This window comes from Nocardia sp. bgisy134 (genome assembly GCF_057708325.1).
Map to the genome: position 1 here is coordinate 225,924 of NZ_JBYIRW010000003.1, position 111,220 is coordinate 337,143.

Here is a 111,220-nt window from a genome sequence, read left to right on the forward strand (position 1 = left end):
CGGGCCCGGCGCTCATCGGCGCCCTGGCCACCGCGACCACCTTGCCCGCCGCCCTCATGCTGCCCGCCCTGCTCGCCGCAGGCGTGGCTGTCCTGTCCTCTCGAGCCCTGGAGAACCGGTGGTAACCGCACTATCTCACCAGCCCGCGGAACTCGACGCGGTCATCTTCGACTACAACGGCGTCATCGGCCTGCAGCCCACCATTCCCATGTGGAGCAGGCTCGCCGAGCTCGCCGGATGGCACGCAGACCAGCTCGGACTCTTCCAGAACGCTTTCTGGAGCGCCCGCGAACCCTACGATTCCGGCGATTTCGACGACACGGACTTCTGGACCGCAGTGCTCGGCCATCGCCCGGACCCGGAATTCCTCACCCAGTTGCGTGCCGTCGACACCGCGATGTGGACTCAGACCGACGACCGCGTCATCGCGCTCCTCCACCAAGCCCGGCGGGCGGATATCCCGATGGTGTTGCTCTCCAACGCACCCCATCCGGTCGGTGACGCTCTCGACGCCTCCGAATGGCGCACCCTGATGACCGACGCCCTCTACTCGGCCCGGCTGGGCATGAACAAACCCCACCCCGACACCTACCGAAACGCACTCGCCGCGACCGGAGTTCGCGATCCCGGCCGCGTCCTGTTCATCGACGACCGTGCCGACAACTGCCGAGCCGCCGCGAGCCTGGGCCTGCGCACTCTCCACTACACCGGCTCCCCCGGCGATATCGAAACTCACCTCCGCCTCGCCACCGTCGCCGCGTAGGTCCTCCGGGGTCGGCGCAACACCGCCGCCGACCGGTGGTGAACACGAGGCCGACCAGACGCTCGGCTGGGATATCCCAGCCGAGCGTTTTGCATGGGCGACCGTCGATGCCCTGGATGTGATGAGCCCGATGGGCGCGGCATGGGTGTGTGGGCCCACAAGCGAAGTTCCGGCGCGCGTCACCGAGGACGGCGTGGATATAGAGATCCGGGGACCGCGACGCTGAAGAGATGAGCCCATGAGCGGAGTTCCGGCGCACAATGCCGAAGAGGGCGGGGGTTGCGAGTCCCCGGGCGGGAACGCGCTCGGGGAGGGTGCACCTGGGAGGGGGTCCGGGGGCGAAGCCCGCCGGGTGGGGCGTGGGGGCTTCGCCCCCACAAAACACGCGGAACCAACCAAAAAGGCGAGCGCTCTCCGCGAGCACTCGCCTCTATTGGTGGAGCTAAGGGGAATCGAACCCCTGACCTTCTCGATGCGAGAACTCATGACTACGGCTGACAACTGTTAGCTACCGACCAAACGGCGGTAGCACGCCCTACCAGGCAATTCAGCGACTTTCGACTACTTATCACGACCGAACACACATTCGAACCACGGGCACGCTAGTTGGATTTGTTGGGACTTAGTTGGATGCGTTTGCAGCTTCTCATCGGCGTGTCGAATGTGCGACACACCGCGAATGTTCAGCGTGAGCTATCGATCGGCAACAGTCCGAGTGGCAAGCCCCGAAGGGGCGCGGCAGCATTCCAAAGCTCACACGGCTCGGAACAGAACAACAATTCCGAGTTGACCGAGGCCGGTGAGTCGCCGAGCGCTGGGCCAGGTCCGCGCCCCTGGGGCCGCCCGCGCCCGGGCGCCAGCCCACAGTGGGGCCAAGGCCGAAACCCCAGGCGGACAAACAAGATGGAGAGAGCAGGCAGCAAGGCGTGAAGAATTCCCGCACACCTGTCGGGGGGTCGTGGAACACTCGTCCGGGTGACCACACCTCACACGACAGAGCAAGACCTGAATGTGCCGGATCGCTTCGAGGGGCTGCGAGAGGCGGGGACTGAAGCTCTTAAGATCATCATTGTTCCGGTCCAGTCAGCGCCTCGCAGCGGCGAGGATAGGCGAGTTCACACGGGCGCGGAGATCCGGCCCGCAGCTGAGACTCCGGTTACGTAGGTGCTTCAGAACCTTGAGAACTCAACATTTAAGAGTCGAATTACCGTAGGTCAGAACACCTTTCGCTATCCGGGAGGATCGCAAGGCGCTAGCATGATTGGTCGAGGTCAACGGCGGTCATATATTGTCCGTTGAGTCGCTATCCACGATAGGGGGTTCGTCCATGTCCACGACGGCCGGTGACGGCGGTTCAGAGCTCTGGGTAGTCCCGACCGAGGTTTCCGACGCGGGGAAGTTCGTTCAAGCAGTGTCAGAGACGTTGGTGAGCGGTTTGCATTCGGTGGATGCGGACGTGGATCGGCTATTGGAGTCATGGCAGGGCGGGCGGGCGCAGTCGTATCGCGAGGGGTGGGATGAGACTAAGCAGGGGGCACTGAAAGTGCTTGCGTCACTGGCGACGATGGCGAAAACGTTGGGTGTGACCAGCGCTGCCTATGTCGAAACTGATTCGAATAACGCGCTGCGGACCAGTTCGTTGGATCTTCCCTGATCGCCGGAACATGGTGACGCTACGCGTGATTCGTGAATTATCGAGAGGGCAAGCCGATGGACGGCTATAGGGTTAATCTTGATGAGCTGGAACAGATTACGGCCCGGATGCAGGGATTCTCGGGATTCCTCACCGAATCGTTACAGGGTCTGCAGCAGCGCATGGCCGCGCTGCATCAGACATGGTCGGGGGAAGCCGCTACCGCGCAGAGCGAAGCGTTTACCCAGTGGATGACCGCTGCCGGTGAGGTCGCTGAGGGGATTGCGGCAATGCGTGATGCCTCCGCGGATGCGCGTACAAGCTATATCGATGCGGTGGAAACGAACTTGCGGACGTTGGGGTTACGGTAAAAATTCGTGGCACCGAGCGATAAAGAAGTTGTAGTTACTCCGAAAACGTTCTACGACGCTGGCACTGATTGCATTAATGCCGCAGGCGCGTTTGATGCTTTTTTCACCCTTGCGATGGGAGGCCTGATCGAATGCGAGACGATGGGTGGCAGCTTCGCTGCGGCCAAAGATTGGTCTCGATCATACGATGACCGGGCCAGTGAATTAACCAACCTCGCTGCTGATTTAGTTACCGCGTTGGCGAATTACAGTGACATTGTCACCAACCTGGGTTATGTTCACGCCCTGGCCGACAACAACCCAAATAACGATGACCCTCCGAAAGCGCTCCCGTTACTCAAAGGTGTCGCGAAGACTTCACCCCCTTCAGCGGGTGGTCCTGGGCAAGGATTGGTCGACAAACTTGCAATCGGGTTGATTGAACAGCTCGGGGTTTCGGTCCCAGATGGCAATACCGATCGGCTCGACCTGGCACGCAGAATATGGGAAACGATGGCCACCGACGAGGTGATCGTTACCAATATCGCCAAGCTGCAAAAGTTACCCGGCACGTTCGACGGCCAGAAGTCCGACGATATCACCGCAGTTCTGGAGGACTTGAAGCAACTCCACAACGCTGCCGTTGATTTGCAACATGCGTGCGGTGAACTCGCCAGTTCGTGCGGTGACCACCGTGCCGCATTGATAGACCTTCGGGATAGGATCACCAAGGCGCTAGAAGATGCCGCGAAGGATGCCGGCGTAACGATCGTATGTGAAGTGGGAGCCGTCGGGCTGACTTTGCTAGGCAGACCGGACGCTGCTGCAGCATTGACCGGTGACAGGGCCAAGAAGCTGGCTGAAGGTATCGGCGGGATCGTCATCGAATGGACCAATACGAAGGGTATTGCGTCGGGCGTCAAGAAGACCCGAGACCTCGGACCTGCACGTACCAATCTTCAACGTATCAAAGAGCTCAAGAGGAAGACCAGCGCAGCGAACCCGACCAACGGCCTTGGCTCCCAATGGAGTAAGGTTACGGGGCCTGTTCCGAGCAGTATCTCTATCACCGAGCTCAGGAAGATTCATATCCTCGACGGAGACGGGAGCGACGACGTTAACAGCGGAGGGCATGCGCCTGGGACAGGCATACCAGGTAAGACCGAATTCCCGGACAATAAGACTTGGACGGACGACCACATTATCAATAGCATTCAAGATGTTGCTAAGAATCCCGATCAGGTTCCTGTTCTTCAGAAGCACGGAACTTGGTTGGTCACTGGTACGCGGGATGGTGTTGTCATAGAGGTCGTCGTCGACACGTCGGGCAACATCATCACGGGCTATCCGGTCAGTGGTCCGGGCGTGTATAAGAACGACGCAAATGGCAACCCGATCAAATAGAACTTAGGTGACACTGATGGATTCTGATGATAGGCCCAGCACTCGGCGCAAAAGGCGACAGTTCACTCCGGAGCAGAAGGCTAAATTAGCCAAGCTGAACAACGATTCCCGGGAACTTCTAGAACGGTTCTCGGACCGCCTTCGGCCCGAAGCGCTAGCTCAGTACCGGACTTTCAGTGAGGTCGGCGAGTGGACGTTGTTGATCGATAACCTTTGCGCCACTCTGGTGAAAGATCAAATTTTGGTCAGCGCGGCCGAGCGTGATGCCTTAGCTGATCTCCTGCCATTGTTTGGAAACCCTAAAGAAAATTCCTCCATGTTTTATATAGAGAGTTATGAGCGGGTGCTTGCGGAGTTGAATGTGGGCCACGAATAGAGCTGGATGGCGAAAGCCGCTGATTCGAGGGTGAGCAGGTGGGCGCGACCGGGCAGGATGAGGTCATGGACGCGGACAAGGCCAAGCAACTGCACGAGACCTGGGAAGCGATGAAGCGCAAGCTCGACGAGACAATGGACACCCACGGCCAGGAGCTCACCGAGGCGCTGCACCGGCTTGACGGCGACGACAAGCTGGTCAATGACCTTCGGATGAGATGGGCCGAGTCCACGGTGCGGATGCACAGCCTCGCCGACCACGTGGTCTTCGCCGGCCTGCCCCCGCTCCATTTTGGGTCCAGCGCCTCGAATCCATGCGCGTTGAAGTCGTGAATCACTTGCCGCACATAAGCTTCCGAGACCTGCATCAACTTCGCGATCGCCCCGACCGGTTGATGCTGGGCCGAGGCCATCACCACCACCGCCCGCCGCATCCGCACCGGCACCTTGCTACGCCGGGCGATCTGGGCCAGCTTGCGACCCTCCTCCGGAGTCACCGCTCTGCCGAACACATCCGGCTTGCGAGCCACCGGCATCACCTCCACCGGCAGCATCGCCGGTCAAGGCCTCCGGTTCAACCCGCCACCCCGGCGACTACCGCATCAACCTTCCCGGACAAGGCACTAGTGTGTCGCGCCTGAAATGCGTTGAAGATATTTAGCGAGTGATTCGAGGATCTCCTCCGCGGTCTTGCGCCAGACGAATGGTTTCGGGTCGGCGTTCCACTGCTCGATCCAGGCTGTGATGTCTTTGTCCAGTGCCGCCACGCTTTTGTGGACTCCGCGCCGCAGGAGTTGGTCGGTGAGGAACCCGAACCAGCGCTCGACCTGGTTGAGCCAGGACGAGCCGGTCGGGGTGAAATGCATGTGGAATCGAGGATGGCGGGCCAGCCAGGCGTTGATCGTCGGTGTCTTGTGGGTAGACAAGTTGTCGCAGACCAGGTGCACGTCCAGTTCCGCGGGCACGGCCTTGTCGATCGCGATGAGGAATTTCTTGAACTCGGTCGCGCGGCGGCGGGAGTACAGCTTGGAGATCACGGCTCCGTCGGCGATGTCGAACGCCGCGAACAGGCTGGTCACGCCGTGGCGGACGTAGTCGTGGGAGTATCGCTCGGGCATGCCGGGCATCATCGGCAGCACCGGTTGGGAGCGGTCCAGTGCCTGGATCCCCGACTTCTCGTCCACGCACAACATGACCGCCTTCTCCGGCGGATTGTGATACAGCCCGACCACATCGACGACCTTGTCCACGAACAACGGATCGGTCGAGAGTTTGAAGCCGTCGGCCACATGCGGTTTCAGCTCGAACTTGCCCCAGATCCGTCCAATCATCGATGGCGACAAGCCACTTCGTTTGGCCATCGAGGTCCGCGACCAATGCGTCGCGCCCACCGGCTTCTGTTCCAGGGTCATCGTGAGGACTTCTTCGACCTTGTCCAGCAGGATCGACGGGGGTCGTCCCGGACGCGGCTCGTCGGACAACCCCTCGAGACGTTTCTGCGCGAAACGCCTCCGCCACTTACCCACCGTCTGGGCCGTGATACCCAACTCGGCTGCCACATCCTGATTGGATTTCCCTGCCGCGCAACCCAAGACGATCCGGCAGCGCTCCGTGAGCGCCTGCGACGACTTGGATCGACGCGCTGCGGTTCCCCTGAAGTAGTGGACATCTGAGATAGCGGGACCGATGGTCCCTGGAAGGATGTTCGCTATGCCTCGTCCGCGTCGATCGTATTCGCCTGAATATCGGGTGGAAGCGGCGCATCGAGTGATCGATTCCGGCCGACCGGTGCGGGAGATCGCCCGTGAGCTGGACGTGCACGAGAACCTGCTGCACAAGTGGGTGCGCGAAGAACGCCGCCGTATGGCCGCGGCTGGCCTGAGCGGTGGTCGGGCTCCGGATGGCGGTGGTGGCCAGCCACTTTCGGCCGATGAGCGTGCGGAATTGGTGCGGCTGCGGGCCAAGGTCGCCGAGCAGGCCAAGGACATCGTGTTCCTGGAAAAAGGTGTGCCACGAACACGGGAGGCCGCATGAGGTAGGTCAGGTGGTCGATCGTGGTGCTGTGCGAATGATGAAGGGGTAGTGGCCCTTCGGAGCCGCCCGTCGGGTGGGAGGCTTCAAACCGCCTCATGCTGCGTTGGCTGAAGACCGTCGTGGTGAACGATGAGGAAAAGGCGCTCCGTCGAGGGCGTCAGGTGGGGATCAGGAAGACGAACGCGAGTGAATCGCTGACGACGTGTCGAAATGGAAACAGGTGGCATCGAAACCGGGGCGTATTTTTGGCGCCGGGATGAGTCTGGCGGGTGTCCCGATTTCTGGCCAGGCGGTGTCCGGCATGGAGGCGACGTGAGCCTGGTCTGCGGCTTTCGCATGGAACGTGGGAAGGCATGTCCCGATACGGATGTCGCTTCGGCGGGGTCGGGAGGGAGCGCGCCGGGCAGCGGAAACTGTGAGGCGTTGAGTACCGATGCGGGAGATGCCGGCGGACCGGCTCGTAGTAGTGGTGAAGCGCCTGTAATGGGTGTGGAGCGAAGGGGCCGGACCATTCGGGTTGGTGAAGCAGTCGACCGGCGCAGGCCGGGAGGAGCTGGATGAGTCAATCAAGGTCGTCGATGAAGCCGTTCGAGATTTCGAAATGGGCTGTGCAAGAAGCGTTTGACAGAGTGCGGGCCAACAAGGGAGCTGCCGGGGTCGACGGGCAGTCGGTCGAGGAGTTCGAGGCCGACCTGAGGAACAACCTCTATAAGGTGTGGAATCGGATGTCGTCGGGGACGTATTTTCCTCCGCCCGTGCGGGCGGTGGAGATCCCGAAAACCGGTGGCGGAGTTCGTGTTCTGGGCGTGCCGACGGTCGCGGACAGGGTCGCGCAAACGGTGGTGGCCATGGAGTTGGAAAAGCGGGTGGAGCCGATGTTCCATCCGGACTCCTATGGGTATAGACCGAATCGTTCGGCGCTGGACGCGGTCGGAGTATGCCGAGGGCGGTGCTGGGGGTCCGGTGGCTGGGTCTTGGACCTGGACATCCGGAAGTTCTTCGACACCGTGGATCACGAATTGATGGTCAAGGCGGTCCGGGCCAACACCGACCAGGACTGGGTGGTGTTGTATGTGCGGCGGTGGCTTTCGGCCCCGCTGCAACGCCCGGACGGGGCACTGGAAACACGAGATCGTGGGACCCCGCAGGGTTCGGCGGTGTCGCCGGTTCTGGCGAACCTGTTCCTGCATTACGCGTTCGACGCGTGGATGGCCCGGAGGTTTCCGGGCATCATGTTCGAACGGTATGTGGACGACGTCGTCGTGCACTGTGCCAGCGAGAAGCAGGCGCTGATGTTGAAGGCCGCGATCGGGGAACGTCTCACCGAGGTCGGGCTGGAGCTGCATCCGGAGAAGACGAAAGTCGTGTACTGCAAGGACTATGAGCGCAGCGGCTCGTATGAGCACACATCGTTCACGTTCCTGGGGTATGAATTCCGGGCGCGGACGGCGCGGGACAGGCACGGACGGTTGTTCAACGCGTTCCTGCCCGCAATCAGCCGCGACGCGGAGAAACGGATCAACCGCGAGGTCCGCAGTTGGCACGTGCATCGGCATACGGATTGGACGCTGGGCCGGTTGGCCCGATGGATCAATCCGATCGTGCGGGGCTGGTTGCAGTATTACGGCCGGTTCTACCGGTCGAAACTGTATGCGCTGTGCAAACGCATCAACACCTACCTGGTGCGGTGGGCTCGCAAGAAGTATCGGCGGTTGCACGGGTTCAAGAAGGTCAACGCCTGGTGGAAAGCATTGGGGGACAGGTATCCCCGGTTGTTCGCCCACTGGGCGTATACCCGTGGGTTCATGGCGACTGGATGGTAAGAGCCGTGTAACGGGAGACTGTCAAGCACGGTTCTGTGAGGGCCTGGGGGTGAGATTCCCCCGGGCTACTCGACCCTCGGCGTACTTTGCGGCACGGCATCCAAAGTGAGCAGGTTCGAGCTCATGGCGGCAGAGTGCGCCGGTCTCGACGTGACTCGGATGGCCGAACTGCTCGGCGTCTCGACCTCAGGCTACTACCGGTTCCTGCAGGTCCGTGCCAGCGCGGAGCCGTCGGCACGGCTGCAGCGCCGCCGGGATCTGGAGGTGAAAATCCTTGCCCACCACCGTGCCTCCGACGGCACCTACGGATCGCCCCGGATCACCACCGACCTGCTCGCCGAAGGCGAACGGGTATCGAAGAACACCGTGGCCGCGATCATGGCCGAACTCGGGATCGAGGGCATCAGCCCACGCTCGTTCAAGACCACCACCATCGCCGATCCAGCAGCATCGTTCCCGCCGGATCTGGTCGGGCGTCGCTTCGACCGTGGCCGCCCCGACCTGGTCTGGTCCTCGGATATCACCTACCTGAGCTGCGGTGAGGGCGAGATGTTCCTATGCGCGATCCGCGACGAACATTCCCGGCGCGTACTGGGTTGGGCAGTCGCCGACCATATGCGCGCCGAGTTGGTCGTGCACGCCGTGGACCGGGCCGTGTTCGTCCGTGGTGGCCGCTGCCGCGGCACGATTCTGCACTCGGACAGGGGCAGCCAATACACCGCTGCCGTCACCGCCGAAGCCTGCGCCCGCCACGGCTTGCTCCGCTCGGCAGGAGCCACCGGGATTTGCTGGGACAACGCTGGCGCGGAATCGCTGTGGTCGACATTCAAGCACGAATGCTACTACCGGCACGCCTACGCCACCAAGGCGGAACTGGTTGCTGCAGTTGACAATTGGATGCACTTCTACAATCATCGGCGGCGACACTCGGCGATCGGAATGCGCTCACCAATCGACTACGAGCAGTCCCTCAAAACTACCCCCGAAGCAAGCTAACCCTGTCCACTTTTTCGGGGGAACCCCACGCCCACCGCTGCAACGTCTCACGCTCATCGCCGGTCAACACGATCTCGGCCACCGGACGCCCACCGCGATCACGATCACCCAGCCCCGCCAGACCCTCAGCAGCGAACTGCCCACGCCATCTCGCCGCCGACCCCGTCGAGACACCGACAAGCCGCGCGGCACCCGCATCCGACATACCCTCAGCACAGGCCAGCACGATCCGAGCCCGTTGCGCCTCACGCCGATCCGGCGATTCCGCCATGCGCGCAAGCTCAACACGCTCAGGATCGGACACAACGATCTCAACAGCGGAAGGCCCACGATGCGACACACAAACAGGCTAACAACTTAGAGTGTGCATTTCAGGCGCGACACACTAGACGGCCTAACTGCATCCCGTTGGATAGGCGCATGACCCTCCTCCTGGTGCTGGGCCAGGGTGCGCCGACCGAAGCGGAGCGGAGGGAGGGGCGACCCTGGGCGGCGCGCGTAGCGCGCCGCTCTTGACTCTGTAGAGAGAAATTCGGCAAGTTCTGATCTGTTGGGTTACCGGTTATCTCTTCCTTCTTTTTCCTACTGATTCCCGGGGGTTCCCAACTTCTCTCACTCGCTCCCAACAGAGCCTTCAAGCTTGCGGCACAACACATTCCGCGAATCAGACCATTGGTTGCCATGCCTGTCGCGACGCGCCGGAACGGCCCAGCCCTGGGACCCAGGGAACCAGTGAGGTGGTGGCCGAATCCGGCGCGGTTGGTCGTCGCTCAGTCGCTTGGCCTAGAGGTCAGGTGCGCCGGGGTTGCGGCCGTGTATGCGTTCGTGGCGTGCGCGTTCGTCGCGTTCGCGGGCTTCGCGTTCGTTGCGCTCGCGTCGAGCGCGGTCGGCAGGTGTGATGGTTGGTGCGGTCGCGGTCGGGCATTGGTTGGGGGGCCGCTGAGGTTGAGCACGTGGGTGACTTCCGGAGTCAGCCCGAGGGCGCCAGGGCCTGCTATGCGCTTCCCTCTGGTTCCCGTCCCAGCCCTCGTTGGCGTTGGCGTTCCTGTTCGCGCTGCCGCTCCTTGGCGATGTCGTAGTGCAACCGCGCCTGACTCACCTCGTGCCCCGGCACAGGCCGTGGCGTCTCCCCCGGCTGCGGCCTCCCCAGCTCCAGGATCTGCGCCACCTCGCGCGGCAGGGGGCTACGTTCGACGCGATCGCGGACCTGCTCACGCTGACGCTCGATCTCTTCACGCCGCTGCTGAGCCTTCGCCGCATCTTGCGCAGCAGCGCCAAGCGCGTCGATATCGCGCACCATGTCCAGCCGCGGAGTCTCACGCCCCTGCTTGAGAATGGGCTCCATCGCCTCTATCTGCTTCGCGCCAAGTCCAGCCTTCTCCAGCGCCTCGCGCGCTTGGGCAGCCTCCATAGCCCGCACGGCTTCGAGCTGCTGAGTAATGCCCTCGTGCGACTTCTTCAGATCCTGCGCGGGAACGAGCTGCCCCTGCTCCCGCGCTTCGGCCAATCGCCGGTTCTGATCGGCAACGGCACGTGAGAGCCGTTCCTTGGCTGCCTGGAGCCGCGTTGCGCGCTCCCGCTCTTTCCGCTGCCGCGCCTCCTCGCTGCGCCGGGAACGGTCCCGCTGCTGTTCCTCGGTGCGAACCAGGGATACGGTGGGCGACTCACGCTGCTTGACCAGCGACACGGCGGGTGCTTGCCGCTGTCGGGCCGCGTGCTCGCGCGCCTTGTCACGGACCCCGTCCAATTCGAGCTGCTTACCAGGCTCCCTTTGCAGTCCCAAGGCCCAGATTTGGCGAGCGACCGACCGGGGGATGACTTGGTGTTCGAAACGGTTCGGGAAGTCCCGAGCCATTTCGTTTATCAACTGCTGCGCCTCTCGCGCTATAGGCTCGCCTTCGACTGTGCGTATCGTGTGGTGATCTATGATGCCGTTTTCGAGGAGTATTCGGTCATTGCGTAGTTCTTTGAGGTCGTTGGGGGCCTCGCACTCCGCCTGATTTGTCTTCGACGCTTCGGATTCGCCCATCTTTTACTTGCGCTTTGTCGAAACGACGTTTCTCTTCTCGCCCTGGAACGGGTACCGAAACCTGCTTCGTGTAGCCATTTTCGCGATCGCGGAAAAATACCTCGGCGCCATTCTCGAATATTCTTCCACGGTCGTTCGGGCCGAATCCGATTCGGTCATTATCGTAGTCGTCTGGCATGAGTGACCCAGCCCCCGAACATGTGCGATCACATCAGTTACGGCAAGCCGCGGGTCAGCTGCCACGCTTCCTCGGGAGGAAACGGCATTCCTCCTGGTATTCACCCATCATGTCGACCATCACAGTGAACATGCGCCCGTCCCGTTCCAGCCGATTTTCGAACATCAAGTCGAACAATTGCCACACTGTGTGATCCGTCGACCCCTCGAAACCGTAAATAAGTGCAGGATTCACGTCGTCGTACAGAGAGCGCTCCCGGCCGACGGGGCTGTCGTACCATTCGGCTCCGGCGTACTTGGCGAAACACTCGCCGAGGAAACACGCAAACGCATCGGCCATATCCGGGTTCGCTTTCACCGCGTCCCAGTCGGGGAACAACTCCGCCACAGCATCGTCCGCCGATTGCTGCTCCGTGATGATCTGCGGCGAGTCGCTATAGCTCCACAGCTCGTCCGGGATGCTCCGAATGCCTGCGTAGGACATGAACTTTCGTGCTTGAGCTTCCCGGCGAGATGGATCGACCCATTTCGCCCACGCAGATTCTTCGATGTTCACACCGAGATCCATGCTCAGCTGCTCGTCGCCCATGCCCATGCTCTCCTTTGGTCGGTCGCCGTTCTCGGGTGGAACCCATCCGGCTTGGTCCCACTGTGTACGTCGGGGGCTTCCGGCCTCGATCCACGCTATTTGTATCTTGTCGGCGCGCACCCACACCGACAGCCACTCGGTCCCGCTGCGTTCCTCGGCGGCGGCTTCGAGGAAGGTCCGGACGTGGATGTCGAGGTTGGTGAACGGGAATCGCACCACCGGGCAGAAGCCCATCCCGGTCTCGTCGTGATGGGGGCAGTTGATCCAGGTTCCATCGAAGCTGCGTCGGAACACCTCACCGAGGAAAACCTCGAAGCGTTCGGCCACCGCACGATTCTCCGGCGCGCGTACCGCCGCGCGGTCCGGGAACTGCTCTAACGCAGCCTCTTCGGCGAGAACCAACGCCGCTGCCGAATGCATGTAGCCGGAAAGGTCGCCGGAAAAGAAGCGAAGTGTTCGGCTCAGGAAGCGATCCAACTGGTCATCGACGCTGTCCAGCCACGCCACCCAACGCGGGTCCCGCTGATCCTTGACGAACTGCTGGAAGTCCTCCTCGTCGAACTCGCCGGACACCGCGGCCATGACCACCCCTCTCCGTCCGAACATGCCAGCGCCGCAAACTCCAGGCTCCACGAAGCGCCGTACACAGGGTAGGGGCGGCAACCCTGCGACGGGGCGCAACACGAGCCGACCACCCCGGCCCTTGGCACTGTCGTAGGCGAGTTTCATGGTGTGTGGGCTTCCAGCCGGGGGAATGGTCCGTGCGGGTGTCACCAGGGCACAGGCCAGAGCGACCGCGTTTTGGATGCTGGTACTGGGGAAGTGCTCGACGCTGGGAGCGACGATGACGGTTGCGGCGTGCTGGTGTGCAGTCCACACGATCAACGTGGTCGGCATGTAGGTGTCGGCGTCGATGATCACCGTGTGCGCCAGCCGGTACCCGCGCGCGTGGCTCAGGTCGATGATCACTCGTTCGTCTCGTAACCAGGAGTCGCTGACGCTGCGGTTGAGCAGGCCGATGGCATTGATGGGCACGCGAGTCACGTCCTCGATTTCGGGGCTTCCAGCGGCCGGGCTGGCGGTGTGTGGATGGTGAGGCGCTGATAGGCGGCGCGACCGTCGTCGGTCAGCTCATAGACCGGTTCGGAGCGGCCCTCGCCTGTTGGACGGTGGACCTCGGTGCGGACGTGGCCCTTGGTGACCAGCCATTGCAGAGTCAGTGTGATCGGGCCGATGCGGGGCCCGCCCGCCAGCTCTCGAGCCGAACACGCCCGACCTGCTTGGGCCAGTGCGGTCAGTGCGGTGGCTTGGGCGCGGCTGAAGTCTTCCCGGCTCCGTTGCAGATATGTTGTTTCACTGCGCATTTCGTGTTCGTTGGATGCCTGTTGGCTGGCGCGGTTGGTCCCAGGCGTTACCTCTCCAGGTACAGGCGCTCGTTCGGAAGGCGCGGGAACTCGCGCTTGTCCAGGTCAACGGTCACCGCGTCGACGTAGTGGCGGGCCTGGTGCTCCTGAACGAAGATCAACGCAGCCGTCAGGCAGGCAACGAAGTCCATCCGCTGCCCGTGCAGGAACACACTCAGGTGCACATCGGGTTCGGTGGGCGATGGCGACCCGTCCGGGGTCGGCGCGGTGGTGCTCATAGCGCGGGCTGTCGGATCGGGGCCAGGCAGGCGTGCACCGCGTACAGCACCGCACGCCCGGAGGGACGGAACACCGAATGCGCGGCGGTGATCCACACCCGATGCTCCGAACCTTGATCAGCCGGTGACGGTAGCGCGACGTGATCGCCGTTGCCCAAGACCGTGATTCGGCGAAGACGGAACAACGCTGCCTCGGCAGCGATCATCGTGGCCGGAATGTCCGAGCGCACGAGGAAAGTCCATGTGTGGGAGCGCGGATGGGTCACGATCGGCCCACCACCTTGTTTGTGACGCTCGAGGTGGACCTTGACCATCTGCCCCAACTCCGCAGGCATCGCTACCGCCCACACCATGCCCGCGGTGAAACCGATACGGCCGGTGTCCGGTTGGAGCACAGCGGGCAGATGGCACACGCTGCGGTAGTAGCCCACCCGCGAACGCGGCGTATCGGCCACCGGGGCAGGCGAGTCGGTACGCGGCGCAGTCGGCGGGGCAACCGACTCATCCCAACCCAACTCCTCGGACAAACCCATTGATGCAACCCCTCCCTGCTGGGCCAACGCGTGCTGAGTAGCACCCGCCGCCGGGGATGAAGGAGAACCCCCATCCACCCGACGGCGGGGCTGAAAAAGACGCTAGATGTGCACGTTTTGGGTTTGGAGCCGTTCGGCGTCTACAAGCGTCTACAGCGGATCAATGCCCGTTAGGCTGGTCTTGTGGACGAGAGCGGGGAATCGGACGCCATCACCGGTATCCGGCTTCGCGCTGCACGAGAGGCGGCGGGGCTCAGCCTGTCCGCACTGGCGGCGCGCACGCACTACAGCAAGGCGCTGCTCGGGTTGCTGGAGACCGGGCAGCGTCAGGTCAGGCCGGAGCACGTGACCGCCTACGCCGATGCCCTGGGTATCGGCTCGGCGCTGTTCGTTGAATCGGCTGACGGTGAGCGGGCAGCAACGGAATGGATTCAGCGGGTCGCGGCATCGGACCTGGGCGGGGACACCTTGGACCGCTTGGAGTTGGCGGTGGACGACCTAGCGGCGGGATACCCGACAACTCCGCCGGACGAACTGCTCATGCGCATCCGTCAACATCTCGGCTACGCCGGACGCCTGATGGACAGCCGGAAAACGCTGGCGCAGCACCGCCGGTTGCTGGTCTCGGTCGGCTGGCTGTCGCTATTGGCCAGCACGTGCCATATCGACCTGGGCGAAACCTCCGCCGCAGCGGCGCGGGGACACCTGGCGTGGAAGCTGGCGGACGAAGCGGGACACCGCGAGATCGCGGCATGGTGCCTGGAAACGCGGGCGTGGCAGCAATTGACCGACGGCAAGTTCGCAGCGGCGGCAGAACTGTCGCGTGCCGCGTATTCCCTTGCCCCGGAGGACAGTTCGGCATTCATCCAAGCCACCGCCCAGGAGGGTCGCGCGCTGGCACGGCTCGGGGACAGCAAGGGCACGTACGGGGCGCTGCGTCGTGTGGCCCGGCTGGTGGCCGGACTGAGCACGCCCAACCGGCCGGAGCACCATTTCCGATACGACCCAGCGAAATCGGACGCCTATGTGGCCACCACGCTGGCCTGGCTCGGTGATCCGGCAGCCGAGTCCTACGCCCGGCACGTTCTCGCTGATCTGGCAGGCGCTGAGTCGGTGCGCCCGCGCCGGATCGCTACGGCGAACCTGGACCTGGGCCTGGCTCTGGTCGCAGCCGACAAGCCGGACGAAGCGGCACATGTCGCGCTGGCAGCCGTGGAGTCCGGGCGCCTGGTGCCGTCGAACTACTGGCGCGTGTCCGAAGTGGTCTCGGAGATAGAGGGCCGAGGCGCACCGGACGCGGCCATCGTGCGCGAAGCTTTCCGCGACACCTACCCCGTGCAGCCCTAGAAGAAAGCCCTCGTTTTAGTAAATTGAGAGCTTTCCTTTCTCGCATGTCAAGCGTGAGACCCATTTTAGGCGAGCTATTGCAATCCGCTATCAAAAAATGTGTCGTAGGTCCAGCGGATATTTCGTGGTTTTTCTTGACCGTGTGGCACCTGGCGGGATGATGGAGACAGCGAGAAGTACTCGACGGGCCGGGTAGGAGAGAAAGGATGTGCGCGCCTGTGTCTGTCTCTCGGGTGTGGGTTGGTCGATGCAGCCGTATGGCGCTCCCGGCCCGCACTGGTGTAGGTGGTTCCGTATCGCTGAGTGAGTCGCGGTACGTGGTCGCGGGTAAGGCCGCAAACTCCCTGGTCAAGCGTGGCCCAGGTCTGCCGCCATGGATGGTTCCACAGCTGGTGGGTGGAACGGTCTGGCTGACCCCCACAAATTGTGTGGGTTGGGTGGCGGCACGCTGGACGTTTTCCGTGTCAAGATGGAGAAAATTGGAAGGAGATTGATTCATCGAATGATAACTACGGCTGCTAGCCGTCACTGATTCGCGGCTGTCCCCCCGCGCTAACGAGGGGACAGCCTGAACGAAACCAACTCCGATAGGCATGCGGGCTGCAACCCTGCCGTTCGGAGTCCCTCTTTCATTCGTGTGCAGAAACGAGGTCTCTGCCATGTCCAGAGTAGTCCATGCACCCAATTGGGGTGACTTCTCGGAGCGTGAAATTCACCGGGTCCCGTTGCGCGTGGCTGGTGTCGGAGTTGGCGTGGTGCGGGCGTGGCGGGGTGTGGTCGGGGGGCGTGATCCGCCTGTTCGCGCTGGTGGTGTCCGTGGGTCCGGTGCGTGGTGCCGTGCCCGAACTCCCCCGCCCTGGTGCGGGATTCATCTAACAACAACCAGATACGTCACAGATTGGATGGTGGCCGCCATGGCCGAGGACAACCTAATCGACACTCGCAAGAACCTTCGATTCGCTGTGGAGTTCGCGGACTTCTTCCGGGACGGGCTGTACCAGATGGGGCCTGTGAATCCTGATCTGGTGTACACCGGTGATCCGAACAGGCCCGGTCCGCAGAAGCGCGACGAGCTGACCGGGGCTCTGGTGTGGAAAGCCACCGTGAGCGATCCGGCCGTGCGCAAGGCGCGGCGTGCGAGCTATGAGGTTCTGCTGCTGTCGGAGACCGAACCGGTACCCACAACCGCGGAGATCGGCCCGAACCTGCGGCCGATCGAACTGGTGGGCGTCACCGTCCAACCGCGCATCGCTGGCCAGGGCGAATACAAGTACCTGGACTACACGGTGCGCGCGACGGGCTACGCGACTGCGCCGGGTGGCGGTAACCGGTCGGCGAGTGGAGCGGGCGCGGGTAAGACCCCGGCCTGATTCTGACTCGCGGTCCTGAATTCGGCGGGTCGGCTCGGACGCAACCGGGCCGACCCGCCCCCGCGCGGCCGTCATATCGGACTGTGCGGCAACAACATTCGCAACAAGATAGTTGGAGTTGATAGACGTGGTTCGTTCCGCGGAGTACGAAAAGCCACAACCCCGCCCGCCCACGATCATGGATGATCTGGGGCAAGGGCTGATGCTGCTGCTGGAAGCGATGGTGATGGGGTTGGCCCACCTGTTGTGGTGGGCGCTGCTGTTCCCGATGATCTCGCTACCGATCGCAGCCGCAGGCGTGGGGTGGTGGTTGCTGGGCTGGCCGATCGGTGCCAGCGCGGCGGCGCTGTCACTGGCTGGGTGGGGGATGTGGTGGGCGTGGTGGCCGGGCTCGTGGCGGCGCTGGGTGTGGAGGCGGATGCGCACGCGGTATCTGTCGTGGAAGCGCTATAAGCGGCGGTGGAAGACGCTGACCGCGATACACGGGCTGACCAAGATCCTCGACAACGGTGTTCAAACCCCGGTCCTGGTCAAGGTCGGTATCGGTGACACCGCTGATGAGTTGTTGGTCAAGCTGGTGGGTGGTCAGACGGTGCAGATGTGGGCCAAGCAGTCCGATGCGTTGCGCCACGCCTTCGGCGCGGTCGGGGTGCGGGTCCGTCACGCGGAATCGGGGTTCGTGCGGCTACAGGTGATCCACACCGACCGGCTTACCGAACCGATTCCACTGCCTCGGATGGAGGCGAAAACCGTTGACCTGGAAGCACTCACCATCGGCATGACCGAACTCGGGGAACCCTGGAAGATACGGCTACTCGGTAACCAACTGCTCGTCGCGGGAAAGATGGGCTCGGGCAAGGGATCGGTGATCTGGTCGCTGATCGCGGCCCTGGGTCCCGCGATCCGGGACGGGCGGGTAGTGCTGTGGGTCATCGACCCCAAGGGGGGAATGGAGATGGGCGCAGCCCGAGAGTGGTTCGCGCGCTTCGCCTACGACAACGGCCCGCAGGCGCTCGCGCTGTTGCGTGATGCGGCGGCACTGGTGCAACAGCGGGGCCAGATCTACATGACCAAAGCCGAACGCAAGATCACACCCACCGTGGCCGAACCACTCGTTGTGGTGATCATCGATGAGGCCGCGAGCCTGACCGCCTACTACTCCGATCGCAAGATCAGAGACGAGATTCTGCGGCACATGGGTACCGTGCTCACCCAATCACGCGCGGTGGCGGTGCCGATGGTCGGCAGTCTCCAGGACCCGTCGAAGGACGTGCTCGAGCTTCGCCAGCTCTACCCGTACCGGGTGGGTTTGCGCATGAGTGAGCCGACACAGCCGAACATGCTGTTCGGACCGAGTGGGCGCGATCGGGGGGCGCTGTGCGATGAAATCCCCGAAAGCACTCCCGGTGTGGCCTACGTCGAGCACGAAACCTCGGTGGAGATCACCAGGGTTCGCGCCTACTGGGTCACCGATGACGACATCGAATGGATCATGCGCACCTACCCGCCCTTACCGCGCCACCCTGACGGCACACCACGGCTCGACACCGACACCGACCACTCGTAGCTCCGTAACCAGGGAAACGATCACCGCGAAGAACGCACGATAGCCTAGTATTGCCGCGCCAGGTGACCAGCAACATCACTGCGAGCGGCACATATGCAGCGCGGATAGCGCATTCACAGTCTTTCCGATTCAGCGCGGGTAGCGCTCGTGACCGTCGTACCGGCGGCGGCACCTCATCTTTGAAACCTGCTCCGGTAGTTCGCATTTCACGTTTCACGCGGCACCGGTCCGACCGCGCTTGCTCGGCGTTGTCGGCCTGGTGCCGCGTGTGGGACTACGAGACAGGTGATCTCATGACAACCACTGTCTTCGACGACGCGCCACGAGTAACGGATGAGGATGGGAATCCATCCGGGCGCGGTCCGTCGTTCCTCGACATCGCGATAGCAGCGGCCGACCGGCACGGGGTGTGTGTGCGGCCGATCGTGCTCGAACAAACCGACGCCGTGACCGGACGGGTTACCTACGTTCCGGTGCCGTGTGGGGCCACGCGGGAATCCCAGTGCGGGCCGTGCGCGCGTAAGGCCAAAGCACTTCGGCAAGCTCAATGCCGGGAAGGCTGGCACCTGACAAGCGAGCCCACCAAGCCGCGCCCGCGGCCCACCTTCGACCAAGAGGGCCTGATCGGTTACCGCGCCGATCTGCTCGCCCTGCTGGGCGAAGCACGCGAACAGCAGCACGCCGCCGACATCGCCGAGCTGGAGGCCGAAATCGTCTGGGCCGATAGGCAACTGACCGCGCTGGGGATGCGGGGGAATCCGCCGGCATCGGCCGGTGAGGATGTAGCCGGCCGAGATAGCGAGGAGAGTTCGGCAACCGAGAAACGGCGTCGCTCGACACGTCGACGGCAGGACGCGCCGGACCTGCCCCGCAATCCGGTCTCCGATCGCACCATCGGACGCGAGTTCGGCGGTCACTACTCCTCGATGTTCGTCACCCTCACCATGCCCAGCTACGGCAAGGTTCACAGCGACGGCAGCGCCCGCAACCCGCAGAGCTACGACTACCAGCGCGCGGCATGGGATGCGATCACCTGCGCCCGGTTGTTCTCCCGCTGGATTCAGAACCTTCGGCGCGTGGTCGGCTGGAACGTCCAGTACTTCGCCGTGGTTGAACCCCAGAAGCGCGGCGCACCGCACATCCACATGGCATTGCGCGGGGCCATCTCCCGCGCGGTGATCCGCCAAGTCAACGAAGCCACCTACCACCAAGTGTGGTGGCCGCAACTGGGCGAGATGCACTATCCCAGTGCGGTCGTGCCGGTGTGGGACCCGCGCCGCGAAACCTTCATCGACCCCAATAGCAAAGCGGCACTGACCACCTGGGAAGACGCCCTAGACGGAATCGAACCGACCGACGAACCCGCGCACAAAGCGGCGTTCGGGCCACGCATCGACATCCAAGGCATCGCCGCAGGCACCAAAGCCGCCAGCGAGGCAATCGGCTACCTGTGCAAGTACCTCACCAAATCGGTCACCGAGGTCCTCCACGCCCGCACCGCACGCCAGCACGACCACTACGACCGACTACACGCCGCACTGTGCCGCACCCCCTGTAGTCCGCGGTGCGCTATCTGGCTGCTCTACGGCATCACCCCCAAGGGCGCCACCGCCAAAACCGTGCCAGGAGTATGCAAGGCACGCGCACATCGGCGCGAAACCCTCGCCCTGCCAGGCAACCGGGTGCTGACCTCCGAGCAATGGACAGGCAAGACCCTCGGAGACCACAAAGCCGACCGGATGGAATTCGTCCGAAACCGCCTGGCCGCCGTCGGCATCGAGAAACCCGCCACCGATCCGCGCCGCTACACCTGGGCCACCATCGCCCCCGGCGCACGCATCCCGTCACGGGCGAAGCTGCTCATGACCGCCATCGCCGAACGCATCACCTGGCGAGCCGAATACGACCGGGCCATGCTCGCTGCCGATCCACCACCACCGGACGAGGACGGTTGTTCGGCAACACCGACGTGTGCCACACCCCCAGTTCAGCAAATATATAGCAACGATAATGGTGTTGACCGGACAGGAGCTCCCGATGTCTGCTGAGCACGAGCACACCGTGCCGTTTCGCCGGTGGGCAACCACCAAAGATGCTGCCGCACACATCTGCGTGAACCCGGAAGTGCTTCGGCGCTGGAACCGCAATCGCGACAAGTACCCGTGGCTACCGAGACCCAAGCGGGTCGGGAAGGATTTCCGTTGGGATCTGAACGCGCTGGACGCGGCCCTGGAGGGTCGCGAGGAACCGTGAGCCAGCCAGCAAGGGGGCGGGCGTGAAACGAGGCAGACCCGCCCGTCCCATCGGTGTCCCTGGCGCCCCGATGCTGACCGAATTGTCTCCAGGCCGCTGGGAGGCAAGGATTTTGGTTCGCGATGCCTCCGGCAAGAGGCGAGATCTGAAACGGGTCTCGCCTATCAAGCTCGACGCACGCGGCCGAAAGATCCCCGATCGCAATGGATCACGCGCACTGGATGCGGTCATGGCTGCGGCCACGAGTATCCGTGTGGACTTGGGCGGGGAGTTGTCGGAGTCCACGAGTGTTCGGCAACTGTGGGGGCTGTATCGGGCACATCTGGTCGAACAGGGCCGCGCGGGTAACACGATGGACCGCTACGACGTGGTCGCGGAGTTGTTCAACACCGCGTTCGGTGAGCGGCGGCTTCTCGAGGTCACCACGTCAGCTGTGGAGGCGTTCCTCAAACAGGTAGGCGAAGCCAAGGGACCGTCCTCGATGCGCACGGCCCGAAACGTGCTGTCGGGGATGTTCCGTTACGCCGTGCGCAAAGATGCCCTGACCGTGAACCCGGTCCGGGAATCGCAGATGGCCAAGAACATCGAGGCCAAGGGCCGCACCGGTGGCGCCCGCGATCTCACCATCGATGAGTTGCGCTTCATCCTCACCGCTGTACGAACCTCGCAGGTGCCGTGCCCGCGCAAGCTGTCCAGGGCCGAGCGCAACCGGGGCACACCGGTCAAGGCGTACACCCCGCCAACGGTCGCCGACTACTGCGACACCGCCGACCTGGCCGACCTGGTGACCCTGCTCGCGGCAACCGGACTGCGGCGCAGTCAGATACTCGGCCTGTTGTGGTCGGACATCGACCTCGAGGCACGCACCCTGCGCACCACCGGCAAGGTCGTCCGCGTGAAAGGCGACGGCTTGGTCCGCCTCGAGGTGGAGGACGACCCGAAGAACCGGCGCAACACCATCGCCCTACCCGACTTCGCCGTTCAGATGTTGAAGCGGCGTCGAGCGGCACTCGCGGCCCGGAAACTGGCATCACCTCCCGACTCGGACGCACCAACGCTCGATCTGGTGTTCCCCTCGGCGGTGTGGACGCTGCGCGATCCGCAGAACGTCGGCCACGAATGGCAGCGCGTTCGTGACGCCCTCGGCATGGCCGACGACATCACCGCACACAGCTTCCGTCATGCGGTGGCGACGATCCTCGATGACGCCGGACTGTCGGCGCGAGTCACCGCTGACGTGCTCGGCCACGCCGACCCGGCGATGACACAACGGCACTACATGGCACGCGGGCGAACCCACCATGCCGCCGCCGAAGCACTCGAACGCGCGGTCACCGGGGCAGGGACATAGTTGGGACTTAGTTGGAAGATGCGAAAGGGCGGGTTCCCGAGTCTGACTCGAAACCCGCCCTTACCTGCGAGAACTGTGGAGCTAAGGGGAATCGAACCCCTGACCTTCTCGATGCGAACGAGACGCGCTACCAACTGCGCTATAGCCCCGTGCGATCCCCGGGGGAACCGCGCTGTGCAACTGTAGCAGGCGATGCGGCGGGATACCGAATCGCCTGCCTGAGCTGCGGTTATTCGCCGACGGCGCGGCGCATGTCGGTGCCGGTGCGGCCGCGCAGGGCGCGGGCGGTGGCGGGATCGAAGGTTTCGAGATGTTCGAACATGGGGTCTTCGTCGTCGGCGTCCAGCAGGACGGAGCGGCGGCGCAGGGCGCGGGCGGTGTCGCGATCCATGCCGCGGCGGGCCGCGGTGTCGTCGGCGTGCCGCGGGTCGTCGTGGGCGTCCTCGTGATCGCGGGTGAGGCGGGCGGCGCGGCGGCGGCGGATCTCCTCTTCCATCCGGACCTGCTTGCGTAGGTACGCCAGGTAGGTGCCGAGGCCGAGGACGGACGCCGCGCAGGCCCACCACACCAGCGGGCTCACGACGATCGCGAGCGCCCCGCAGAGGATGCTCGACAGCAGCAGGCCGAGCACGGCGCGCTGCCGGAAGGTGTAGCGGGCGGCGCGCGCTATCGCGTCGGCTTCCGGGTCGAAACCACCGCGGCCGCGCCGGGTGGGAACGAATTCCGGTTCGGCCGAATCGGTTTCGAAGTCGAGGTCCGGGACGCGCGCGGGTGCGGCGGAACGGGCGGGCGGAATACGTGCCGTGGTCGGTTCGTGGTGCGCCGCGGCCTCTTCATCGTCTTCGGCCACGTCGTCATCATCGGCCGCCGCGTCCGTGTCCGCAGGCGATCGGGCCGTCTCGGTGTCGTTCTCGTCCGAATCGAGATCCGAATCGGGATCCGCCGCACGGTCGGCCTCGCTCGTCACGTCGTCGTCCGGCTCGGCCGAATCCGCTTCGGCGGGTTCGTCATCGGCGGCGCCGGAGTGTTCGGCGGACGCGTCCTGCCCCGCCTCGAGCGCCGGGAAGTCGTCCCGCGCGTCGGTGTCCTCGTCGACCTCGGTGACTTGCTCGTCGGCCGGTGCGCTCATCCGGTCCTCCGCATCATCGCTATAGAAACGCTTTCTCTGCACTCGGGTCGGCCGATAGTCCGGGTCGCTGTCGTGCCCGGCCGCCGGCCCCTTCTTCATGCGTCGCTTGGAGCCGCCGCGGTGCAACACGCGGGTCGCCAGTGCCGCATCGGTGGTCTGCCGGATCCTGGGGTGCCGGTCGGCCAGGATCGGGAACAGGACGAAGACCCAGAGCACGACGAGCCCGATCCACAGAATCGAGTTCGGCATCAGGTCATCACCTCCGTCCCCACCTGTTCGTCCGTTCGGCCCGCGCCTGGATGACGCACCGCGCCGTGCGTTCGCTACCGCTCCCGCTCTCGGACGCGATCCATCGTCCGGAGACGCCTCTCAGGCTCCCTGCCGGTACCGCAAGACGCGGCATCGACGTCCGTAGGTTAATTCGGCGCGCCGCGCGAATACGGCAGGCGCGCCGTGCACATCCGCCACACCTGTCACAAGCTCCCCCGTCGGTCCGCGTTTCGCGCGGGAGTTGACGTGTCACGACGGTATCGTTCCGTCCGTCTATCGATTGCAGGATTTCTTTCCGGGTATTCCGAGAAGCAAATGTCTTGCAAACGAATTGCGGCCTTCAGGGCAGTATGACCCGCCCGTCACGCACCAGCCGATCGAGCACGGTCCCGTTGATTTCCTCGACCGTGAGGCCGACGAGCAGATGGTCCCGCCACGCGCCGTCCACGTCCAGATAGCGGCGAAGCAGGCCTTCCTCTCGGAACCCGACATTGCGCAGCACGGCCTGGCTGGCCAGGTTTTCCGGGCGCACGGTCGCTTCGACGCGGTGCAGCCCGACCGGCCCGAAGCAGTGGTCGAGTCCGAGCGCGAGCGCTGCGGTGGCCACGCCTTGCCCGCTGAGATCCTTGGCCACCCAGTAGCCGATCCACGCCGAGCGCAGCGCTCCGCGCACGATGTTGCCGACGGTCAACTGGCCGCTGAAGGTGCCGTCGACCTCGATGACGAGCGGAATCATCGCGCCGCGCCGGGCCTCGGCCTTCAGGCTCGACCACAGCGAGGGCCAGTTCGACGCGTGATTGCGTGCGTCCCAGGCCCCGCGGCCGGTCGGCTCCCACGGCTCCAGGTGCTCGCGGTCGCGCAGCCGGATGCGGCTCCATGCCGCCGCGTCACGCAACCGCACCGGCCGCAGCGTGACCTGTCCCGCCGCGACGCGCACCGGACCGAGATGCGCGGGCCACCCCGGATGCTGGGTGACCCGGAAGACGTTCATCGACTCCACGCTTCAGCCGCGCTGGGAGAGAAAAGCGACCTGCACCTCGTCGCCGGTCCTGACCTCGGTGTCCTCCGGATCGATGATGATCAGGCTGTTCGCCTCGGCCATGGTGGCCAGCAGATGCGAGGAGCCCGCGCCGCCGCCGAGCGGCTGCACGAGATAGTCCCCGGTGGATTCGTCGCGCATGAGCTGCGCTCGCAAGAAGCCTTTACGGCCGATCATCGAATTGATCGGGGTGATGGTCCTGGCCCGGATGATCCGTCGCATCGGATGCCTGCGGCCGAGCGCGATCCGGATCAGCGGACGCACCATCACCTCGAACACCACCAGTGCGCCAACGGGATTGGACGGCAGCAGGAAGGTCGGCACCTCGTCGCGCCCGAGCCTGCCGAAACCCTGCACCGAGCCGGGATGCATGGCCACCCTGGCGATCTCGAGTTCGCCGAGCCCCTCCAGCGCCTCGCGCACCTGCTCGGAGGCCCAGCCGCCGACCGCGCCCGCGATCACGACGACTTCCGAACGCACCAGCTGGCCTTCGATCACGTCGCGCAGCCGCCGCGGATCGGCGCTGATGATGCCGACGCGGTTCACGTCGGCGCCCGCATCGCGCGCGGCGGCGGCCAGCGCGTAGGAGTTGACGTCGTAGACCTGGCCCGGCCCCGGCGTGCGATCGATGTCGATGAGCTCGCCGCCGACCGAGATCACCGAGAGCCGGGGACGCGGATGCACGAGGACCTTGTCCTGGCCGACCGCGGCGAGCAGGCCCACCTGCGCGGGGCCGATGATGGTGCCCGCGCGCACCGCGACATCGCCTGGCTGCACGTCGTCGCCGATGCGCCGCACGTAATCGCCCGAGCGAACCGATTCGTAGACCTTGATCCTGGCCCGGCCGCCGTCGGTGAAATCCAGCGGAAGCACGGCATCGGCGAGCGTCGGCAGCGGAGCGCCGGTGTCGACCCGCACCGTCTGGCGCGGCTGCAACCGGATCGGCTGCCGGGAACCCGCGACCACCTCGCCGACCACCGGCAGCGTCAGGTCGACGAGTTCGCCGTCCTCGTCGCGGATATCGGACCCGGCGGCGGACACGTCGACGCTGCGCACCGCGTAACCGTCGATGGCCGCCTGATCGAATCCGGGCAGCGGCCGCTCGGTGATCACGTCCTCGGCGCACAGCAGGCCCTGGGCCTCGGAGATCGCGACACGGACCGGCCGGGGCGCGACCGCCGCCGCGGTCACCTTGATCTGCTGATCCTCAACCGAGCGCATCCAGCCCTTCCTGATCTTCTCCGCACCTCGAACCGATTCCGCCGCACGCGCTTCGGACGCAACCGCGTTCGGTGAACCATCATTCGTACCCGACGGTCCACTGTCGACGAAAGCCGAACATTCGCTCAGTCGTCCGTCGTCAGCTGCGGATCCCAGTCCGGACCGAGCCGGTGCTGCAGCCACTCGCGCAGGGCGGGGCCGTATTCCTCTCGTTCCAAAGCGAAATCGACCGCAGCACGAAGATAACCGCCCGGGTTGCCCAAATCGTGGCGCGACCCACGGTGCACGACGACGTGTACGGGGTGTCCCTCCTCGATCAGCAGCGCGATGGCGTCGGTGAGTTGAAGCTCACCTCCGGCGCCCGGCTCGATCCGCCGCAGGGCGTCGAAGATGGCCCGGTCCAACAGGTATCGGCCCGCGGCCGCGAAGGTGGACGGCGCGTCGGCCAGCGCGGGCTTCTCCACCATTCCGTTGACCCGCAGCACGTTCGGGTTGGTCGCGTCGGGCACCGGCGCGACGTCGAAGACGCCGTACGCGCTGACCTCTTCCTTCGGCACGTCGATGGCGCACAGCACGGTGCCGCCGCGCTTGCGCCGCACCCGGCTCATCACGTCGAGCACGCCGCACGGCAGCACCAGGTCGTCGGGAAGCAGGACCGCGATCGCGTCCTCGTCGTCGTCCAGCACCTGCTCGGCCTGCGCGACCGCGTGACCGAGACCGAGCGGCTCCTCCTGCACCACCGAGGTGACATCCAGCAGGGCAGGAGCCTTGCGCACCTTCTCGAGCAAGTGGAATTTGCCACGCTCGGCGAGGGTGCTCTCCAGCACCAGGTCCTCGACGAAGTGCGCGACGACGCCGTCCTTGCCCGGTGAGGTCACGATCACGAGCCGGTCCGCGCCGGACTCCGCCGCCTCGCTCGCCACCAGTTCGATGCCAGGAGTGTCCACCACCGGCAGCAACTCTTTGGGCACCGTCTTGGTCGCGGGCAGGAAACGGGTCCCGAGCCCGGCCGCTGGCACGACTGCCGTGCGGAAACACGACATCAGTGCACCATCCGCGGACTGTCCTGCCATTGCTGTCATACGCATACCCTATCCATCCATCACACCGCCGACCGTCGTCGCGGCGGCCCGGCACTCGGTGAGCTTATGGTGATCCCCATGGAGATGCCCGGCGAGCGGGACAAACATGCATGGCGTGGCGAAATTCTCGCCCGACGGGCCGCGGTGTCCGCCGACGAACGCGCGAGCGAGGCGCTGGCCCTGGCCGAGGAAGTCGGCAAACTCGAGGTTTCCGGATGGGTGTGCGCCTACGTCCCGGTGCGCGGCGAACCCGGTTCGACCGCCCAGCTGGAGGCCCTTCGGGAGGCGGGTGCGCGCGTGCTGCTGCCGCTCACCGGCGGCGCGGAACCGCTGAACTGGGCCGAGTACACCGGCCGGGACGACCTGCGTAAGGCCCGGTACGGGCTGCTGGAGCCGAGCGGCCCCGCGCTGGGCGCCGACGCCGTCGCGCTGGCCGAGCTGATCCTGATTCCGGCGCTCGCGGTGGACCGGCGCGGCGTCCGGCTCGGGCGCGGGGCCGGGCACTACGACCGCACCCTCGGCGCGGCCCGGCCGGACGCCCGGCTGGTCGCGGTGGTGCGCGACGACGAATTCGTGGAACGGCTGCCCGAAGAACCGCACGACCTGCGGATGGGCTGGGTCCTCACGCCGCGCGGCGGATTACGGCAACTCGGCGGCGATCCGGTCGCGGAATGATCGACCGATTGGCGGCGTTGGCACTGTCAACTGTAGAGTGCCAGTTGACGAACCCTGCGGAGGATCCTGTGCCAACTTATTCATACGCGTGCACCGAGTGCGACAACCGGTTCGACATCGTGCAGTCCTTCACCGACGACGCACTGACGGTCTGCGAGAACTGCTCGGGGAAGCTGCGCAAGCTGTTCAACTCGGTCGGCATCGTGTTCAAGGGCAGTGGTTTCTACCGCACCGACAGCCGCGGCGGCGCGTCCACCGCGAGCGAGCCCGCGAAGTCCGACAGCAGCTCCAGCTCGGCAGGCTCCGACTCCAGCTCTTCCAGCAGCACGAGCTCGACCGCCAGCACGGCCGTCGCCAGCTGATTCCGCGGTAGTCCGAATCCCGGGTTGTCCACAGCCTCCGGTTGATCCACAACCCACCCTTTTCGCGCGCCGCGCGGTGTGATTCTGGCCATAGGATCCGGCCATGACTCGCGCACTCGCCGATCTCGGTCGCGGTAGCCCACTGCGCTTCGCGCTGTCGAACCGCCCGCCCTGGGCCGACGGCCTGCTCGCCCGCCGGGTGCTCGCCGCGGCGCTGACACTGCTGGCGGTCGTCCTGTTCGCACGCGGGAATCCCGGCGCGGTGCGGGCGGAGGTCGTCGTCGCCGGGCGTGATCTGCCGCCGGGCGCGGTGCTCGAGCCCGGTGATCTGAAGACCGTTCCGCGCGAAACGGGCACCCTGCCGGTCGGCGTGGTGCGCGATCCCGCGACGCTGCACGGCGCGACGACGACCGGCGCGATGCGAGCAGGCGAGTTGTTCACCGACCTGCGGGTGATCGGGCCCCGGCTGGCCGAGGTGGCCGTCGGCGCGCGCGATGCGCGCATAGTCCCGGTCCGGCTGGCCGACAGCGCCGTCGCGGAGATCCTGCGCGCCGGCGACCGCGTCGACGTGATCGGCGGCGAGGAGCAACAAGGGCCCGGCGCGCACCCGGCCCGCACCCTGGCGAGCGACGCCGCCGTCGTCCTGGTTTCCCAGCCTGGCGAGCGGCGCGACGCGACCGACAGGGTGGTGCTGGTCGCGATGGATTCCGAGCGCGCCGCGGTGGTGGCCGCGGCCTCCCTGCACACCGCGCTCACGGTGGTCTTCCATTGACAGACCGCCCCCCGCGCGGATTTATTCGCGACGCGAATATGTTCGCCGAACATTAACCGAATGGGTCGACTAGCATCCCCGATACCCGGCACGCAGATTCCGCCGAGTGTGACCGTAGCTGCCTTCCGAAGAGGAGAGATCGGCAATGCTCAAGGGATTCAAGGATTTCATGCTCCGTGGAAACGTCGTCGACCTGGCAGTTGCGGTGATAATCGGCACCGCGTTCGTCGCGATCGTCACCGCGTTCACCAACGGAATCATCAATCCGCTGCTCGCCGTTTTCGGCGGAAGCGACGAAATCGGCCTCGGTTTCTACCTGGTTGCCGACAAACCGGCGACATTCGTTCAGGTCGGCCCGATCATCACCGCGATCATCAATTTCGCCATCATCGCCGCTGTGTTGTATTTCGTGCTGGTGCTGCCCGCGGCGCAGATGAAGAAGCGATTCGGCGGCGACGTGGAAGAACCGCTGAGCGATACCGAGATTCTGGTTCAGATCCGCGATCTGCTGGCCGAGGGACGCGAGAGCGCCGGTGGACGGCACGAATACTGAACCGGGCGGAAGCGAGCCCTCGAGCAGCCGCCCCGGATACCCGCTCCCGTCGGGTCGTCCGGGTTGTCCCCTCCGAACGACACATCCAGCCTAGTCGCGCCCTAATGGACGCATGTCCAGTATCGGCATCGAATCGCCGCTACGGACGACAACGGGCCCGTCGCCGAAGCGACGGGCCCGTTCGTTCGGGTCATCGGGCGCACGACCCGACAGTCGGCGCGGCCCGATGGAGTCCGCCCGCACACCGACGATGATCGGAGCGCGGGCGGAGAGGCACATCAGCCGAGGCTGAACGGCTGGCCCCACAGCGTCACCCAGGTGACGACGTTGTCGGTCTCGACCTCGACGCTGACGAAGGCGCGGGCCTGCGCGTAACCACCGCAGCCCGACAGGCCGATGGTGGAGTCCGCCCAGGTGACCGAGCCGTTGCTGCCCTTGAACTTGTTGCGCTTCTTGTGCGCCTCGTTGCCGAAGTCGTCGGCCTCCTCGATGTCGAGGATGTAGAACGAGGTCGCCTGGCCCGGGCCGAGCGACAGGTTGCCGCCGCTGGTCGCGCCGATGCTCGGGCTCTCACCCTGCCAGTCGCTGCCGGCCTCGACGCCGCCCTCGGCGCCGCCGCCCGCGATGTTCACCTGGCAGCCGACGGTGTAGCCCGGGAAGATCTTGCCGCCGGCTTCCGAGCCGGTGCCGGACACCTCGACCTGAGCCGAACCGGAGACCCACGCGTTGCGGTGCACCGGGGTGGAGCCGAGGGACGGGCTGATGGTGGCGGACTCGCCGACCAAGCGGACCGTCACGACGGTGCCGTCGGACAGGTGCTTGACGATCTGGCCGCCCGGCAGCGGAACGAAGGTGTCGGCGTTGGCAGCGCCGGTGGAGAACAGGCCCATGGCGATGGTGGCGGCGGCACCGACACCGGCCACACGCGCCACGTTCTTACGGTTGATCATTTCGTTGTACCCCTCGAGGGTTGAATTCGCTTCAGCGAGAAGATTGTTCGTTGTTCGATCGGCGGCCTCGAACCGGCGACGATCGCTCGTGCGATCGATCGCGGTCCGCGCTCGCCGCGGTGGACTCGACAGACGTCAGCCGATGCTGAACGGCATCCCGTAGAGGGTGGTCTTCGAGTAGTGGTCACCGATGATCTCGACCACGGTGTAGGCGCGCGCCTGGGCGTAGCCCGCGCAGCCCTGGATCTCGATCTCGGCATCCTGGTACTCGACCGAGTACACGCCCGGCTTCAGGATGTCCTTGTAGTCGATCTGAACGAACTTCACTTCGCCAGGGCCGAGGTTCAGGCCGATGGAGCCGCCCAGGCTGAAGCCGTCGAGGTTGACGCCGCCCGACACGCCCGCGGAGATGGCGTCGTCGGCGATACTGACCTGGCAGCCGACGATGTAGCCGGTGCTCAGCTGGGAAGCGCCGTGGGTCGAGGAGTTGTTGGTGCCGGCGCCACCCGCGGGGCCGTTGTTCGGGCCGACCGTACCCTCGGGGGTCACGGTGACATCGGCGGTGGCGTTGCCCGAGACCCAGACGACGCGACCGGCGCCGTTGGCGGCAAGGGACGGCGAAATCAGGGCGTGCTCACCCGTGCGGGTCAGGGTCACGCCAGGACCCACCTTCTGACCGTCCGGCAACGGCACGAAGGTGTCGGCATTGGCAGCACCGGTCGACAGCAGGCCCATGGCAACGGCCGCGGCGGCGCCGACGCCCGCGACGCGGGCACCGCGACGCAGACCGTTGGTGCGGTTCTCGCTCATACTTCCCCTCATCAGGTTCAAACAGTCAACCTCGACCATCGAGGCTGGACAGTGGTCCATACTCAGGCCCAGCTCAGTTTGTCGCCCCTTTGTTGCCGATATGTAACCGGCTGTTATTTCGGCGCAACGCCCTCACTGGCAAATGGAACCGAGCCGGGTTCCGCCGGATCGACAACATACGTGCCGTATCCGGGCCTGCGGGGGACCTACGTTTGGGTGGCTCGAGGCGAAGATTAAACGGTCGGTAACTGCCTGGCAACGTAAAGAATTGTAAAGAACAATGTGATGTAGATCACTGGTGCTGACATGCCAATATCGCTTGACGTGCATAAATGCAGGCGGGAATGTCGCGCATTCGCCTGAACTGATCGACACGAGTCGCAACGACGCCAACCGCTACTTACGGGACAGGGCCGTATGAATAGCGCAGATCACAGTCCGTAATAGAAAACGGTGAGGAGATAACGCAGGAATATAGTCCTGAAGTACGGACTAAAATAGTAGAAAAGGCGCTCAGCCGTGATGCGGCGGAACCTGGGAGCGCAACCAGTCGTCGGCAGTACCACGGTCGGCCGGATCGTCACCGCGTTCGTCGCGGGTGGTGTCCGGGAGGGTGTCGCCGAAGATCCGCGCCAGACGCGCGGCGTCCCTCGCCCGGCGCGCGGCGGAGCGAGGGACGTCGGAGGAGTCGGCGGCCGGAATTATTCGGCCAATCCGGACAGTTCGCCGATCACTTTGCTGGCGAGCGGCGAGAGGGTTGCCATGCCGTCGCGGATGGCGGCGCGGGTGCCAGGCAGGTTGACCACCAGGGTGCTGCCCGACACGCCCGCCAGCCCGCGCGAGAGCCCGGCGTCCAGCGAGCCGGCGACCCGGCCGGAAGAGCGCAGCGCCTCGCTGATTCCGGGCAGTTCCCGGTCCAGCACCTGGGAGGTCGCCTCCGGCGTCACGTCGCGCGGCGACATCCCGGTACCGCCCACCGAGATGACCAGGTCGACGCCGCCGATCACGGCCGTGTTCAGCGCGTTGCGGATCTCCACCTCATCGGCCGACACCGACACCGACGCGTCGACGAGGAAACCCGCCTCGGTGAGCAGCTCGGTGACCAGCGGGCCGAGCGAGTCCACACCTCCATGCGCCGTTCGATCGTCGACGACCACCACCAGTGCACGCCCCGCCACAGGAGCATCGATTTCCATGGTGCTCACCGTAGCGCCTGTACCGAGCAACCCGGCGGCGGCGCTGGACAATTCCGCGTCACTCAGCCGCCTCATCGGCCACCGTCCGCGGGCACGCCGGTGAGAGTGACCTCGACCGTCTTGGGATTGTTGCCCTGTTCGTCGGTGTAGGTGACCTTCACCTTGTCTCCCGGTTGGTGCGAACGAACGGCGGCGATGAGGGCTTCGCCGGAGTCGATGGACCGGTCGTCCAGCTTGGTGATGACGACGCCCGCCGGGATGCCCGCCTTGGCGGCCGGGCCGTCCGGTGTCGCTTCCAGCACCAGTGCGGCGCTGTCCTGCGGCCGCAGCTTGATGCCGATCTGGGCGTAGGTGGCGTGGCCGCTCTTGATCAGCTGGTCGGCCACGCGGCGGGCCTGGTCCACCGGGATGGCGAAGCCGAGGCCGATCGAACCGCTCTGCTGGCCGCCCATCTCGCCGACGCCGAGGCTGGCGATCGCGGTGTTGATGCCGATCAGCTTGCCGCTGCCGTCCACCAGCGCGCCGCCCGAATTGCCGGGGTTGATGGCGGCGTCGGTCTGGATCGCGTCGATCACCGGCTGCGGGGCGTTGGGGTTCTGGCCGCCCTCGCCGCTGGTCGACACCGGCCGGTTCAGCGCCGAGACGATGCCGGTGGTGACGGTGCCCGCCAGGCCGAGCGGCGAGCCGATGGCGACCACCGGCTGGCCGACCTGGAGATTCGACGAGGTGCCCAGTTCGATCGGGGTCAGGTCGTTCTTGCCCTGCACCTTGATCACCGCGAGATCCGACACCGGGTCGGCGCCGACCAGCGTGGCGGGCGCGCTGCTCCCGTCGGAGAACATGACCTCCATCTTGGCGCCCGCGCCACCGCCGGAGGCCACGTGATTATTGGTCAGGATCAGGCCGTCGGAGGAGAGCACGACGCCGGAGCCCTCGCCCTGGGCGCGGTTGCTCGCCACCTTGATCATGACGACGCTCGGCAGCACCTTCTGCGCCACCGCCTGGGTCGAGCCCGCCGGCGCGTTGGACGCGTTGCTGACATTGGGCTTCGGCGCGTCCAGCGCATTGGTCACCGATGCCCTGCCGTCGTCGGATCGGGTGACCAGTGCGCCGACCGCACCGCCGACGCCGCCGCTGACCAGTGCGAGCGCCACCGCGCCTGCGACGAGACCGGTGCGGAACGGACGTCGCGGCGGCTGCGGCGGCTGCGCGCCGAAGGCCGCGCCTGGCACGGCGTGCGGGGGCGGCGGCGGGCCGCCGGGAGCCCCGAATCCGTGACCCGATTCGGGGCCGGGGAACGGCTGCGTCCGATGGTGATCACCGGGATGCTGCTGCGACTGATAGTGGGGCGTCTGGTGCGCCGCGCCGGGTGCGGCCCATGCCGCGTGCTCGGCCGCGCCCGCGGCAGGGAACTGCTCGGTCGGCCGGGGTCCGGAGGCATCCGCCTTCCCCAGCTCCACGTTGCGGTCCTGGAAATCCTCCGTCATGGTTTCTCGTTTCTCCTCACGTCTGCCGACCAGCGTGCCGACGACGGCTTAGAGCCGACTGAGACCGTGCTTTCAGTTCTCCGAGATCTCCTGAGCGGTCGCGGGGCCATCGCCCTCGCCATCGCCCTCGCCCGGTAACACGATACGGATCTGCGCGCCCCCGCGGTCGGACGTGTCGATCGTGATGGTGCCGCCGTGCTTGGTCACCACCTGCTTGACGATGGCCAGGCCGAGCCCCGATCCCGGCATCGATCGGGACGCGGTGGTCCGGTAGAACCGCTCGAACACCAGCTCCCGTTCGTCCGACGGGATGCCGGGGCCCGCGTCGTCCACCGCGAGTTCCAGCAGACCCCGTCCGGTCTCGCGCATGGTGACCAGCACCTGGGCGCCTGCGGGGCTCCACTTGGCGGCGTTGTCGAGCACGTTCAGCACCGCCCGCTCCAGTCCGGCCTCGTGGCCGTAGACGAACCACGGCCGCAGCTCGGCGACGAACTCGATGGACCCGCGCCTGCGCCGGGCGCGCTCCAATGCCCGCTCGGTCACCTCGCCGAGATCGATCCGCTCGTAGACCGTCTCGGGGGCGTCCTCGCGCGCCAGGTCGACCAGATCACCGACGAGGGTGGACAGTTCCTCGATCTGAGCCATCACGTCCTCGCGCAGCTCCGCCATGTCCTCCTCGGGAATCCGTGGCGCGCCCGGCCTGCTGGAGGCGATGAGCAACTCCATGTTGGTGCGCAACGAGGTCAGCGGCGTGCGCAGCTCGTGCCCGGCGTCTGCGACCAGACGCCGCTGGCGGTCGCGTGATTCGGCCAGCGCCCGCAGCATGGTGTTGAAACTGTCGGTGAGCCGAGCCAATTCGTCGTCACCGGTGACCGGGATGGGCGTGAGGTCGTCGGTGCGTGCGACGCGTTCGGTCGCGGCCGTCAGCCTGGCGATGGGTCTGAGCCCGGTGCGGCCCACCGCCGTGCCCGCCGCCGCGGCGAGCACCACGCCGCAGCCGCCGACCACGAACAGCAGCCAGGCGAGCCGGTCGAGCACCTCGCGGGTCGGCTCGAGTCGCTGCGAGATGACCAGCGTCGCACCGGAGTTCGTGCGCACCGCGAGCACGCGTTGATTGCTCACCGTGCGCAGCGAGGAGGTCAGCGTGCCGTCGGCGACGGCGAACTCCTGCTCCCCCACCGGCGGAATCGTCTGCTGCGGCGGCATATATGGCTTGTGGTCGGCGAAGATCAACGCGACGCCGACATCGTTGGAGAACAGGCCGGCCAGGATGATCGACTGGAAGCCCATGCTCTCGAAGTTGTTGTCGATCATCGTCGAGGCACGCGCCCGCAATTGCGCGTCGACGTCCGCGTAGAGCGCGCGCGCCACCATCGCGTAGGCGGCGATGGACGTGAACGCGACCGCGATGGCCACCACCGAGGCGGCCAGCAGGGTGACACGCCAGCGCAGCGACACCGAGCGGGTCAGCGGCATCGGCGGCCGCATCTCGTTCGGGTCGGGCGGGCGGTGGCCCAGGGTGGCGATGACGGGTCGCCGGGGAACGCTTCGAGCCATTGTCGCGCGACCTACGGCGGAGTTTCGCGCAGCACGTAACCGACGCCGCGCACGGTGTGGATGAGCCGCGGCTCGCCCTCGGCCTCGGTCTTGCGGCGCAGGTAGCCGATGTAGACCTCGAGCGCGTTGCCCGAGGTCGGGAAGTCGTAGCCCCACACCTCTTCGAGGATGCGGCTGCGGGTGAGCACGCGGCGCGGGTTGGCCATCAGCATTTCCAGCAGCGAGAACTCGGTGCGGGTCAGGCTGATCGAGCGGGCGCCGCGGGCGACCTCGCGGGTCACCGGATCCAGGGACAGGTCCGCGAAGAGCATCGCTTCGGAGGTGTCGCCTTGTTCGGGCGCGCGGCGCCGCAGCAGCGCGCGCAACCGGGCGAGCAATTCCTCGAGAGCGAATGGCTTCGGCAGATAATCGTCGGCTCCGGCATCGAGTCCGGCAACCCTTTCGGAAACCGAATCGCGGGCCGTCAAAACCAGAATCGGAAGATCATCACCGGTGCTGCGCAGCCGTCGGCAAACTTCGAGCCCGTCCAATCTCGGCATCATCACGTCCAGCACGAGTGCGTCCGGACGTTGGACGGTGGCTTTCTCCAGGGCGTCCACACCATCCACCGCGAGATCGACCGAGTAGCCGTTGAAGGTCAGCGACCGACGCAGCGATTCCCGGACGGCGCGATCGTCGTCGACTACCAGAATGCGCATGCCACCAGTTTGACCGCATCGACTGAGAGCCAACTGAGAGGGGATGCCCGACACGCCGCGAACAGCGCTGGAGGGACGACACGCCAGAGCACCACCGATGACCTGGGGCTTTCATCGGCGCGCGCGGATTCCGGTCGTCGCGAGTCTCACTTCAGTACCGAAACTTGTTCTGCTCAGCCATATTAGAGGAATATCAAGTCGAGTGCCCCAGATTGCCGTTACACAGCCAGCACGGTATGTTCCCAGCGGTAAAAACAAGACCTCGAGTTGGTTCATCAGCGGGTTGGTCCCATACTTATGTGAAACAGCCACTAGCCATCCGGGGAAACCGCGCGGAGTGGAGGCGACGGAAGCGGATGGATGCAGCACCGCGTTCCCGGCAATTCAGGCTGTCGAACTGGTCCGTCACCCGCAAGGTCGGGATCGTGCTACTGCTGCCGGTGGTGCTCGCCTCGACGTTCGCGGTTTTGCGAATCAACGACGAGTTGAACACGATCGGCGACCTCGACGCGGCGACCGACCAGGCCAGGATCATCCGGCCGATGCTCGGTTTCGCCTCGGCCACCGAACAACTCGCCGTCACCACGGCGACCACGTGGGAGGACCACACCACCGACGCCGACCTGGACCGCATCGCGGGCCGGTTCGACCAGGCGGCCGCGGATCTCCAGACCTCGCTACGTTCGACGGGCGCGCCGGCCGACGTCGTCAACGAGCTCGACGCGGCGCTCACCGCGGGCCGCGCGATGCGCAACGGCCTGCGCAACAGCTCGCCGGTGGCGATCGGCCAGCAGGCCGACGAGGTCGCAGCCCGCATCGGCAACGCGATCGCGCGTTCGACGTCGCTGGAAGAGATCACCATTCAGCGGTACTTCCTGCAGCTCGGTGTGACCACCAACGCGCGCAGGCTGCACACCCAGCAGTACCTGCTGATCGGTTCGCCCGGCGCGGACCGCAACCCGGCCGTACGCCCCACCGTCTTGATCACCGCGGGTGGTGAGCTGGTGTTGCTGAGCCAGTTCGCCCAGCTGCAGCCGTCTTCGGCGCTCAACGCCAGCGTGCTGATCGACGCGGTGAACGTCCGGCTCGGCGCCTTCAGCCAGAACCTGGGCGACCCAGCGGGCAGCCAGCCGGTCATCGATTCGCTGCGCACCAGTGCCACCGCCTACGACCAGACCACCCTGAACCTGGTCGACACCATCGACGCGCGACTGGCCGACCGGACCGCCGAAGTCCGCGGCATCGTGTTGCGCGATATCGCGATCGTGGTCGCGACACTGCTGGCCGGTCTCGCCCTCGCGCTCGCGGTCGCCCGCTCGCTCGTCGTCCCGATTCGCCGCCTGCGGCACGGCGCACTCCAGGTCGCGCACGTCGACCTGCCCAACGAGCTCGAGGTCGTGCGTTCCGGCAACGCCACGCCGGAGCCGACCCGCGTCGACGTGCACACCACCGAGGAGATCGGCCAGCTGGCCCGCGCCGTCGACGACATCCACAACGCCGCGCTCCATCTCGCCGCCGAGCAGGCGCGTCTGCGCCTCCAGATCGGCAGCATGTTCGAGACCCTCTCGCGCCGCAGCCAGTCGCTCGTCGAGCAGCAGCTGACGCTGATCGAGGAGCTCGAGCACGACGAGGACGACTCCGAGCGCCTGCAGAGCCTGTTCCGCCTCGACCACCTCGCCACCCGCATGCGCCGCAACGGCGACAACCTGCTGGTGCTCGCGGGCACCGCGCTGCGCCGCGGCCACCTGCCGCCGGTGCCGCTGTCGGACATGCTGTGGAGCGCGGTCTCCCAGGTCGAGGACTACCAGCGCGTCGAGATCGGCAGCGCGCCCGACGGCATCGTGCCCGGTGAGCCCGCCGTCGACGTCGAGCACCTGCTGGCCGAGCTCATCGACAACGCGCTGCGCTACTCGCCGCCCACCACCCCGGTGGCGGTCTCGGTTGCGCGCGCGGTGGACGGCGGCTACCTGATCGAGATCATCGACCGCGGTCTCGGCATGTCGGCCGAGGACCTGCAGACGGTCAACGAGCACCTCGCCTCCGGTGGTGAGGTCACCGTCGAAACCGCACGCCGCATGGGTCTTTTCGTGGTCGGCCGACTCGCCAAGCGGCACAACATCACGGTCAACCTGCGCCGCACCTCGGCGATGGCACAGCAGCCCGGTATCACGGCGAGCGTGCACCTGCCGGGCACCCTGGTCTCGCCGGTGCCGATCAGCGACAAGGCTCCGCAGCTCACCGCGCCGATGCCGCAGGAGAGTTCGCCCGAACCCACCGTGGCGCCGCCGCGGATGCTGGTGCCGGTGCCGAGCCTGGCGCTGCCCGAGCACACCTCGTCGTTCGAGATGAGCGGCACCGGCCTGCCGCAGCGCCGCCCGGCGATCCGGGTGGCCACTCCGGCCGATCGCGCGACGCCGGTGATCGATGCCGAGACCACCGATCCGGGTCGCGGCGGCCCGCTGCCGATGCGGATGCGCAACGAGAACGGCGCGCCCCGCTCCGTGGAGCCGCTCGCGCTGCCCGCGCCCGCACCGGTGCCCGCGCCCGCGCCCGAGGAACCCGTGCACGTCGATGTGTGGGCCGAGACGGCCACCTACGAGGTGCCCGAGCCCGCGGCGCTCGCGAACGCCGCGCAGGCCACGGTCACCGGGCTGCGACCGGTGAACCCGGAGTCCCCGACGCCCATCTACCAGCGCATGGTCTCGGAGTGGTTGGTCGAACCCGCTTCGGCCAATGCCGAGGACGACGGCAACAGTTGGACTTCCCCCGCCGACGTCGGCTGGGCCGCCGCCGCGGAGGCGAGCAACCCGACCAACTCCGGCCGCACCTCCGGCGGCCTGCCCATCCGGCAGCCGGGAGCGCAGCTGGTCCCGGGCGGTCTGGCGCCGGCCAACGAATCCAACACGCGGAATCCTGACGAGATCCGCAATAGCTTGACCAGGCATCTCAGCGGGGTCCGCAGCGGGCGGGCCGACGCCCAGTACAACGACGGAGGGCTTGCATGACCGACAAACCAGGCAACACCACAGACGAGAATCTGAACTGGCTGGTCACCCGCTTCACGCGGGACGTGCCGGGTGTCACCCACGCGGTGCTGGTGTCGGCCGACGGCCTGCTGCAGGCGACCAGCCCGCACCTGCCCTCGGACCGCGCCGAGCAGCTGGCGGCGGTCACCGCGGGTCTGGCGAGCCTGTCCGCAGGCGCCGCGCAGTTGTTCAACGGCGGCAAGGTGATGCAGTCGATCGTCGACATGCAGCGCGGCTACCTGCTTGTGATGACCGTCGGCAACGGATCGCACTTGGCTGTGCTCGCCAACAAGACGCACGACATCGGCCGGATCGGTTATGAGATGGCGCTGCTCGTCGATCGTGTCGGTTCGGTGGTCCAGGCCACCGCCCGGACGGCCGTATAGAGCGTGCGATGTCTACCCCATCCGGCGGGGGGCCGGGCACACCACCCACCCGCGTTCGTCCCTATGCCCTGACCTCGGGGCGTACCGAACCCGCGGTCGACCTTCCCCTGGAGGCGGTCATCGAGACCATCTCCTACACTGCCCATTTCGAATGGCCGGTCGGCGATATCCGCACCGATATCGTGCGGCTCGGCACCGCACGCCTCTCGGTGGCCGAGATATCGGCCCAGCTACAACGGCCGCTCGGACTGGTCCGGGTCGTGATCGGCGATCTCGTCGTCGCCGGGACGCTACGCGTGCATTGGACCCTGAGCGACCAGGCGAGCTACGACGAGCGCCGGTCTTTGATGGAGAGGACTTTGCGTGGACTCCGCGCCCTATAACTCCCAGCCGTACGGTTCGGCACCCATGGACAATCGCACCGCGTCGACGAAAATCGTTGTCGCAGGGGGTTTCGGCGCTGGCAAGACCACCTTCGTCGGCGCGGTGTCGGAGATCGTCCCGCTGCGCACCGAGGCGATGGTGACCGGCTTCTCCGACGGCATCGACGACCTTGCCGCCACGCCGGGCAAGGAGACCACCACGGTCGCCATGGATTTCGGCCGCATCGTGCTGCCGGGGAACCTGACGCTGTACCTGTTCGGCACGCCGGGCCAGCGCCGGTTCTGGTTCATGTGGGACGACTTGATTCGCGGCGCGATCGGCGCGGTGGTGCTCGTCGACACCCGCCGCATCGAGGACAGCTTCGCGGCCGTCGACTTCTTCGAGGCGCGCGGCCTGCCATTCCTGGTGGCGGTCAACCGTTTTCCGGATGCCCCGCGGTTCCCGGTGGGCGAGCTGCGCGAGGCGCTCTCGGTGCGGTCCGGGGTTCCGATCGTCGACATCGACGCGCGCAACGCCATGGAAGTGCGCCAATCCCTCGCCGCGGTCACCGAATACGCGATCCAGCGGCTCGCCGCACAGCAGCACGAGCAGCCCGTCGGACAGGTGTAAGGGTCGCTGTTTTGTCCTACTTCTCCATGGGTTATTGGGTGCTGGGCCTGTCGATCCTGGTGGCCATGGCGGGCGCGCTGATCGGAATGATCTGCATCCGTCAGTCGACCAAATCGGTGACGTCCAAGTTCCGCATGGTCTGGCTGGCCTCGGCCGCGGTCTCGATCGGCGGAATCGGTACCTGGCTGGCGATTTTCGTGACGATGCTCGGTGTCACGCCCTCGGGCGACACCATGATCCGCTACGACGTCGCCCGGCTCACGGGAGCGGCGGTGCTCGCCGTGCTCGCGGTCTTCGGCGGGCTGGTGCTCGCCGGGCGGACGCTGCAGCTGCCCCGCCTGCTCGGCGGCGGTCTGCTGATGGGCCTCGGCACGAGCCTGATGCTGGCCCTGGGGATGAGCGCCGTGCAGGTGCGCGGCGAGCTCGAGTTCGGGCTGTGGCAGGTGCTCGCGGCGGGCGCGCTCGGCATCGTGATCTCGCTCGCCACACTGTGGTTCGTGCTCCGCTCGTGGCCGACGTCCGCGGTGATCGGCGCCTCCGCGCTGTTCGGGTGCGCTGTCGTCGGGATGCACTATCTGCGGATGGCCGGCCTGGAGGTGCGGATCGACCCGCGCGCCGCCCTTCCGGCCGGTGAGGACTTGTTCTCCTTCCTGGTTCCGATGTTCGTCATCGGCATGCTGTCGCTGGCCGTGCCGATCACCGCTGTGCTGGTCGCTCCGGACCGGCGGACGCCTGCCGCGCTGCCGTCTCGGCAGCCCGAGCTGATGCACTGAACCCCGGCCAACCGCGCCGCCGACGTCTTACAGTGGGACACATGCGGTTCGGCCTGGACTATTCCGGTGGACGTCCGGGGGGCGCCGCCATCCGGGCGGCCGGTTTCGACTTCGTGGTGCGCTATCTGACGCCGGGCGGCCCGAGCCTGCCCGGCAAGCTGCTGACGCCCGCCGAGGCCGATGATCTTCGGGCGCACGGTATTTCCATCGTCTCCAACTGGGAGACCACCGCGGCGCGCATGCTGGACGGCTACAACGCGGGCCTCGTGGACGCGCGGGCGGGCCTCGCGCAAGTGCTGCGCTGTGGCGGCCGTTCCGACCGGCCCATCTACTTCTCGGCGGATTTCGACGCCACCCCGCAGGACCAGGTGTCGATCAACGCGTATCTGGACGGGGCGGCGACAGTGCTCGGCGGCGCGAATGTCGGGATCTACGGCGGGTATTGGTCGGTGAGCCGGGCGCTGGACGCCGGCAGCGCGATGTGGGTCTGGCAGACGGACGCGTGGTCGGGCGGCAACGTGGAGACCCGGCGCAACATTCACCAGACACTGCGTCAGGTCCGGGTCAACGACGTGCTCTGCGATGTGAACGTGGCCGAGACAGTGGATTTCGGCCAATGGGATTTCGTACAGGAGGAACCGGACATGACGCCGGAGCAGGATGCGGTGCTGCGCGACATCCAGACCCAGTTGCGCGGCCCCGGCCTCGCCGGGTGGCCGCAGCTGGGCACCGACGCCGACGGCAAGCACCTGACGCTGGTCGACGGGCTCGCCGCGGCGCTGAGCCGCATCGAGGAGATGCAACGCCGTATCGACGAGCTGCAGGGCGACAACGCGGCGCTGCACACCCAGGTCGGCGAATTGCGCACGGAGATCAGTGAACTGGAGGCCACGACCGCCGATCTGGTGGAGGAGGTGCGGCGGCTGGACGAGCATCGCTGGCCGTGGCCGTTCTCCTTGATCGAGGGCCCGGCGGAATTGATCGGCGCGCAGCTGGCGCGACTGGAGTCGCTGCTGCCGGATTTGCCTGGATTGCCGGGACATTCGGACGCGGAGCCGGTCGCACGAAACGGCAAACTCTAGCTCGCCGAACATCCTCGGCGAGAACGGTTTACGAGAGGGAATGGCCGAAATTGGCGATGAGCGGGTTCTTCCAAGAACCGGAAGAACCCGCCCTCTCGGATGAGGGTACCGGTGTGTGAGCACGAAATCATCACTGCACGGAGACTTTTAATACCCCGAAAAACCAACTCCAAGTATGTATTCCACGGCTCAGTTACCTTGTCGCACGCGATAATTCGGAAATAACGCCATGTGATGCACGCCACATTGGTAGCCAGACGGTTGCCGCCGCATAACGATCGCGACACCACCGGGTTCTGCCGCGACTCCGGCGAACGGGCGGCGCGTTCCGCACCCGCCGGAGCGTGGTGCTGGCTATGGTCGCCAGGCACGACGCGGTCGGGCCTGCGTTCGATCGCGGCACATCAGGTTCGACTCGAAGGAGTTCGCATGACCGTCAATGTGGTGCTCGACAAGTCGCTCGACAAGGCCTACGAGAACAAGTCGCTCGCGGAGATCATGTCCGCTCCGCCCTCGGCCCTGGCCGGCCTCACCCCGGAGCACGACAAGGTGCTCGAGGCGCTGAAGATCAAGACCATCGCCGACCTCGGCACCAACAAGTACTTCCGGTTGGCCGCGGCGCTCGCCGACCTGGCGGGCAAGGAAGGCTGAGTTCGCCTCGGCGGCAACACGACAACGCGTCGGGCCCGGCGGATCACACCGCAGGGCCCGACGCGTTTGTCTCGCTCGCCGTCGGCGACGGCGCACGTTCAGAGCCGATCCAGGTCGACCAGTCCGCGGCGCACGGCCTGCACCAGCCTGCGCGGCACCTGATGGACCACGCCGCCGACGGTCACCGGCACCAGAGCCGGTGGTGTCGCCTTCCACTGGGCGCGACGGCTGCGGGTGTTGGACCGCGACATCCTCCGCTTGGGCACCGCCATCTCAGGCCTCCCGTCCGGCGCGCACGCGCCTGCCGTACTTGCGCTCGAACTTCTCGACCCGGCCCTGGGTGTCCAGCACGCGGTGCGCGCCGGTCCAGAACGGGTGCGAGTCGGCGGTCACGTCGACCACAAGCAGCGGGTACGCCTTGCCGTCCGCCCACTCGACGGTCCGCGCGCTGGTGGCGGTGGACCTGGTGAGGAACCGCTTGCCGGTGCTCGAGTCCTCGAACACCACCGGGTGATAGTCCGGGTGAATACCTGTCTTCACTTTCCTTCTCCTCTCCGACTCTCGGTCTGCGCGATCTCGTCGACCAGCCCGTCCTCGCACGGGTCGGCATGCCAGTCGCCGAAGGGGTCGTCCCACAGCGCGACCCGCTCGGGCGCCCGCTCGACCAGCCGCAGCTCGTCGTCCTCGACCAGCGCCCAGTGCAGCGCTTGGCGGATCTCGGCGGGATCGGCGTCGTGCGCGAGGATCACCAGCGAGACGTCCCGGTCACCGAAGCGGTCGTCCCAGCGCAACGCCGCGAGCGCCCGCCGGTCCGGATCCGCCCGCGCCACGTCGTCCTCGCCCATCGCGGCCAGCCAGCGGCCCGCGCCGCCGACGCGCAGCCCGCCGCCCGCGGACTCCAGCCACACCACCTCGTCGGGCTGGGTGGCCAGCCAGATCCTGCCGCGCGCCGTCACCACGCCCTCGAAAAGCACGTCGAGGGCGTCGTGCAACCTGCCGGGGTGAAAGGGCCTGCTCGCCGCGAACTCGATGAGGGTGACGCCGTGCTCGGCCACCAGCGGCGGCTGCCCGCGCAGCAGCGGCGCGTGCGCGTCCAAGGTCCGCCCACGGCGCGCCCCTGCCGGGATTCGCCCGAGCAAGGCGGCGACGTCCGCGGCGGCGAGGACGTCCAGGTCGTCGATCCAGGCGACGGGCGCGTCCGGAACCAGGCGGGTCAGCACGGCGGCGAGCCTGGCCTGTTCCATGGCGTCGAGCGCGGGGCCGATGGCCACCACCGCGTCGGCGAAGTCGACCTGGCCGACGGCAAGCTGCGCGACGGTGCGGTCGTCGTCCGCGGCGGCGAGGCCACGCTCGGCGAGGGTCTCGTCACCGGTGGCGTCGGCCAGCCACTGCGTGCTGTCCAGGCAGGCCAGCACCGCCTCGACGCGCACGTCCCGCCCGGCGGGTCCGTCCACCCGGCCGACGACCCCGGTCACCACGACATCGTCGATGGCGCGGCACACCGCCTCGGCCTCGAAGGCCGGATCGAGCGCGAGCACGATGCGCCGCACCGATTCTCGCGCGGCCAGCGTGCACAGCAGCGGAAGCAGATCGGCGCGCAGCGTGCAGGAGACGCAGCCGTGCGCCAGTTCGAGCACGGTGGTCCTGGTGTCCGTCGCGGTGCCGACCGTGCGGCGCACGATGCCCTCGCGCAGCTCGCTCAGCTCGTGGCGCACGACCACGACGCCGTCCCCGCCGAGCAGCGCGGCGGCGACACGGTCCACGCCCGCCGCGGCGCGTCCCGGCAGGCCGGCGACCAGCACCACCGGCGTCCGGCCGTCTGGCCCGGGTGGGAGCAGGGCGGGATCAGGCACTACCACCGAAACCCCTTTCGATAACGATTTTCATTTGCCGTTGCCCAACGCTACAGTGTCGAGCAGCCGTTGTCGAAAATGATTGTCAACTTCCCCGATCTGCCCCGCCGGCTCCGCCGGCCGCCATCCCCGAATGGAGGAAGCCCCATGTCGGCCCACTGCCAGATCACCGGGCGCAAGCCCGGATTCGGCAAGTCCGTGTCGCACTCACACAAGCGGACCAGCCGCCGCTGGAACCCCAACATCCAGCGCAAGACCTACTACCTGCCCAGCGAGGACCGCCGCATCACGCTGAACGTCTCGACCAAGGGCATCAAGACCATCGACCGGGACGGGATCGAGGCGGTCGTCGCTCGCATCCGGGCGCGCGGCGAGAAGATCTGAGGAGCTGCCATGGCCTCGAAATCCACCGACATCCGGCCGATCGTCAAGCTGAAGTCCACGGCGGGCACCGGCTACACCTACGTCACCCGCAAGAACCGGCGCAACGATCCGGACCGCATGGTGCTGAAGAAGTACGACCCGGTGGTGCGCAAGCACGTCGACTTCCGCGAGGAGCGCTGACGTGGCGAAGAAGTCGAAGATCGCCCGCAACGAGCAGCGCAAAGCCGTCGTCGCCCGGTACGCCGCCCGCCGCGCCGAGCTGAAGGAACTCGTCCGCGGACCGGCCACATCGGAGGCCGACCGGGCCGCCGCGCAGGCGGCACTGCAGCGACTGCCCCGCGATGCCAGTCCGGTACGATTACGCAACCGGGACGCTGCGGACGGACGTCCGCGCGGCCACCTCCGGAAGTTCGGTCTCTCCCGTGTGCGTGTGCGCGAGATGGCCCACCGGGGAGAGCTTCCCGGTGTGCACAAATCGAGCTGGTAAGAACCACCGATCCCGTAGAAGGAATCCCTGATATGGCAGTCAAGCGAGCACCGTCGAAGAAGGTCCGCGCGGAACAGGCCCGCCGCCCCAAGAAGAACCCGCTGATCGCCGCGGGGATCGAAACGGTGGACTACAAGGACGTGAACCTGCTGCGCACGTTCATCTCCGATCGCGGCAAGATCCGCAGCAGGCGTGTCACCGGGCTCACCCCGCAGCAGCAGCGCCAGGTCGCCGTCGCGGTGAAGAACGCCCGCGAGATGGCCCTGCTGCCGTTCACCAGCCGGTAGCGCGAGCCCTTCCAGCCTCGACGGCGGGGGCTCGGGTGTGTGACGCACCCGGGCCCCCGCCGTTGTCGTATCCGCCGGTCGTGGTCCGACGAGCCCCCCGAGGCCACACGACGGACAATCCACAGTTATCGATCGAGCGAACCGGCATCAACGGGCCTCAACTCGCACGCCGATCACTTCATCGAGGGTAAATCACTCGATTACCAATAAGTAGTTAATTAATGGCAAGCGCTCGGCAACGGGCCGGGCGATGGCCGGTAATCGAGCCATGTCAATAGTCTATGAAAAAACGTGACCTTCGTCACAGGTGCCTGTTATACAGGCGTTATAGCAATGTGATCTCACTCGCGAAATCTGGCCGAGTGATACATTCATTCATACAGAATTGACGCGTTCACCTCTCGGGGGTGGGAAGTATGACGGCATTACCTGCCGGAGTTTTAATGATCGGATCATACCGGCCCGATCGAATTGTTTCCAATTCCGACCTGGCCCCAGAATTGGGTGTCGACGAAGAGTGGATATCTTCGCGGACCGGAATTACCGAACGTAGATTCGCGGGGGATCACGAAACAGTAATTTCGATGGCCGCATCGGCCGCTCAAAAAGCGCTCGACGCCGCCGCAATGTCCGCTAGCCAGATCGACGTCGTGATGCTCGCGACCTCGACCCATCTCAACCAGACTCCGGCCGCCGCGGCCATCGTCGCCGCCGAACTCGGCTGTGCCGGACCCGCCGCCTTCGACATTTCGGCGGGCTGCTCCGGCTACGCGCACGGCATCGGCCAGGCCGCCGCGCTCGTCAATGCGGGCCAGGCCGACAACATTTTGGTCATCGGCTCCGAAAAGCTCAGCCACGTCATCGATCCCAGCAATCGGTCGGTGGCTCCCATCTTCGGCGACGGCGCGGGCGCCGCGATCGTCGGCCGCACCGAATCCGGGCACATCAGGCGCACCGTGTGGGGCAGCGACGGCACCCAGTCCCGCCTGATCAGGCAGGAACCGAGCTGGGAGGAGTTGCGCGCCGCACCGACCACGACGGCCACGCCCTTCCTGCACATGGAAGGCACCGAAGTATTCCGCTGGGCGACCGGCGCGGTGCCCAAGATAGTTTCCGACATCGCACACGCCGGTGGCATCACGCTCGCCGACGTCGAGGTATTCATCCCGCATCAGGCGAATTTGCGAATCATCGACGGGGTTGTTCGCAAACTCGGCTGGCAGGACGAATCGGTAGTGATCGCAGACGACATCCGACGGGCCGGAAACACTTCCGCCGCCGCTCTTCCGTTGGCGATCGATGACCTGGTGTCTTCGGGCCGGGCAAAGCCGGGACAACTTGCTCTGCAGGTTTCTTTCGGCGCCGGCCTGTCGTATGCGGGACAGGTTTTCGACCTGCCCCAGGTTGCCTGAAACCGAATTTCGCGATCGCTCTTCGAAAGTTGCTCTGCCATGACCGTTTCTTTTTCCAGCTACGACGAGCCCCTCGGACCCCGGTCCGATCGATACTTCGGTGAGGGTTACAAAAAGGTCAGCCCGGAACTGACCGATCTCCAGATCCGCCGATCCACCCAGCTCGGCGCCAAGCACTCCGGTACCGCGCGGCTGAGCTACCCGGCCGCATGGTCGACCAAGAAGCACCGCGAGCTCGTGCCGCACGTCAGCAGCGTCGACACGGTCATGCTAGCCGCATCCCTATGCGACGCCGCGATCACCCACGCTCGCGATCTCAGCCCCGCCGAATCCTCACGGATGTGGGTGCGCCAGGCCGCCGTGCGCGCGGGCGCAGCACCGCACGAGGACCTCGAGCGCATCCCGGTCGAAGCGGAGGTCACCACCACCACCGCCGCGGACGACGCCGACGAGATCGAGACCGCCTTCAAATTCCGGGTCGGCAATCTGACCGGCACGCTGACCATGGTGCATCCGGCCGGTTCCGGCACGCTCGACGTGCCGGGCGTCGACCACATCGCGCAGCTCAGCGACATCTACGGACCGGCGCCGCACTTCTACCTGAACGGCGTGAAGGACCATACCCTGACCGCGACGGACCTGACCGTCGACGAGTCCGCCTCCCGTATCACCGGCAGGCAGCGGGTGAACACCGGCGTCGAGGGCGGTTACGTCGGCGCCGAATCGGTCTACTGGAACTCGGTCTCGCCGATCGACGCCATCGTCGGCGCGGCGCAGCTCTCCCAGATCCTGCTCTACGAGATGGACGGACTGGACCGGAGCAGCAGCAACACCCTGTGGATGCGCAAGCTCGAGTTCGTCACCGAGGGGCCGCGCCGCTCCGCCGCCGAACCCTTCGACGGCACCGTGGAGATCCGCCGCACCTCGACCATCGACCGCGGCGGCCAGCGCTGGCGCAGCGCGGATCTACTGATCAAGGAGTTCCAGGGCGTCACCGGGTTCTGCCTGCTGGCCCACCAGCTGCCCGACTAGGCATGCCCTGGTCACGGAACGTCGTCGAGCCCGCAGTCCTGGCCGAGCGCGCATTGCGCGAGCGCGGCCAGCGCGGGGTCGTCGGCGTGTTCGGTGGCGTTCATCGCCAGCAGCGCGTTGAGCAGCATGCCGTTGGCGATGAATTCCCGTGCCCGCTCGGGACCGCAACCCGTGCGCTCGACCAGCAGGGTGTACAACGCGGAGACGAAACGCCGTGCGGCGGCGGCGATCTGCGGATGACCGGCGGCCGCGCTGAACCCCTGCAACAGAACCACCAGCACGTCCCGATCCTCGACCAGCCGGGTATACACCCCGCCCAGCCGATCCCAGACCTCGGGCGAGGCGGCCACCTCCGGATCCTCCAGTTCGGCGGTGAACGCGGTGAGCAGGGCGGTGACGGCCCGGTCGAAGACCTCCTGGAACAGGTCGGCCTTGGTGCCGAACATGCGCACCACGTACGGCTGCGACACCCCGGCCTCCAGCGCGACGACGTCGGTGCTCGTGCCCGCGTAGCCACCCCGCGAGAACGCCCGCCCCGCGGCCTCGAGAATCATCTCGCGGCGCTCGGCCGCGCTCAGTCTGGGCCTCATGTTGACAAGTTATCACTTGATTACTAGATTTTCGATGAACCCGGTGAAACCGCATTCCGCGTTCGCGTATTCCGCTTGCCCACAAGGGGATACGCGAGAGTGCGGGCACCCGCAATACAAGGACGCCCGATGAAGGATGCACCCGCGCTACGACTGGCCGTGACCGGCGCACCGCGAACGGGTAAGACCACCGTTTGTACCGCACTCGCGCTGGCCACCGGCCTGGACTACGCGGCCATCTCCACCCACCTGGCCACCCCGGGGGCCGACCGCAGGCTGGCGCCGACGGTCGACGCCGCGGTGCGCGGCTTCGAACAGCGCGTGGATTCCGAAGCTCGGCTCACCTCGGGTTTCGTCTCCGACGGTTCGGTGCTCCAGGAATGGGTGGCGGCCGAGGCGCTGCGGCGGACCCGCAGGCTCCGGCATTGGCTGTGGAACCCGCGCGACCTGCCCTATCGCATCTTCGAGAAGCGGTACCTGCTGGCGCACGGCGGGATCGTGACGCGGCGGGCCAACGTCACCTACGACGGGTTCGTCCATCTCAAGATGGACCGCAAATCGGCCACCGAAGGCGATGACCGATACCGCACCACCATCGATCGACTCCTGCTCGACACCCTGTATGAAGGGACCGTCCCGTATCTGGTGATCGGGGGGTCCATCGAAGAAATCGTCACCCGGGTGGCCGGCATGTATCAGCTACCGCAGCTGATGCCGGTGCCCGACGCGGTCTCCGCAGCGTTGCAAGCCGCGTAAACAACAGCCGTCGCCGCATACCACCTGGAGGGGAATACCCATGGCATCCGCAGGCGCCTTGACCAAGACACCACAGCGATCGGACAGTGCGATCTGGACCCTGGTCGTCGTCGCACTGGCCACGTTCATGCTGATGCTCGACCTCACCGTCGTCAACGTCGCGCTACCCGACATCAGGGCGGCCTTCGATTCCAGCTTCTCCGCGCTGCAGTGGATCCTCGACGCCTACGCCCTCGGCCTCGCCGCGGTGCTGCTCGCGGCGGGCTCGCTGGCCGACCGCATCGGCCGCAAGAAGGTCTTCGACGCGGGCCTGGTGATCTTCGTGCTGTCGTCGCTGGCGTGCGGACTCGCGCCGAACGATTTCGTGCTGATCGTCGCCCGCCTCGTGCAGGGTCTCGGCGGTGCGATCCTCTTCGCGGTCGGCCCGGCGCTGCTCGGCCACGAGTTCCGCGGTAAGGACCGCGGCATGGCCTTCGGCGTGTTCGGCGGCGTCGCGGGTCTGGCGATCGCGTTCGGCCCGCTGATCGGCGGCGGGCTCACCGAAACCGCGGGCTGGCGCTGGATCTTCCTGATCAACGTGCCGGTGACCATCGCCGCACTCGCCGTCGGCTACCTGAAGATGCGCGAATCCCGCAGCGACACCCCGCCGCCCGTGGACTGGCCGGGCATGGTGACCTTCTCCGCCGGCCTGTTCTTCCTGGTGCTCGGCTTCATGCGTGGCGAGCAGGACGGCTGGACCAGCGCCCGGATCATCGGCTGCTTCGTGCTCGCGCTGGTGCTGCTCGTCGTCTTCACCTGGCTGCAGATCTCCCGGCCGACCCACGCGATGTTCGACCTCACCCTGTTCCGCAACCGCACCTTCAACGGTCTGTCCGTGGTGACCGCGCTGTGCGCGCTCTCGGTGATGCCCGGTCTGTTCCTGCTCATCTCTTACGTGCAGAACCTGCTCGGCTACTCGGCCTTCGCCAGCGGCGTCCGCTTCCTGCCGCTGACGCTGCTGCTGTTCGTCGCCGCCGCGATCGCGGGCAGCATGGTCGCCAAGCTGCCGCCCGCGATCCTGGTCGGCGCCTCGCAGCTGCTCATCGCCGCAGGTCTGTTCGCGGTGCTGCTCGTCGAGCCCGGCTCCTCGTGGACCGCGCTGATCCCCGGCATGGTGCTGATCGGCCTCGGCATGGGCGTGTTCAACCCGCCGCGCGCCGCGTTCTCCATCGCGGTGACGACCCCGGACAAGGCGGGCATGGCCTCGGGTGTGAACGAGACCTTCCAGCAGGCCGGTCTGGCGATCGGCATCGCCGCGGTCGGCGCGTTCTTCCAGAACCGGGTCGGTAGCGCCTTCACCGAGTCCGAGACCGCGCGCACGGTCTTCGCCGACAAGGCCGCCGAGGCGGGCGACGCGGTGGCGGCGGGCGGCCCCGCCCTCGTCGCGGCCCAAGTGCCCGAGTCGGTCGCCGAATCGGTCCGCGCCGCAGCGGAATCCGCGTTCGTCAGCGGCTTGGAGAACGCCATGGTGCTCGCCGCCGTACTCGCGGCGATCTCCGGCGCGATCGCCTTCTTCACGCTGCGCAGCCGCGATCTGGACGAGGCCGCGCTGGCCACCCCCGGCGTGCCCACCGAAGGCGCCACCGAGCCCGCGCCGGTGGCCTGACCGTGCTGGCGACCAGGCCGCGCTTCGCGTTCACCGATGTAGACCACACCTTGCTGCGCATCAGCACGCTGCAGCACTTCGCGCTGTACTTCTTCGAAGGCACGGGGCGTGCGGAGGTGCTGGCCATGCATCAGACGCGGATGCAACGCCTGGCCGCGACCGGAGCGGACCGGGAAACGCTGAACCGGAGCTACTACCTGCTCTGGGCCGACGTCCCGGTCCGCGAGGTCGAGGATGCCGCGCGCGCCTGGCACGAGCGGGTGCGGGCCGACGGGCTCTACCGCGAGCCCGTGGTGCGCCGCCTGCGCGAACTGCGCAAGCAAGGCGTGGAGACGGTGCTGGTGTCCGGCTCCTTCCACGCCTGTCTGCGACCCATCGAGCGGGAACTGGACTGCGCGGGCGTGCTGTGCACCGAGCTGGAAGAACGCTACGGCGTGTACACCGGGGCGGTGCGCAAGTCCCTCATCGGCGCGGCCAAGCGCGCCGAGGTCGAGGCGTTCGCGGCCAGATATCCCGAGCACGATCTGGCGGGCGATTTCGGCTTCGGCGACCATCTCAGCGACGTTCCCGTGCTGGAAACGGTCGGCCACCCGGCCGTCGTCCCGGTCGACCCCGCGCTGGAGCGGGTCGCCGCCGCACGGGGCTGGGAAGTGCTGCGTGACGACCACTGAGCGTGTCGTCCACCGATCGATCGGAGAAGGACCGTGTACCTAGTAGGCGGACAGCGCCGCGACAGCCTGAAGTTGGCCATCTCCGGCACCTACGGCGTCGGCAAGAGCACGACGACCGAGACGCTCTCGATCGCCACCGGCATTCCGCGCACGCACGCGCTCACCTCCCGTGAGCTCCTGATCGATCTGGCTCCCGGCAAGACGGTGATGGAGCTGAACTCCATCGAGCTGCTGCAACTCGGGCTGCGCCGTTTCGAGGAACGGGTGCACAACGAATCCGGCGAGGGCTCCTTCATTTCCGACGGTTCCGTGGTGCACGAATGGGTGTACGGCACCGCTCGGATGGCGGTCGGCATCAATCCCGGCGCCGGGCTGCTGCTGCGCACCGTGAAGGCCGCCGCCGGCATCGGGCGCAAGGCGCCGCTGCGGGAGTACACCGACATCATCGGCGACGTCGTCAAGGAAAGGGCCGCCCGGCTCTACGACGCCTATGTGCATCTGCCGGTAGAGTTTCCGATGAAGACCGACGGCCACCGCCCGGTGTCCGAACCGTTCCGCAAGCTCTCCGACGACACCCTGCTGCAGGTGGTCAAGGACGTCGGGCTGCCCTACGAAGTGGTGGGCGGGACCGTGCACGAGCGGGTCTCCCGGATCATCGAGCTGTTCGACCTGGAGACCGTGATGCCGGTCGACGAGGCGATCGCCGAGGCCCAACGCCGGGTGACGAACGCGACCGCGGTGCTGGAGGAGGACGACCGCTTCAAGGAAGCCCAGCGCAAGAAGTCGCTGTGGCGCAAGGTCTCCTACGCCATGCGGTACTGACCGCGAGCGAAAGACAAAGGCGCGCAAGCGCCCTCAGACCATTCACGCGAAAGACGTGGGCCCCCGAGAGCTAGTCCCGGGGGCCCACGTCGTTTTCGACCGTGTACGCGGTGTGCCGCTTACGGGATGGTCAGCACCTGGCCGGGGTTGATCGCATCCGGGTTCGGGATGCCGCTGGCGTCGGCGATCTCCTGGTAGCGGTTGCCGTCGCCGTAGAAGCGCTCGGCGATGGCCCACAGCGTGTCGCCCGGCTCCACGGTGTAGGTGCGCAGCTCCGGCGCGGGCGGCGGGGGCACCTCCTCGGCGACCGCGGCCACCGCGGGTTGTTCCTGCTCCTGCTCCGGCTCCGGTGCGGGCAGCGGGGTGTCGGTGTCGGTGCCCGACGCCCACAGCGCGCTGCCGTCGGCGCCGTACAGCACCACGTTGCGATCGGCCTGCACGACCAGCCGGTCCGCGTCCTGGTCGTTGGTCTCGGTCGACCAGGCGGCGCCCTCGCCCTTGTAGAGCACGAAGTTGCCGTCGTGCTGTAGAACCGCTCGCTCCACGCCCTGGTCGTGAGTCTGGGTGGCCCACACGACATTTCCATCCGGTTCGGACAGCACCAGATTGCCGTCCGATTGCAGGGTCAGGGTGTACGCACCGCCGGTCAGGGACTGGCCGAGTCCCAGTTCTTCGCCTACGCGCAGCGTGTCGCCCACGTTGTTCCTTTCGAAGATCACTGTGCAGAGCTTTCGACAGCGGTGCGCGCCGAAAGCCACTGGCGCGCACCGACGCCGAATCTACAGTCCGCCCGATGCGGGCACACGGATTACGCGCAGGGTTGGCGGAATGTTCACTGTGTGACCTCCGGGACATCGTCCCCTAGGGTGGTCGGCATGAATCGCCGACGCATCTCCCTCGCCGCCGCACTGCTGCTCGGTCTCGCCGTCGCGGGCTGCGGCGGCTCGGATGACGATGGCGCACAACAGAACACCTCCCCCGGCGCGACCACGTCCGCGCCCAGCACGCCGAGCGAGGTCGCGCAGGCGCAAGGCCAGCCGTTCACGCCCGATCCGACGATCGTCGGCGCGCACCCGATCCCGTTCCTGTCGTGGGCCCGCGTCGCCGACGACAGGATCGCCGTCAACTTCCAGACCGGTGCGCCGGAGTGTTACGGCGTGGACGCGGTGACCACCGAGACCGACACGACGGTCACGGTGGAATTGCGCGGCGGCACCCGCCCCGACGCGGTCGGGAAGATGTGCGTGATGATCGCGGTGTTCGGCACGATGGAGATCCCGCTGACGGCGCCGCTGGGCGACCGGGCGGTGCTCAGCGCCGCCTGACGCGGGCTCAGCGCGTGGCGAAGGTGTACTTCATGGCCTGGTCCAGGGTGCCGTGCGTGAACTCGAAACCGTTGCCCACCAGCACCTTCGGCACCATCCTGTGCCCATGCAGCATCTCGGCGCCGCCCTCGCCGCCGATCAGCTTCAGCACCGCGCCCGGCAGCGTCAGCCGGGACCGCCGGTTCAGCGCCGTGGCGAAAGCGGTGGTGAACTCGGCATTGGTGACGGTCTCCGGTGCGGAGAGGTTGACCGGGCCCGAGACCGAGAAGGTCAGCAGCCAGTCCACCGCGGCGAGCCAGTCGTGCAGGGTGATCCACGGCAGGTACTGGCGGCCGGTGCCGAACTTGCCGCCCAGCCCGAGGCGGAACAGCGGGCGCAGCCGCTCGACCAGCATGGAGTCCGTGGAGAGCACGTTCGCGGTGCGCAGCTTCACCACCCGGACGCCCGCGGTGGAGGCGGCTTCGGTGGCGGCCTCCCAATCCCGGCACATGGTGCCGAGGAAGTCGGGTCCGTTCGGCGCGAACTCGTCGACGTCCCGATCACCGCTGTCGCCGTACCAACCCGCGGCCGAGGCGTTGAGCAGGACGGGGACGCCGGTCTCGGCCACCGCGCGCGAGAGCACCTCGGTCGGCACGATGCGACTGTCGCGGATCTCCTCCTTGTAGGCGGGCGACCAGCGCTTGCCCGCGACGGTGGCCCCGCACAGGTTGATCACCGCGCCCGCGCCCGCGACGATGCCGCTGTCGAAGTTCGAACCGTAAGGGTCCCAGCGGATTTCGTCCGGTTTCAGAGCTTCCCTGCGCACCAGGCGGACCACCTCGTGGCCGTCGTCGTTCAGCTTGGAGACCAGATACTTGCCGAGGAACCCCGATGTCCCGGCGACCACGATACGCATGCGTACATTCTGCACCATGGAAATACTATTCCGGGGATTCCATACCGGATAATGAGATCCAGACGTCCAGTTTGTTACCGAAAAGCCTTGTGGCTCCGGCACATCGATTGCTTCACAGTCCGTCTGAACACGAAAAACGCGGAGAGCGGTACCCCTTTCGGGATCGTTCTCCGCGTTCGTCCGGCTCAGTGCGCGAAGTGGCGAGAACCGGTGAGGTACAACGTCACTCCGGCTTCGCGGGCCAGATCGATGGTCTCCTGGTCGCGGACCGAACCGCCCGGCTGCACGATGGCGCGGATACCGGCCTGGATCAGCTGCTGCGGACCGTCCGGGAACGGGAAGAACGCGTCGGAGGCGGCCACCGAGCCCTTGGCCCGGTCCCCCGCCCGCTGCACCGCGAGCTGCACCGCGTCCACCCGGTTGACCTGCCCCATGCCCACGCCGACCGACGCGCCCTCGTGCGCGAGCAGGATGGCGTTGGACTTCACCGCGCGGCAAGCGCGCCAAGCGAATTCGAGATCGGCCAGGGTCTGCTCGTCCGCGGCCTCGCCGGCGGCGAGGGTCCAATTGGCCGAGTCGTCGCCCTCGGCGTCGAGGATGTCGCGCTGCTGCAACAGCGCGCCGCCGCTGATCGGGCGCAGCTCGACGCCCGCGCGCTGCGGCGGCTCGGCGACCAGGATGCGCACGTTCTTCTTGCGCTGCAACACCTCCACCGCGCCGTCGGCGTAGGACGGGGCCACGATGACCTCGGTGAAGATGTCGGCGACCTGCTCGGCCATCTCCACGGTGACCTCGCGGTTGGCCGCGATCACGCCGCCGAACGCGCTCACCGGATCGCAGGCGTGCGCCTTGCGGTGCGCCTCGGCGATGTCGGCGCCGACCGCGATGCCGCACGGGTTGGCGTGCTTGATGATCGCGACCGCGGGCGCCGCGTGGTCGTAGGCGGCGCGCCAGGCCGCGTCGGCGTCGGTGTAGTTGTTGTACGACATCTCCTTGCCGTGCAACTGCTCCGCCTGCGCGAGACCGACCGAACCGTCGTTGTTGGTGTACAACGCCGCGGCCTGATGCGGGTTCTCGCCGTAGCGAAGCACCGCGGCGCGCTCCCAGGAGCCGCCGATCCAGCCGGGGAACGGCGAGCTCGCCTGCTCCTCGGCCACGCCGGGAGCCAGCACACCGGTCATCCAGCTGGCCACCGCGACGTCATAGCTCGCGGTGTGCTGGAAGGCCTTGGCGGCCAACGCGGTCCGCTCGGCGAGGGTGAAGCCGCCGGACTTCACCGCGGCGAGCACGTCGTCGTAGTCGCCGCTGTCGACGACCACCGCGACCGAGGGGTGGTTCTTCGCGGCCGCGCGCACCATGGACGGACCGCCGATATCGATCTGCTCGACGCACTCGTCCGGGCTCGCGCCGCTGGCCACGGTCTGGGTGAACGGGTAGAGGTTCACCACGACCAGCTGGAACGCCTCGACGCCGAGTTCCACCAGCTGGTCGACGTGCTCCTGCTTGCGCGAATCGGCGAGGATGCCCGCGTGCACCCGGGGGTGCAGGGTCTTGACCCGGCCGTCCAGCGTCTCCGGGAACCCGGTCAGGTCCTCGACCTTGGTCACCGGGATGCCCGCGTCGGCGATCTTGCCCGCGGTCGATCCGGTGGAGACGAGCTCGATGCCCGCCGCGTGCAGACCGGTCGCGAGCTCGATGAGACCCGTCTTGTCGTAGACGCTCACCAGCGCCCTGCTGATCGCCTTGCGCTCGGCCGGAACCACGGTCGTTTCGCTACGCTCACTCACTGGCGCACCCGCTCATCTGGAATTACTGCCTTTCGTCCGTCGGAGACAATGCCTCGCGTCGCGACGGCGGCGACGACCTCCGCCAGCAACCGTCGCTCGACAATCTTGATCCGCTCGTGCAGGGTGTCCTCGTCGTCGTCGGGCAGCACCAGCACCGGCTCCTGCGCGAGGATCGGTCCGGTGTCGACGCCCGAGTCGACCAGGTGCACCGTCGAGCCGGTGACCCGCACCCCGTACGCGAGCGCGTCGCGCACGCCGTGCGCGCCCGGGAAGGACGGCAGCAGCGCGGGGTGGGTGTTGATGATCCGCCCGCCGAAGCGGTTCATGAACGCGGGGCCCAGGATCTTCATGAAACCGGCCGAGACCACCAGGTCCGGCGCGTAGGCGGCCACCGCGTCGGTCAGCGCGGCGTCCCAGGCCAGGCGATCCCGAAAGTCCTTCAGCGCCACCCGGAAGTGCGGGACGCCCGCGGTGTCGGCGTGATCGGTGGCGGCGCAGACACGGTCGACGCCCACCGCGACGATCTTGGCCGGATAGTCGGCGGCTCCCGCCGCGTCGAGGAGCGCACGCAGCAGCGACCCGGTGCCCGAGGCGAGCACGACTACGGTGGCGGGCGCCGCGGCGGGCACCCACTGGGCGTGCGGAGACGTCAGCGCTCTACTCCTGCGTATCGGTCGGACGGCGGCCGGATCGGGGCGCCGCCGGAGTAAAGCCTAGTCGGTGGCCTGCGCGCGACTTTCCACCGGTGGCGGGCGCGCCGGGGCGGCCGGGATGCTAATACGCGCCTTCCACCGACGGGATCTCGCGGCAGCGCCCGCTAACGCCTGCCGTCGGCGCGGGGGTCGAAGTCCGAATCGGTCTCGACGACTTCCGCGTCGACGATGTCGGGAACCGCCTGGCGCGGGGCGGTGGCGCGGGTGGGCGGTTCATCGATGAGTTCGGCGTCGAGCGCGTCCGGGTCGTCGTCGTAGTACGAGTCGTGGTCGTAGTACCCGTCGTCGTAGGACCCGTCGTCGCGATAGTCGTCGTCGTAGTCGTCGTCTTCGCGGTAGTCGTCATCCGCGTAGTCGCGGTAGCCGTCGGACTCGTAGTCGTCGTCGTAGTAGTCCGCGTCGGGGTCGTAGTCCCCGTCGTCATCGTCGTAGTAGTCCGAAACGGGAAGCGTCGCGCCGACCGGAGCGATGAAGTACCGGGCGCAGACCAGGCCGACATAGCCCGCCCCGGCCAGCCACGCGAAGCTCACCAGGGCGAAGATGGGCAGTTCCAGGCCGACCCGCCCGAAGGTGCCCAATTCCCCGCCCGCGAGCGCGCCGAACAGGACGAGCAGCAGGGTCGCCGCACCGGCGGAGGTCAGCGTCGCCCACGGGGCGGTGAGGCGGTCGCCCGAGGTGCGTCCGGCGTCGACGCCGCCGAGCACGCCGACCGCGGCGGGGATCACCAGCAGCGCCGCCCACCAGACCGACGCGGGACCGGTCGGCACCGCCGCCATCACCGGCACCGCCGGGACCGGCCCGCCGACCACGCCGAACAGACCGATCGACGCCACGCCGAAATTCGCGCCCGCGCCCATCAGCACGCCCACCGCGCCGAGCGCCACGTTGGGCAGGTAGGCCAGCGAGAGCAGCGTCAGACCGATGAATCCCCAGGCATTCCCGGCGGTGCGGTAGGTGTCGCCGATATCGGACCAATGGGCGAGGAACGACACCAGCGTGACCGCGGCGGCGCAGCCGAGCAGCCGCAGCACGGTACGGCCCGCGCCGTAGACTCCCGCGATCACCCATTCCGGCGCCCGAAGCAGGTCGAACATCCGGCGTCGCATCCGCAGCGCGATACCCGCGCCCGCCGCGCCGAGATGCAGGAAGACGACCCAGCCGAAGGCGGCGAGGGTGTCCGGCGGTTGCAGCGCGACAACAGCGGAGGCGTCTTCGGCCACCGCCAGACAGACGGCGGTGAGCAGCAGCGGTCCGCCCAGCGCCGCGCCGACGACCCAGCCGATCTCGGTGCGCGAACTGTTCGGCGTCACCGCCCGATAGCACTCCCGGCCCGCCGCGCCGAGCAGCAGCGCGGTCGGCAGCAGCGGGAACAGGCCGAGCGTGGTCTTTCCGATCACCAACGGAACCTGGTGCAGCGCAAGCCAGCTCGCCGCGACGGCGCCCGTGGCGCCCGCCATCGCGCTGCGCGCGGCGAACAAGGTGACCAGCACGAGCACCACGATCGCGCTCAGCGCGAAGGCAGCGGGGCGGGCCGCGACCAGCAGCAGCACCCTGGCACGTTCCGGGGTCAGGGACAGGAACCCGGACTCGTCGGCCTCGGGCGGATGACCGCTACGCATCGGGGATTCCGATGTGTCGGAGCCCCAGCCGGTCCAGCGGGCGAGCGAGTTCCTCGGTGAGTTCATGCCTTCGCCTCGCTGACACTCGGCTCCGGCAAGCGCGAAACGCGCCGGCACATGATTCGCTCACTGCGTTCCCTCATGGCACTTCAGCGTGACACCTCTCCCGAGGTGAGCGGGTCAGGCGCGCCGCGAGCACCCACCCGGACGGGTAGGTGCTCGCGAAACCTGCGTCGATTACTTGTTGTTGTCGTCCGACGGACGGAAGGCCTGGGTGGCGTCGCTGGCCGGGTCGGAGGTCTTCTCGCCGCCGAACGGCTGGCCCTGCTGGCTCTGGCCGTAGCCGGGAGCCCCGTACTGCTGCTGGCCGGGCTGAGCGCCGCCGAAGTGCTGCGTCGCGCCCTCGTCCGGACGCGGCTGCTGCTGCGCGGGCGCGGCGCCGTACGGCGAACCCTGCTGCGGCGCACCGTAACCCGGCTGCTGGCCGTAGGACGGCTGGCCGTAGGTCTGCCCCGGCTGCTGACCGTAGGCAGGCTGGCTCGGCTGGCTCTGGCCATACGGCTGCTGCTGCTGGTACTGCGGGCCGGTGCCGTAGCCCGCTTGCCCGTAGGACTGGCCAGGCTGCTGACCGTACACGGGCTGGCTCGGCTGGCTCTGCTGACCGTACTGACCGCCCTGGCCGAACTGCTGCTGGCCGTAGCCGCCCTGGGCCTGACCGCCGAAACCGCCCTGCGCGGGCGCGGGCTTCGGGGCCGGGGGCTTGATGACGCCCGCCTCGAACAGCACCGCGGCGATCGCGACACCGGTCTGCACCAGCGCGAGGAAGATCAGCACCCACGCGCCGAACTCGGTCGCCAGCGGATCCGGCAGCGAGATGGTCTGGAACAGCAGGGTGAGGAACCCCGCGGCCGACGCGGCGGCGGCCGCGCCCTTCCAATTCTGCTTCGGCAGCACCGAGACTCCCGCGAGCAGACCGCCGAGTAGCAACAGCCCCAGCGCGGCGGTCGCGCCGAACGGCGTGAAGGCGTTGTAGCTGTCGCCGGTGATGGTGGCACCGGAGCGCTCGACCTCCTCCACCGAGAACGGCAGGAATCCGAGCAAGAAGTTGATCACGCCGAGCGCGGCGACACCGACCACCAGGAAGAACGGCAGGCCCTTGGCATCGGAACCGGAAGCGCTCGCACCTGTGCTGGCACCACTGCCCGTCTGGCCGAGGCTGGGTGCGGAGGGCGTCGCGGGTGTGTTGTACCCAGAGCCCCCGGTCGGGTATGACATGTCGTCGTCTCCTACGTCGAGTCGTTGTTCGCCTGGATCACTCTTGACGCTACTGCACCAGACCGTTCGGGTCACCCTCGAGCAGCAGGCCGAACGGCCTTGCCACCGCACGACGAAGGCCGCCCTCCCTGCGAAAAGGCGGCCCTCGTAACGATTTCGGACTGGATCAGGCGCTGATGCTCGCCTGCTCCAGGATCTCGCGAGCCAGCGCGGCGGTCTCGGACGGCGTCTTGCCGACCTTCACGCCCGCAGCCTCCAGCGCGTCCTTCTTCGCCTGGGCGGTGCCCGCCGAACCGGAGACGATGGCGCCCGCGTGACCCATGGTCTTGCCCTCGGGGGCGGTGAAGCCCGCGACGTAGCCGACCACCGGCTTGGTGACGTTGGCCTTGATGTAGGCCGCGGCCCGCTCCTCGGCGTCGCCGCCGATCTCGCCGATCATGACGATGAGCTTGGTCTCCGGGTCCTTCTCGAACGCCTCGATGGCGTCGATGTGGGTGGTGCCGATGACCGGGTCGCCGCCGATGCCGATGGCGGTGGAGAAGCCGAAATCACGCAGCTCGTACATCATCTGGTAGGTCAGCGTGCCGGACTTGGAGACCAGGCCGACCGGGCCCTTGCCGGTGATGTTGGCCGGGGTGATGCCGACCAGCGACTCGCCGGGGGTGATGATGCCGGGGCAGTTCGGGCCGATGATCCGGGTCTTGTTGCCCTTCTCCACGTTGTAGGCCCACGCGTAGGCGGTGTCCTGCACCGGGATGCCCTCGGTGATGACCACCAGCAGCGGGATCTCCGCGTCGATGGCCTCGATGATGGCGTCCTTCGAGAACTTCGGCGGCACGAACGCGATGGACACGTCGGCGCCGGTCGCCTTCATGGCTTCTTCGACGGTGCCGAAGACCGGCAGCTCGATCGCGTTGCCGTCCTTGTCGGTGTGCGCGACGGTGGTGCCCGCCTTGCGCGCGTTGACACCGCCGACGACCTGGGTGCCCGCCTTGAGCATCAGTGCGGTGTGCTTGGTGCCCTCGCCGCCGGTGATGCCCTGGACGATGACCTTCGAGTCCTTGTTCAGGAAGATAGACATTTCCGGTTTCCTTACTTGGCCGCTGCCAGTTCGGCGGCCTTGTCGGCGCCTTCGTCCATTGTCTGCGCAAGCGTGATCAGCGGGTGCGCGGCGTCGACCAGGATCTTGCGACCCTCGTCGACCTTGTTTCCGTCGAGACGGACGACGAGCGGCTTGTTCGCCTCGGGGCCGAGGATCTCCAGCGCCTTCACAATGCCGTTGGCGACCGCGTCACAGGCGGTGATGCCGCCGAAGACGTTGACGAACACGCTCTTGACCTGCTGGTCGCCCAGGATGACGTCGAGCCCGGCCGCCATCACCTCGGCCGAGGCGCCGCCACCGATGTCGAGGAAGTTGGCCGGCTTGACGCCGCCGTGGTTCTCGCCCGCGTAGGCGACGACATCGAGGGTCGACATGACCAGACCGGCGCCGTTGCCGATGATGCCGACCTCGCCGTCCAGCTTGACGTAGTTGAGGTCGTTCTCCTTGGCCTTCAGCTCCAGCGGGTCGGTCGCGTCCTTGTCCGCGAACGCCTCGTGTCCGGGCTGGCGGAACTCGGCGTTCTCGTCCAGGGTGACCTTGCCGTCCAGGGCGAGGATCTCGTCCTGCGGGGTGCGCACCAGCGGGTTGACCTCGACCAGGGTGGCGTCCTCGTTGACGAACACCTCCCACAGCTTCTGAATGGTCACCGCCGCGGCGTCCAGCACGTCGGCGGGCAGGTGGCCCTGCTCGGCGATCGAACGCGCGAACGCGAGGTCGACACCCTTCACGGCGTCGACGGGGACCTTGGCGAGGCGCTCGGGCTTGGTCGCGGCGACCTCTTCGATCTCCATGCCGCCTTCCACCGAGCACATGGCCAGGTAGGTGCGGTTGGAACGATCCAGCAGGAAGGAGATGTAGTACTCCTCCGCGATGTCCTTGGCCTCGGCGACAAGGATCTTCTTGGTGATGTGGCCCTTGATGTCCAGGCCGATGATGTTCTGCGCGTGCGTGAACGCGTCCTCCGGGGTACCGGCGTACTTGACGCCGCCCGCCTTACCGCGGCCACCGGCCTTGACCTGGGCCTTGATCATCACCGGCTTGCCGATTTCCTCCGCGATGGCGCGGGCGTCCTCGGCCGTGTCCGTGACGCGGCCCTCGGACGAAGGCACTCCGTGCTTAACGAAGAGCTCCTTCGCCTGATATTCGAAGAGATCCATGTACTCACCGTCTCGTCTGCGTTGTGATGACAACGTCTTTGTTGGCGGCCCGACGTCGGAAGCGGGTCGGGTCGGACTCTAACCAGTCACATGGAGTGCCAATCGGCCACGTTCATCCTAAGTGGCGCAGGTCACGGGCGGCGCCGCGGGCCGGAAAAACCCCTGGCCAACGCTACTGGCGAGTAGTTTGTTGTCGGTTTGCCAGGTAGAGCCACCCAAGCCGGGATCCGACGGCGATCTACTACGAATCGTCGTCGCTCAACCTCACTCGAGTGCCCCGAAAACAGTGAGTTATTCCGTGCTGTTACGGTGATCAATCTCACATGCTTGGACAGATCGTCCGCAACGCTTGCGGACCCCGCAATCGTTTCGTTACCGTAAATGCGGTCGATGTCACAACTATGTCACGACTCCGTTGTTCCAAAGATTCAGGAGGACGGCAAGCCTTGATGCAGCACAACGCTCCGCGGACGGTGAGTCAGCCTGCGGACGAGCTTTCGACGTCGACCCTCTGCCGATCTCTCGGCACCGTCATCATCTCCCGCTCCACGATGTGGCACCGCCGATGAACCATCGCTCCACCCTCGTTCCCGATCATCGCGCTCGCTCGGGACATCGTTATCGCGACGACGAATTCGCCCACGACGATCACGACAGACGCGCCTTCCCGTCGTCCAACAACCATTACGCCGCCGCCGCGGGTAGTGCCGCGACCGGATACGCCGCGAGCGACGCGTACAGCGACGAGAGCGCCTACGGTTCCGAGAACGCCTACGGCGCCGAGAACACGTCCGCCTGGTCCGCGAACACCGAATGGACCGAGCAGGATTCGTGGTCCGACGGCGGCGCGTGGTCCGGGAACGACTCCTGGTCGCCGGACGCGGACGAGGCGTGGACGCCGCCCGCCGACAACGCGTGGACGCCCGACAACGGGTGGACCCAGCAGCCCGGCGCGGAATGGGCGCAGGAAACGGACGACTCCTGGGGAGCCGAGTCGAACAACGGCTGGTCGGCGGAGACCGACGGCACCTGGACGTCCGACGAGGACGACTGGGGCTCGGACAACTGGTTCGCCGAAGCCACCGAAGACAAGGTCGCGCCGACCGTCATCCCGGCGAGAGGCGCGAACAGACGTGGCGGTGGCGCACACCGGATGCCCGCGCCGCCCGCCGCGCTGAAGGGCCGCGCCGCGGTCGTCGCCGTCGCCGCGGGCGCGGTCGTCGCCGCGGGACAGGCCGCGATGGCCTCGCCCGAGCAGCCTTCGCAGAGCATCGACTACGAGGCCGCCGGACAGATCCACGAGATCGCCGCCCAATCGGTCAGCCTGGCCGACCCGAATTCCGCGCCCGGCTCGCCGCAGGTGCTGAACGTCTCCACCCCGGCGAACCTCGGTCAGTTCAACGACATCCTGGAGAAGGGCCGCAAGTACGCGGAGGATCTCGCCGCCGCGGAGGCCGCGAAGCTGCGCCCGCTGTTCGCGCGGTTCGCCGCGGGCAACTTCACCTCCGGCTTCGGCGCCCGCTGGGGCGTCCAGCACCTCGGCATCGACGTCGCGGGCCCGATCGGCACCCCCATCTACGCGGTCGCCGACGGCACCGTCATCGAGGCCGGTCCGGCCGCCGGATTCGGCATGTGGGTGCGCGTGCGGCACGACGACGGCACCGTCACCATCTACGGCCACGTCGATACCACAACGGTCTCGCAGGGCGAACGGGTGCTGGCGGGCGACCAGATCGCCACCATGGGCAACCGCGGTTTCTCCACCGGTCCGCACGTGCACTTCGAGGTCTGGCTCAACGGCGTCGACAAGGTCGACCCGCTGCCCTGGCTCGCGACCCGCGGTATCGGCCTCGGCCCCCAGCGGGACTGACCCGGCGCGACCGGCACGCGTGAGCAACGGCACGCTTCCCGCGCCGTCGTCCGCGTTCTAGCGTCAGGGTATGGCTCGTACAACGAGGTACACCCAATTCATCGCGCTGCCACCGGAACTCGTGTGGCAGGTAGTGAGCGATCCCGCTCGGTGGCCCGAGTGGAACCCGGCTGTCGTCTCGGTCCGGCTGCACGGCCCCGTCGAGGTCGGCTCGACCGGCGACTATCTACCGCGCGGACGTTTCGTGGGCGCGATGCACGGCCGTACGGCGCCGCCGTTCGCGATCACCGTCCTGCGCCCGCAGCGCGAACTGACCATCGAGCAGCCGGAACCGGCGGGGCGGATGCGGCTGACCTGGCGCCTCACTCCCGTCGCAGGCGGCACGAACCTCACCCAGGAACTGACCTTCTCCGGACCTTCGGCCACGGCGGCGCGCACCGTGGTCGCCCGTCTGCTGGAACAGGATTCGCGCGTCTGCTTCGCGCGACTGGCCCGACTGGCCGGTCTCGCTCCGGAACCAGACGCACTGACGGTCGTGATCGCGGGCGGCACCGGCGCGCTCGGCAGGCAGCTCGCCGCCGACCTCGTCTGCCGCGGACAGCGAGTCACCATCCTGACCCGTCGCCGCGATCCCGCGCTACCGTTCGAGCAAGTCGAATGGGACGGTATGTCCGTGGGTAAATGGGTTGCGGCACTTGATAATCCAGGACACACTGCGATCGTCAACCTGGCGGGCAAGCTGGTGGATTGCCGCCCGACCGAACGTAATGTCGCCGAATTGCGCAGCAGCCGAGTCGATCCCACGAGCGCCTTGGTCGCCGCCGCGGCCGCCCTGCCCGCACCGGTCGATTACTGGGTGCAGGCCAGCACCACGGCGATCTGGTCCGACGCGGGCGAGATCCGTTGCACCGAAACGACTCCGCTGCCCGTCGGTCTGCCGCAGATGACCGGCGTGGCCGAACCATGGGAACGCGCCTTCGAAGGCGCGAACACCAAGCGCCACACCATCCTGCGCACATCCATCGTGCTCGACCCGCACGCACCCGCGCTGCGGCGGCTCTGCCAGCTGACCAGCGCCGGCCTCGGCGGGCGAGTCGGGCACGGAGACCAGTGGTTCAGCTGGATCCACATCGAAGACTGGTTGGGCATCGTCCGCGCGGCACTCGGGCTGGACCCCGAAGTCATCCTGCCGGATGGAATCCTGGTGGCCGCCACCGACTTCCCGGTGCGCAACCGCGACCTGATGGCCTCGCTCCGCCACCACCTCCACCGCCCGCCCGCACCCCCGACTCCGGCACCGGTACTGAAGCTCGGCGCGGTCTTTCTGCGGACGGATGCGGCGCTGGGGTTGACCGGGCGGCACGCTACGTCGGCGGTGCTCGATGAGGCGGGGTTCCGGTTTCGGTATCCGCGATTGGATGACGCGTTGAGGGATCTACTGCCGCATCGAGGTACCGCCGACCTGGAATCCGGCAACACCTAAGGCGCGGCGGCGATCGCCAACCCCACGAGCGCCACCACCTTCGCGACTTCCAGCCCGATGTACCAGTAGTGCGCGTGCGAGCGGGGCAGTTCCTCGCCCGCGAGCACTCGGTCGGAGCGGCGGGTGAGGGGTGGGCGGACGACGAGGATCTGGGCGGCCAGGATCGCCACGGCGATGCCGAGCCACACCCAGGTCGCCGTCTTCGGCCCGAGCACCACGCAGGAAAGCACCAGCGCCACCGCCAGTGCCGTTTCCGCGATGTTCAACGCGCGGAACACGATTCGCCCGATTCCGAGCCCTAAGGCCAGCGTCACCCCTGGCGCGCGGAATTTCAGCGGCGCTTCGAGGAACGAGATGGCCAGCACCATGCCGAGCCACAGCATGGGCAGGAACCACACCAGATGTTGCGCGACGATCTCCACCCGCCGGACGCTACCGGGTTCCCGCGGCGTCCTGCAGGGCCGAACGGCACCTGGCGATAGGCCGACCCGCAGGTGTCAGAGCTTCACCAAGGTCCGGCTGTACTGCGGGATGAGACGGATCTTGCCCGCGGTGCCGAAGTCGATCGTCACCGTCGCCAGCGGGCCGAAGCCTTCGGCGGCGATCACGCGGCCGAGGCCGTACTTGTCGTCGCTGACTCGGTCGCCCACCGCCAGCACGAGATTGGTGTTGTTGCGTGCGGCGCCGCCGGGAGCGGGGCGGCGCGGACCCCGATCGGGGCGCACGCCGGGACGCTCGGACCAGCCGTCGCCGCGCGTCCAGTCCCGTTCCAGCCCGTCGTCGTCGCCGCGCCGCCGGATACCTCTGGACGCCGAGGAACTCGCGGGTTCCAGTCGCCGCCAGTCCATCAGATGGCCTGGGATCTCCTGGAGGAAGCGCGACTCCGGGTTGGACACCGGCTGCCCCCAGCCGGAACGAACCACCGCGCGAGTCACGTAGAGCCGACGCCGGGCCCTGGTGATGCCGACGTACGCGAGGCGGCGTTCCTCGGCCAGCTCGGTGGGATCGCCGAGCGCGCGCATGTGCGGGAACTGGCCGTCCTCCCAGCCGGTCACGAAGACCACCGGGAACTCCAGGCCCTTGGCGGTGTGCAGCGTCATCATGGTGACCACGCCGGAGCCCTCGTCCGGAATCTGGTCGGTGTCGGCGACCAGCGAGACGCGTTCCAGGAACGCCGCGAGCGAGCCCGGGTCCGGTTCGCCGTCGCCGAGCTCGGGCACCAGGCCCTCCTCGCGCGCCGCGACGGCGTTGTTGTACGCCTCGGAGCTGAACTCGCGCGCCACGCTGACCAGTTCGTTCAGGTTGTCCAGCCGGGCGCCGTCCTGCGGGTCGTCGGACGCCTCCAGTTCGGCGCGGTACCCGGTGCGATCGAGCACGGCCTCCACCACATTGCCCACGTCGGGGAAGTCGGCGTCGGCCTGCACGCCCGCCGCCCTGATCTCCTCGAGCAGCTCGAGGAATCCGGAGATCGCCCGCTGCGCACGGGTGTTCAGCAGCGCGACCTTGCCGTCGGCGGCATCGCGCAGCGCCGCGGCGAAACCGATCTCGCGCTGTTCGGCGTGCACGGCCACGCACGCCTCGGCGCGGTCGCCGATGCCGCGGCGCGGGGTGTTGAGGATACGGCGCAGGCTCACCGCGTCGTCGGGGTTCTCCAGCACGCGCAGGTAGGCGACAATATCGCGCACTTCTTTGCGCTCGTAGAACCGGACGCCGCCGACCACCTTGTACGGCAGGCCCATCCGGATGAAGATCTCTTCCAGCGCACGGGAGTTGTTGTTGGTGCGATAGAACACCGCGACATCGCCGTAGTTGGCCTCGCCCTGATCGACGAGCCGGTCGATCTCGCGGGCCACGAACGAGGCCTCGTCGTGCTCGTTGTCGGCCACATAACCGACAATCAGATCGCCCTCGCCGGAATCGGTCCACAGCCGCTTCTCGCGCCTGCCCTCGTTGCGCGAGATGACCGCGTTCGCCGCCGACAGGATGTGCTGAGTGGAACGGTAGTTCTGCTCGAGCAGAATGGTCTCCGCGTCGGGGAAATCGCGCTCGAATTCCTCGATGTTGCGAATGGTCGCGCCGCGAAACGCGTAGATGGACTGGTCGGCGTCGCCGACGACGCACAGTTCGCTGGGCGGCGCTCCCGCGTCGTCCTCGTCGCCCTGTTCCGCCTGTGCGGTGTGATGGCCGACGAGTTCCCGCACCAGCACGTACTGCGCGTGGTTGGTGTCCTGGTACTCGTCGACGAGTACGTGCCGGAACCGACGGCGGTAGTACTCCGCGACCTGCGGATGGTTCTGCAGCAGCGCGACCGTCTCGCCGATCAGGTCGTCGAAGTCCAGCGCGTTGGCCGCGCGCAGCCGCCGCTGGTATTCGGTGTACACCCGGGCCACCAAGCCGGGCAGTTCGGTGTCGTCCGATTCGGCGTCCGCGGTGGCCCGCTCCGGCCCGATCAACTCGTTCTTCAGATTCGAGATCGCGGTCGCCAGAAGTCGCGCGGAGTATTTCTTCGTATCGATGTCGAAGTCGCGGCTGATCATCGTCAGCAATCGCCGCGAATCATCGGCGTCGTAGATCGAGAAATTGGAATTCAAGCCGGGCAGCAGGGCCGCCTGCATACGCAGGATCCGCACACAACTGGAGTGGAAAGTGGAAACCCACATGTTGTTCGCGCGCGGTCCGACCAGCCCGATCACCCGCTCCCGCATCTCGGCGGCAGCCTTGTTGGTGAACGTGATCGCCAGGATCTGGCCCGGCGTGACGCCGCGCGCGGCGAGCAGATAGGCGATGCGGCGGGTCAGCACGGCGGTCTTTCCCGAGCCCGCGCCCGCGACGATGAGCAGGGGTGAACCGCTGTGCACGACCGCGGCCCGCTGCTGCGGATTGAGCCCGTCGAGCAGTCGCTCGGTCTCCTCCGCGCGCTGGCGATCCCGCTCGGCCCGACGCTCGGCTTGCTCGTCGGCGCGACGCTGCGCTTGCTCGGCCAGCGACACTGGAGCCTGTTCGCCGAGAGAACGTGCGCCTTGTTCGGCCGACGACCGTGGGGCTCGTTCCGCCGAAGAGGGCGGCGGCTCTTGTCCGGCCGAAGATCGCGGCGCGTCGGACTGCTCCGCTGCCGCGGCCGCATCGGCCGCTAGCTGCGGAGTTGGGTTCACGTCCTGATGCCGATTCCGACCGGCCTGCGTCTGGGGAGCCACCGTGATGTCCATTGCCCATCCACGCTACCGGCGGCCACCGACACAAGCGAAGCCCCCGGGTGCGCTCCCGGCCGCGCAACGGCCACCGGCTAACATTCAGTGAACACCTCCCGGCGCGAGACCACGCAAAACTGCCCGACTCGTTCTCAGCAGATTCACAAAATCAGACGTTTTGCATTGGTTCGGCCGCGTGGCAGACTGGCCCCATGGTCAGCGTTACCGCGATGTGTCCGATTCGGTTATCCTCCGGAAATCGGTCTCGCGGAGCCTTGTAGCCGACCACACGCTTCTGGGGGGACTATAGAAGCCCACCAGGTCTGTTTCACGGTGAAAGAACGGGAAGGTAACGCGCCGCGCGCACCCGCCGATCCACGTTCTGACACGAGGAGATGAATGATGAGCACCCCTGCCACGACCACCGGGTCCGACGCGGCGCTGCCGCAGACCGAGGCGGAGATCGACAAGCTCCGCAAGGAGATCGACCAGCTCGATGCCGAGATCCTCGCCGCCATCAAGCGACGCAGCGAGATCTCCCGGTTGATCGGACGGACTCGGATGGCCTCCGGTGGCCCGCGACTGGTGCACAGCCGCGAAATGAAGGTGCTGGAGCGCTTCAGCGAACTCGGCCAGGAGGGCCATACCCTCGCCATGCTGCTGCTGCGTCTCGGACGTGGCCGCCTCGGCCACTGACCCCTCGTTCTCCTGCCGCCTCGAGCGGCACGCGAGCCTTGCGGTGATCGCAAGACCACCGCCTCCACAGGCCGCCCCGGGTGTCCGAACCCCGGGGCGGTCCTTGCGTTTTCAGGTCACCTCGGCGCGCCGGTCAGGTCAGCGCGATGTACTTCGTCGACAGATACTCCTCGATGCCCTCGATGCCGCCTTCGCGGCCGAACCCGGAGGCCTTCACGCCGCCGAACGGCGCGGCCGGATCGGAGATGACGCCGCGGTTGACGCCCACCATGCCCGACTCCAAGCCCTCGGCCACCCGCAGCGCGCGGTCCAGCGTCCGCGTGTACACGTAGGCGACCAAGCCGAACTCGGTGTCGTTGGCGGCGGCGAGGCCCTCCTCCTCGGTCTCGAAACCGACGATCGGCGCGACCGGGCCGAACACCTCCTCGCGCAGGATCCTGGCCTGCGGCGGCACGTCGCTGAGAACGGTGGCCGGGTAGAACCAGCCGGGACCGCCGGGCGCCTTGCCGCCGAGGCGAACCCGCGCGCCCGCCGCGACCGCGTCGTCGACGAGTTCGCTGACGGTGGTGAGCTGGTCCTCGTTGATCAGCGGGCCGAGAGTCGTCTCGGGGTCGGTGCCGGGGCCCATGGTGACCGAGTTCGTCATCGCCTCGGCGAATTTGGCGGTGAACTCGTCGAGCACTCCGTTCTGCACGTGGAACCGGTTGGCCGCGGTGCACGCCTCGCCGCCGTTGCGCAGTTTGGCCAGCATCGCGCCCTGCACCGCCGCGTCGATATCGGCGTCGTCGAACACCACGAACGGCGCGTTGCCGCCGAGTTCCATCGAGGTGCGCAGCAGACCGTGCGCGGACTGCTGCACGAGTTTCTTGCCGACCTCGGTGGACCCGGTGAAGGTGAGTTTGCGCAGTCGCGGGTCTTCCAGCAGCGGCCCGGTCACCGCGCTGGAACGGCTGGTCGTGATGACCGAGAGCACCCCGTCGGGCAGTCCGGCCTCGCGACACAGCTGGGCGAGCAGCAGCATCGTCAGAGGCGTCTCCGAGGCGGGCTTGACGATCATGGTGCAGCCGGCGGCCAGCGCGGGACCGATCTTGCGGGTGCCCATGGCCAGCGGGAAGTTCCACGGCGTGATGGCAAGGCACGGACCCACCGGCTGCTTGTGCACCATGATCCGGCCGGTGCCGGAGGGCGCGTGCAGGTAGCGCCCGTGCACGCGCACCGCCTCCTCGCTGAACCAGCGGAAGAACTCGGCGCCGTAGCGCACCTCGTTGCGGCTCTCCGGCAATGCCTTGCCCATTTCCAGAGTCATCAGCAGCGCGAATTCCTCGGCTCGCGCGGTGATCTGCTCGAACACCGCGCGCAGGATCTCGCCCCGCTCTCTGGCCGAGGTCGCGGCCCATTCGGCCTGCACGGCGGCCGCGGCGTCGAGCGCGCGCACCGCGTCCTGCGGGCTCGCGTCGGCGACCTCGATCAGCACCTCCCCGGTCGCGGGATTGTGCACCGGAAAGGTGGCGCCGCCCTCGGCGTCGACGGGCCCACCGATCCACAGCTGCGTCGGTACGGATTGGAGTAGTTCGCGTTCGGACACCATGTCGCCAGCCTAGGCCGCGGCCCGGCCCGCCATGCCGGACTCGAACCGGAAATCGACGCGACCCGAGATTGCCCGCCTCAGCCGTGCGTCGGTGCCGCACGGTGAGTACGCTCGGCGGACGTGAGCAGCGACATCACCGCATCGGCGGCATGGCGGAAACTGCACGATCACTACAGCGCCGTGGCCGAGCGACACCTACGAGAGATCTTCGCGGACGACCCCGACCGCGGTCGTGAGCTGACCGTCCAGGTGGGCGACCTGCACATCGATTACAGCAAGCACCGGGTCACCCGGGAAACCGTGCAGCTACTCGTCGAATTGGCGTTCGAGGCGGGGGTGGCCGAGCGGCGCGACGCCATGTTCGCCGGCGCGCACATCAACACCTCCGAGGACCGCGCGGTCGGCCACGTGGCCCTGCGCCTGCCCGCGGGCGAGTCGATGATCATCGACGGCGCCGACGCGGGCGCCGAGGTGCACGAAGTGCTGCGCCGAATGGGTGAGTTCACCGACGAGCTGCGCTCGGGCCGGTGGCGCGGCGCCACCGGCGAGCGGATCGCCACCGTGGTGAACATCGGCATCGGCGGCTCGGACCTGGGCCCGGTGATGGTGCACCAGGCGCTGCGCCACTACGCCGACGCGGGCATCGGCGCCCGCTTCGTCTCGAACGTCGACCCCGCCGATCTGGTCGCCGAGCTCACCGGCCTCGATCCGGCGACCACGCTGTTCATCGTTGCGTCCAAGACGTTCTCGACGCTCGAGACCCTGACCAACGCCACCGCCGCGCGCCGCTGGCTGGTGGCCGCGCTCGGCGAGGACGCGGTCGCCAAACATTTCGTCGCGGTCTCCACCAACGCCGAGCGGGTCGCCGAATTCGGCATCGACACCGCGAACATGTTCGGCTTCTGGGACTGGGTCGGCGGCCGCTATTCGGTGGACTCGGCCATCGGGCTTTCGGTGATGGCCACCATCGGCAAGGAGCGCTTCGCGGAATTCCTGGCCGGAATGCACGCCGTGGACGTGCATTTCGCGTCCGCGCCGCTGGAGGCGAACGCGCCGGTGCTGCTCGGCCTGCTCGGCGTGTGGTACTCGAATTTCTTCGGCGCGGAATCGCGCGCGGTGCTGCCGTATTCGAACGACCTGGCGCGTTTCCCCGCCTATTTGCAGCAGCTCACGATGGAGTCGAACGGGAAGTCGGTGCACGCCGACGGTACCCCGGTCACCACCTCCACGGGCGAGATCTTCTGGGGCGAGCCGGGCACCAACGGCCAGCACGCCTTCTATCAACTGCTGCACCAGGGCACCCGGCTGATTCCCGCCGACTTCATCGGATTCGCCCGTCCCACCAGCGATCTGGCGACCCGCGACGGCACCGGCAGCATGCACGACATCCTGATGAGCAACCTGTTCGCCCAGACCAAGGTGCTCGCCTTCGGCAAGACGGCCGAGGAGATCGCAGCCGAGGGCGCCGACCCGAAGGTGGTGCCGCACAAGGTGATGCCGGGCAACCGCCCGAGCACGACCATCCTCGCGCCGCAGCTGACGCCCTCGGTGGTCGGCCAGCTCATCGCGCTCTACGAGCACCAGGTTTTCGTGGAGGGCAGCATCTGGGGGATCGATAGCTTCGACCAGTGGGGCGTCGAGCTCGGCAAACAACAGGCGCTGGCGCTCGCTCCGCTGCTCACCGCCGCTGAAGACCCCGCACCGCAGGACGATTCGTCCACCGACGCGCTCATCCGCTGGTATCGCGCCAACCGCTGACCGGAGACGTTCAGCGCCCGTCCGGCAGGGGATCTTCGCCCTCACCGGAGGCCGGGCGGCCACCGGGTTCGGCCTCCGTGCCATCCGAGGCCGTGGCATCCGGAGTGCGCATCGCGGCCGCCTCCAGCCGCCGAGAGATACCGGTGGAGACGATGGCCAGCAAGCTGCCGATGACGACCAAGTCGAAGACGATTTGCACCATGGTGGCGATGCGCGCGGCCTGTCCGACGGCATGGACGTCGCCGTAGCCGACAGTGCCCAGCGTGACGACGGTGTAGTACAGCGCGTCCGTGCGGGTCGACAATCCCTCGAACTGCCCGGGGTAGTGCACCCCGAGCCGGTAGTAGAACAGCGCGAAGAACATCGCCACCACGCAGAGCAGCAGCAGAATGCCGTCCACTCGGCCGCCCGTCATGTTCGGCGCGCGCAGGTAGCGTTCGATGCGACGCACCGTCAGCCAGATGAGCCCGCCGACGCCCGCGAGGAACGCCGCGAAGCCGAGGATTCTGCCCGGCATGTCGACGTCCATGTCCCAGTCGATCGGGACACCGTAGTAGAACAGGAGCGCGCACAGCAGCGCGGCGGCGTTCCGCAGTACGTGCACGCTCCCCGAAACCCGCTGCGACTCCGTCATGGGTCAATGATCGGCGCGGGCCTGTGGTTGCGGCGTCACACGCGCCGGGTGATGCGAGATTCGCGGTGGAGCCGCGATCAGCCGACGACGAAGTACCGTCCGTCGAGCTCGCGCAGCACGAGGTCGGCGCGCTCTCGCGTCGCGCCGACGAGGTCCGCGTTGCGCAGGTCGCTCTCGTGCACCTTCGTCCTGGCGGCCTCGGCGCTGCGTCCGCCCCGCAGGTGCCGGTCGAGCAGCCGGTCCGCCAGCACGCCGCGGTCGGCGTCGAGATACCAGCATTCGTCGAGTTCCGCGCGGACGGCCGACCAGCCGTGCCCGGCGGAGTCGTCGAGCAGCAGGTAGTTGCCCTCGGCGACGGCGATCGACTGGTCGGTGAAGACGACGCCCGCCGGTGTCGGCTCGTCCGTGACGCGATCGAACGTCGGCCACGGCACCGGCGTGCCGCGCGGGGTGTCGCGCAGGCGGCGCAGGTTCGCGACGAACCCCGCGACGTCGAAGGTGTCCGGTTCGCCCTTGCGCGCCTGGCTACGCGCCGCGCGGAGCCGTTCGTTGGACAGGTGATAACCGTCCATCGGCGCGATCTCGGCCGCCGCGGCCGGGAACGCGTCGCGAAGCAGTACCGAGAGCGTGGATTTCCCCGCTCCGGGTGGTCCCGCGATGCCGAGCAGATACCGCCGCTCCGGACGTTCGGCCGCGCGACCCAGCACCCTGCGCACCAACCGGTGCAGCGGAATCTCGACCTCGCTCACCGCGGAGACACTACCGAGCGCCGATCATGCGACGAAGGCGCGTTCGATGATGGCGCCGGTGTCGACGCCGGTCGGCAAAGTCCCGAAGGCGATGCCCCAGTCGTCGCCGAGCCGGGTGTCGCAGAAGGCGTCGGCCACCGCGGGGTGACCGTGCCGAACCAGCTGCGCGCCCTGGAGGACCAGCGCCATCAGCTCCACGACGCGCCGGGCGCGGTACTCGATGTCGCTGAGATCGGCCAGTTCCTTGCCGACCTTGGCGATGGCGTCGTCCAGGCGCGGGTTCGCGCCCTTGGCCAGCGTCACCTCGTTGAAGAAAGCCTCGACGGTCTCCGGCTGACGGCCCATGGCGCGCAGCGCGTCCAGCGCGGCCACATTGCCCGAACCCTCCCAGATCGACATCAGCGGCGCCTCGCGGTAGAGCCGCGGCATTCCCGACTCCTCGGCGTATCCGTTGCCGCCCAAGCACTCCAGCGCCTCGGCGGCGTGCGACGGAGCCCGCTTGCACACCCAGTACTTGGTGACCGCGAGCGCGATCCGGCGCAGCGCGGCCTCGGCGGGATCACCGCTCGCCCGGTCCGTGGCGCCCGCGAGCCGCATCATCACGGTGGTCGCCGCGTCGGATTCGATCACCAGGTCGGCGAGCACGTTGCGCATGGCGGGCTGGTCGATCAGCTCGGCGCCGAACGCCGCTCGATGCCTGGCGTGGTGCACGGCGTAGACGGTGCTCGCCCGCATGTTGGTGGCGGAGCCGATCACGCAGTCCAGCCGGGTCATGTTCACCATCTCGATGATGGTCTTGACGCCAGCGCCTTCCGCCCCGACCAGCCAGCCGGTGGCGTTCTCGTACTCGATCTCCGAGGAGGCGTTGGACTTGTTGCCCAGCTTGTCCTTGAGCCGTTGGATGCGAATGGGATTGCGGGCGCCGTCCGGCAGCACCCGCGGCAACAGGAAGCAGGACAGGCCTCCCGGCGCCTGGGCCAGCGTCAGGAACATGTCCGACATCGGCGCGGAGGTGAACCACTTGTGCCCGACGACGCGGTAGCTGCCGTCCGGCTGCGGGGTCGCGGTGGTGGTGTTGGCCCGCACGTCGGAGCCGCCCTGCTTCTCCGTCATCGACATGCCCGCGATCAGCCCGGCCTTGGTGGACGGTTCGCGGAGCCCGAAATCGTAGGTGCGCGAGGCGAGCAGCGGCTCGTATCGGGCGGCCAGCTCGGGGTTGTGGCGCAGCGCGGGCACGACCGCGTAGGTCATGGAGATGGGACACATGTGGCCCGCCTCGGCCACGCCCCAGGTGTAGAACTTGGCGGCGCGGGCGGTGTGCGCGCCGGGCCGGTCGTCGGTCCACGCCGAGCCGTGCAGACCGTGCTCGACCGCCACCCGCATCAGATCGTGCCAGTGCGGGTGGAACTCGACCTCGTCGACGCGGTTGCCGTAGCGGTCGTGGGTGCGCAGCACCGGCGGGTACTCGTTGGCCAGCCTGCCCCACTCCTGCGCCGCGAAACCGCCCGCGAGCCTGCCGAGTTCGTGGACCTCGTCCTCGGCCCAGCCCGCGCCCTCGCGGTGCAGGCCCTCCAGCAGCGCCGGGTTACGCCCGGCGTCGAAGGGCACGATGTTCGGGACCTGGTTGAAGACCTCATGAGTCTGCATCGGACACTCCTGTTTTCTCGGCGCTCGCCCCCGGCCGCACGCCGAGCGCGCGGATCGCGAAGGCGACGAGTTGGGGGACGACGGATTCGGCGTGCGGCGCGGCGGCGAGCGGGCCGACCAGCACTTCACCGATGGCGCCGACCAGTGCGGCGGCGCTGGTGCGCGGGTCCTGCGCGGGCAGTTCGCCGTGCGCGACGCCGTCGGCCACCGCGGATTCGAACGCCTCGGCGAAGGCGCGGCGGAAGTGCAAGCGCTCGGCGTCGACCACGGTGTCCACCGGCTCGACGAGCAGCACGTAGGCGAGCTTGGGGTTCTTCATGGCGCGTCCGGCGAAGGTCTCCACGGCCGCGGTCACCCGTTCCACCGCGGTGCCCTTCTCGGCCGCCGCGGTGACGGCGGCGACCTCCCTGGCGACGACGGTGCGGAAAACCGCGGTCACCAGATTCGCCTTGCCGTCGAAGTGCTTGTACACGGTTCCGGTGGCCACTCCGGCACGGTTCGCGACCGCGGCCATCGACAGGCCGGCGAACCCGGCCTCGGAGAGGACCTTGGTCGCGGCCTGCACGATCAGCTGCTCCTGGGCGTCCAGGCGGGCCTGGACGGCAGGGGTCCTGCGGTACGCCACGGAAGAAGTGAATCACGAATTCACTTCTTCACACAAGGGCCGGGCCGTCGTATGGTCGAGAGCGTGAGCCAGCTAGGCAGCACCCCTCTCCGCGCGGGGAGGGACGGCGATACGGAGGGGCGACAGTGAGCGTTCGCGTCGAGAAGAACGGGCCCGTGACGACGGTGATCCTGCACCGGCCGCAGGCGCGCAACGCGGTCGACGGGCCGACCGCACAGGCGCTTGCCGACGCCTTCCGCGAGTTCGACGCCGACCCTACGGCGGCGGTCGCGGTGCTCTGGGGCGAGGGCGGGACCTTCTGCGCGGGCGCCGACCTGAAGGCGCTCGGGACGGAGCGGTCCAACCGCGCCGAGGAGGACGGCGACGGCCCGATGGGCCCGACCAGGATGACGCTGTCCAAGCCGGTGATCGCCGCGATCTCCGGTTACGCGGTGGCGGGCGGACTCGAGCTGGCGCTCTGGTGCGATCTGCGAGTCGCCGAGCAGGACAGCACCTTCGGCGTCTTCTGCCGGCGCTGGGGCGTGCCGCTGATCGACGGCGGCACGATACGGCTGCCGCGGATCATCGGCATGGGCCGCGCCATGGATCTGTCGCTGACCGGCCGAGCTGTCAGCGCGCCCGAGGCGTTGCAGATCGGGTTGGTGAACCGGGTCGTGCCCACCGGACAGGCGCGCGCCGCCGCCGAGGACCTGGCGGCCGAACTCGCCAGGCTGCCGCAGACCTGTCTGCGCTCGGACCGGATGTCGATGCTCGAGCAGGACGGCATGGACGAGGCCACGGCCCTGCGCAACGAATTCCGGCACGGACTCACCGCCCTGGCCGACGGCGCGCTCGCGGGCGCCCAACGGTTCGCCGCGGGCGCGGGGCGGCACGGAGCGTCCGGCTGAGGATGGACCGCCTCGGCGTCGTCGACGAGATCTTCCTGCGCACCCACCGCGGGCTCGGCACACCCATCGCCCTCCAAGGGCTGTGGCGCACCGTCGACCGTGTCGAACCCGCACTGCTGCATCGCATCCACGGCGCGCTGCGGCCAGGCCCCTTGGGCCGCAGGGTGATCCGTTCCCGCGTGCCCGGCGCGCGTCGCGCCTGGCAGCCGAACGTCCGGGCTCACCCTCTCGACTTCATGGAAAGCACGCTCCCCCTCGACGAATTACTGCCGTGGGCGGACACCCTGGGCGCGGGCCTCGACCCGGAATTCGGCCCGGCGTGGCGGCTCGCCGCCCGCTGGCTCGCCGACGGCGGATCGGTTGTGGCGCTGACCTGTTCGCATGCGCTGGCCGATGCGCGCGGACTGGTGCACGCGGTGGATGCCGCGCTGCGCGAGGTGGTCGACGGAGCGGCTGCCGCTCATGCCGTGTCGGCCGATGCGGGGCGTCCCGAGGCCGAAGTCGAAGCGGGTGACGCACGGTCGCGCTGCGCTCGGGAGTCCGAGTGGGCGGACGCGTTTCGTCAATGGTCGACCGTGGTGGGTGGCACGATCCGTGCTCTGCGCCATGGCATTCCGGAACGGCCCGCACCCGAGGAACCCGTGCGCGCGGGCGCGGACGAACTGCGCGTGCACGGTGCGGTCGTACAGTTCCGCGCCGACGAATGGGACCGGGTGGCCGGAGAACAGGGCGGCACCGCGAACAGTCTGTTCATCCACCTGGTCGCGACACTGTTGTGGGACATCGGCTTTCCCCTTCCTGCCATCGCGGCGAGCCTCCCCGTCGACACCCGCGACGAGCCGCGCGTGGACAACGACCTCGCGATGACCGAGATCGTCGTCGATCGCGCCGACACCCCCGCGACGCTGCGCAAGAAGGCCCGCGCCGCGTACGAGCACCGGATGTCCAGCCCCGGCGGCATGCCCGAGCAACTGCTCCAGGTGATCCCCGACCGCTGGGCCCACGCCCTCGCCAAGGGCGCGGGCGAGCGAGACATCTTGTGCTCCAACATCGGAACTCTCCCCGACTCGCTGCGCACCATCGGCGGCCACCCCTGCGTCGGCGTTGCCGCCCGCGCCATCCACCCCGGCCTCACCGCCGCCCGTCTTCCGCGCACCCGCTTGTCCGGCTACCTGTGCCGCAGCGGTGACGGCTACATCCTGTCCCTGATCGGACTCGACCCCGGCATCGAATCCGGCTCGGCCCTGGCCGAACTCGCCGTCCATGCCGCCTCCCGCCTCGGGCTCGACGGCCACCCGTGGTGATCTGCCCGAGGCCGCGCATCACCCCACGGGCAGCCCGTCCAACAACGCACGCAGACTCCAGGCGAACTGCTCGGAACCTATCCATTGCGCCATGAGGTCGCGACTCTCGTGGGTGTGCGGCCAGCGCTCGGCGGGAATCTCCGCCAGAGCGGCGCGGCGTTGCGCGATGCGCTCGGATTCGGGCGGCAGCGGCGGGCGGCCGTCGGTCTCGGCGACCTCCATCGCGATCGCACCGATCACCTGGACCATGACGGCGTAGGCGGCGCGCGCTCGGTGGTCCGGGGACAGGCCGCCCCTGGCGAGGCAGGCCAGCAGGGCTTCGCCTACGTCGCGGGCGGCGGGGCCGTCCATGGGCGCGGTCATCATCAGCGCCGCGACCGCCGGGTGTTCCAGCACGCGACGGCGCAGCTCGACGGCGAATTCGACAATGGCCGAACGCCATTCGACGTCGGCATCGGCGAGCACCGTCAACGGCACCGAGCCGAGCACCCGCTCGATCACCGCGCGCTCGAGGTCGGCGCGGCTGGCGACGTAGGTGTAGACGGCGTTCGGGTTCACCCCGAGCCGCCCCGCGACCGCCCGGATCGAGACCGCCGCCGCGCCTCCCTCGTCGAGCAGCAGCAATGCGGTGTCCACCACCTGCGCCTCGGTGAAGGAGCGGCGCTCGGGACGGATTCTGCGTTCCCCCTGGGGCATTGACTTCGCTGCGGACACGCGCTTGACTGTACCGCGTACAGCTAGCTGTACTCCGTACAGCCAGAATGGAGTGAAACCGTGTCCACCAGGCCCTGGCCGACCATTGCCCTGCTCGTCGCCGCCCCCGTCGCCCTGAATGTCGCTTTCCTCGGACTGGGCGCCGTCTTCGACTACCCCGATGTGTTGCAACAGCCCGCCCCCGACGTGCTCGAACTGTTCCGGGCGAACCGATTCGCGGTGATCACCTGGTTCGCCGTCCTCGCCGCGGCGGCACTCGCGCTCGCCCCGCTCGCGATCCGAATCGGCCGACTCGACAACTCGCCGATCATGCGCCGCGCCGTCCACCTCGGGGTCGCGGCCGCCGCAGTCCAGGCGATCGGGCTCTTGCGCTGGCCCCTGCTCGTCCCGGTATTGGCCGACCGCGCCGCCGCGGAAGGGCCCGGCTCCTCCGCGGTGCGCACCTTCGAACTGCTCGGCTCGATCCTGGGCACCGCGCTCGGCGAAACCCTCGGCTATCTGCTGACCGCCGCGTGGATCACCCTGGTCTGCCTCGCTTTACGGCAGACCTTCCCGCTCTGGTTCACGACGCTCGGCTACGCCTGCGCCGCCTCGATCGCGCTGGGCGTCCTCATCCCGCTCGACCTGCCCTACGTGGACACCGCCAACTTCCTCGGCTACATCCTGTGGAGCGCGTGGCTACTCCTCTTCGCGGCGCTGCTCACCGCCCGCCCGCAACCCGCCGAAGCCCCCGCCTGAATCCAGGCCCCGCGCACAGCTCGAATTCCTCACCGCGCCAATGAAACCCCCAACGCACTCCGCTCCAGCACATCGGCGGGAACCCCGATCCCGTCCGCCAGGTCCGGCGAATCGATCGGCGCGTCCCACACCTGACGCAGCGGCAGCACGCCCGCCCAGGTCGGGCTGTCGGCATCGGTCGGATCGTCCAGCGGCCCGCCCGCGCGGACCTTGACCGACGCCTCGGTCAGGTCGAGCGCCAGCACCATGGTGGCGGCGAGTTCCTTCTTGTTCGGCGGGCGCACGCGGTGCCACGCACCGGGGGCGGCGTGCTCGACGATCACCCGCAGGGCCAGCGTGCGCGCGTCGGGGTCGGTCAGTTCGACCGCCCGGCCGTGCACGACCGCCGAGCGGTAGTTCATCGAGAAGTGCATGGCGGAGCGGGCGTAGACGACGCCGTCGACGTGCGTGACCGCGACGGAGATGTCACCGGCCAGAGCCGCGCGCATGCTGCCCGAACCGGTCGATCCGTGCAGGTAGAGGGTGTCGCCGTCGCGACCGTACGCGGTCGGCAGCACCACGGGGCTGCCGCCGAGGACGACGCCGACGTGACAGATCAGACCGGCGTCGAGCACGGCGTCCAGTTCGGCGCGGTCGCTGCGGCCGCGTTCTTTCGACCGCGTCAGCGTGCTGCGCGGGGTCGGGGACAAGGGCGGGCGGGCGCTGGTCGAGTGCGTCATGAGACAAGCGTCCGGCACGAAGTGGCATTCTTGAATAGCCAATTCATTCCGATTCTCGCAGTCCAATCCGAGGTGCCCGGTGCTCGACGACCTACCTCTCGCGCTCGATCGAGACGCGCCCGAACCGCTGTCGGTGCAGGTGGCCGATGGCCTGCGCGCCGCGGCCACCTCGGGCCTGCTGCGCACCGCGGACCGGCTGCCGTCCTCGCGGGCGCTGGCGCGGCGACTCGGCGTCAGCCGGACCGTGATCGCCGCGGCCTACGACCAGCTGCACGCCGAAGGCTGGCTCGAGGGCAAACGAGGATCGGGCACCTACCTCACCACCGCGCCCGCCGCCGCCCCCGTGCCACACCACGTCGCCGTCGACCCGGATCTCGCAGGCCTCGGCTACGACCTCGTCCCCGGCGCGCCCTGCATCGAGGCCATGGACCGACCGGCGTGGCGTCGCGCCTGGCGGGCCGCCTCCGACCAACCACCGGTCATCCGCAAGGACCGCGCGGGCGAACCGGAATATCGCGTGGCCGTCGCCGAACACCTGCTACGCCACCGGGGTCTGAGCGCGGGCAGCGACACCGTCGTGCTCGTCACGGCCGGAACCAGTTCCGCGGTGGGCGAACTCGCCGCCGCCCTGCTGCGGCCCGGCGATACCGTCGCCATAGAGGATCCCGGCTACCAGAGGGCGGCGGGAGCCTTTCTGGCTGCGGGCATCCGAGTACTTCCGGTGCCCGTCGATGCCGAGGGGCTGCGCGTCGACGACCTGCCTCCGAACGTCGAGGCGGTGTATTGCACACCGGCGCATCAGTTTCCGCTCGGCGCGCGAATGCCCGCAGCTCGTCGCGTGCAGCTCGTCGAATTCGCCCGGCGCAGAGGCATATTCGTGATCGAAGACGACTACGACGGCGAATTGCGCTACGACACCGCCCCGCTGCCGCTGCTCGCCGCGATGGCGCCCGATGTGATCGTGCACCTCGGCACGACAAGCAAGATCCTCTCGCCGGTGCTCGGCGTCGGGTGGCTGGTCGCGGCGCCGTGGATCGCCGCGGCGGTGCTCGCGCATCGCGATCGCACCGGCACCTCGCCGAGCCCGGCGGGCCAGCGCGTCCTCGCCGAACTCGCCGCGCACGGCGACCTGGCCAGGCACCTGCGCAGGCTGCGGCGCGCGCTCCCGCCCCGCCGGGAACTGGTCGTCACGGAGTTGCGCCGCCGCGGGTTGACTGTGGTCGGCGACGACGCGGGCTCGCACGTCGTGGTGCCGCTGCCGACGGCGGAGGCCGAACAGCGCGCGGTCGACGCGGCCGCCGCGCGCGGCGTCGTCCTGGACGGGCTGGCCCGGCATCACCTCTTCTCCCAGCACGACACGGGATCGCCGCCGCCGAGCAGCTTCGGCATCGCGCTCGGTTACGCGGCACCGAGCTCGCGCGACCTGCACGCGGCCGTCCCGATCGCCGCCGAGTGCCTCGCGGAAGTGGCCGCCGGGCAACCGTCACGACCCTCGACTTCGCCGACCCGGTCGTAGCATGGTCGGTGACCGCACCCGGTCGCTGCACGCCCTGCCGTATACCTCCGAGTATCGAAGTGGTGACTCATGACCGAACAGGACATCCTGGAACGCATCAAGCAACTGGTCGACGACGAGCACAGGCTGCGCTCGAAGGCGACCTCCGGCGAGGTGGACCCGGTGACCGAACGGCAGCGGCTGGCCGAGCTGGAAGTGATGCTCGACCAGTGCTGGGATCTGCTTCGGCAGCGCAGGGCCAGGATCTACGCGGGCGCCTCCCCCGACGACGCGCAGGTCAGCCCGCCGCGCCAGGTCGAGGGCTACCTGCAGTGAGCTCCGATCCGGCCGCCGAGTACGACGTCATCGTGATCGGCGGCGGACCCGCAGGGGAGAACGCCGCCGCCTACGCCATCGCGGGCAGCGACCGCACCGCCGCGATCGTCGAGCGCGAATTGCTCGGCGGCGAATGCTCGTACTGGGCCTGTATGCCGAGCAAAGCGCTGCTGCGCCCCGGACATCTGCTCGCCGCCGCCCGCGCCCTCCCCGGCATCGACGCGAAGGGCTTGGACGTCGAGGCCGTGCTCGCCCGCCGCGACCGGATCGTGCACGACCACGACGACAGCGGCCAAGCCGAGTGGGCCGAGCAGAGCGGCATCGAAGTGATCCGCGGTTCAGGGCGACTCGCCGGAGAACGTCTGGTCGAGGTCGACGGCCGTACGCTGCGGGCCAGGCACGCGGTGGTGCTCGCGACCGGAACCCGGGCTCGTGTCCCCGACGTACCCGGCCTGCGCGACGCTCTCCCGTGGACCTCCCGCGACGCGACCAACCTGCACGAGGTCCCGCAGCGCGCGGTCGTCGTCGGCGGCGGTGTGGTGGCCTGCGAATCGGCGACCTGGCTCGCCACGCTCGGCGCCGAGGTGACCATGCTGGTGCGCGGCAAGGCGCTGCTCGGCAACGCCGAGCCGTTCGCGCGAGAGCGGGTCGCGAGCGCGCTCGCCGATTCGGGCGTGCGGGTGCTGTTCGAGACCGAACCGGAGAGCGTCACGCGCGCGGAGCCGAAGGACACCGGCGAGGGCCGGATCCACGGCGGCGCCGTCACCGTGCGGACGCGCGGCGGGCACACCGAATCGATCGAGGCCGACGAGATCGTCGTCGCGGCCGGGCGCGGACCCGCGACCGCCGAACTCGGGCTCGCCGCCGTCGGATTGGCGGACGACTACGTGGAGGTCGACGATCACCTGTCCGCGCGCGAAGTCCCCGGCGACTGGCTGTACGCGGTGGGCGACGTGAATCACGGTCCCGCACTGACGCATATGGGCAAGTACCAGGCCAGGATCTGCGGCGACGTGATCGCCGCGCGCGCCGAGGGCCGCCCGCTCACCGGAGCGCGCTATGCCGCGACCGCCGACCACGAGCAGGTCCCGCAGGTGGTCTTCACCAGCCCCGAGGTGGCCTCGGTCGGCCTCACCGAGGCGGCGGCCCGCCGCGCGGGCTACGACGTCGACACCGTGGAGATCGATATCGCGGTCGCCGGTTCGTCGCTCGCCCGCGAGAACTATTCCGGCCGAGCCAAGATCGTCATCGACACCGCCGCCGACACCCTGCTCGGGGCGACCTTCGTCGCACCGGAGATCGGCGAGCTGCTGCACGCCGCCACCATCGCGGTGGTCGGCAAGGTCCCGCTCGACACCCTGTGGCACGCCGTGCCCGCCTATCCGACGGTCAGCGAGATCTGGTTACGCCTGTTGGAGGCCCGCCGCGCATAGCTACCATCGATCAATGGTGGCAACGATCGACATCGAGACCGCGGACGGCGTTGTCCGCGGTCACCGCGGTCGCCGTGTTGTGCGCTGGCGCTCACTGCCGTACGCCGCGCCGCCGGTGGGAGACCTGCGATTTCGCGCTCCACAGCCGGTGCGGCCGTGGACCGGGGTGCGCACCGCCACCGAGTTCGGCTTCGCGTCCATGCAACACAGGGCGGGCGCCCGCATCGGCCCGAGGGCCTATCAGCCGACCAGCGAAGACTCGCTGACACTGAATGTCACCGCGCCCGCCACGCCGTCCGTCGGCCTTCGACCGGTGCTGGTGTTCATCCACGGCGGCGGCTACCTGATCGGCACCTCGGCGCTGGCGCTGTATTCGGGTGCGCGGCTCGCGCTGCGCGGCGACGCGGTGGTGGTGTCGCTGAACTATCGGCTCGGCGCCTTCGGTTACGTCGACTTCAGCGCCTTCGGCACGCCGCAGCGACCCTTCGACGCCAACCTCGGCCTGCGCGATCAGGTCGCCGCGCTGGAATGGGTGCGGCGCAATATCGCCGAGTTCGGCGGTGACCCGGACAACGTCACGATCTTCGGCGAATCCGCGGGCGCACACGCCGTGCTCGCCCTGCTCGCCACCCCCGCCGCCAGCGGACTGTTCCACCGCGGCATCGCTCAGAGTCCGCCCGCCGATTGGGCATTGAGCGCCGAGGACGCCGCGGCCTTCGCCCGACGCTGCCTCGATACCCTCGGCGCCGATCCCGCCGACGCGGCCCGCGCGCTGATCGAGGCGCCCGCCAACGACATTCGCCGGGCCGTCGACCGCACGAGCAACGTGGTGCTGAGCGAGCGTCCTGGCCTGTTCCCCATCTGCCCGGTGGTGGACGGCGACTACCTGCCGCGATCCCCGGTCGACGCGATCTCCGCGGGCGCGGCGCACCGAGTGCCGCTCGTCATCGGCACCAATCGCGACGAGGGCGCGCTGTTCGCGCGGTTCGCCGACAAACTGCCCACCAATCCGAGGCGCTTGCACGCCATGTTCGCCCGCGCCGGTGGGGAGTTCGAGGCCAGGGTCACGGCGGCCTATCCGGGTTACCCGCAGCCTCGGGCCGCGGTGCGCATGGGGGGTGACTACGTCTTCTGGCGTCCGTCCGTCACGGTGATGGAAGGGCACAGCCGTCACGCGCCGACCTATGCCTACCGCTACGACTTCGCCCCGCGCGCATTGCGACTCGCTGGTGTCGGCGCGACCCACGCCAGCGAGCTGATCCCGGTCTTCGGCGCCGCCGACAGCCCGATCGGGCGTGCCTTCACCGCGGCGGGCGGCCGCCGCGGCCTGCTCGCGGTGACCGAGCAGTTCCAGGACAACTGGCTGTCCTTCGCCCGCACCGGCGCGCCGCTGCCGTCCTGGCCCGCCTATACCGAGGACGCCAGAACCACGCTGGTCATCGACGACCCGACCCGGCTCGAGCACGACCCGGACCGCGCGAAACGACTGGCCTGGCACGGTATTCGCGTGCCGACCCTGACCTGACGGCCGGGCTCACTTCAACAGTCGCGACATCCGGCGGTCGGCGAGCACCTTGCCGCCGGTCTGGCAGGTCGGGCAGTACTGGAAGGACCGTTCGGCGTAGGAGACCTCGCGGACGGTGTCGCCGCAGACCGGGCAGGGCAGCCCGGTGCGCGCGTGAACCCGCATGCCCGAACGCTTCTCGCCCTTGAGCCGCGCCGCGTCCTGGCCGACCGAGCGCTGGACCGCGTCGGTGAGCACGGTGCGCATCGCCTCGTACAGCTGCGCGATCTTCTCCGCGGGGAGCGTCTTCGTGTTCGCGAACGGCGAGACCTTGGCCGTGTGCAGGATCTCGTCGGAGTAGGCGTTGCCGACGCCCGCCAGCAGCGACTGGTCGACGATCGCCGTCTTGATCCGCTGCGAGGCGCCGTGCAGGATCTCGGCGAACTGCGGCTCGGTGACGTCGAGCGCGTCCAGTCCGAGCCGTGCGATGCCGGGCACCATCTTCGGATCCTCGACGATGTACACCGCGAGCCGCTTCTTGGTGCCCGCCTCGGTCAAGTCGAACGCGGGTGTGGCGCCCTCGGGCGTGAAGAAATGCACCCGCAGCGCGAGCGGGCTCTTGCCGCCCGGTTTCGGCGGTGTGGGGCTCGGCTCGTCGATCCAGCGCAGCCAGCCGCCGCGGGACAGATGGGTGATCAGCCAGAGTCCCGAGCAGTCCATGCCGAGGAACTTGCCCCAGCGGTCGGCGCCGGTGACGTCCCGCCCGGACAGCGCCGTCACCGGCGGATCGAACGTCTTGACCGCGCTGAGCGCGGCGACGTCGACACGCCCCACCACCGCGCCGACCGCGTGTTCCCGGAGGAACTGCGCCAACGCCTCCACTTCCGGTAGCTCGGGCACGCGTCCCAGGCTACCCGGGGCCACCGACAGTCGCGGCGGACGAAAAGATCAGTCGCGGCGCAACAGATAGATGTCCATGATCCAGCCCTTCGCGGCCCGCAGCTGGTCCCGCCGCCGCAGGATCTCGTCCTGCACCTCGCGCAGCGGACCCTCGACGAGCGTCTCGTCGGGCATGCCGAGATAGGCGCCCCACCAGATGTGCACGTCGTCACCCGGCACCTCGGTGAAGGAGCACTCGCCGTCCAGCATGACCAGCGTCGAGCCGGGGCCGAGCCCGTCCTCGCGCAGCCGCCGGCCGGTGGTGACGTGCACCGGCTCGCCGATCCGGTGCAGCACCACGCGATGCCGCGCGGCCAGCGCCTGCGCGCTGGTCACCCCGGGGATCACCTCGTAATCGAAGGTGGTCCGCCCGCTGTCGAGCACCAGCTCCACCATGCGCAGGGTGCTGTCGTAGAGCGAAGGATCGCCCCACACCAGGATCCCGCCGACGCCTTCCTCGGCCGCGAAAGCCTCCGCGAGCAGCGTGGCCCTGCGCTCGTGCCAGTCCGCGACGACACCGCGATAGTCGGCGGGATCGCGGTCGCGCGGCGGGTCGGCGATCTCGACGACCCGGTAGGGCCGCTCGACGTGCTCCGCCAGGATCGTGGTCCGCACGTCGAACAGCTCCTGCTTCTCGACGCCTTTGGCGATCACGAAGAACGTGTCGACCTGCCGCATGGCTTTGATCGCCTGCACCGTCACCTGGTCGGGGTCGCCCGCACCGATGCCGATCACGAAGAGCTTGCGCATGTGCCTGAGCTTGCCAGCATCCCGCCGCCGCGCGGCAATCACACCGCCCGCGCGGCGGCAATCCGGGCGCAGGTCCGCGCACGCACGGACAGTAAGCTTGCGACTCGTGGCGACGGATACGCAGTACGAGGATTTGCTCCGGCTGGTGCTCGAGGCCGGGACGGCGAAGGCGGATCGCACCGGCACGGGTACCCGCAGCGTGTTCGGCCACCAGCTGCGCTACGACCTCGCGGCGGGCTTCCCGCTGATCACCACCAAGAAGGTGCACCTCAAGTCGATCGTGTACGAACTGCTGTGGTTCCTGCGCGGCGAGTCCAACGTCGGCTGGCTGCGCGAGCACGGCGTCACGATCTGGGACGAGTGGGCGGACCAGCAGGGCGAACTAGGCCCCGTCTACGGCGTGCAGTGGCGTTCCTGGCCGACCCCCGACGGCGCGCACATCGACCAGATCACCCAGGTGCTCGACACCTTGCGCACCGATCCCGATTCGCGGCGCATCATCGTCTCCGCGTGGAACGTCGCCGAGCTGAACAAGATGGCGCTGGCCCCGTGCCACGCGTTCTTCCAGTTCTACGTGGCCGACGGCAAACTGTCCTGCCAGCTGTACCAGCGCAGCGCGGACCTGTTCCTCGGCGTGCCGTTCAACATCGCCAGCTACGCGCTGCTCACCCACATGGTGGCGCAGCAGGCCGGGCTGGGGCTCGGCGACTTCATCTGGACCGGCGGCGACTGCCACATCTACGACAACCACGTCGAGCAGGTCACCGAGCAACTCGGCCGCGCGCCCTACCCGTTCCCCGAGCTGCGCCTTCGCCGGGCGCCGAGCCTGTTCGACTACACCTACGAGGACGTTGAAGTGGTTGGCTACCAGCACCATCCGGCGATCAAGGCGCCGGTGGCGGTATGATCGCGGCCGTGCGCACTCGCACCATCGGCCTGATCTGGGCCCAGACCCCCGACGGCGTGATCGGCTTCGAGAACACCATCCCCTGGCGCGTTCCCGAGGACATGGCCAACTTCCGCACCGTGACCTGGGGCCATCCGGTGATCATGGGCAGGCGCACCTGGGATTCGCTGCCGCCCAAGTTCCGCCCGCTGGCCGGGCGCCGCAACATCGTGGTCACCAGGCAGGCGAACTGGTCGGCGGCGGGCGCCGAACGCGCCGGTTCGCTGTCCGAGGCGCTGCAACTGAGCGCACCGGATCCGGTGTGGATCGCGGGCGGCGGCGAAATCTACCGCGCCGCCATGGATTTCGCGACCGAGCTGGTGGTGACCGAGGTGGAGATCAGCGTCCAGGGCGACGCGCACGCCCCCACCATCGGTCCGGAGTGGCACGCCGACGAACCCGAGGAATGGCGCACGTCCGCCACCGGGCTGCGCTTCCGCATCCGCCGGTATCTGCGCCGCGCCGACGTCTGAGGGCGCTCGCGGGCAACACGCCGCTGACGGGGCAGGCCCGGCAAACCCGGCACGCGGGCGGCCCCGTTCGGGCATACTCCTGGATATGCGGCGGTGCGGACCATCGTCCGTCCGAGCGCACCGAGCCGGTGACACCAGCCCTGCACCGGCGGATGTGACGCGAAAGGCAGTCCATGGACAAGAAATCCCTGACCGCGGTCGCTCGCCAGCAATTGAAATTGGCCGCAACTGCCACCAGCGGGCGAAGCTCACAGACCATCTACGGCGGCCACGCCCACACGCTGCGCCAGACCGTCGTCGGCCTCACGGCGGGCCAGAGCCTGGCCGAACACGACAACACGGGCGATGCCACCCTGCTGGTGCTCACCGGCACCCTGACCTTGATCAGCGGCGCGAACGAATGGAAGGGCTCGGCGGGTGACCTGCTCGTCATCCCCAAGGCGCGGCACAGCGTGAAAGCGGTCGACGACGTGGCGTTTCTGCTGACCGTCGCGAAGTAGACCGGAGCCGTTCAGCCCGGGTTTCGCCGGGCGTGGCCGGGTGCGCCGACCGACCGGCTGTGGCCGCACCATTACTCTGTTGATCATGGGTGAGCCGCAGCCGATCCTCGAACCGCTCACACCGGCCGCGATCTTCCTCGTCGCCACCATCGACGAGGGCGGAGAAGCGGCGGTGCGCGATCTGCTCGCCGACCTGCCCGGTTTGCGCCGTTCGGTCGGCTTCCGCCTGCCGGGGGCCGGGTTGAGCTGTGTCGCGTCGATCGGCTCGGACGCGTGGGACCGCTTGTTCGCGGGGCCGCGGCCCGCCGAGCTGCATCCGCTGCGCGAGTTCGTCGGCGCGCACCATCGGGCGCCGTCCACGCCGGGCGATCTGCTGTTCCACATCAGGTCCGAGGTGCACGACGCCTGTTTCGAGCTGGCGATGGTGATCGGCGACCGGCTCGCGGGCGCCGCGACCATCGTCGACGAGACCGTCGGCTTCCGTTATTTCGAGCAGCGCGACCTGCTCGGTTTCGTGGACGGCACCGAGAATCCCGAGGGCTCGTCCGCGGTGAGCGCCGCCCTGATCGGCGACGAGGACCCCGAATTCGCCGGTGGCAGTTACGTCATCGTGCAGAAGTACCTGCATCCGCTCGACGAGTGGCGCGCGCTCACGGTCGAGGAGCAGGAGAAGATCATCGGCCGCACCAAGCTGGACGATTTCGAGCTCTCCGACGAGGACAAGCCCGCCGATTCGCACGTCGCGGTGAACACCCTGGTCGACGCGGACGGCAACGAACGCCAGATCGTGCGCGCCAACATGCCGTTCGGCAGCGTGCGCGAGGGCCAGTTCGGCACCTACTACATCGCTTACGCGGCCACCCCGAGCGTCACCGAGACCATGCTCTCGCGGATGTTCGAGGGCACCGAAGAGGCTGCCTACGACCGCATCCTGGACTTCTCGGTCGCGGTCACCGGCACGCTGTTCTGCACGCCGCCACTGGATTTCTTCGACGACCTGCCGCCCGCGCCGGACGCGGCGGCCGCCGAAGAGACGGGCGGGGAATCTCTGCCGCGCAATGACGTTGATATGCCCGACGTCGATATGTCCGCCGTGGCGGGCGACGGCTCACTCGGTATCGGCACGTTGAAAAGGAGCACGCTGTGAACAACCTCCATCGCGAACTCGCGCCGATCACCTCCGAGGCATGGACGGCGATCGAAGAAGAAGCCACCCGCACCTTCAAGCGGCACATCGCGGGCCGCAGGGTGGTCGACGTGTCCGGCCCGCACGGCGCCTCCTACTCCGCCGTCGGGCTCGGCCGCACCACCCCGATCGACGCGCCGGACGAGGGCGTGCAGGCGCGCCAGCGCGTGGTCGCGCCGCTGGTCGAGTTGCGCGTGCCGTTCACGCTCTCGCGCGAAGAACTCGACAACGTCGAGCGCGGCGCCAAGGACACCGATCTGGATCCGGTGAAGGAGGCCGCGCGGCGCATCGCGTTCGCCGAGGACCGCGCCATCTTCGAGGGCTATCGGGGCGCGAACATCACCGGTATCCGGGCGAGCTCGTCGAACGAGCCGATCCAGGTGCCCACCGATCCGCGCCTGGTCCCGGAGGCCGTCGCGCAATCGCTGAGCGCGCTGCGCCTGGCCGGCGTCGACGGACCGTACTCGGTGCTGCTCAGCGCCGACCTCTACACCGCGGTGAGCGAGACCTCCGACCACGGTCATCCGATCCGCACTCACATCGAGCGCCTCATCCCGGAGGGCGAGATCATCTGGGCGCCCGCCATCGACGGCGCGTTCGTGCTGACCACCCGCGGCGGCGATTTCGATCTGAGCCTCGGCCAGGACCTCTCGATCGGTTACCTCTCGCACGACGCCGACTCGGTGCGGCTCTACTTCCAGCAGAGCTTGCAGTTCCTGGTCTACACCGCGGAGGCGGCGGTCGCACTACACGCCTGATGGCTGCGCGCCTCCCGCTCCGGCCGCCGAACGAGCAGGTACGGTGAGCCCGTAAGTCCCCGGGAGGCGAGACAGAATGACGATGGTGCGCGCGGGCGTGGTCCCGACTCGACGAGCCATGCTGTACGGCGTGCTCGGCATCGCGGTGACCGTTCTGGTGTGCGCCGCGATCGTCACCGGTTTCGGGCTGAATCGGGTGTTCACCGGCCTGCTCGCGGGCGGCGTCGGCGGCATCGCGTTGCTGGTGGCGCTCTTCGGGCGGGACGCGATCGTGCTCACCGAGGGCGCCATCTATCGCCGCACGCCGTGGGCGGAGTCCAGCATCGCATGGGACAGGGTGATCGCGGGCCGATTCGCGCTCGACGACCGGGCGCGCTGGTCGCTGGCGCTCGATCTGGCGGGCGGCGACGAGCAGCACGGCGAACTGGTGCTGCTGTCCATCCCGCCGGTGATCCGTCCCGTGTCGGGCGCGTACGACCTGCGCAAACGCGATCAGGTGAATCAGATACGGGAGATGCTGCGCCACAAGCAGGTTCCGGTGACGGTCTTGCCGGAGATCGCCGGTGCGCTGAGTACGCACTGGAACGTCGCACCGCCGACGCGCTGAACCCACCGGCGAACGAACCGGTCGCGCCGTTCTTCCGCCATGGCGGCGAACACGGATGACGAGCACCACCCGCGTCGTATACGTTGACTGCTGTGTCGATGATGAAGGGCGCCAACGTTGCGGTGCCGATGTCCGCGGTCCGCATCGAGCTGGGGTGGCAATCGGGCCCGGGAATTCCGGACGCGGACGCTTCGGCTTTGCTGCTGGTCGGCGGAAAGGTCCGCTCCGACAACGACTTCGTTTTCTACAACCAGCCGCAGCACCCGTCGGGCGCCGTCCGGTACGAGGGTAAGCAGCAGGGGCCGACGGTGCTCGACGTGCTGTCGGTGCAGCTGGCGCAGGTCGAACCGCAGATCGACACCATCGTCGTCGCGGCCTCCGCCGACGGTGGCACCTTCGGCCAGTTCCGCGGCCTGTACGTGCGGGTGCTCGACGCCACGAACGGCGCCGAGGTGGCCCGCTTCGACAGCACCGACGCCACCACCGAGACCGCGTTCGTGCTCGGCGAGCTGTACCGCCGCCAAGGCGCGTGGAAGTTCCGCGCGGTCGGCCAGGGTTACGCCTCCGGATTGGCCGGGCTGGCGACCGATTTCGGCATCAGCGTCGATGACGCTCCGGCGCCCGCGGCGCAGCAGCCGACGCCGCCGCCCGCGCCGACCCAGCAGTTCACGCCGCCGCCGACCCAGCAGTACGCGCCGCCTCCCCCGCCGCAGCAGCAGCCGTACGCGCCGCCTCAACAGCAATACGCACCGCCGCCTCAGCAGCAGCAATACGCACCGCCGCCATCGCAATTCGCACAGCAGCAGTACGCTCCCCCGCCTCCGCAGCAGCAGTATGCGCCGACCCCTCCGCAGCAGCAGCAATACGCTCCTCCGCCGCCTCCGCAAGGCGGCGGCGCGCCGGTGAACATGAGCAAGATCTCGCTCACCAAGGAAGCACCCTCGGTCTCGCTCACCAAGCAGGGCGCCACTCGCGGCACCATGCGGATCAACCTGAACTGGACCAGCCAATCCCACCGCGGCGGCGGCCTCTTCGGCAGGCGTCGCGGCGGAGGCGGCTTGGATCTGGATCTCAGCTGCTTCTTCGAGCTGGCCGACGGCCGGATCGGTTCGGTGCGCGCGCTGGACCGCTCGTTCGGCGCCCTCGATCGCCCGCCGTTCATTCAGCTGGACCAGGACGACCGCACCGGCAGCAGCGCCACCGGTGAGAACTTGGACATCAACCTGGATTTCACCGCCCAGTTCCGCCGCATCCTGGTCTTCACCTCGATCTACGAGGGCGCCAACGATTTCCGCGGCGTCCACGCCACCGCGACGCTCTACCCGCTGAACTGCCCGCCGATCGAGATGATGCTCGACGGCTGCGCGGACGACTCGCGCGACGCGGTGCTCGCGCACATCGAGAACATCAACGGCGAGCTGGTCGTCCGCCGCGAGGGCACCTTCGTCCGCCCGCCCGCGGGCAGGCCCGGCGCGGGCGTCATGGAGATCGCGCGGATGTACAACTGGGACTTCGGTTTCAAGGCCGGTCGCGGCAAGGGCTGACCCACCGCGGCCTAGTCCGCGGCGAGCCGCTCCAGCAGCAGAGCCGCGTCGGAGCGCGCCTCCTCCAGATCACCGGCCCAGCCGAGCATGCGCAGCGCGGCGTCGGGGATGGTCTGTTCGGCGTAGGCGGGCGCGCGGCCCTCGTCGGACCGGATGCTGATCACCGTCTCGACGAGCCGGAACGGCAGCACCTCCGCGCCGGGAATCCCCGCCGCGCCCGCGCCTTCGATGACGGACTCGGCCAATGTCTCATAGTGCCCGCGCAATTCGTCGCGGCGAAGGCGGAACGCCGCGAAGCGCTCGGTGCGCAGCTCGGGAAGCAGGTACAGCGCACCGAGATTCCAGCGCGCCGCGCAGAGCTGCCGCACGTCGAACCAGGCCAGCGCGTACAGGCGGGTGGGCGCGGGGTCCGCGTCGGCGCGCAGGCGTTCGGCGAGTTCGAGTGGGGCGGCGATGGTTTCGGTGAGCAGCGCGTCGAGGATGTCGTCCTTGGCGGCGAAATGGTGGTACAGGGAGGCCTGGCGGATGCCGACGGCGTCGGCCACCGCCCTGGTCGAGGTGTTGGCGTAGCCGTTGGTGGTGAACAGTTCGCCCGCCGCGTCCAGGATTTCCGCGCGCGGCGTGTGACCGCGGCGAGGTCGCTGTTCCACACGGGGACGGCCGGGACCGAGGTTTGCCACCTGCCCATTCTGGCACCGCGACCGACGGCGACGGTCGGCGCCATCGGCAGCCGTCATCCGACGGAGAGGTTTCTGTCACTTGATAGAAACTCAGGCAACGCAGAAGTTACCGGCGTTGCCGCAAGCGATACACGGCGGACATCGAAACCGCGATCGCGAGCGCAAAACTGTCATGCGATAGGTATTGGCCGCACGCCGAAGGACACCGCCCATGGCCACAACAGTCGCTCCGACTCCGCCCTCCGACGCCAACGTCGACAGCGCCGACCTCGCCAGTTTCGGCTATCGGCCCGTTCTCCACCGCAAGCTGGGCCGCTACGCCTCGTTCGCGGCAGGCTTCTCGTTCGTCTCGATCCTCACCACGATCTTCCAGTTCTTCGGCTTCGGCTACTCGTTCGGCGGCGCCGCCTTCTTCTGGACCTGGCCGATCGTCTTCGCCGGGCAGTTCCTCGTCGCGCTGAATTTCGCCGAACTGGCCGCCCGCTACCCACTTTCCGGCTGTATCTACCAGTGGTCGCGGCGGCTCGGCGGCGAGCTCGTGGGCTGGTTCGCCGGCTGGATGATGGTCGTCGCGCAGATCGTCACCGCGGCCGCGGCCGCCATCGCGCTCCAGGTGGTGCTGCCGACGATCTGGAGCGGATTCCAGATCGTCGGCGAGGACACCGCGCTCACCTCCGCATCCGGCGCGACCAACGCGGTGCTGCTCGGCAGCATCCTGCTCGTCGTCACCACCACGATCAACGTCATCGGCATCGACCTGATGGCGAAGATCAACTCCATCGGCGTCACCATCGAGATCGTCGGCGTCGCGGCGATCATCGGCCTGTTCTTCGTGAACAGCGAACGCGGCCCGGGCGTCGTGCTGCACACCGACCAGGCCGCGCCAGGACCGTACTGGGCCGCGTTCCTCGTCTCCGGGCTGATGGCCGCCTACGTGATGGTCGGATTCGATTCCGCCGGTGAGCTTTCCGAGGAGACCAAGAACCCGCGCCGGGTCGCGCCGCGCACCATTCTCACCGCGCTGTCGGTCTCCGCGCTGGGCGGCGGGCTCCTGCTGCTCGGCGCGCTGATGGCGGCGCCGAGCCTGGACGACGGCGCGCTGGCCACCGAGGGCCTCGCCTACGTCCTGACCTCGAAGCTGGACAGCCCGGCGGGCAAGGTGCTGCTCGGCTGTGTCGCCGTCGCGATCATGGTGTGCACACTGGCGATTCAGACCGCGGGCTCACGGCTCATGTTCTCGATGGCCCGCGACGGCAAGCTGCCCTTCGCCAGGCAGCTCGCCGCGGTGCACCCCCGCTACGGCACACCGGTGCCGCCCGCGGTGGTGATAGGCCTGCTCGGAATCATGCTGCTGGTGGTCAATCTCGGCAACGCCGCGATCTTCGCCACCCTCGCCAGCGTCTGCATCGTCTCGCTGTACCTGGCCTACTTGCTGGTCACCGTGCCGCTGCTGATCCGGCGGCTGCGGGGCTGGGGTCACACGGACGAGGTCGCCGACGAATCGCTGTTCACGCTGGGCCGCTTCGGGATTCCGGTCAACGCGCTGGCGGTCGTGTGGGGCGTCGTCATGGTGATCAACCTGGCCTGGCCGCGCGCCGAGGTGTACACGCCCAACGGCGGAGGCTGGTGGATGCTTTGGGCCGCACCGCTTTTCGTGCTCGCCGTGGCCACCGTCGGCGCGATCGTGCACCGGGTCGTCGTCGCCGCACCGCGCACCGCGTCGACCGGAGAGCCCGCCGGGCAACCGGCCTGACCACGTTCGTTCCGTGCGCGGCGGTCCGGCGACCGACCGCCGCGCACGGGTTCCCTTCGAAAGGACTCCGATGACCGAGCCAAGCAACCCCGAGCACGCGGGCACCGCCTCCACCGGGGGCGCCCGCTCACACGCTCGCGCCCAGGCCGCGGCCGCGACCCTCGCCCGGCCTGACCTGCCCTCCGAGGTGCCTGCCGGGAAGATCACCTGGTCGCAGCGCATTCCGGCGGGCGGCTACGCCAATGTCGTCCTCGGCCGCGGCACCCGCGTCCGGCTGACCGACCCCGCCGGGTCCGCGTGCGCCCACGTGCTGCTGCTGCGCGCCGACGCACCGTGGGAGCGGCTGAACGTCGCCGACACCGTGAAAGTGCCGTGGCAGGCGTACCTTTCGACAGGGCATCCGCTGCTCACCGATCAGGGCCGGGTGCTGGGCACCGTGCTGGCCGACAGCTCGGGTCACCACGACACCCTGTGCGGGCCCACGCCCGAGGCCCGCGACCTGCTGCGCCTCGCGGGCGCCAAACAGGGTCTCGCGCCGCGCGATATCGCCCCGAGCCTCTCGTTCTTCCGCGGCGTGCGTGTAGCGCCCGACGGCGCGCTGAGCGCGACGGGCAGCGCGCCCGCGGGCTCCTCGGTGGACCTGCTCGTCCACCTCCCCGCGGTGCTGCTGGTTGCCAACGCGGCGCACCCGCTCGACGAGCGCGCGACCACCGACCTCGACATCGTCGCCTGGTCCGCACCCAAAGACCTGACCGCGAACCACAACGGCGACCCGGAATACCTACGGGCCGTGCAGAACACCGAAGCGGCCTGGACGGCCATGACCCTGGAGATGACGGCATGACCCCGACCCTGTCCCGGACCGTCGTGCTCGACGAGACCGTGCGCGCCCGCGCGCCGTGGTCGGCGATCGTCCGCGCGGGCGAGCGACTGGAGATCATCGACCTGCACGGCAACCAGGCGGTGGACTGCCTGCTCTACTCCGCCGCCGACACCGCCGACCGCTACAGCGCCCAGGCCACCGTCGCCGCCCAGCGCAACATCTTCCTGACCACGGGCAGTGTGCTGCTGACCGAGGCGGGCACCGCGCTGATGACGGTGGTCGCCGACGAGGTGGGCAACCACGACACCATCGCGGGCGCCTGCTCGCAGGAGTCCAACACCCTTCGCTACGGACACCACACCCGTCACCAGCACGCCTGCGTGGAGAACTTCCTCGTCGAGGCGATGAAATGGGGCCTCGGCAAACGGGATCTGGTGTCGAACATCAACTGGTTCATGAACGTCCCGGTGGAACCCGACGGCACCCTCGGCATCGTGGACGGGTTGTCCGCGCCGGGCAAGAAGGTCACGCTGCGCGCCGAGATCGACACCTTGGTGCTGGTGTCCAACTGCCCGCAGATCAACAACCCGTGCAACGGTTTCGACCCCACACCCGTGCGCATGGTGATCACGCGATGACGGTCGTCGAGATTCCCGCCCCCGCGCCGGAACCCGAGATCGCCGAGGCGCCGGCCGCGTCCGTCGAAGTGGTGCGGCCCGGAATGCTCGTCACCGTGCAGGATTGGCCGGGCCGCGTCGGCTACTGGCACGTCGGTGTTCCGCCGTCCGGACCGATGGACGACCTGTCCTTCCGGCTCGGCAACCGGGTGCTCGGCAACGCCGAGGGCGCGGCGGGACTGGAATGCACGCTCGGCGGGCCCGCGCTCCGGTTCGCCACCGCGACATGGGTGTGCGTGACCGGCGCACCGGCGGATGTGACAGTGGACGGCGTGCCCGTCGAGCAGTGGCGGACGGTCCTGGTGCCCGCGGGCGCCGTACTGGAGATCGGCGCGATTCGCGGACCTGGCATGCGCACCTACGTGCTGTTGGCCGGCGGTATCGAGCTACCCGAATATCTCGGCAGCACCGCCACTTTCACTCTCGGCCGGTTCGGCGGCAGCGCGGGCGGGGCGCTGCGCGCCGGGGAGATCCTGCCGTTGGGCGCAGCGCGCGCACCCCTCGCGACCGCCGTGCCCGCCGACGACCGCCCGGTGCTGTCGCAACGCTGGGAACTGGCCGTCACCGAGGGACCGCACGGCGCACCGGAGTTCTTCACCCGCGCCGACTTCGACACCGTCATCGGCACCGATTACGAGGTGCACTTCAACTCCGACCGCACCGGTGTGCGGTTGATCGGTCCCAAGCCGGAGTGGGCGCGCACCGACGGCGGGGAAGCGGGCCTGCACCCGTCCAACATCCACGACACTCCGTATTCCGTTGGTGCGCTTGACTTCACCGGTGACACCCCGATCCTGCTCGGTCCCGACGGTCCGAGCCTCGGCGGCTTCGTCTGCCCGGTCACGGTGGTCGCGGCCGAGCGGTGGAAGCTGGGCCAGCTCAGCCCCGGCGACAAGGTGCGCTTCGTGCCGGTGCGCCGTGAGCACGCCGCCTCGCTGCGCGATCTCGGTCCTGGCCGTCGCGCCTCGTGGCCTTCGGTGCTTTCGCCGGGCGGCGACGGCGACGACGGTGTGCTGCGCCGCGCCGAGGTGGACGCGGAGACCGCGGTGACGTATCGCCGGGCCGGTGACGACGGCGTGCTCGTCGAATACGGTGCGATGACCTTGGATCTCGGCTTGCGTGCCCGCGTGCACGCGTTGCACCAGCACCTGCTGGCGGCGAACCCGCGCGGAGTGCTGGAGCTGACGCCGGGTGTGCGGTCCCTGCAGATCCGCGTCGATCCGCACGTCCTGTCCGTGCCCACGCTGCTGGGGCTGCTCGCCGAGGCCGAGCGGGAGCTGCCCGCGGGCACTGATCTCGTGGTGCCGAGCCGCACCGTGCACCTGCCGCTCTCCTGGGACGACCCCGCCACCAGGGAGGCGATCACCCGCTACATGCACGGCGTGCGCGCCGACGCGCCCTGGTGCCCGTGGAACATCGAGTTCATCCGCCGCATGAACGGTCTTGCCACGGTGCAGGACGTCTACGACACCGTCTTCGATGCGCAGTACCTGGTGCTCGGACTCGGCGACGTCTATCTCGGCGCCCCGGTGGCCACCCCGATCGATCCGCGCCACCGCCTGGTGACCACCAAATACAACCCCGCCCGCACCTGGACGCCGGAGAACGCGGTCGGCATCGGCGGCGCGTATCTGTGCATCTACGGCATGGAAGGGCCGGGCGGTTACCAGTTCGTCGGACGCACCACCCAGGTGTGGAACCACGCCGCCACCGAAATGCCTTGGCTGCTGCGCTATTTCGACCGCATCAGCTGGTATCCAGTGAGCGCGGAGGAATTGCTCGACATGCGAGCCGATTTCGCCGCGGGCAAGGTGGAGGTGCGCGCCGAGGAGGGCGAGTTCCGGCTCGCCGACTACCGTGCGTTCCTCGCCGACAATGCCGCCGACATCGACCGCTTCCGCGCGACGCAGGCGAAAGCCTTTGCCGCCGAGCGTGACTCGTGGCGGCGTGCGGGCGAGCTCGGCGTGGACTGAGCGGCGCGCCTCACCAGCCGAGCAGTTCGGCCAGGTCGATCCACTCGTCGCCCCAGCACTGTTCGATCGCGCGGCGCTGCGATTCGGGCTGCTCGGGTGACCAGCCGCAGCGCCGCCAGAAGGCCTCTCGATGTTCCTGCGTCATCCGCAACGGCTCAGTCATGGCGATCGCTCCTGCTCACCGCGGTCCTGCCCATCGATTGTGCGCCACAGTGGACACCGCCGGACGCGGTTCGCCGATAGCCGCGCACGGCCGCGGTGAAGGCGGGTATACGCCTGTTCCGGCGGCGACATGCCGGAACCGGGGTAGCGGAAACATTTTTCGGCGAGTTCAGCGCAGGTCGCGGAAGAACGCCCGCACGTCGTCGGTGAGCAGCTCCGGCTCCTCCAGCGCGGCGAAATGTCCACCGCGATCCACGTCGGTCCAGCGGGTGATGGTGTTCTCCCGCTCGTCGTAGCGATGGATGGCGACGTCGTGGGCGAACACCAGAACACCCGTCGGCACACCGGAGTTCACCTTGGTCGCGCCCCACGGCGCGTCCTGCGCGTAACCGACGTAGGCCGCGGAGCCCGCCGTTCCGGTGAGCCAGTACAGCATCGCGTTGGTCAGCAGGCGGTCCCGGTCGATGATCTTGTCCGGTTCCACCGCGCGCGGATGCGTCCACTCGCGGAATTTGTCCATGATCCAAGCCAATTGGCCGACCGGCGAATCCGTGAGCCCGTACGCGAGGGTCTGGGGGCGGGTGGACTGGATCGCGATGTAGCCGAACTCCTCGTTCATGAACGCCTCGATCCGGCGGATACGGTCCCGCTCCACGTCGGAAAGCTCGGCGAGCTCCTGCTCCGAGAGCGGGAGCGCGGGGAACGCGCCCGTGCCGCCGTTGGTGTGCACGCCGACCACCCGGTCCGGCGCCACCCGCGCGACCTCGGGACTGACCGCCGCGCCGATATCGCCGCCCTGCACGCCGTAGCGGTCGTAGCCGAGCCTGCGCATCAACTCCGCCCAAGCCCGCCCGACGCGCTCGACGGTCCAGCCGGATTCGCGCACCGGGCCGGAGAATCCGAACCCGGGCAGCGCGGGGATGACCACGTGGAACGCGTCGGCGGGATCGCCGCCGTACGCCTTCGGATCGGTCAACGGGCCGATCAGATCGAGGAATTCGACCACCGATCCGGGCCAGCCGTGCGTGAGCAGCAGCGGGAGCGCGTCCTGCTCGGGCGAGCGGACGTGCAGGAAGTGGATCGTCTGTCCGTCGATCTCGGTGCGGAATTGCGGATGCGCGTTGAGTTCGCGCTCGGCGGCGCGCCAGTCGTAGCCGGTGCGCCAGTGCTCGACCAGCGAGCGCAGCCACGCGGTGGGCACGCCGGTGTCCCAGTCGTCGCCCGGCAGCGGCTCGGGCCAGCGCACCGCGTCGAGCCGTCGGTGCAGGTCGTCGAGCTGCTGCTGCGGGATGTCGATGCGGAATTCGGTGATCTCGAAGGTCATGAGAACGACGATAGGAGCCACCTAGGACAGCTTCGGCCCTAGGTTTCGGGCAGACTTGCTCGCATGTTGGAAACCTCCGCCCGGCTGCTGCGCCTGCTGTCGCTGCTGCAAACCCCGCGCGACTGGACCGGGGCAGACCTGGCCGCCCGCCTCGAGGTCGACGTGCGCACCGTCCGCCGCGACATCGACAAGCTGCGGGCTCTCGGCTATCCGGTGCAGGCGACCGCGGGCGTGGCGGGATACCGGCTCGGCGCGGGCGCGAAGCTGCCGCCACTGCTGCTCGACGACGACGAGGCGGTGGCCGTCGCGGTCGGCCTGCGCACCGCCGCGGGCGGCACCATCGCCGGTATCGAGGACAGTTCGCTGCGCGCGCTCACCAAGCTCGAGCAGGTGCTCCCCTCCCGGTTGCGACATCGCGTGCAGCTACTGCACTCGGTGACGGTCACCGTCCCCGCCGCGGGCGCGACGGTCGATCCCGACGTGCTCACCGCCGTCGCCGCCGCCATCCGCGACCAGCACCGGCTGCGCTTCGACTACCGAAACCATGAGGGCGCGAGCTCTTTACGCACCGCCGAACCGCACCGGCTGGCGCACACCGGCCGCCGCTGGTACCTCATCGGCTGGGACGTCGATCGCGACGACTGGCGCACCTACCGGGTCGACCGGATGCACCCGCGCATCCCCACCGGGCCGCGGTTCACGCCGCGCGAGGCGCCCGAAATCGATCTGTCGGGCTACATCTCGCGAGGCGTGACGACCGCGCCCTACCGCTACGCCGCCCGCATCACCCTGGGCGTGCCTGCGGCGGTGGCTGCGGACCGCATCGCGCCGACGGTCGGCGTCATCGAGCCGATCGATGCCGAAAGCTGCCTGCTGCGAACGGGTTCCAACTCGCTCGATGAACTCGCCGTGTACGTGGCGCTGTTCGACTTCCCCTTTCGGGTGCACGAGCCGCCCGAGCTCGTCGAGCGCGTCCGCACGCTGGCCGAGCGCTTCGCGGACGCGGTCTCCTGATCCGCCGCACCGGGTTCAGGGGTGAACCGGGACGCCGACCTGCGCCGCGCCTACCGCACGCGCGACGCTGTCGATGCTCGCGCGCGACGTCATCGAGCTGTTCAACGGGCCGCTCGCATCCGAGCGTGCACGGCCGACGATTGCGGCCTGCTCTTCATCGACACCTCCCGCCCCGGCCACCGCCGCTGGTACTCGATGGAGCGCTGCGAACCTCACGAAGCTTCGCCGGCACCGGGCCTGCTGACGACGAGCACCGTCTTGCCCTGAGCATGCCCCTCGGCGACATGGGAGATCGCGGCCACGGCGTCGCGCAACGGATATTCGCGCTCGATCACCGGGCGTAGCTTGCCGCTCTCGACGAGTTCGGTGAGGAATTCCAGATCGGCTCGCCGCGGCTTCATCAGCAGCGGGCGCATGGTCTGCCGGATGAAAAGGTCGGCTACGACCACCCGGCCGATCCAGAGCACCGGACCGATCCAGTCGCCGCCCGGCGAGCCCGCCGAGGACACGAAGACGCCTTCGGGCGCGAGCACCTTGCGGCAGTCGGCGAGGCCGCGGTTGCCGACCAGGTCGAGCAGCACGTCGTAGCGTTCGCCCGACTGCACAAAATCCGTAGTCGTGTAGTCGATCACACGATCAGCGCCGAGGCCGCGCACGAACTCGACGTGACGCGTGCTGCACACCGCTGTCACCCGCGCGCCGAGCGCCTTGGCGATTTGCACGGCGAAGCCACCGACCCCGCCGGAGGCGCCGTTGATCAACACCGACTGTCCGGCGCGCACACCGCCGACATCGCGCAGACCCTGGAGCGCTGTCATGCCCGAATCCGGCACGGCGGCAGCCTGTTCGAAGGAGAGACCGGCGGGTATCGGCGCGAGGGTGGCGGCGTCGACACAAACGTATTCGGCGAACGCTCCGAAATCCGTTGCACCGTATACCCGATCCCCGATCCGGAACGAGGTGACCGCCGATCCGACGGTCACCACCTCACCCGCGAGATCGTGGCCGATCACCGGATGCTTGGGCTTGCGCACCCCGAAGCCCATCAGCCGGATGAGATACGGCTTGCCGGTGAGCAGGTGCACGTCGCCCGAGGCTACGGCGGCCGCCCTGACCCGGACCGAAACCTCGTGCGGGGCGGGCTCCGGGCGCGGTACCTCCTCGACGCGCAAGACGTCACTCGACCCGTAGCGCGGCGCGACAATCGCGGTCATCACGTCCCGACCGGTCACTGTGCGCGGGCTCGACGATTCCGACATGGCGGTTACCACCTCTACTTACACCGTAAGTGCTACAGCTCGAACGCTACGCTTACGGTGTAAGTCCGTCAAGGGAGAGCGATCGATGACCAAGCCCGCCGAGCGCGCCCGGCTCACCCGCGAGCGTGTCCTGCGCGCCGCCGTCCGCCTCGCCGACGAGCAGGGACTCCACGCGCTGTCCATGCGCAAGCTGGCCCAGACCCTCGGCGTGGAGGCGATGTCGCTGTACAACCACGTCGCGAACAAGGACGACCTGCTCGACGGGATCGCGGATCTGGTGGTCGCCGAGATGGCGGCGCCCGAGATCGGCGGGGACTGGAAGGCGGCGCTGCGCACCCGCGCCGTGTCCGCGCACGAGGCGCTGCGCCGCCACCCCTGGGCGACCGGACTGATCGGCTCGCGGGTGAACGTCGGCCCGGCGATGCTGCGCTACATCGACGCCACGCTCGGCTGCCTGCGCGCCGCCGGTTTCACCTACCAACAGGCGGACCGGGCCTGGAACGCGATGGACGCGCACATCTACGGGTTCACCCTGCGGGAGTCGACCTTTCCGCTGGAGCCTTCCGAATACGTCGCGGCGGCAACCTATTTCCTGCCGCGCATTCCGGAATCGACGCACCCGCACATGAACGCGCTCACCAGGCTGGTCATCGACGGCGTGCACGACGGCATCGCGGAGTTCGAATTCGGCCTCGAGCTCGTCCTCGACGGACTCGAGCGCCTACGGGAGGCGGCCGAGTAAGCCGTCAATCGGTGCGCGCGGTGGCGTCCGGGTTCGTGGCATCGCGGACGATCCGCAGCGCGGTGGTCAGCGCTTCGAGTTGTTCCGGCGCGAGCAGACCGGTGAACCAGCGCTGAATCGCGTCGAGATAGTCCGGCAGCACCTGTTCGAGGCGGCGCACACCGGCGTCGGTCAGCACCGCGCGAGCGCTGCGACGGTCGGCCGGGTCCAGCACGCGCTCGACCAGTCCCGCCGCGGACAGCCGGTCGACCAGCCGGGTGACGCCGCTGGTCGACAGCGAGGTCTGCGTCGCGAGGTCGGTCATGCGTAGTCGCCGTTCGGGGGAACGGCTCAGGCGAAGCAAAGCGTTGAGGTCCAAGCCGGAGAGGCCACTCGACTTCCAGGTCGGCTCCAGCTTGGCGAGCAGGCCGTCGTGCGCCTCGTAGAGCAGGCCCATCGCGGTCAGGCGCGGATCGTCGAAGAGGTCGGGCTCGTCCATGACCCGGACTCTACCGGATGTATTTGACGCGCGGATAGTTGACGGGAGGAATACATTGGAGTAGATATATGACAACGCAATATTCCTCGCGTCAACAACTTGGGAGTTCTCATGTCATCGCAAGCCACCGGATGGGTCGCAGGCTTCCGCTCGGCCGTGATCAGCCCGTACGAGCGGATCAAGCTCACCGATTCGCACGAATTCACCGATCAGACCCTGCGCCAGGTGCTGCATATGGCGGGCGGCGGCGAGCAGATCCGCGTTCGCCTGACCAACCGCTACGGACGGACCCCTCTCGTCATCGGGGCCGCCCGGATCGCGCTGCGCAAGACCGCCGACGAGATCGTCCAAGAGACCGACCGCGAAGTGCGGTTCGCCGGAGCGGCGCGGGTGACCGTGCCCGCGGGCGGCGAAGTGCTCAGCGATCCGATCGACCTCGCGGTGGACGCGGGCGACGATCTGCTGTTCAGCCTCTACCTGCCGGAGCCGACCGGGCCCGCGACGTTCTCGCACATGCCCACCGAAATCGCCTACGCCGCGAGTGGCGATCACACCGGCGCGACCGGCATGCCCGACGCGCAAGAGATTCCCTGCCGCTTCTTCGTGAGCGGCGTCGACGTCCTCGCGCCCGCCGGGACCGACATCGCGGTCGCCTTCGGGGATTCGTGGTTCGAGGGCGTCGGCAGCACGCTCGGCGCCAACCGCCGCTCGGTCGACGTGCTCAACGAGCGCACGCGACGCGGCTGGGTGGTGAACCAGGGCATCGGCGGAAACCGGCTGCTCACCGAGGAGATCGGCGAACGCGGCCTGGACCGGTTCGCCCGCGACGCCCGCGACGTCCCCGGCGTGCGCCACGTGCTGATCCATTTCGGCATCAACGACCTGATCCTCGGCGGCATGGGCGGCCAAGCGCCCGCCACCGCAACGGAACTCATCGAGGGATTCACCGAACTGGCTCGCCGCGCGCACGCCGCCGGGCTGACCATCCACGCGGCCACCATCGGTCCTTACGCGGGCTGCATCTACCCTGGCCTCCCTGTCGCCGAGACCCTGGCCACTCGGCACGCCGTGAACGAATGGATCCGGGGCACGGACGTTTTCGACTCGGTCTTCGACGTGGACCGCGCCGTCGCCGATCCGCAGCGGCCGGACTACATCCGGCCCGAGTTCGACAGCGGTGACGGCATGCACCTCAACGACGCGGGCGCGCGAGCGATGGGCGAGTCCGTCGACCTGGCGAAGATCTTCGGGTAGCCGGATCGCGCACGGCCGCAGCCGGTTTCAGCTCGGCGATAGTCCGCGTAGCACGATCTCGACGCCGCCGCGGAATTCGTCGTCGACCGACATCGTCCGCGCCCGGCTCGCCGTCTGCACCAGCAGCGGGAAGTCGTCGGTGGCCAGCGCCGCGATGGTCGCGGTGCCCGGCCCCGCGATCGAGGCGTAGTGCTCGTTCTGCAGGAAGCCGAGCAGGAAGCCGACCACCGTGCGCTGCGCGATCACCCGCTCCCGGCCTGCGAAGCCCGCGTCGGTGAGCACGGTCAGCATGGCCTCCATCCAGTGCAGCGACGCGGCGGAGGACTGGCGGTGCCGCAAGATCAGCGGCACCACGGCGGGATGGGCCGCGACGGCGGCCCGCATCCGCGTCAGCAGGACCACGGCCCTGGCTCGCCAGTCCTCCCCCTCCGGGGGCACGGTCTCCATGGCTCCGAGCACCCGATCGACCACCAGCACCTCGAGCTGATCCCGGTCTGCGACATAGCGATACAGGCCCATGGTGGCGACGCGCAGTTCCTTCGCGACGGCCCGCATGGTCAGTCCTTCGAGCCCGTCGCGGTCGATGACGGCGAGGGCGGCGTTCCCGAGATCGTCGGTGGTCAGCGAACGAGGACGTGGCATGGGTTGACAGCGTACAAGGTACGCGCATACTGGTCGTAGGCGTACGTCGTACACTTACGAAGGAGAGACCATGTCACTGCCGACTTCCGTCGCCGCGCGCACCTTGCGGACCATCACCGGCGTCGAGGTACCGATCCCGGACCCCGATTGCCTCGTTCACCTGCAATTCCGTCGTTTCGCGGGCTGCCCGGTATGCAACCTGCACCTGCGTTCGATCGTCACTCGCCGCGCCGAGATCGCCGCGGCGAACATCCGCGAGGTGATCGTCTTCCACTCGCACGCGGAGGAACTGCGCAAGTACACCGACGATCTGCCGCTCGACGTCATCGCCGACCCGGACCGCATCCTCTACCGCGAGTTCGGCGTCGAGACCTCACCGCGCGCCCTGCTCGACCCGCGCGGCTGGCCCGCCATCGCCCGCGCTGTCGCGCACGACCTGCGCGCCATGCTGCGCCGCGACCGTCCCGCTCCCCCGAGCCGGCCCGACGGCGGCCCGCTCGGCCTGCCCGCGGATTTCCTCATCGCCCCCGACGGCCGAGTGCTGGCCGCCAAGCACGGGACGCACGTCTACGACCAGTGGTCGGTCGACGAACTGCTGGCGCTCGTGCCCGCCGAGCAGCTCCGGTGACGGCGATCGCCGAGCCGCAGGCTGCCTCGCGCACGGCCGGAGCCGCGCAGCCACGTGTCGTCAGGGCGGGCGCGCTGCTGAGCGCCGGACGGCTCGCAAGCGCGTTCGGTTACGGCGCCATCGACTACGCATTCGAGAAGGGGACACACTCGTGATGACCATCGAGCTGTTCGTGACCGCGGGCGTCCTCGACGCCGAGCGCAAACACGCACTCGCCGAACGCATCCTGTACGCACTGACCACCGAGGACGACGCGCCGGACACGGTGCTCGACAAGGCGCGCGAACTGACCCACGTGCTCGTCCGGGAGCCGGACGTGTGGGCGACGGGCGGACCCGCCGCACCGCGCTACCTCGTACGTCTCACCGTCCCCGGTTCGTGGAGCAACAACCCGCGATTCGCCGACCACGTCGTGCCGATGATCACCGAGGCGATCGCGGCGACCGAGCCCGATCCGGAACGCCTCACCCGCGAACCGCACTGCGTGATCCAGATCGTCGGCCTCCGCGAACGCGGTCTCGCCGCTCTCGGCCGCCCCCTCACCGGCACCGAGATCACCGAGCTGATGACCGAGGACTACCGCAACTCCGGCGAAACCCGGGAAGCCCCCGAGGGTTTCGCCATCGACCCGATCTGCGGCATGACCGTCGAATTGGCCACCGCGGAGCTGACTCTCACCCACAACGGCACCTACTACGCCTTCTGCGCCCCCACCTGCCGCAAACTCTTCACCGAGGAACACGCGATCCCCGCCTGACCAGACCGGTGGCCCCGAAATTCTTTGGCGCGCGCCACTTTTCGTAACGCCGGAGCTAGTCCGACCGATTGGTCAAATATGGATGACGGCGAGCCGTCATCCATAACCATAGAATTGGACAAAGGATTCATCATGTCGTTCACCAAGCTGCTCGGCGCAGGCGTCGCGGCACTGGCCTTCGGAGCAGTCCTCACAGCGGGTCCTGCTGCGGCCGAACCGATTACCGCCACACCGGTGATCGCGCCCGGCGAGCCCGCACCGTCGTCGGGTAGTGCACTGATCAGCGGCTTCGATGGGCTGCTTCGCCTCCTGCGGTGCGGCTCCGCCTACAGCTGCAACTAGGAGTCCTGTCGACGGCACGGGCGGGGTTGGCTTCCGCCCGTGCCACGGGGAACTCATAACTCGGCGCCCCAGCCGGTCCCGCTCGATCCAGGAGGTGCGCTGAGCGCACCACCCCATCCCTGCTGCCCCCAACACCCCGAAAAGGCCGCCGCCGATCCACGGCAGCGGCCTTCGTGAGGTGTCAAGGCAGTAACGAGACCGGATCGAGGGTGAACTCGAAAGGAGCTCGCAAAGTAACCTTCTCCCCGGCTGCGACCCGATACGTCGGCTCGTAACTGCGGTCGCCGCCGAGGGAATGGACGAACGCCACCGGCAACGACTCGCCCGGCAGTTGTCCCTTGAAGGCATTGAGCTCGAAGCGCCAGTAGTTCGGAATCCCCGCCTCGGCGTAGAGAACCGGCTTCACCATGCGGTCCTGCAATGTGGTCGAGTTGGAGACCACTTCGACGGCAAGCTGAACCTGCCCGACAGGAATCCCGCGACCGTCCCAGTCGATCGGGCCGGTGACCACGATCAGATCTGGAATGGGCTCGTCGTCTCCGGTCAGGACACCGACGCCCCGCATCACCTCGTACTCATGGGGCCGGACGGCCTCCAGCGCGCTCTCCAGCCGCTCGAGCACCCGCTGATGCCGCGGTGTCGGAACGGCGTTCACGACGAGCTGACCGTTGAGCACCTCGTAGCGCAATCCGTCATCGGGCATGCGATCGAGGTCGGCAGCCGTCCAATGGTCCGAGCTGGGAACCGGCATCGTCATCGAATCGCCTCCAACCCCACCGGCATTCGCCAACCGCGCCGGTTGGACTCAGCACGAGCGTAGCTCAGTCGGCACGGTCGATCTGGGGTCTTCCGTGCCGACTGAGCGAGCACATCACTCCGCGACGATGATTCGGATCTCTTCGTCGGCGGCGTCGGTCGGTTCGCCGGGGGCGACGAACCAGTGGGTGACTTCGCCGTCGGCCAGGTCGTCGGCGATGTCGTCGGCCGCGGGGAGCACGGAGAGTGCGCCCGCGGTGGACGTCGCCACGAACTCCCAGAGGGCGGCGCGGCCCGCGGCGGCGGTGGTGAACGTGGTCGACTCGTAGTCGATCGCATTCTCGTCGCGGATCCGCTCGGCCAGATCGAGCGCCTCGGTCTGGTTCAGCGCGACCGGCGCGCCGTCGACCAGCTCCACGAAGGCCGGGTGCTCTTCGCCGAGCGAGCGCACCCGGTCCGCGTAGGACACCGGGTGTCCGGCGGCGGCGGCCAGTTCGGTCTGCACCTGCGGATCGCTCGGCACCAGCCAGCGCACCGCGCCCTCCGCCGCAGGCTCCGCGCCGATCCCGAAACCCGCTCCGGCCGCGGCGATCTCGTCCGCGCTCAGGCCCGAGGCGAACAAGCAGGCGGCGCCCGCCTTCTGCACGGCCCAGGCCGCGACCACGGCGTCGACACCGCGCGGCAGCGCCATCGCGACGACGTCGCCGGGACCGGCGCCCCGCGCGATCAGCACCCGAGCCAGCTGCGAGGAACGCCGATCCAGCACGTGGTAGGCGATCTCGTCGCCGTCCACGAGCAGTGCGGGCGCCTGCGGATCCGCCTCGACCACATCGGCGAGCACGGTGGCCACGGTCCGCGTGCCGACCCGGTTCGCCGACTCCGGCACCGCGGCCGCCGTCGCCACACCGGATTCGGCGAGCAGCTGGGCGCGTTCGGCGCTGTCCAGGATGTCGATGTCGCCGACGAGCCCGGACGGGTCGCCGAGCAGCGAGTCGAGCACCCGCACCAACCGGGTGGACAGCGTCTGCACCTCCTCGGCCGTGAACCGGCTGAGCAGGTACTCGAGGCTGATCTCCAGGATCGACTCGGCCGCCACCTTCAGCGTCAGCGGGTAGTGCGTCGTGTTGCTGACGTCCACCCCGGTCACCGACATGCCGTCGATCGAGCTCGCCGCCTCGATCGCCTCGCGATCGATCGGGTAGGACTCGAACACGAACAGCGTGTCGAACTGCGACCCGGCCCCTGCGGCCCGCTGGATGTCGGCCAGGCCGACGTAGTGGTGATCCAGCAGATCGGCCTGCTCGCGCTGCAACTGCCGCAGCTGATCCTCGATGGTGGCGCGATCATCGATGCGCACCCGGACGGGCAGCGTATTGATGAACAGGCCGACCATCGATTCGACGCCGGGCAGCTCAGCGGGCCTGCCCGACACCGTCGCGCCGAAGGATACGTCCGAGCGTCCGGTGAGCCTGCCGAGCAGGATGCCCCAGGCGGCCGACACCAGGGTGTTCACCGTGATGCCGAGTTCCGCGCAGTGCTTGGTGAGCCTGCGGGTGTGGTCGGCGTCGAGGTGGGTGACCAGCTTGCCGGTCTGGTACTCCTCGGCCGAACGCGGTTGCGGGGCAAGCTCGGTCGGCTCGTCGAGTCCCTCGAACGCGCCGGCCCAGGTGCGCAGCGAGGCGTTCAGGTCGCGGCCCGCGAGCCACTCCAGGAACGTCCGGTAGGACGCGACCTCCGGCAGCGCGGAGGCGTCGCCGCGCACCGCGTAGAGCACCAGCAGGTCCTGCATCAGCAGCGGCATCGACCAGCCGTCCAGCAGCACGTGGTGGGTGCTGATGACCAGGTGCCAGTGGTCGGCGGCGGTGCGGTACAGGCCGTAGCGCACCAGCGGCGGCACGGCCATGTCGAACCGCTGCGCCAGATCCTCGGCCAGCCGCCTGCGCAGCTCGGCCTCCCGCTCGGCCTCGGGCAGATCGGTGAGATCCACCTCGCGCCACGGCACCTCGACCCCGTCCATCGCGATCTGCACGGACTGCCCCTGGGCGTCGGTGACGAACGCGGTGCGCAGGTTCGGGTAACGATCGAGCAGCGCCTGCGCCGAGGCGTGCAGCCGCTCGGCGTCCAC

The 111,220-nt window shown here is 68.1% G+C and carries 116 protein-coding genes and 2 tRNA genes (2 of these 118 only partly in view); 67 read left to right on the forward strand and 51 right to left on the reverse strand.

The annotated features are described in order from the left end of the window. Positions 1–125 carry the end of an MFS transporter gene (locus tag AC3ERS_RS07705; protein ID WP_431964946.1) on the forward strand. It extends 1,063 nt beyond the left edge of the window, so only the last 125 of its 1,188 coding nucleotides appear in the window; its start codon lies off the left edge, out of view; its stop codon occupies positions 123–125. Continuing rightward, positions 119–763 carry an HAD family hydrolase gene (locus tag AC3ERS_RS07710; RefSeq protein ID WP_431964948.1) on the forward strand — a complete coding sequence of 215 codons (645 nt, stop codon included), beginning with the start codon at positions 119–121 and terminating at the stop codon, positions 761–763. The genes AC3ERS_RS07705 and AC3ERS_RS07710 overlap by 7 nt, the downstream gene beginning before the upstream one ends. Positions 764–1,197: 434 nt before the next feature. On the opposite strand, the gene AC3ERS_RS07715 is transcribed toward AC3ERS_RS07710, so the two are convergent. Further along, positions 1,198–1,275, reverse strand: a tRNA-OTHER gene (locus tag AC3ERS_RS07715). A gap of 815 nt (positions 1,276–2,090) precedes the next feature. Between AC3ERS_RS07715 and AC3ERS_RS07720 the strand changes: the two genes are divergently transcribed. The 4 genes from AC3ERS_RS07720 to AC3ERS_RS07735 are packed head-to-tail and all read left to right on the forward strand — an operon-like array spanning position 2,091 to position 4,526. Next, positions 2,091–2,417, forward strand: coding sequence for a WXG100 family type VII secretion target (locus tag AC3ERS_RS07720; protein ID WP_357789393.1), 327 nt, complete (start codon positions 2,091–2,093; stop codon positions 2,415–2,417). A 32-nt stretch (positions 2,418–2,449) separates the two neighbouring features. Next, positions 2,450–2,767, forward strand: coding sequence for a WXG100 family type VII secretion target (locus AC3ERS_RS07725; protein WP_357789395.1), 318 nt, complete (start codon positions 2,450–2,452; stop codon positions 2,765–2,767). A 6-nt stretch (positions 2,768–2,773) separates the two neighbouring features. Then, on the forward strand, positions 2,774–4,150 hold the full coding sequence (locus tag AC3ERS_RS07730) for an EndoU domain-containing protein (RefSeq protein WP_143861409.1): 1,377 nt from the start codon (positions 2,774–2,776) through the stop codon (positions 4,148–4,150). A gap of 16 nt (positions 4,151–4,166) precedes the next feature. Then, entirely contained in the window at positions 4,167–4,526 is a 360-nt protein-coding gene (locus AC3ERS_RS07735) for a MafI family immunity protein (RefSeq protein ID WP_143861410.1), read from the forward strand. On the opposite strand, the gene AC3ERS_RS07740 is transcribed toward AC3ERS_RS07735, so the two are convergent. Together AC3ERS_RS07740 and AC3ERS_RS07745 are read right to left on the reverse strand one after the other, a co-directional pair. Then, positions 4,450–5,079: a helix-turn-helix domain-containing protein gene (locus AC3ERS_RS07740; RefSeq protein WP_431964952.1), complete on the reverse strand. Its 630-nt coding sequence runs from the start codon at positions 5,077–5,079 to the stop codon at positions 4,450–4,452. The genes AC3ERS_RS07735 and AC3ERS_RS07740 overlap by 77 nt on opposite strands. Positions 5,080–5,148: 69 nt before the next feature. Further along, the gene (locus AC3ERS_RS07745; RefSeq protein ID WP_431965389.1) at positions 5,149–6,213 is read right to left on the reverse strand and encodes an IS630 family transposase; all 1,065 of its coding nucleotides are present in this window, start codon (positions 6,211–6,213) and stop codon (positions 5,149–5,151) included. 22 nt (positions 6,214–6,235) lie between these two features. Between AC3ERS_RS07745 and AC3ERS_RS07750 the strand changes: the two genes are divergently transcribed. From AC3ERS_RS07750 to AC3ERS_RS07760, 3 genes are all read left to right on the forward strand, one after another. Next, positions 6,236–6,559, forward strand: a complete 324-nt coding sequence (locus AC3ERS_RS07750) for a transposase (RefSeq protein WP_431964954.1) — start codon at positions 6,236–6,238, stop codon at positions 6,557–6,559. A gap of 578 nt (positions 6,560–7,137) precedes the next feature. Beyond that, on the forward strand, positions 7,138–8,382 hold the full coding sequence (gene ltrA / locus AC3ERS_RS07755; protein WP_431964956.1) for a group II intron reverse transcriptase/maturase: 1,245 nt from the start codon (positions 7,138–7,140) through the stop codon (positions 8,380–8,382). A 105-nt stretch (positions 8,383–8,487) separates the two neighbouring features. Next, a complete protein-coding gene (locus AC3ERS_RS07760; RefSeq protein ID WP_431964958.1) occupies positions 8,488–9,378 on the forward strand; it encodes an IS3 family transposase in 891 nt (296 codons plus the stop codon). Here the strand turns inward: AC3ERS_RS07760 and AC3ERS_RS07765 are convergent. From AC3ERS_RS07765 to AC3ERS_RS07790, 6 genes are all read right to left on the reverse strand, one after another. After that, positions 9,359–9,649 (reverse strand): helix-turn-helix domain-containing protein, encoded by a 291-nt coding sequence (locus AC3ERS_RS07765; protein WP_431965391.1) that lies wholly within the window; start codon positions 9,647–9,649, stop codon positions 9,359–9,361. The two genes, AC3ERS_RS07760 and AC3ERS_RS07765, sit on opposite strands and share 20 nt — an antisense overlap. A gap of 723 nt (positions 9,650–10,372) precedes the next feature. Continuing rightward, entirely contained in the window at positions 10,373–11,407 is a 1,035-nt protein-coding gene (locus AC3ERS_RS07770; protein ID WP_431964960.1) for a hypothetical protein, read from the reverse strand. A 232-nt stretch (positions 11,408–11,639) separates the two neighbouring features. Then, positions 11,640–13,208, reverse strand: a complete 1,569-nt coding sequence (locus AC3ERS_RS07775) for a hypothetical protein (protein WP_431964962.1) — start codon at positions 13,206–13,208, stop codon at positions 11,640–11,642. 5 nt (positions 13,209–13,213) lie between these two features. Then, entirely contained in the window at positions 13,214–13,537 is a 324-nt protein-coding gene (locus AC3ERS_RS07780; RefSeq protein ID WP_431964964.1) for a hypothetical protein, read from the reverse strand. Positions 13,538–13,584: 47 nt separating this feature from the next. Further along, positions 13,585–13,815, reverse strand: coding sequence for a hypothetical protein (locus AC3ERS_RS07785; RefSeq protein WP_253812577.1), 231 nt, complete (start codon positions 13,813–13,815; stop codon positions 13,585–13,587). Beyond that, positions 13,812–14,270 (reverse strand): DNA-directed RNA polymerase subunit beta, encoded by a 459-nt coding sequence (locus AC3ERS_RS07790; RefSeq protein WP_431964967.1) that lies wholly within the window; start codon positions 14,268–14,270, stop codon positions 13,812–13,814. Before AC3ERS_RS07790 ends, AC3ERS_RS07785 begins: the two co-directional genes overlap by 4 nt. A 261-nt stretch (positions 14,271–14,531) precedes the next feature. On the opposite strand from AC3ERS_RS07790, the gene AC3ERS_RS07795 reads away from it, so the two are divergent. From AC3ERS_RS07795 to AC3ERS_RS07820, 6 genes are all read left to right on the forward strand, one after another. Continuing rightward, entirely contained in the window at positions 14,532–15,695 is a 1,164-nt protein-coding gene (locus AC3ERS_RS07795; RefSeq protein ID WP_431964969.1) for a helix-turn-helix domain-containing protein, read from the forward strand. Positions 15,696–16,609: 914 nt separating this feature from the next. Beyond that, a complete protein-coding gene (locus AC3ERS_RS07800; protein ID WP_431964971.1) occupies positions 16,610–17,065 on the forward strand; it encodes a hypothetical protein in 456 nt (151 codons plus the stop codon). A gap of 178 nt (positions 17,066–17,243) precedes the next feature. Continuing rightward, positions 17,244–18,632: an FtsK/SpoIIIE domain-containing protein gene (locus tag AC3ERS_RS07805; RefSeq protein ID WP_431964973.1), complete on the forward strand. Its 1,389-nt coding sequence runs from the start codon at positions 17,244–17,246 to the stop codon at positions 18,630–18,632. 62 nt (positions 18,633–18,694) lie between these two features. Continuing rightward, the gene (locus AC3ERS_RS07810; RefSeq protein ID WP_431964975.1) at positions 18,695–20,680 is read left to right on the forward strand and encodes a replication initiator; all 1,986 of its coding nucleotides are present in this window, start codon (positions 18,695–18,697) and stop codon (positions 20,678–20,680) included. Beyond that, complete coding sequence (locus tag AC3ERS_RS07815) at positions 20,670–20,885, forward strand: hypothetical protein (protein WP_253787054.1); 216 nt, start codon at positions 20,670–20,672, stop codon at positions 20,883–20,885. Before AC3ERS_RS07810 ends, AC3ERS_RS07815 begins: the two co-directional genes overlap by 11 nt. A gap of 70 nt (positions 20,886–20,955) precedes the next feature. Further along, a complete protein-coding gene (locus AC3ERS_RS07820) occupies positions 20,956–22,236 on the forward strand; it encodes a tyrosine-type recombinase/integrase (protein WP_431965393.1) in 1,281 nt (426 codons plus the stop codon). Positions 22,237–22,312: 76 nt separating this feature from the next. On the opposite strand, the gene AC3ERS_RS07825 is transcribed toward AC3ERS_RS07820, so the two are convergent. The 5 genes from AC3ERS_RS07825 to AC3ERS_RS07845 form a co-directional block, all read right to left on the reverse strand. Next, positions 22,313–22,385, reverse strand: a tRNA-Ala gene (locus AC3ERS_RS07825). A gap of 80 nt (positions 22,386–22,465) precedes the next feature. Beyond that, complete coding sequence (sepX, locus tag AC3ERS_RS07830; protein WP_431964977.1) at positions 22,466–23,614, reverse strand: divisome protein SepX/GlpR; 1,149 nt, start codon at positions 23,612–23,614, stop codon at positions 22,466–22,468. 361 nt (positions 23,615–23,975) lie between these two features. Further along, complete coding sequence (locus AC3ERS_RS07835) at positions 23,976–24,626, reverse strand: GNAT family N-acetyltransferase (protein ID WP_431964979.1); 651 nt, start codon at positions 24,624–24,626, stop codon at positions 23,976–23,978. A gap of 12 nt (positions 24,627–24,638) precedes the next feature. After that, entirely contained in the window at positions 24,639–25,895 is a 1,257-nt protein-coding gene (glp, locus tag AC3ERS_RS07840) for a molybdotransferase-like divisome protein Glp (protein ID WP_431964981.1), read from the reverse strand. 125 nt (positions 25,896–26,020) lie between these two features. Then, complete coding sequence (locus tag AC3ERS_RS07845; RefSeq protein WP_431964983.1) at positions 26,021–26,977, reverse strand: UTP--glucose-1-phosphate uridylyltransferase; 957 nt, start codon at positions 26,975–26,977, stop codon at positions 26,021–26,023. A 78-nt stretch (positions 26,978–27,055) separates the two neighbouring features. On the opposite strand from AC3ERS_RS07845, the gene AC3ERS_RS07850 reads away from it, so the two are divergent. The 4 genes from AC3ERS_RS07850 to mscL all read left to right on the forward strand — a co-directional run bounded on the left by AC3ERS_RS07850 (position 27,056) and on the right by mscL (position 29,339). Further along, on the forward strand, positions 27,056–27,652 hold the full coding sequence (locus tag AC3ERS_RS07850; protein ID WP_431964985.1) for a 5-formyltetrahydrofolate cyclo-ligase: 597 nt from the start codon (positions 27,056–27,058) through the stop codon (positions 27,650–27,652). 68 nt (positions 27,653–27,720) lie between these two features. Next, on the forward strand, positions 27,721–28,014 hold the full coding sequence (locus tag AC3ERS_RS07855) for an FmdB family zinc ribbon protein (protein ID WP_431964987.1): 294 nt from the start codon (positions 27,721–27,723) through the stop codon (positions 28,012–28,014). A gap of 103 nt (positions 28,015–28,117) precedes the next feature. Beyond that, a complete protein-coding gene (locus AC3ERS_RS07860; RefSeq protein ID WP_431964989.1) occupies positions 28,118–28,786 on the forward strand; it encodes an SAF domain-containing protein in 669 nt (222 codons plus the stop codon). Between the two features lie 145 nt (positions 28,787–28,931). Then, entirely contained in the window at positions 28,932–29,339 is a 408-nt protein-coding gene (gene mscL / locus AC3ERS_RS07865; protein ID WP_431964991.1) for a large conductance mechanosensitive channel protein MscL, read from the forward strand. Between the two features lie 278 nt (positions 29,340–29,617). Here mscL and AC3ERS_RS07870 read toward each other — a convergent pair whose 3' ends face one another. From AC3ERS_RS07870 to AC3ERS_RS07895, 6 genes are all read right to left on the reverse strand, one after another. Beyond that, complete coding sequence (locus tag AC3ERS_RS07870; protein WP_431964993.1) at positions 29,618–30,289, reverse strand: MspA family porin; 672 nt, start codon at positions 30,287–30,289, stop codon at positions 29,618–29,620. 135 nt (positions 30,290–30,424) lie between these two features. Continuing rightward, on the reverse strand, positions 30,425–31,099 hold the full coding sequence (locus tag AC3ERS_RS07875) for an MspA family porin (protein ID WP_431964995.1): 675 nt from the start codon (positions 31,097–31,099) through the stop codon (positions 30,425–30,427). 701 nt (positions 31,100–31,800) lie between these two features. After that, complete coding sequence (locus AC3ERS_RS07880; RefSeq protein WP_431964997.1) at positions 31,801–32,370, reverse strand: MogA/MoaB family molybdenum cofactor biosynthesis protein; 570 nt, start codon at positions 32,368–32,370, stop codon at positions 31,801–31,803. After that, positions 32,367–33,782 carry a S1C family serine protease gene (locus AC3ERS_RS07885; RefSeq protein WP_431964999.1) on the reverse strand — a complete coding sequence of 472 codons (1,416 nt, stop codon included), beginning with the start codon at positions 33,780–33,782 and terminating at the stop codon, positions 32,367–32,369. The genes AC3ERS_RS07880 and AC3ERS_RS07885 overlap by 4 nt, the downstream gene beginning before the upstream one ends. A 72-nt stretch (positions 33,783–33,854) precedes the next feature. Beyond that, on the reverse strand, positions 33,855–35,339 hold the full coding sequence (locus tag AC3ERS_RS07890; protein ID WP_431965001.1) for a HAMP domain-containing sensor histidine kinase: 1,485 nt from the start codon (positions 35,337–35,339) through the stop codon (positions 33,855–33,857). Between the two features lie 11 nt (positions 35,340–35,350). Then, positions 35,351–36,037, reverse strand: a complete 687-nt coding sequence (locus AC3ERS_RS07895; RefSeq protein WP_431965003.1) for a response regulator transcription factor — start codon at positions 36,035–36,037, stop codon at positions 35,351–35,353. A gap of 356 nt (positions 36,038–36,393) precedes the next feature. Between AC3ERS_RS07895 and AC3ERS_RS07900 the strand changes: the two genes are divergently transcribed. The 7 genes from AC3ERS_RS07900 (at position 36,394) to AC3ERS_RS07930 (ending at position 42,948) form a co-directional block, all read left to right on the forward strand. Beyond that, positions 36,394–39,042 (forward strand): sensor histidine kinase, encoded by a 2,649-nt coding sequence (locus tag AC3ERS_RS07900; RefSeq protein ID WP_431965005.1) that lies wholly within the window; start codon positions 36,394–36,396, stop codon positions 39,040–39,042. After that, positions 39,039–39,449 (forward strand): roadblock/LC7 domain-containing protein, encoded by a 411-nt coding sequence (locus AC3ERS_RS07905; RefSeq protein ID WP_431965007.1) that lies wholly within the window; start codon positions 39,039–39,041, stop codon positions 39,447–39,449. The genes AC3ERS_RS07900 and AC3ERS_RS07905 overlap by 4 nt, the downstream gene beginning before the upstream one ends. Positions 39,450–39,457: 8 nt before the next feature. Then, positions 39,458–39,832, forward strand: coding sequence for a DUF742 domain-containing protein (locus AC3ERS_RS07910; protein WP_357452063.1), 375 nt, complete (start codon positions 39,458–39,460; stop codon positions 39,830–39,832). Positions 39,833–39,857: 25 nt separating this feature from the next. Continuing rightward, positions 39,858–40,442 carry a GTP-binding protein gene (locus AC3ERS_RS07915; protein WP_357452060.1) on the forward strand — a complete coding sequence of 195 codons (585 nt, stop codon included), beginning with the start codon at positions 39,858–39,860 and terminating at the stop codon, positions 40,440–40,442. Between the two features lie 11 nt (positions 40,443–40,453). Continuing rightward, entirely contained in the window at positions 40,454–41,215 is a 762-nt protein-coding gene (locus AC3ERS_RS07920) for an MHYT domain-containing protein (RefSeq protein WP_431965010.1), read from the forward strand. 41 nt (positions 41,216–41,256) lie between these two features. Continuing rightward, complete coding sequence (locus AC3ERS_RS07925) at positions 41,257–42,297, forward strand: DUF1906 domain-containing protein (RefSeq protein ID WP_431965012.1); 1,041 nt, start codon at positions 41,257–41,259, stop codon at positions 42,295–42,297. 429 nt (positions 42,298–42,726) lie between these two features. Beyond that, positions 42,727–42,948 carry a hypothetical protein gene (locus tag AC3ERS_RS07930; RefSeq protein WP_431965014.1) on the forward strand — a complete coding sequence of 74 codons (222 nt, stop codon included), beginning with the start codon at positions 42,727–42,729 and terminating at the stop codon, positions 42,946–42,948. A gap of 98 nt (positions 42,949–43,046) precedes the next feature. On the opposite strand, the gene rpmF is transcribed toward AC3ERS_RS07930, so the two are convergent. Genes rpmF through mrf form a run of 3 tightly spaced genes read right to left on the reverse strand, consistent with a single transcriptional unit; the run spans position 43,047 to position 44,807 of the window. Continuing rightward, positions 43,047–43,220 carry a 50S ribosomal protein L32 gene (gene rpmF, locus AC3ERS_RS07935; RefSeq protein WP_431965016.1) on the reverse strand — a complete coding sequence of 58 codons (174 nt, stop codon included), beginning with the start codon at positions 43,218–43,220 and terminating at the stop codon, positions 43,047–43,049. Between the two features lies 1 nt (position 43,221). Further along, positions 43,222–43,488 carry a type B 50S ribosomal protein L31 gene (locus AC3ERS_RS07940; RefSeq protein ID WP_431965018.1) on the reverse strand — a complete coding sequence of 89 codons (267 nt, stop codon included), beginning with the start codon at positions 43,486–43,488 and terminating at the stop codon, positions 43,222–43,224. Next, positions 43,485–44,807 carry a ribosome hibernation factor-recruiting GTPase MRF gene (gene mrf / locus AC3ERS_RS07945; RefSeq protein WP_431965020.1) on the reverse strand — a complete coding sequence of 441 codons (1,323 nt, stop codon included), beginning with the start codon at positions 44,805–44,807 and terminating at the stop codon, positions 43,485–43,487. Before mrf ends, AC3ERS_RS07940 begins: the two co-directional genes overlap by 4 nt. Before the next feature lie 141 nt (positions 44,808–44,948). Between mrf and rpmB the strand changes: the two genes are divergently transcribed. The 6 genes from rpmB to AC3ERS_RS07975 all read left to right on the forward strand — a co-directional run bounded on the left by rpmB (position 44,949) and on the right by AC3ERS_RS07975 (position 48,403). After that, positions 44,949–45,185, forward strand: coding sequence for a 50S ribosomal protein L28 (gene rpmB, locus AC3ERS_RS07950; RefSeq protein WP_431965022.1), 237 nt, complete (start codon positions 44,949–44,951; stop codon positions 45,183–45,185). A 9-nt stretch (positions 45,186–45,194) separates the two neighbouring features. Further along, positions 45,195–45,365, forward strand: a complete 171-nt coding sequence (gene rpmG, locus AC3ERS_RS07955) for a 50S ribosomal protein L33 (protein WP_067784286.1) — start codon at positions 45,195–45,197, stop codon at positions 45,363–45,365. A 1-nt stretch (position 45,366) separates the two neighbouring features. Beyond that, positions 45,367–45,672, forward strand: coding sequence for a 30S ribosomal protein S14 (rpsN, locus tag AC3ERS_RS07960; protein ID WP_431965025.1), 306 nt, complete (start codon positions 45,367–45,369; stop codon positions 45,670–45,672). A 32-nt stretch (positions 45,673–45,704) separates the two neighbouring features. Further along, positions 45,705–45,959: a 30S ribosomal protein S18 gene (gene rpsR / locus AC3ERS_RS07965; protein ID WP_011211513.1), complete on the forward strand. Its 255-nt coding sequence runs from the start codon at positions 45,705–45,707 to the stop codon at positions 45,957–45,959. Positions 45,960–46,402: 443 nt separating this feature from the next. Continuing rightward, complete coding sequence (locus AC3ERS_RS07970; protein ID WP_431965395.1) at positions 46,403–47,371, forward strand: beta-ketoacyl-ACP synthase 3; 969 nt, start codon at positions 46,403–46,405, stop codon at positions 47,369–47,371. Positions 47,372–47,410: 39 nt separating this feature from the next. Further along, positions 47,411–48,403, forward strand: coding sequence for an AvrD family protein (locus AC3ERS_RS07975; RefSeq protein WP_431965027.1), 993 nt, complete (start codon positions 47,411–47,413; stop codon positions 48,401–48,403). Between the two features lie 11 nt (positions 48,404–48,414). Here AC3ERS_RS07975 and AC3ERS_RS07980 read toward each other — a convergent pair whose 3' ends face one another. Next, on the reverse strand, positions 48,415–48,993 hold the full coding sequence (locus tag AC3ERS_RS07980) for a TetR/AcrR family transcriptional regulator (RefSeq protein WP_431965029.1): 579 nt from the start codon (positions 48,991–48,993) through the stop codon (positions 48,415–48,417). Between the two features lie 129 nt (positions 48,994–49,122). On the opposite strand from AC3ERS_RS07980, the gene AC3ERS_RS07985 reads away from it, so the two are divergent. From AC3ERS_RS07985 to AC3ERS_RS08000, 4 genes are read left to right on the forward strand one after another with little or no spacing between them, the layout of a single operon-like run. After that, positions 49,123–49,749, forward strand: a complete 627-nt coding sequence (locus tag AC3ERS_RS07985; protein WP_431965031.1) for a hypothetical protein — start codon at positions 49,123–49,125, stop codon at positions 49,747–49,749. Between the two features lie 40 nt (positions 49,750–49,789). Further along, complete coding sequence (locus AC3ERS_RS07990) at positions 49,790–51,394, forward strand: MFS transporter (RefSeq protein WP_431965033.1); 1,605 nt, start codon at positions 49,790–49,792, stop codon at positions 51,392–51,394. 2 nt (positions 51,395–51,396) lie between these two features. After that, positions 51,397–52,065, forward strand: coding sequence for an HAD family hydrolase (locus tag AC3ERS_RS07995; protein WP_431965035.1), 669 nt, complete (start codon positions 51,397–51,399; stop codon positions 52,063–52,065). A 33-nt stretch (positions 52,066–52,098) separates the two neighbouring features. Continuing rightward, positions 52,099–52,887 (forward strand): AAA family ATPase, encoded by a 789-nt coding sequence (locus AC3ERS_RS08000; protein WP_431965037.1) that lies wholly within the window; start codon positions 52,099–52,101, stop codon positions 52,885–52,887. Between the two features lie 119 nt (positions 52,888–53,006). On the opposite strand, the gene AC3ERS_RS08005 is transcribed toward AC3ERS_RS08000, so the two are convergent. Then, positions 53,007–53,585, reverse strand: coding sequence for a LysM peptidoglycan-binding domain-containing protein (locus AC3ERS_RS08005; RefSeq protein WP_431965397.1), 579 nt, complete (start codon positions 53,583–53,585; stop codon positions 53,007–53,009). 177 nt (positions 53,586–53,762) lie between these two features. Here AC3ERS_RS08005 and AC3ERS_RS08010 point away from each other — a divergent pair, with 177 nt between their 5' ends. After that, positions 53,763–54,212, forward strand: a complete 450-nt coding sequence (locus tag AC3ERS_RS08010) for a hypothetical protein (RefSeq protein ID WP_431965039.1) — start codon at positions 53,763–53,765, stop codon at positions 54,210–54,212. A gap of 7 nt (positions 54,213–54,219) precedes the next feature. Here AC3ERS_RS08010 and AC3ERS_RS08015 read toward each other — a convergent pair whose 3' ends face one another. The 7 genes from AC3ERS_RS08015 to sucC all read right to left on the reverse strand — a co-directional run bounded on the left by AC3ERS_RS08015 (position 54,220) and on the right by sucC (position 62,760). Beyond that, positions 54,220–55,107 carry a TIGR01777 family oxidoreductase gene (locus AC3ERS_RS08015; RefSeq protein ID WP_431965041.1) on the reverse strand — a complete coding sequence of 296 codons (888 nt, stop codon included), beginning with the start codon at positions 55,105–55,107 and terminating at the stop codon, positions 54,220–54,222. A gap of 185 nt (positions 55,108–55,292) precedes the next feature. Then, positions 55,293–56,894, reverse strand: a complete 1,602-nt coding sequence (gene purH, locus AC3ERS_RS08020) for a bifunctional phosphoribosylaminoimidazolecarboxamide formyltransferase/IMP cyclohydrolase (RefSeq protein ID WP_431965043.1) — start codon at positions 56,892–56,894, stop codon at positions 55,293–55,295. Then, positions 56,891–57,565, reverse strand: coding sequence for a phosphoribosylglycinamide formyltransferase (purN, locus tag AC3ERS_RS08025; RefSeq protein ID WP_431965399.1), 675 nt, complete (start codon positions 57,563–57,565; stop codon positions 56,891–56,893). Before purN ends, purH begins: the two co-directional genes overlap by 4 nt. A 146-nt stretch (positions 57,566–57,711) precedes the next feature. Then, positions 57,712–59,292, reverse strand: a complete 1,581-nt coding sequence (locus tag AC3ERS_RS08030; RefSeq protein ID WP_431965045.1) for a cell division protein PerM — start codon at positions 59,290–59,292, stop codon at positions 57,712–57,714. A gap of 171 nt (positions 59,293–59,463) precedes the next feature. Beyond that, positions 59,464–60,501, reverse strand: coding sequence for a DUF5336 domain-containing protein (locus AC3ERS_RS08035; protein WP_431965047.1), 1,038 nt, complete (start codon positions 60,499–60,501; stop codon positions 59,464–59,466). 166 nt (positions 60,502–60,667) lie between these two features. Further along, positions 60,668–61,582, reverse strand: coding sequence for a succinate--CoA ligase subunit alpha (gene sucD, locus AC3ERS_RS08040; protein WP_431965049.1), 915 nt, complete (start codon positions 61,580–61,582; stop codon positions 60,668–60,670). Positions 61,583–61,593: 11 nt separating this feature from the next. Next, positions 61,594–62,760: an ADP-forming succinate--CoA ligase subunit beta gene (gene sucC / locus AC3ERS_RS08045; RefSeq protein ID WP_431965051.1), complete on the reverse strand. Its 1,167-nt coding sequence runs from the start codon at positions 62,758–62,760 to the stop codon at positions 61,594–61,596. A 565-nt stretch (positions 62,761–63,325) separates the two neighbouring features. Between sucC and AC3ERS_RS08050 the strand changes: the two genes are divergently transcribed. Both AC3ERS_RS08050 and AC3ERS_RS08055 read left to right on the forward strand, forming a co-directional pair. Further along, positions 63,326–64,630 carry a M23 family metallopeptidase gene (locus AC3ERS_RS08050; protein WP_431965053.1) on the forward strand — a complete coding sequence of 435 codons (1,305 nt, stop codon included), beginning with the start codon at positions 63,326–63,328 and terminating at the stop codon, positions 64,628–64,630. 70 nt (positions 64,631–64,700) lie between these two features. Further along, positions 64,701–66,113, forward strand: coding sequence for a DUF1731 domain-containing protein (locus tag AC3ERS_RS08055; protein WP_431965055.1), 1,413 nt, complete (start codon positions 64,701–64,703; stop codon positions 66,111–66,113). Here AC3ERS_RS08055 and AC3ERS_RS08060 read toward each other — a convergent pair. Continuing rightward, positions 66,110–66,535, reverse strand: a complete 426-nt coding sequence (locus AC3ERS_RS08060) for a hypothetical protein (RefSeq protein ID WP_431965057.1) — start codon at positions 66,533–66,535, stop codon at positions 66,110–66,112. The genes AC3ERS_RS08055 and AC3ERS_RS08060 overlap by 4 nt on opposite strands. Positions 66,536–66,610: 75 nt before the next feature. After that, entirely contained in the window at positions 66,611–69,319 is a 2,709-nt protein-coding gene (pcrA, locus tag AC3ERS_RS08065) for a DNA helicase PcrA (RefSeq protein ID WP_431965059.1), read from the reverse strand. 384 nt (positions 69,320–69,703) lie between these two features. Here pcrA and AC3ERS_RS08070 point away from each other — a divergent pair, with 384 nt between their 5' ends. Continuing rightward, a complete protein-coding gene (locus AC3ERS_RS08070; protein WP_357451981.1) occupies positions 69,704–69,997 on the forward strand; it encodes a chorismate mutase in 294 nt (97 codons plus the stop codon). Between the two features lie 133 nt (positions 69,998–70,130). On the opposite strand, the gene AC3ERS_RS08075 is transcribed toward AC3ERS_RS08070, so the two are convergent. After that, positions 70,131–71,585 (reverse strand): NAD-dependent succinate-semialdehyde dehydrogenase, encoded by a 1,455-nt coding sequence (locus AC3ERS_RS08075; RefSeq protein ID WP_431965062.1) that lies wholly within the window; start codon positions 71,583–71,585, stop codon positions 70,131–70,133. 120 nt (positions 71,586–71,705) lie between these two features. Between AC3ERS_RS08075 and pgi the strand changes: the two genes are divergently transcribed. Beyond that, complete coding sequence (pgi, locus tag AC3ERS_RS08080; protein ID WP_431965064.1) at positions 71,706–73,343, forward strand: glucose-6-phosphate isomerase; 1,638 nt, start codon at positions 71,706–71,708, stop codon at positions 73,341–73,343. Positions 73,344–73,353: 10 nt separating this feature from the next. On the opposite strand, the gene AC3ERS_RS08085 is transcribed toward pgi, so the two are convergent. The 4 genes from AC3ERS_RS08085 to AC3ERS_RS08100 form a co-directional block, all read right to left on the reverse strand. Next, positions 73,354–73,977: a potassium channel family protein gene (locus AC3ERS_RS08085; protein WP_431965066.1), complete on the reverse strand. Its 624-nt coding sequence runs from the start codon at positions 73,975–73,977 to the stop codon at positions 73,354–73,356. A 77-nt stretch (positions 73,978–74,054) separates the two neighbouring features. After that, entirely contained in the window at positions 74,055–74,726 is a 672-nt protein-coding gene (locus AC3ERS_RS08090) for a nucleoside/nucleotide kinase family protein (protein WP_431965068.1), read from the reverse strand. Positions 74,727–74,750: 24 nt separating this feature from the next. Next, a complete protein-coding gene (locus tag AC3ERS_RS08095; RefSeq protein ID WP_431965070.1) occupies positions 74,751–76,373 on the reverse strand; it encodes an acyl-CoA dehydrogenase family protein in 1,623 nt (540 codons plus the stop codon). After that, positions 76,360–76,998: a TetR/AcrR family transcriptional regulator gene (locus AC3ERS_RS08100; protein WP_431965072.1), complete on the reverse strand. Its 639-nt coding sequence runs from the start codon at positions 76,996–76,998 to the stop codon at positions 76,360–76,362. The genes AC3ERS_RS08095 and AC3ERS_RS08100 overlap by 14 nt, the downstream gene beginning before the upstream one ends. A gap of 125 nt (positions 76,999–77,123) precedes the next feature. Here AC3ERS_RS08100 and AC3ERS_RS08105 point away from each other — a divergent pair, with 125 nt between their 5' ends. Beyond that, the gene (locus tag AC3ERS_RS08105; protein WP_431965074.1) at positions 77,124–77,885 is read left to right on the forward strand and encodes a crotonase/enoyl-CoA hydratase family protein; all 762 of its coding nucleotides are present in this window, start codon (positions 77,124–77,126) and stop codon (positions 77,883–77,885) included. Between the two features lie 2 nt (positions 77,886–77,887). After that, positions 77,888–79,189, forward strand: coding sequence for a hypothetical protein (locus AC3ERS_RS08110; RefSeq protein WP_431965076.1), 1,302 nt, complete (start codon positions 77,888–77,890; stop codon positions 79,187–79,189). An 18-nt stretch (positions 79,190–79,207) separates the two neighbouring features. Here AC3ERS_RS08110 and AC3ERS_RS08115 read toward each other — a convergent pair whose 3' ends face one another. Continuing rightward, positions 79,208–79,903 carry a TetR/AcrR family transcriptional regulator gene (locus AC3ERS_RS08115; RefSeq protein ID WP_431965078.1) on the reverse strand — a complete coding sequence of 232 codons (696 nt, stop codon included), beginning with the start codon at positions 79,901–79,903 and terminating at the stop codon, positions 79,208–79,210. 60 nt (positions 79,904–79,963) lie between these two features. Between AC3ERS_RS08115 and AC3ERS_RS08120 the strand changes: the two genes are divergently transcribed. Continuing rightward, positions 79,964–80,641: a DUF4386 family protein gene (locus tag AC3ERS_RS08120; RefSeq protein ID WP_431965080.1), complete on the forward strand. Its 678-nt coding sequence runs from the start codon at positions 79,964–79,966 to the stop codon at positions 80,639–80,641. 29 nt (positions 80,642–80,670) lie between these two features. Here AC3ERS_RS08120 and AC3ERS_RS08125 read toward each other — a convergent pair whose 3' ends face one another. After that, positions 80,671–81,360: a pyridoxamine 5'-phosphate oxidase family protein gene (locus AC3ERS_RS08125; RefSeq protein ID WP_431965082.1), complete on the reverse strand. Its 690-nt coding sequence runs from the start codon at positions 81,358–81,360 to the stop codon at positions 80,671–80,673. 79 nt (positions 81,361–81,439) lie between these two features. On the opposite strand from AC3ERS_RS08125, the gene pdxR reads away from it, so the two are divergent. From pdxR to AC3ERS_RS08145, 4 genes are all read left to right on the forward strand, one after another. After that, the gene (gene pdxR / locus AC3ERS_RS08130) at positions 81,440–82,876 is read left to right on the forward strand and encodes a MocR-like pyridoxine biosynthesis transcription factor PdxR (protein WP_431965084.1); all 1,437 of its coding nucleotides are present in this window, start codon (positions 81,440–81,442) and stop codon (positions 82,874–82,876) included. Positions 82,877–82,945: 69 nt separating this feature from the next. Continuing rightward, on the forward strand, positions 82,946–83,191 hold the full coding sequence (locus AC3ERS_RS08135; RefSeq protein ID WP_431965086.1) for a DUF2630 family protein: 246 nt from the start codon (positions 82,946–82,948) through the stop codon (positions 83,189–83,191). After that, positions 83,188–84,624 carry a dihydrolipoyl dehydrogenase family protein gene (locus AC3ERS_RS08140; protein WP_431965088.1) on the forward strand — a complete coding sequence of 479 codons (1,437 nt, stop codon included), beginning with the start codon at positions 83,188–83,190 and terminating at the stop codon, positions 84,622–84,624. Before AC3ERS_RS08135 ends, AC3ERS_RS08140 begins: the two co-directional genes overlap by 4 nt. Positions 84,625–84,637: 13 nt before the next feature. Beyond that, positions 84,638–86,149, forward strand: coding sequence for a carboxylesterase/lipase family protein (locus tag AC3ERS_RS08145; RefSeq protein WP_431965090.1), 1,512 nt, complete (start codon positions 84,638–84,640; stop codon positions 86,147–86,149). A 9-nt stretch (positions 86,150–86,158) separates the two neighbouring features. On the opposite strand, the gene AC3ERS_RS08150 is transcribed toward AC3ERS_RS08145, so the two are convergent. Continuing rightward, positions 86,159–87,028, reverse strand: a complete 870-nt coding sequence (locus AC3ERS_RS08150) for an Fpg/Nei family DNA glycosylase (RefSeq protein ID WP_431965092.1) — start codon at positions 87,026–87,028, stop codon at positions 86,159–86,161. A gap of 48 nt (positions 87,029–87,076) precedes the next feature. Next, positions 87,077–87,817 (reverse strand): precorrin-6A synthase (deacetylating), encoded by a 741-nt coding sequence (gene cobF, locus AC3ERS_RS08155; RefSeq protein ID WP_431965095.1) that lies wholly within the window; start codon positions 87,815–87,817, stop codon positions 87,077–87,079. Positions 87,818–87,923: 106 nt separating this feature from the next. Here cobF and AC3ERS_RS08160 point away from each other — a divergent pair, with 106 nt between their 5' ends. From AC3ERS_RS08160 to AC3ERS_RS08190, 7 genes are all read left to right on the forward strand, one after another. Beyond that, the gene (locus AC3ERS_RS08160) at positions 87,924–88,724 is read left to right on the forward strand and encodes a thymidylate synthase (RefSeq protein WP_431965097.1); all 801 of its coding nucleotides are present in this window, start codon (positions 87,924–87,926) and stop codon (positions 88,722–88,724) included. Then, positions 88,721–89,236, forward strand: coding sequence for a dihydrofolate reductase (locus tag AC3ERS_RS08165; RefSeq protein WP_431965099.1), 516 nt, complete (start codon positions 88,721–88,723; stop codon positions 89,234–89,236). The genes AC3ERS_RS08160 and AC3ERS_RS08165 overlap by 4 nt, the downstream gene beginning before the upstream one ends. Before the next feature lie 173 nt (positions 89,237–89,409). Next, positions 89,410–89,736, forward strand: a complete 327-nt coding sequence (locus AC3ERS_RS08170) for a cupin domain-containing protein (protein WP_431965101.1) — start codon at positions 89,410–89,412, stop codon at positions 89,734–89,736. Positions 89,737–89,821: 85 nt separating this feature from the next. Beyond that, the gene (locus AC3ERS_RS08175; protein WP_431965103.1) at positions 89,822–90,883 is read left to right on the forward strand and encodes a Dyp-type peroxidase; all 1,062 of its coding nucleotides are present in this window, start codon (positions 89,822–89,824) and stop codon (positions 90,881–90,883) included. Then, positions 90,880–91,680 (forward strand): family 1 encapsulin nanocompartment shell protein, encoded by an 801-nt coding sequence (locus AC3ERS_RS08180; protein WP_431965105.1) that lies wholly within the window; start codon positions 90,880–90,882, stop codon positions 91,678–91,680. The genes AC3ERS_RS08175 and AC3ERS_RS08180 overlap by 4 nt, the downstream gene beginning before the upstream one ends. A 76-nt stretch (positions 91,681–91,756) precedes the next feature. Next, the gene (locus AC3ERS_RS08185; protein ID WP_431965107.1) at positions 91,757–92,287 is read left to right on the forward strand and encodes a hypothetical protein; all 531 of its coding nucleotides are present in this window, start codon (positions 91,757–91,759) and stop codon (positions 92,285–92,287) included. 98 nt (positions 92,288–92,385) lie between these two features. Continuing rightward, a complete protein-coding gene (locus AC3ERS_RS08190; RefSeq protein ID WP_431965401.1) occupies positions 92,386–93,831 on the forward strand; it encodes a TerD family protein in 1,446 nt (481 codons plus the stop codon). Between the two features lie 11 nt (positions 93,832–93,842). Here the strand turns inward: AC3ERS_RS08190 and AC3ERS_RS08195 are convergent, their stop codons facing one another. Then, a complete protein-coding gene (locus AC3ERS_RS08195; RefSeq protein WP_431965109.1) occupies positions 93,843–94,511 on the reverse strand; it encodes a TetR/AcrR family transcriptional regulator in 669 nt (222 codons plus the stop codon). A 211-nt stretch (positions 94,512–94,722) separates the two neighbouring features. Between AC3ERS_RS08195 and AC3ERS_RS08200 the strand changes: the two genes are divergently transcribed. The 4 genes from AC3ERS_RS08200 to AC3ERS_RS08215 all read left to right on the forward strand — a co-directional run bounded on the left by AC3ERS_RS08200 (position 94,723) and on the right by AC3ERS_RS08215 (position 99,737). Next, the gene (locus AC3ERS_RS08200) at positions 94,723–96,264 is read left to right on the forward strand and encodes an amino acid permease (RefSeq protein ID WP_431965111.1); all 1,542 of its coding nucleotides are present in this window, start codon (positions 94,723–94,725) and stop codon (positions 96,262–96,264) included. Between the two features lie 70 nt (positions 96,265–96,334). Beyond that, positions 96,335–97,108 carry a DUF1989 domain-containing protein gene (locus AC3ERS_RS08205; protein ID WP_431965113.1) on the forward strand — a complete coding sequence of 258 codons (774 nt, stop codon included), beginning with the start codon at positions 96,335–96,337 and terminating at the stop codon, positions 97,106–97,108. Next, positions 97,105–97,725 (forward strand): urea amidolyase associated protein UAAP2, encoded by a 621-nt coding sequence (locus AC3ERS_RS08210; RefSeq protein WP_431965115.1) that lies wholly within the window; start codon positions 97,105–97,107, stop codon positions 97,723–97,725. Before AC3ERS_RS08205 ends, AC3ERS_RS08210 begins: the two co-directional genes overlap by 4 nt. Further along, positions 97,722–99,737, forward strand: a complete 2,016-nt coding sequence (locus tag AC3ERS_RS08215; protein ID WP_431965117.1) for a 5-oxoprolinase/urea amidolyase family protein — start codon at positions 97,722–97,724, stop codon at positions 99,735–99,737. The genes AC3ERS_RS08210 and AC3ERS_RS08215 overlap by 4 nt, the downstream gene beginning before the upstream one ends. A 10-nt stretch (positions 99,738–99,747) precedes the next feature. Here AC3ERS_RS08215 and AC3ERS_RS08220 read toward each other — a convergent pair whose 3' ends face one another. Together AC3ERS_RS08220 and AC3ERS_RS08225 are read right to left on the reverse strand one after the other, a co-directional pair. Then, a complete protein-coding gene (locus AC3ERS_RS08220; RefSeq protein WP_431965119.1) occupies positions 99,748–99,900 on the reverse strand; it encodes a hypothetical protein in 153 nt (50 codons plus the stop codon). A 168-nt stretch (positions 99,901–100,068) separates the two neighbouring features. After that, positions 100,069–101,223 carry an epoxide hydrolase family protein gene (locus AC3ERS_RS08225; protein ID WP_431965121.1) on the reverse strand — a complete coding sequence of 385 codons (1,155 nt, stop codon included), beginning with the start codon at positions 101,221–101,223 and terminating at the stop codon, positions 100,069–100,071. A 63-nt stretch (positions 101,224–101,286) separates the two neighbouring features. On the opposite strand from AC3ERS_RS08225, the gene AC3ERS_RS08230 reads away from it, so the two are divergent. Continuing rightward, the gene (locus AC3ERS_RS08230) at positions 101,287–102,237 is read left to right on the forward strand and encodes a helix-turn-helix transcriptional regulator (protein ID WP_431965123.1); all 951 of its coding nucleotides are present in this window, start codon (positions 101,287–101,289) and stop codon (positions 102,235–102,237) included. Positions 102,238–102,258: 21 nt separating this feature from the next. Continuing rightward, positions 102,259–102,504 (forward strand): CGNR zinc finger domain-containing protein, encoded by a 246-nt coding sequence (locus AC3ERS_RS08235; protein ID WP_431965125.1) that lies wholly within the window; start codon positions 102,259–102,261, stop codon positions 102,502–102,504. Here the strand turns inward: AC3ERS_RS08235 and AC3ERS_RS08240 are convergent. Further along, on the reverse strand, positions 102,450–103,496 hold the full coding sequence (locus AC3ERS_RS08240) for an NAD(P)-dependent alcohol dehydrogenase (RefSeq protein ID WP_431965127.1): 1,047 nt from the start codon (positions 103,494–103,496) through the stop codon (positions 102,450–102,452). The two genes, AC3ERS_RS08235 and AC3ERS_RS08240, sit on opposite strands and share 55 nt — an antisense overlap. A gap of 85 nt (positions 103,497–103,581) precedes the next feature. On the opposite strand from AC3ERS_RS08240, the gene AC3ERS_RS08245 reads away from it, so the two are divergent. After that, the gene (locus AC3ERS_RS08245) at positions 103,582–104,238 is read left to right on the forward strand and encodes a TetR/AcrR family transcriptional regulator C-terminal domain-containing protein (RefSeq protein WP_431965129.1); all 657 of its coding nucleotides are present in this window, start codon (positions 103,582–103,584) and stop codon (positions 104,236–104,238) included. A gap of 4 nt (positions 104,239–104,242) precedes the next feature. Here AC3ERS_RS08245 and AC3ERS_RS08250 read toward each other — a convergent pair whose 3' ends face one another. Continuing rightward, positions 104,243–104,716 (reverse strand): MarR family winged helix-turn-helix transcriptional regulator, encoded by a 474-nt coding sequence (locus AC3ERS_RS08250; protein ID WP_431965131.1) that lies wholly within the window; start codon positions 104,714–104,716, stop codon positions 104,243–104,245. A gap of 111 nt (positions 104,717–104,827) precedes the next feature. Here AC3ERS_RS08250 and AC3ERS_RS08255 point away from each other — a divergent pair, with 111 nt between their 5' ends. Then, on the forward strand, positions 104,828–105,970 hold the full coding sequence (locus AC3ERS_RS08255; RefSeq protein WP_431965133.1) for a GDSL-type esterase/lipase family protein: 1,143 nt from the start codon (positions 104,828–104,830) through the stop codon (positions 105,968–105,970). A 27-nt stretch (positions 105,971–105,997) separates the two neighbouring features. Here the strand turns inward: AC3ERS_RS08255 and AC3ERS_RS08260 are convergent, their stop codons facing one another. Further along, on the reverse strand, positions 105,998–106,612 hold the full coding sequence (locus AC3ERS_RS08260; protein ID WP_431965135.1) for a TetR/AcrR family transcriptional regulator: 615 nt from the start codon (positions 106,610–106,612) through the stop codon (positions 105,998–106,000). 70 nt (positions 106,613–106,682) lie between these two features. On the opposite strand from AC3ERS_RS08260, the gene AC3ERS_RS08265 reads away from it, so the two are divergent. The 4 genes from AC3ERS_RS08265 (at position 106,683) to AC3ERS_RS08280 (ending at position 108,339) form a co-directional block, all read left to right on the forward strand. Then, positions 106,683–107,240 carry a peroxiredoxin-like family protein gene (locus AC3ERS_RS08265; RefSeq protein ID WP_431965137.1) on the forward strand — a complete coding sequence of 186 codons (558 nt, stop codon included), beginning with the start codon at positions 106,683–106,685 and terminating at the stop codon, positions 107,238–107,240. Beyond that, a complete protein-coding gene (locus AC3ERS_RS08270; protein WP_431965139.1) occupies positions 107,237–107,395 on the forward strand; it encodes a hypothetical protein in 159 nt (52 codons plus the stop codon). The genes AC3ERS_RS08265 and AC3ERS_RS08270 overlap by 4 nt, the downstream gene beginning before the upstream one ends. Beyond that, the gene (locus AC3ERS_RS08275; protein WP_431965141.1) at positions 107,395–107,997 is read left to right on the forward strand and encodes an ATPase; all 603 of its coding nucleotides are present in this window, start codon (positions 107,395–107,397) and stop codon (positions 107,995–107,997) included. The genes AC3ERS_RS08270 and AC3ERS_RS08275 overlap by 1 nt, the downstream gene beginning before the upstream one ends. A 132-nt stretch (positions 107,998–108,129) precedes the next feature. Next, positions 108,130–108,339: a hypothetical protein gene (locus tag AC3ERS_RS08280; RefSeq protein ID WP_431965143.1), complete on the forward strand. Its 210-nt coding sequence runs from the start codon at positions 108,130–108,132 to the stop codon at positions 108,337–108,339. Positions 108,340–108,520: 181 nt separating this feature from the next. Here AC3ERS_RS08280 and AC3ERS_RS08285 read toward each other — a convergent pair whose 3' ends face one another. Both AC3ERS_RS08285 and AC3ERS_RS08290 read right to left on the reverse strand, forming a co-directional pair. Then, a complete protein-coding gene (locus tag AC3ERS_RS08285) occupies positions 108,521–109,096 on the reverse strand; it encodes a Uma2 family endonuclease (RefSeq protein ID WP_431965145.1) in 576 nt (191 codons plus the stop codon). Between the two features lie 114 nt (positions 109,097–109,210). Then, on the reverse strand, positions 109,211–111,220 hold the 3' end of the coding sequence (locus tag AC3ERS_RS08290; protein WP_431965147.1) for a non-ribosomal peptide synthase/polyketide synthase. The gene runs 35,271 nt beyond the window's last position; 2,010 of the gene's 37,281 nt are visible here — the last part of the coding sequence; its start codon lies off the right edge, out of view — the gene reads right to left on this strand; its stop codon occupies positions 109,211–109,213.

Excerpts from the sequence above, each read along its gene's own strand:
- AC3ERS_RS07720 (WP_357789393.1), top strand. The coding sequence starts at position 2,091 with ATGTCCACGACGGCCGGTGACGGCGGTTCAGAGCTCTGGGTAGTCCCG.
- AC3ERS_RS07735 (WP_143861410.1), top strand. The coding sequence starts at position 4,167 with ATGGATTCTGATGATAGGCCCAGCACTCGGCGCAAAAGGCGACAGTTC.
- AC3ERS_RS07740 (WP_431964952.1), bottom strand. The coding sequence starts at position 5,079 with ATGCTGCCGGTGGAGGTGATGCCGGTGGCTCGCAAGCCGGATGTGTTC.
- AC3ERS_RS07750 (WP_431964954.1), top strand. The coding sequence starts at position 6,236 with ATGCCTCGTCCGCGTCGATCGTATTCGCCTGAATATCGGGTGGAAGCG.
- ltrA (WP_431964956.1), top strand. The coding sequence starts at position 7,138 with ATGAAGCCGTTCGAGATTTCGAAATGGGCTGTGCAAGAAGCGTTTGAC.
- AC3ERS_RS07765 (WP_431965391.1), bottom strand. The coding sequence starts at position 9,649 with ATGGCGGAATCGCCGGATCGGCGTGAGGCGCAACGGGCTCGGATCGTG.
- AC3ERS_RS07770 (WP_431964960.1), bottom strand. The coding sequence starts at position 11,407 with ATGGGCGAATCCGAAGCGTCGAAGACAAATCAGGCGGAGTGCGAGGCC.
- AC3ERS_RS07780 (WP_431964964.1), bottom strand. The coding sequence starts at position 13,537 with ATGCGCAGTGAAACAACATATCTGCAACGGAGCCGGGAAGACTTCAGC.
- AC3ERS_RS07785 (WP_253812577.1), bottom strand. The coding sequence starts at position 13,815 with ATGAGCACCACCGCGCCGACCCCGGACGGGTCGCCATCGCCCACCGAA.
- AC3ERS_RS07800 (WP_431964971.1), top strand. The coding sequence starts at position 16,610 with ATGGCCGAGGACAACCTAATCGACACTCGCAAGAACCTTCGATTCGCT.
- AC3ERS_RS07805 (WP_431964973.1), top strand. The coding sequence starts at position 17,244 with ATGGATGATCTGGGGCAAGGGCTGATGCTGCTGCTGGAAGCGATGGTG.
- AC3ERS_RS07815 (WP_253787054.1), top strand. The coding sequence starts at position 20,670 with ATGTCTGCTGAGCACGAGCACACCGTGCCGTTTCGCCGGTGGGCAACC.
- AC3ERS_RS07820 (WP_431965393.1), top strand. The coding sequence starts at position 20,956 with ATGCTGACCGAATTGTCTCCAGGCCGCTGGGAGGCAAGGATTTTGGTT.
- sepX (WP_431964977.1), bottom strand. The coding sequence starts at position 23,614 with ATGCCGAACTCGATTCTGTGGATCGGGCTCGTCGTGCTCTGGGTCTTC.
- AC3ERS_RS07835 (WP_431964979.1), bottom strand. The coding sequence starts at position 24,626 with ATGAACGTCTTCCGGGTCACCCAGCATCCGGGGTGGCCCGCGCATCTC.
- glp (WP_431964981.1), bottom strand. The coding sequence starts at position 25,895 with ATGCGCTCGGTTGAGGATCAGCAGATCAAGGTGACCGCGGCGGCGGTC.
- AC3ERS_RS07845 (WP_431964983.1), bottom strand. The coding sequence starts at position 26,977 with ATGACAGCAATGGCAGGACAGTCCGCGGATGGTGCACTGATGTCGTGT.
- AC3ERS_RS07850 (WP_431964985.1), top strand. The coding sequence starts at position 27,056 with ATGGAGATGCCCGGCGAGCGGGACAAACATGCATGGCGTGGCGAAATT.
- AC3ERS_RS07860 (WP_431964989.1), top strand. The coding sequence starts at position 28,118 with ATGACTCGCGCACTCGCCGATCTCGGTCGCGGTAGCCCACTGCGCTTC.
- mscL (WP_431964991.1), top strand. The coding sequence starts at position 28,932 with ATGCTCAAGGGATTCAAGGATTTCATGCTCCGTGGAAACGTCGTCGAC.
- AC3ERS_RS07870 (WP_431964993.1), bottom strand. The coding sequence starts at position 30,289 with ATGATCAACCGTAAGAACGTGGCGCGTGTGGCCGGTGTCGGTGCCGCC.
- AC3ERS_RS07875 (WP_431964995.1), bottom strand. The coding sequence starts at position 31,099 with ATGAGCGAGAACCGCACCAACGGTCTGCGTCGCGGTGCCCGCGTCGCG.
- AC3ERS_RS07880 (WP_431964997.1), bottom strand. The coding sequence starts at position 32,370 with ATGAGGCGGCTGAGTGACGCGGAATTGTCCAGCGCCGCCGCCGGGTTG.
- AC3ERS_RS07885 (WP_431964999.1), bottom strand. The coding sequence starts at position 33,782 with ATGACGGAGGATTTCCAGGACCGCAACGTGGAGCTGGGGAAGGCGGAT.
- AC3ERS_RS07890 (WP_431965001.1), bottom strand. The coding sequence starts at position 35,339 with ATGGCTCGAAGCGTTCCCCGGCGACCCGTCATCGCCACCCTGGGCCAC.
- AC3ERS_RS07895 (WP_431965003.1), bottom strand. The coding sequence starts at position 36,037 with ATGCGCATTCTGGTAGTCGACGACGATCGCGCCGTCCGGGAATCGCTG.
- AC3ERS_RS07900 (WP_431965005.1), top strand. The coding sequence starts at position 36,394 with ATGGATGCAGCACCGCGTTCCCGGCAATTCAGGCTGTCGAACTGGTCC.
- AC3ERS_RS07905 (WP_431965007.1), top strand. The coding sequence starts at position 39,039 with ATGACCGACAAACCAGGCAACACCACAGACGAGAATCTGAACTGGCTG.
- AC3ERS_RS07910 (WP_357452063.1), top strand. The coding sequence starts at position 39,458 with ATGTCTACCCCATCCGGCGGGGGGCCGGGCACACCACCCACCCGCGTT.
- AC3ERS_RS07915 (WP_357452060.1), top strand. The coding sequence starts at position 39,858 with ATGGACAATCGCACCGCGTCGACGAAAATCGTTGTCGCAGGGGGTTTC.
- AC3ERS_RS07925 (WP_431965012.1), top strand. The coding sequence starts at position 41,257 with ATGCGGTTCGGCCTGGACTATTCCGGTGGACGTCCGGGGGGCGCCGCC.
- AC3ERS_RS07930 (WP_431965014.1), top strand. The coding sequence starts at position 42,727 with ATGACCGTCAATGTGGTGCTCGACAAGTCGCTCGACAAGGCCTACGAG.
- rpmF (WP_431965016.1), bottom strand. The coding sequence starts at position 43,220 with ATGGCGGTGCCCAAGCGGAGGATGTCGCGGTCCAACACCCGCAGCCGT.
- rpmB (WP_431965022.1), top strand. The coding sequence starts at position 44,949 with ATGTCGGCCCACTGCCAGATCACCGGGCGCAAGCCCGGATTCGGCAAG.
- rpmG (WP_067784286.1), top strand. The coding sequence starts at position 45,195 with ATGGCCTCGAAATCCACCGACATCCGGCCGATCGTCAAGCTGAAGTCC.
- rpsR (WP_011211513.1), top strand. The coding sequence starts at position 45,705 with ATGGCAGTCAAGCGAGCACCGTCGAAGAAGGTCCGCGCGGAACAGGCC.
- AC3ERS_RS07970 (WP_431965395.1), top strand. The coding sequence starts at position 46,403 with ATGATCGGATCATACCGGCCCGATCGAATTGTTTCCAATTCCGACCTG.
- AC3ERS_RS07975 (WP_431965027.1), top strand. The coding sequence starts at position 47,411 with ATGACCGTTTCTTTTTCCAGCTACGACGAGCCCCTCGGACCCCGGTCC.
- AC3ERS_RS07980 (WP_431965029.1), bottom strand. The coding sequence starts at position 48,993 with ATGAGGCCCAGACTGAGCGCGGCCGAGCGCCGCGAGATGATTCTCGAG.
- AC3ERS_RS07985 (WP_431965031.1), top strand. The coding sequence starts at position 49,123 with ATGAAGGATGCACCCGCGCTACGACTGGCCGTGACCGGCGCACCGCGA.
- AC3ERS_RS07990 (WP_431965033.1), top strand. The coding sequence starts at position 49,790 with ATGGCATCCGCAGGCGCCTTGACCAAGACACCACAGCGATCGGACAGT.
- AC3ERS_RS08010 (WP_431965039.1), top strand. The coding sequence starts at position 53,763 with ATGAATCGCCGACGCATCTCCCTCGCCGCCGCACTGCTGCTCGGTCTC.
- AC3ERS_RS08015 (WP_431965041.1), bottom strand. The coding sequence starts at position 55,107 with ATGCGTATCGTGGTCGCCGGGACATCGGGGTTCCTCGGCAAGTATCTG.
- AC3ERS_RS08030 (WP_431965045.1), bottom strand. The coding sequence starts at position 59,292 with ATGAACTCACCGAGGAACTCGCTCGCCCGCTGGACCGGCTGGGGCTCC.
- AC3ERS_RS08035 (WP_431965047.1), bottom strand. The coding sequence starts at position 60,501 with ATGTCATACCCGACCGGGGGCTCTGGGTACAACACACCCGCGACGCCC.
- sucD (WP_431965049.1), bottom strand. The coding sequence starts at position 61,582 with ATGTCTATCTTCCTGAACAAGGACTCGAAGGTCATCGTCCAGGGCATC.
- sucC (WP_431965051.1), bottom strand. The coding sequence starts at position 62,760 with ATGGATCTCTTCGAATATCAGGCGAAGGAGCTCTTCGTTAAGCACGGA.
- AC3ERS_RS08050 (WP_431965053.1), top strand. The coding sequence starts at position 63,326 with ATGAACCATCGCTCCACCCTCGTTCCCGATCATCGCGCTCGCTCGGGA.
- AC3ERS_RS08055 (WP_431965055.1), top strand. The coding sequence starts at position 64,701 with ATGGCTCGTACAACGAGGTACACCCAATTCATCGCGCTGCCACCGGAA.
- pcrA (WP_431965059.1), bottom strand. The coding sequence starts at position 69,319 with ATGGACATCACGGTGGCTCCCCAGACGCAGGCCGGTCGGAATCGGCAT.
- AC3ERS_RS08070 (WP_357451981.1), top strand. The coding sequence starts at position 69,704 with ATGAGCACCCCTGCCACGACCACCGGGTCCGACGCGGCGCTGCCGCAG.
- AC3ERS_RS08075 (WP_431965062.1), bottom strand. The coding sequence starts at position 71,585 with ATGGTGTCCGAACGCGAACTACTCCAATCCGTACCGACGCAGCTGTGG.
- AC3ERS_RS08085 (WP_431965066.1), bottom strand. The coding sequence starts at position 73,977 with ATGACGGAGTCGCAGCGGGTTTCGGGGAGCGTGCACGTACTGCGGAAC.
- AC3ERS_RS08095 (WP_431965070.1), bottom strand. The coding sequence starts at position 76,373 with ATGCAGACTCATGAGGTCTTCAACCAGGTCCCGAACATCGTGCCCTTC.
- AC3ERS_RS08110 (WP_431965076.1), top strand. The coding sequence starts at position 77,888 with ATGGACCGCCTCGGCGTCGTCGACGAGATCTTCCTGCGCACCCACCGC.
- AC3ERS_RS08125 (WP_431965082.1), bottom strand. The coding sequence starts at position 81,360 with ATGACGCACTCGACCAGCGCCCGCCCGCCCTTGTCCCCGACCCCGCGC.
- AC3ERS_RS08135 (WP_431965086.1), top strand. The coding sequence starts at position 82,946 with ATGACCGAACAGGACATCCTGGAACGCATCAAGCAACTGGTCGACGAC.
- AC3ERS_RS08145 (WP_431965090.1), top strand. The coding sequence starts at position 84,638 with ATGGTGGCAACGATCGACATCGAGACCGCGGACGGCGTTGTCCGCGGT.
- cobF (WP_431965095.1), bottom strand. The coding sequence starts at position 87,817 with ATGCGCAAGCTCTTCGTGATCGGCATCGGTGCGGGCGACCCCGACCAG.
- AC3ERS_RS08165 (WP_431965099.1), top strand. The coding sequence starts at position 88,721 with ATGATCGCGGCCGTGCGCACTCGCACCATCGGCCTGATCTGGGCCCAG.
- AC3ERS_RS08170 (WP_431965101.1), top strand. The coding sequence starts at position 89,410 with ATGGACAAGAAATCCCTGACCGCGGTCGCTCGCCAGCAATTGAAATTG.
- AC3ERS_RS08175 (WP_431965103.1), top strand. The coding sequence starts at position 89,822 with ATGGGTGAGCCGCAGCCGATCCTCGAACCGCTCACACCGGCCGCGATC.
- AC3ERS_RS08185 (WP_431965107.1), top strand. The coding sequence starts at position 91,757 with ATGACGATGGTGCGCGCGGGCGTGGTCCCGACTCGACGAGCCATGCTG.
- AC3ERS_RS08190 (WP_431965401.1), top strand. The coding sequence starts at position 92,386 with ATGATGAAGGGCGCCAACGTTGCGGTGCCGATGTCCGCGGTCCGCATC.
- AC3ERS_RS08200 (WP_431965111.1), top strand. The coding sequence starts at position 94,723 with ATGGCCACAACAGTCGCTCCGACTCCGCCCTCCGACGCCAACGTCGAC.
- AC3ERS_RS08205 (WP_431965113.1), top strand. The coding sequence starts at position 96,335 with ATGACCGAGCCAAGCAACCCCGAGCACGCGGGCACCGCCTCCACCGGG.
- AC3ERS_RS08210 (WP_431965115.1), top strand. The coding sequence starts at position 97,105 with ATGACCCCGACCCTGTCCCGGACCGTCGTGCTCGACGAGACCGTGCGC.
- AC3ERS_RS08215 (WP_431965117.1), top strand. The coding sequence starts at position 97,722 with ATGACGGTCGTCGAGATTCCCGCCCCCGCGCCGGAACCCGAGATCGCC.
- AC3ERS_RS08220 (WP_431965119.1), bottom strand. The coding sequence starts at position 99,900 with ATGACTGAGCCGTTGCGGATGACGCAGGAACATCGAGAGGCCTTCTGG.
- AC3ERS_RS08225 (WP_431965121.1), bottom strand. The coding sequence starts at position 101,223 with ATGACCTTCGAGATCACCGAATTCCGCATCGACATCCCGCAGCAGCAG.
- AC3ERS_RS08230 (WP_431965123.1), top strand. The coding sequence starts at position 101,287 with ATGTTGGAAACCTCCGCCCGGCTGCTGCGCCTGCTGTCGCTGCTGCAA.
- AC3ERS_RS08240 (WP_431965127.1), bottom strand. The coding sequence starts at position 103,496 with ATGTCGGAATCGTCGAGCCCGCGCACAGTGACCGGTCGGGACGTGATG.
- AC3ERS_RS08245 (WP_431965129.1), top strand. The coding sequence starts at position 103,582 with ATGACCAAGCCCGCCGAGCGCGCCCGGCTCACCCGCGAGCGTGTCCTG.
- AC3ERS_RS08250 (WP_431965131.1), bottom strand. The coding sequence starts at position 104,716 with ATGGACGAGCCCGACCTCTTCGACGATCCGCGCCTGACCGCGATGGGC.
- AC3ERS_RS08255 (WP_431965133.1), top strand. The coding sequence starts at position 104,828 with ATGTCATCGCAAGCCACCGGATGGGTCGCAGGCTTCCGCTCGGCCGTG.
- AC3ERS_RS08260 (WP_431965135.1), bottom strand. The coding sequence starts at position 106,612 with ATGCCACGTCCTCGTTCGCTGACCACCGACGATCTCGGGAACGCCGCC.
- AC3ERS_RS08265 (WP_431965137.1), top strand. The coding sequence starts at position 106,683 with ATGTCACTGCCGACTTCCGTCGCCGCGCGCACCTTGCGGACCATCACC.
- AC3ERS_RS08275 (WP_431965141.1), top strand. The coding sequence starts at position 107,395 with ATGACCATCGAGCTGTTCGTGACCGCGGGCGTCCTCGACGCCGAGCGC.
- AC3ERS_RS08280 (WP_431965143.1), top strand. The coding sequence starts at position 108,130 with ATGTCGTTCACCAAGCTGCTCGGCGCAGGCGTCGCGGCACTGGCCTTC.
- AC3ERS_RS08285 (WP_431965145.1), bottom strand. The coding sequence starts at position 109,096 with ATGACGATGCCGGTTCCCAGCTCGGACCATTGGACGGCTGCCGACCTC.